At 59.4% G+C, this 115,343-nt stretch carries 92 protein-coding genes (1 of these 92 running past the window's edge); 33 read left to right on the top strand and 59 right to left on the bottom strand.

The features are described 5' to 3' along the window. Nucleotides 1-519: 519 nt before the first annotated feature. Together F8N44_RS04730 and F8N44_RS04725 are read left to right on the top strand one after the other, a co-directional pair. Nucleotides 520-888: a DUF6124 family protein gene (locus F8N44_RS04730; protein ID WP_150649518.1), complete on the top strand. Its 369-nt coding sequence runs from the start codon at nucleotides 520-522 to the stop codon at nucleotides 886-888. Between the two features lie 136 nt (nucleotides 889-1,024). Beyond that, nucleotides 1,025-1,294 carry a cold shock domain-containing protein gene (locus F8N44_RS04725; RefSeq protein WP_412071500.1) on the top strand — a complete coding sequence of 90 codons (270 nt, stop codon included), beginning with the start codon at nucleotides 1,025-1,027 and terminating at the stop codon, nucleotides 1,292-1,294. Between the two features lie 48 nt (nucleotides 1,295-1,342). Here the strand turns inward: F8N44_RS04725 and F8N44_RS04720 are convergent, their stop codons facing one another. Further along, nucleotides 1,343-1,765, bottom strand: a complete 423-nt coding sequence (locus tag F8N44_RS04720) for a YciI family protein (RefSeq protein ID WP_150649517.1) — start codon at nucleotides 1,763-1,765, stop codon at nucleotides 1,343-1,345. 337 nt (nucleotides 1,766-2,102) lie between these two features. Between F8N44_RS04720 and tpx the strand changes: the two genes are divergently transcribed. The 7 genes from tpx to F8N44_RS04675 all read left to right on the top strand — a co-directional run bounded on the left by tpx (nucleotide 2,103) and on the right by F8N44_RS04675 (nucleotide 15,213). Next, complete coding sequence (tpx, locus tag F8N44_RS04710; protein WP_016987527.1) at nucleotides 2,103-2,603, top strand: thiol peroxidase; 501 nt, start codon at nucleotides 2,103-2,105, stop codon at nucleotides 2,601-2,603. Nucleotides 2,604-2,778: 175 nt separating this feature from the next. Then, nucleotides 2,779-4,086: an MdtA/MuxA family multidrug efflux RND transporter periplasmic adaptor subunit gene (locus F8N44_RS04705; protein ID WP_150649516.1), complete on the top strand. Its 1,308-nt coding sequence runs from the start codon at nucleotides 2,779-2,781 to the stop codon at nucleotides 4,084-4,086. Further along, nucleotides 4,083-7,184 carry an MdtB/MuxB family multidrug efflux RND transporter permease subunit gene (locus F8N44_RS04700; RefSeq protein ID WP_150649515.1) on the top strand — a complete coding sequence of 1,034 codons (3,102 nt, stop codon included), beginning with the start codon at nucleotides 4,083-4,085 and terminating at the stop codon, nucleotides 7,182-7,184. Before F8N44_RS04705 ends, F8N44_RS04700 begins: the two co-directional genes overlap by 4 nt. 145 nt (nucleotides 7,185-7,329) lie before the next feature. Beyond that, nucleotides 7,330-10,437, top strand: a complete 3,108-nt coding sequence (locus tag F8N44_RS04690) for an efflux RND transporter permease subunit (protein ID WP_150649514.1) — start codon at nucleotides 7,330-7,332, stop codon at nucleotides 10,435-10,437. Further along, nucleotides 10,434-11,903, top strand: a complete 1,470-nt coding sequence (locus F8N44_RS04685; protein ID WP_150649513.1) for an efflux transporter outer membrane subunit — start codon at nucleotides 10,434-10,436, stop codon at nucleotides 11,901-11,903. Before F8N44_RS04690 ends, F8N44_RS04685 begins: the two co-directional genes overlap by 4 nt. A gap of 290 nt (nucleotides 11,904-12,193) precedes the next feature. Further along, nucleotides 12,194-14,275 carry a putative bifunctional diguanylate cyclase/phosphodiesterase gene (locus tag F8N44_RS04680; RefSeq protein WP_150649512.1) on the top strand — a complete coding sequence of 694 codons (2,082 nt, stop codon included), beginning with the start codon at nucleotides 12,194-12,196 and terminating at the stop codon, nucleotides 14,273-14,275. A gap of 191 nt (nucleotides 14,276-14,466) precedes the next feature. Further along, nucleotides 14,467-15,213, top strand: a complete 747-nt coding sequence (locus tag F8N44_RS04675; RefSeq protein WP_095118727.1) for an SDR family oxidoreductase — start codon at nucleotides 14,467-14,469, stop codon at nucleotides 15,211-15,213. 134 nt (nucleotides 15,214-15,347) lie between these two features. On the opposite strand, the gene mapR is transcribed toward F8N44_RS04675, so the two are convergent. The 3 genes from mapR to F8N44_RS04660 all read right to left on the bottom strand — a co-directional run bounded on the left by mapR (nucleotide 15,348) and on the right by F8N44_RS04660 (nucleotide 18,953). Then, nucleotides 15,348-16,757, bottom strand: a complete 1,410-nt coding sequence (gene mapR / locus F8N44_RS04670) for a GntR family transcriptional regulator MpaR (RefSeq protein ID WP_007919188.1) — start codon at nucleotides 16,755-16,757, stop codon at nucleotides 15,348-15,350. Between the two features lie 309 nt (nucleotides 16,758-17,066). Then, nucleotides 17,067-18,509, bottom strand: a complete 1,443-nt coding sequence (gene ccoG, locus F8N44_RS04665) for a cytochrome c oxidase accessory protein CcoG (RefSeq protein WP_150649511.1) — start codon at nucleotides 18,507-18,509, stop codon at nucleotides 17,067-17,069. Nucleotides 18,510-18,704: 195 nt separating this feature from the next. Beyond that, on the bottom strand, nucleotides 18,705-18,953 hold the full coding sequence (locus F8N44_RS04660) for a DUF3203 family protein (protein WP_038368975.1): 249 nt from the start codon (nucleotides 18,951-18,953) through the stop codon (nucleotides 18,705-18,707). Nucleotides 18,954-19,076: 123 nt separating this feature from the next. On the opposite strand from F8N44_RS04660, the gene F8N44_RS04655 reads away from it, so the two are divergent. Then, nucleotides 19,077-19,589, top strand: coding sequence for an MgtC/SapB family protein (locus F8N44_RS04655; protein ID WP_150649510.1), 513 nt, complete (start codon nucleotides 19,077-19,079; stop codon nucleotides 19,587-19,589). 125 nt (nucleotides 19,590-19,714) lie between these two features. Here the strand turns inward: F8N44_RS04655 and F8N44_RS31255 are convergent, their stop codons facing one another. After that, a complete protein-coding gene (locus F8N44_RS31255) occupies nucleotides 19,715-19,873 on the bottom strand; it encodes a hypothetical protein (RefSeq protein WP_007966757.1) in 159 nt (52 codons plus the stop codon). Between the two features lie 217 nt (nucleotides 19,874-20,090). On the opposite strand from F8N44_RS31255, the gene F8N44_RS04650 reads away from it, so the two are divergent. From F8N44_RS04650 to glgB, 3 genes are all read left to right on the top strand, one after another. Then, complete coding sequence (locus F8N44_RS04650) at nucleotides 20,091-22,085, top strand: alpha-1,4-glucan--maltose-1-phosphate maltosyltransferase (protein WP_150649509.1); 1,995 nt, start codon at nucleotides 20,091-20,093, stop codon at nucleotides 22,083-22,085. 169 nt (nucleotides 22,086-22,254) lie between these two features. Next, entirely contained in the window at nucleotides 22,255-25,596 is a 3,342-nt protein-coding gene (gene treS, locus F8N44_RS04645; protein ID WP_150649508.1) for a maltose alpha-D-glucosyltransferase, read from the top strand. Nucleotides 25,597-25,598: 2 nt separating this feature from the next. Beyond that, on the top strand, nucleotides 25,599-27,830 hold the full coding sequence (glgB, locus tag F8N44_RS04640) for a 1,4-alpha-glucan branching protein GlgB (protein WP_150649507.1): 2,232 nt from the start codon (nucleotides 25,599-25,601) through the stop codon (nucleotides 27,828-27,830). Between the two features lie 129 nt (nucleotides 27,831-27,959). Here the strand turns inward: glgB and F8N44_RS04635 are convergent, their stop codons facing one another. The 18 genes from F8N44_RS04635 to F8N44_RS04550 form a co-directional block, all read right to left on the bottom strand. Beyond that, nucleotides 27,960-29,027: an autotransporter outer membrane beta-barrel domain-containing protein gene (locus tag F8N44_RS04635; RefSeq protein WP_150649506.1), complete on the bottom strand. Its 1,068-nt coding sequence runs from the start codon at nucleotides 29,025-29,027 to the stop codon at nucleotides 27,960-27,962. A 389-nt stretch (nucleotides 29,028-29,416) separates the two neighbouring features. Then, complete coding sequence (locus F8N44_RS04630) at nucleotides 29,417-30,199, bottom strand: endonuclease/exonuclease/phosphatase family protein (RefSeq protein ID WP_150649505.1); 783 nt, start codon at nucleotides 30,197-30,199, stop codon at nucleotides 29,417-29,419. Nucleotides 30,200-30,395: 196 nt separating this feature from the next. Then, the gene (locus F8N44_RS04625; protein ID WP_150649504.1) at nucleotides 30,396-31,154 is read right to left on the bottom strand and encodes a PIG-L deacetylase family protein; all 759 of its coding nucleotides are present in this window, start codon (nucleotides 31,152-31,154) and stop codon (nucleotides 30,396-30,398) included. A gap of 156 nt (nucleotides 31,155-31,310) precedes the next feature. After that, the gene (locus F8N44_RS04620; protein ID WP_150649503.1) at nucleotides 31,311-31,997 is read right to left on the bottom strand and encodes a glycosyltransferase; all 687 of its coding nucleotides are present in this window, start codon (nucleotides 31,995-31,997) and stop codon (nucleotides 31,311-31,313) included. Next, on the bottom strand, nucleotides 31,994-32,593 hold the full coding sequence (locus tag F8N44_RS04615) for an SAM-dependent methyltransferase (RefSeq protein ID WP_150649502.1): 600 nt from the start codon (nucleotides 32,591-32,593) through the stop codon (nucleotides 31,994-31,996). The genes F8N44_RS04620 and F8N44_RS04615 overlap by 4 nt, the downstream gene beginning before the upstream one ends. Beyond that, nucleotides 32,590-33,348, bottom strand: a complete 759-nt coding sequence (locus F8N44_RS04610) for a PIG-L deacetylase family protein (protein ID WP_150649501.1) — start codon at nucleotides 33,346-33,348, stop codon at nucleotides 32,590-32,592. Before F8N44_RS04610 ends, F8N44_RS04615 begins: the two co-directional genes overlap by 4 nt. Then, complete coding sequence (locus F8N44_RS04605) at nucleotides 33,345-34,343, bottom strand: acyl-CoA dehydrogenase family protein (protein ID WP_150649500.1); 999 nt, start codon at nucleotides 34,341-34,343, stop codon at nucleotides 33,345-33,347. Before F8N44_RS04605 ends, F8N44_RS04610 begins: the two co-directional genes overlap by 4 nt. Nucleotide 34,344: 1 nt before the next feature. Next, a complete protein-coding gene (gene glgX, locus F8N44_RS04600; RefSeq protein ID WP_150649499.1) occupies nucleotides 34,345-36,504 on the bottom strand; it encodes a glycogen debranching protein GlgX in 2,160 nt (719 codons plus the stop codon). A gap of 226 nt (nucleotides 36,505-36,730) precedes the next feature. Continuing rightward, the gene (locus F8N44_RS04595; RefSeq protein WP_150649498.1) at nucleotides 36,731-37,045 is read right to left on the bottom strand and encodes a DUF2934 domain-containing protein; all 315 of its coding nucleotides are present in this window, start codon (nucleotides 37,043-37,045) and stop codon (nucleotides 36,731-36,733) included. A gap of 27 nt (nucleotides 37,046-37,072) precedes the next feature. Next, nucleotides 37,073-39,841 (bottom strand): malto-oligosyltrehalose synthase, encoded by a 2,769-nt coding sequence (locus F8N44_RS04590; RefSeq protein ID WP_150649497.1) that lies wholly within the window; start codon nucleotides 39,839-39,841, stop codon nucleotides 37,073-37,075. Further along, nucleotides 39,838-41,916: a 4-alpha-glucanotransferase gene (gene malQ / locus F8N44_RS04585; RefSeq protein WP_150649496.1), complete on the bottom strand. Its 2,079-nt coding sequence runs from the start codon at nucleotides 41,914-41,916 to the stop codon at nucleotides 39,838-39,840. Before malQ ends, F8N44_RS04590 begins: the two co-directional genes overlap by 4 nt. Further along, nucleotides 41,913-43,715: a malto-oligosyltrehalose trehalohydrolase gene (treZ, locus tag F8N44_RS04580; protein WP_150649495.1), complete on the bottom strand. Its 1,803-nt coding sequence runs from the start codon at nucleotides 43,713-43,715 to the stop codon at nucleotides 41,913-41,915. The genes malQ and treZ overlap by 4 nt, the downstream gene beginning before the upstream one ends. 18 nt (nucleotides 43,716-43,733) lie before the next feature. After that, nucleotides 43,734-45,320 carry a glycogen synthase GlgA gene (gene glgA, locus F8N44_RS04575; RefSeq protein ID WP_150649494.1) on the bottom strand — a complete coding sequence of 529 codons (1,587 nt, stop codon included), beginning with the start codon at nucleotides 45,318-45,320 and terminating at the stop codon, nucleotides 43,734-43,736. Nucleotides 45,321-45,940: 620 nt separating this feature from the next. Continuing rightward, a complete protein-coding gene (locus tag F8N44_RS04570) occupies nucleotides 45,941-46,894 on the bottom strand; it encodes a D-2-hydroxyacid dehydrogenase family protein (RefSeq protein ID WP_150649493.1) in 954 nt (317 codons plus the stop codon). 13 nt (nucleotides 46,895-46,907) lie between these two features. After that, nucleotides 46,908-47,957 (bottom strand): alpha/beta fold hydrolase, encoded by a 1,050-nt coding sequence (locus F8N44_RS04565; RefSeq protein ID WP_150649492.1) that lies wholly within the window; start codon nucleotides 47,955-47,957, stop codon nucleotides 46,908-46,910. 87 nt (nucleotides 47,958-48,044) lie between these two features. Beyond that, nucleotides 48,045-48,479 carry a YqaA family protein gene (locus F8N44_RS04560; RefSeq protein WP_150649580.1) on the bottom strand — a complete coding sequence of 145 codons (435 nt, stop codon included), beginning with the start codon at nucleotides 48,477-48,479 and terminating at the stop codon, nucleotides 48,045-48,047. Next, nucleotides 48,479-48,925: a DUF411 domain-containing protein gene (locus F8N44_RS04555; protein WP_038368994.1), complete on the bottom strand. Its 447-nt coding sequence runs from the start codon at nucleotides 48,923-48,925 to the stop codon at nucleotides 48,479-48,481. Before F8N44_RS04555 ends, F8N44_RS04560 begins: the two co-directional genes overlap by 1 nt. A gap of 315 nt (nucleotides 48,926-49,240) precedes the next feature. Next, nucleotides 49,241-51,232: a methyl-accepting chemotaxis protein gene (locus F8N44_RS04550; RefSeq protein ID WP_150649491.1), complete on the bottom strand. Its 1,992-nt coding sequence runs from the start codon at nucleotides 51,230-51,232 to the stop codon at nucleotides 49,241-49,243. Nucleotides 51,233-51,612: 380 nt separating this feature from the next. On the opposite strand from F8N44_RS04550, the gene F8N44_RS04545 reads away from it, so the two are divergent. After that, on the top strand, nucleotides 51,613-52,140 hold the full coding sequence (locus tag F8N44_RS04545; RefSeq protein ID WP_127927954.1) for a hypothetical protein: 528 nt from the start codon (nucleotides 51,613-51,615) through the stop codon (nucleotides 52,138-52,140). Nucleotides 52,141-52,200: 60 nt separating this feature from the next. On the opposite strand, the gene F8N44_RS04540 is transcribed toward F8N44_RS04545, so the two are convergent. The 6 genes from F8N44_RS04540 to F8N44_RS31250 form a co-directional block, all read right to left on the bottom strand. Next, the gene (locus tag F8N44_RS04540) at nucleotides 52,201-53,139 is read right to left on the bottom strand and encodes a GNAT family N-acetyltransferase (RefSeq protein ID WP_150649490.1); all 939 of its coding nucleotides are present in this window, start codon (nucleotides 53,137-53,139) and stop codon (nucleotides 52,201-52,203) included. Further along, nucleotides 53,127-54,428, bottom strand: a complete 1,302-nt coding sequence (locus F8N44_RS04535; RefSeq protein ID WP_150649489.1) for an AMP-binding protein — start codon at nucleotides 54,426-54,428, stop codon at nucleotides 53,127-53,129. Before F8N44_RS04535 ends, F8N44_RS04540 begins: the two co-directional genes overlap by 13 nt. 41 nt (nucleotides 54,429-54,469) lie before the next feature. Continuing rightward, a complete protein-coding gene (locus F8N44_RS04530; protein WP_150649488.1) occupies nucleotides 54,470-56,866 on the bottom strand; it encodes an acyl-CoA reductase in 2,397 nt (798 codons plus the stop codon). A gap of 1 nt (nucleotide 56,867) precedes the next feature. Then, nucleotides 56,868-57,998 (bottom strand): acyl-protein synthase, encoded by a 1,131-nt coding sequence (locus F8N44_RS04525; protein WP_150649487.1) that lies wholly within the window; start codon nucleotides 57,996-57,998, stop codon nucleotides 56,868-56,870. Between the two features lie 12 nt (nucleotides 57,999-58,010). Next, the gene (locus tag F8N44_RS04520; RefSeq protein ID WP_150649486.1) at nucleotides 58,011-59,258 is read right to left on the bottom strand and encodes an MFS transporter; all 1,248 of its coding nucleotides are present in this window, start codon (nucleotides 59,256-59,258) and stop codon (nucleotides 58,011-58,013) included. A 277-nt stretch (nucleotides 59,259-59,535) separates the two neighbouring features. Next, a complete protein-coding gene (locus tag F8N44_RS31250; RefSeq protein WP_007918111.1) occupies nucleotides 59,536-59,676 on the bottom strand; it encodes a hypothetical protein in 141 nt (46 codons plus the stop codon). 158 nt (nucleotides 59,677-59,834) lie between these two features. On the opposite strand from F8N44_RS31250, the gene F8N44_RS04515 reads away from it, so the two are divergent. Then, nucleotides 59,835-60,023 (top strand): hypothetical protein, encoded by a 189-nt coding sequence (locus tag F8N44_RS04515; RefSeq protein WP_038363103.1) that lies wholly within the window; start codon nucleotides 59,835-59,837, stop codon nucleotides 60,021-60,023. A gap of 18 nt (nucleotides 60,024-60,041) precedes the next feature. Here the strand turns inward: F8N44_RS04515 and F8N44_RS04510 are convergent, their stop codons facing one another. Beyond that, entirely contained in the window at nucleotides 60,042-60,419 is a 378-nt protein-coding gene (locus tag F8N44_RS04510) for a fe2+ zn2+ uptake regulation protein (RefSeq protein ID WP_150649485.1), read from the bottom strand. A gap of 1,230 nt (nucleotides 60,420-61,649) precedes the next feature. On the opposite strand from F8N44_RS04510, the gene F8N44_RS04505 reads away from it, so the two are divergent. Further along, entirely contained in the window at nucleotides 61,650-63,995 is a 2,346-nt protein-coding gene (locus F8N44_RS04505; protein ID WP_150649484.1) for an acylase, read from the top strand. Nucleotides 63,996-64,051: 56 nt separating this feature from the next. Here the strand turns inward: F8N44_RS04505 and F8N44_RS04500 are convergent, their stop codons facing one another. After that, entirely contained in the window at nucleotides 64,052-65,065 is a 1,014-nt protein-coding gene (locus F8N44_RS04500; protein WP_150649483.1) for a FecR family protein, read from the bottom strand. Between the two features lie 153 nt (nucleotides 65,066-65,218). On the opposite strand from F8N44_RS04500, the gene F8N44_RS04495 reads away from it, so the two are divergent. Further along, complete coding sequence (locus F8N44_RS04495; protein WP_150649482.1) at nucleotides 65,219-65,488, top strand: PepSY domain-containing protein; 270 nt, start codon at nucleotides 65,219-65,221, stop codon at nucleotides 65,486-65,488. Between the two features lie 60 nt (nucleotides 65,489-65,548). Here F8N44_RS04495 and F8N44_RS04490 read toward each other — a convergent pair whose 3' ends face one another. Then, nucleotides 65,549-70,423, bottom strand: coding sequence for a dermonecrotic toxin domain-containing protein (locus tag F8N44_RS04490; RefSeq protein WP_150649481.1), 4,875 nt, complete (start codon nucleotides 70,421-70,423; stop codon nucleotides 65,549-65,551). A 234-nt stretch (nucleotides 70,424-70,657) separates the two neighbouring features. Between F8N44_RS04490 and F8N44_RS04485 the strand changes: the two genes are divergently transcribed. Continuing rightward, a complete protein-coding gene (locus F8N44_RS04485; protein WP_150649480.1) occupies nucleotides 70,658-71,716 on the top strand; it encodes an Ldh family oxidoreductase in 1,059 nt (352 codons plus the stop codon). Between the two features lie 174 nt (nucleotides 71,717-71,890). On the opposite strand, the gene F8N44_RS04480 is transcribed toward F8N44_RS04485, so the two are convergent. Next, entirely contained in the window at nucleotides 71,891-72,208 is a 318-nt protein-coding gene (locus F8N44_RS04480) for a DUF883 family protein (RefSeq protein WP_150649479.1), read from the bottom strand. A gap of 154 nt (nucleotides 72,209-72,362) precedes the next feature. On the opposite strand from F8N44_RS04480, the gene F8N44_RS04475 reads away from it, so the two are divergent. Then, complete coding sequence (locus F8N44_RS04475; protein ID WP_007917411.1) at nucleotides 72,363-72,617, top strand: hypothetical protein; 255 nt, start codon at nucleotides 72,363-72,365, stop codon at nucleotides 72,615-72,617. A gap of 4 nt (nucleotides 72,618-72,621) precedes the next feature. Here F8N44_RS04475 and F8N44_RS04470 read toward each other — a convergent pair whose 3' ends face one another. Then, nucleotides 72,622-73,530, bottom strand: coding sequence for a LysR family transcriptional regulator (locus F8N44_RS04470; protein WP_150649478.1), 909 nt, complete (start codon nucleotides 73,528-73,530; stop codon nucleotides 72,622-72,624). Between the two features lie 84 nt (nucleotides 73,531-73,614). Between F8N44_RS04470 and F8N44_RS04465 the strand changes: the two genes are divergently transcribed. Next, entirely contained in the window at nucleotides 73,615-74,538 is a 924-nt protein-coding gene (locus F8N44_RS04465; protein WP_150649477.1) for a carbon-nitrogen hydrolase family protein, read from the top strand. 127 nt (nucleotides 74,539-74,665) lie between these two features. Here the strand turns inward: F8N44_RS04465 and F8N44_RS04460 are convergent, their stop codons facing one another. From F8N44_RS04460 to F8N44_RS04445, 4 genes are all read right to left on the bottom strand, one after another. Continuing rightward, nucleotides 74,666-75,217: a GNAT family N-acetyltransferase gene (locus F8N44_RS04460; RefSeq protein ID WP_150649476.1), complete on the bottom strand. Its 552-nt coding sequence runs from the start codon at nucleotides 75,215-75,217 to the stop codon at nucleotides 74,666-74,668. Between the two features lie 53 nt (nucleotides 75,218-75,270). Continuing rightward, nucleotides 75,271-75,744, bottom strand: coding sequence for an LEA type 2 family protein (locus F8N44_RS04455; protein WP_122844083.1), 474 nt, complete (start codon nucleotides 75,742-75,744; stop codon nucleotides 75,271-75,273). Between the two features lie 66 nt (nucleotides 75,745-75,810). Beyond that, the gene (locus F8N44_RS04450; RefSeq protein ID WP_150649475.1) at nucleotides 75,811-77,277 is read right to left on the bottom strand and encodes a nucleobase:cation symporter-2 family protein; all 1,467 of its coding nucleotides are present in this window, start codon (nucleotides 77,275-77,277) and stop codon (nucleotides 75,811-75,813) included. A 216-nt stretch (nucleotides 77,278-77,493) separates the two neighbouring features. Next, complete coding sequence (locus F8N44_RS04445; RefSeq protein ID WP_150649474.1) at nucleotides 77,494-78,393, bottom strand: LysR family transcriptional regulator; 900 nt, start codon at nucleotides 78,391-78,393, stop codon at nucleotides 77,494-77,496. A gap of 99 nt (nucleotides 78,394-78,492) precedes the next feature. Here F8N44_RS04445 and F8N44_RS04440 point away from each other — a divergent pair, with 99 nt between their 5' ends. Continuing rightward, nucleotides 78,493-79,584, top strand: a complete 1,092-nt coding sequence (locus F8N44_RS04440; protein WP_150649473.1) for a polyamine ABC transporter substrate-binding protein — start codon at nucleotides 78,493-78,495, stop codon at nucleotides 79,582-79,584. Between the two features lie 16 nt (nucleotides 79,585-79,600). Next, nucleotides 79,601-80,560, top strand: a complete 960-nt coding sequence (gene speB, locus F8N44_RS04435) for an agmatinase (RefSeq protein ID WP_150649472.1) — start codon at nucleotides 79,601-79,603, stop codon at nucleotides 80,558-80,560. Nucleotides 80,561-80,670: 110 nt separating this feature from the next. On the opposite strand, the gene F8N44_RS04425 is transcribed toward speB, so the two are convergent. Then, nucleotides 80,671-81,723: an aldo/keto reductase gene (locus F8N44_RS04425; RefSeq protein ID WP_127927911.1), complete on the bottom strand. Its 1,053-nt coding sequence runs from the start codon at nucleotides 81,721-81,723 to the stop codon at nucleotides 80,671-80,673. Nucleotides 81,724-81,924: 201 nt separating this feature from the next. Here F8N44_RS04425 and F8N44_RS04420 point away from each other — a divergent pair, with 201 nt between their 5' ends. From F8N44_RS04420 to F8N44_RS04400, 5 genes are all read left to right on the top strand, one after another. Then, entirely contained in the window at nucleotides 81,925-82,641 is a 717-nt protein-coding gene (locus tag F8N44_RS04420; RefSeq protein WP_150649470.1) for a helix-turn-helix transcriptional regulator, read from the top strand. Between the two features lie 51 nt (nucleotides 82,642-82,692). Further along, nucleotides 82,693-83,034, top strand: a complete 342-nt coding sequence (locus tag F8N44_RS04415; RefSeq protein WP_150649469.1) for a nuclear transport factor 2 family protein — start codon at nucleotides 82,693-82,695, stop codon at nucleotides 83,032-83,034. Between the two features lie 22 nt (nucleotides 83,035-83,056). Beyond that, nucleotides 83,057-84,172, top strand: coding sequence for a cell division protein ZapE (gene zapE / locus F8N44_RS04410; protein WP_150649468.1), 1,116 nt, complete (start codon nucleotides 83,057-83,059; stop codon nucleotides 84,170-84,172). A 17-nt stretch (nucleotides 84,173-84,189) separates the two neighbouring features. Further along, on the top strand, nucleotides 84,190-84,771 hold the full coding sequence (locus F8N44_RS04405) for a DinB family protein (RefSeq protein WP_150649467.1): 582 nt from the start codon (nucleotides 84,190-84,192) through the stop codon (nucleotides 84,769-84,771). 168 nt (nucleotides 84,772-84,939) lie between these two features. After that, nucleotides 84,940-85,431: a GNAT family N-acetyltransferase gene (locus F8N44_RS04400; RefSeq protein ID WP_150649466.1), complete on the top strand. Its 492-nt coding sequence runs from the start codon at nucleotides 84,940-84,942 to the stop codon at nucleotides 85,429-85,431. A gap of 373 nt (nucleotides 85,432-85,804) precedes the next feature. On the opposite strand, the gene F8N44_RS04395 is transcribed toward F8N44_RS04400, so the two are convergent. The 8 genes from F8N44_RS04395 to F8N44_RS04360 form a co-directional block, all read right to left on the bottom strand. Then, nucleotides 85,805-86,014, bottom strand: a complete 210-nt coding sequence (locus F8N44_RS04395; protein ID WP_150649465.1) for a hypothetical protein — start codon at nucleotides 86,012-86,014, stop codon at nucleotides 85,805-85,807. A gap of 250 nt (nucleotides 86,015-86,264) precedes the next feature. Beyond that, the gene (locus F8N44_RS04390) at nucleotides 86,265-86,531 is read right to left on the bottom strand and encodes a short-chain dehydrogenase (RefSeq protein ID WP_150649464.1); all 267 of its coding nucleotides are present in this window, start codon (nucleotides 86,529-86,531) and stop codon (nucleotides 86,265-86,267) included. Next, nucleotides 86,528-86,812, bottom strand: coding sequence for a DUF3077 domain-containing protein (locus tag F8N44_RS04385; protein WP_150649463.1), 285 nt, complete (start codon nucleotides 86,810-86,812; stop codon nucleotides 86,528-86,530). The genes F8N44_RS04390 and F8N44_RS04385 overlap by 4 nt, the downstream gene beginning before the upstream one ends. Nucleotides 86,813-87,286: 474 nt before the next feature. Continuing rightward, nucleotides 87,287-90,208 (bottom strand): hypothetical protein, encoded by a 2,922-nt coding sequence (locus F8N44_RS04380; protein WP_150649462.1) that lies wholly within the window; start codon nucleotides 90,206-90,208, stop codon nucleotides 87,287-87,289. Nucleotides 90,209-90,274: 66 nt separating this feature from the next. Next, nucleotides 90,275-91,849, bottom strand: a complete 1,575-nt coding sequence (locus F8N44_RS04375; protein ID WP_150649461.1) for a hypothetical protein — start codon at nucleotides 91,847-91,849, stop codon at nucleotides 90,275-90,277. Between the two features lie 253 nt (nucleotides 91,850-92,102). Beyond that, nucleotides 92,103-94,331 (bottom strand): TonB-dependent siderophore receptor, encoded by a 2,229-nt coding sequence (locus tag F8N44_RS04370; protein ID WP_150649460.1) that lies wholly within the window; start codon nucleotides 94,329-94,331, stop codon nucleotides 92,103-92,105. Between the two features lie 144 nt (nucleotides 94,332-94,475). Then, on the bottom strand, nucleotides 94,476-96,224 hold the full coding sequence (locus tag F8N44_RS04365; RefSeq protein WP_150649459.1) for a phosphoethanolamine transferase CptA: 1,749 nt from the start codon (nucleotides 96,222-96,224) through the stop codon (nucleotides 94,476-94,478). 209 nt (nucleotides 96,225-96,433) lie between these two features. Next, complete coding sequence (locus F8N44_RS04360; RefSeq protein WP_016983768.1) at nucleotides 96,434-96,616, bottom strand: DUF6026 family protein; 183 nt, start codon at nucleotides 96,614-96,616, stop codon at nucleotides 96,434-96,436. 273 nt (nucleotides 96,617-96,889) lie between these two features. On the opposite strand from F8N44_RS04360, the gene gnd reads away from it, so the two are divergent. The 3 genes from gnd to F8N44_RS04345 are packed head-to-tail and all read left to right on the top strand — an operon-like array spanning nucleotide 96,890 to nucleotide 100,208. After that, nucleotides 96,890-97,870: a phosphogluconate dehydrogenase (NAD(+)-dependent, decarboxylating) gene (gene gnd / locus F8N44_RS04355; protein WP_077572748.1), complete on the top strand. Its 981-nt coding sequence runs from the start codon at nucleotides 96,890-96,892 to the stop codon at nucleotides 97,868-97,870. After that, nucleotides 97,867-99,390: a glucose-6-phosphate dehydrogenase gene (gene zwf / locus F8N44_RS04350; protein WP_150649458.1), complete on the top strand. Its 1,524-nt coding sequence runs from the start codon at nucleotides 97,867-97,869 to the stop codon at nucleotides 99,388-99,390. Before gnd ends, zwf begins: the two co-directional genes overlap by 4 nt. Next, a complete protein-coding gene (locus F8N44_RS04345; RefSeq protein WP_150649457.1) occupies nucleotides 99,387-100,208 on the top strand; it encodes an HAD family hydrolase in 822 nt (273 codons plus the stop codon). Before zwf ends, F8N44_RS04345 begins: the two co-directional genes overlap by 4 nt. Before the next feature lie 124 nt (nucleotides 100,209-100,332). Here F8N44_RS04345 and nhaB read toward each other — a convergent pair whose 3' ends face one another. The 3 genes from nhaB to F8N44_RS04325 form a co-directional block, all read right to left on the bottom strand. Continuing rightward, on the bottom strand, nucleotides 100,333-101,835 hold the full coding sequence (gene nhaB, locus F8N44_RS04335) for a sodium/proton antiporter NhaB (protein ID WP_150649456.1): 1,503 nt from the start codon (nucleotides 101,833-101,835) through the stop codon (nucleotides 100,333-100,335). A gap of 73 nt (nucleotides 101,836-101,908) precedes the next feature. Next, nucleotides 101,909-103,198, bottom strand: a complete 1,290-nt coding sequence (locus tag F8N44_RS04330; protein ID WP_150649455.1) for a hypothetical protein — start codon at nucleotides 103,196-103,198, stop codon at nucleotides 101,909-101,911. A gap of 279 nt (nucleotides 103,199-103,477) precedes the next feature. Beyond that, complete coding sequence (locus tag F8N44_RS04325) at nucleotides 103,478-103,744, bottom strand: hypothetical protein (RefSeq protein WP_016983763.1); 267 nt, start codon at nucleotides 103,742-103,744, stop codon at nucleotides 103,478-103,480. A 354-nt stretch (nucleotides 103,745-104,098) separates the two neighbouring features. On the opposite strand from F8N44_RS04325, the gene F8N44_RS04320 reads away from it, so the two are divergent. Further along, nucleotides 104,099-105,424, top strand: coding sequence for a sigma-54 dependent transcriptional regulator (locus F8N44_RS04320; protein WP_150649454.1), 1,326 nt, complete (start codon nucleotides 104,099-104,101; stop codon nucleotides 105,422-105,424). Between the two features lie 99 nt (nucleotides 105,425-105,523). On the opposite strand, the gene F8N44_RS04315 is transcribed toward F8N44_RS04320, so the two are convergent. The 9 genes from F8N44_RS04315 to F8N44_RS04275 all read right to left on the bottom strand — a co-directional run bounded on the left by F8N44_RS04315 (nucleotide 105,524) and on the right by F8N44_RS04275 (nucleotide 113,843). Further along, nucleotides 105,524-106,831 (bottom strand): transporter, encoded by a 1,308-nt coding sequence (locus tag F8N44_RS04315; RefSeq protein WP_093432820.1) that lies wholly within the window; start codon nucleotides 106,829-106,831, stop codon nucleotides 105,524-105,526. 45 nt (nucleotides 106,832-106,876) lie between these two features. After that, nucleotides 106,877-107,623, bottom strand: coding sequence for a hypothetical protein (locus tag F8N44_RS04310; RefSeq protein WP_093432818.1), 747 nt, complete (start codon nucleotides 107,621-107,623; stop codon nucleotides 106,877-106,879). 44 nt (nucleotides 107,624-107,667) lie between these two features. Continuing rightward, nucleotides 107,668-108,348 carry a C39 family peptidase gene (locus F8N44_RS04305; RefSeq protein ID WP_093432815.1) on the bottom strand — a complete coding sequence of 227 codons (681 nt, stop codon included), beginning with the start codon at nucleotides 108,346-108,348 and terminating at the stop codon, nucleotides 107,668-107,670. A 63-nt stretch (nucleotides 108,349-108,411) separates the two neighbouring features. Beyond that, nucleotides 108,412-109,410 (bottom strand): heme utilization protein, encoded by a 999-nt coding sequence (locus F8N44_RS04300; protein ID WP_150649453.1) that lies wholly within the window; start codon nucleotides 109,408-109,410, stop codon nucleotides 108,412-108,414. Between the two features lie 73 nt (nucleotides 109,411-109,483). Further along, the gene (locus F8N44_RS04295) at nucleotides 109,484-110,059 is read right to left on the bottom strand and encodes an adhesin (protein WP_150649452.1); all 576 of its coding nucleotides are present in this window, start codon (nucleotides 110,057-110,059) and stop codon (nucleotides 109,484-109,486) included. Between the two features lies 1 nt (nucleotide 110,060). Then, nucleotides 110,061-110,510 carry a hypothetical protein gene (locus tag F8N44_RS04290; protein ID WP_150649451.1) on the bottom strand — a complete coding sequence of 150 codons (450 nt, stop codon included), beginning with the start codon at nucleotides 110,508-110,510 and terminating at the stop codon, nucleotides 110,061-110,063. 357 nt (nucleotides 110,511-110,867) lie between these two features. Further along, nucleotides 110,868-111,392, bottom strand: coding sequence for an AAA family ATPase (locus F8N44_RS04285; protein ID WP_150649450.1), 525 nt, complete (start codon nucleotides 111,390-111,392; stop codon nucleotides 110,868-110,870). Beyond that, a complete protein-coding gene (pnuC, locus tag F8N44_RS04280) occupies nucleotides 111,389-111,952 on the bottom strand; it encodes a nicotinamide riboside transporter PnuC (protein ID WP_034153935.1) in 564 nt (187 codons plus the stop codon). The genes F8N44_RS04285 and pnuC overlap by 4 nt, the downstream gene beginning before the upstream one ends. 256 nt (nucleotides 111,953-112,208) lie before the next feature. After that, complete coding sequence (locus tag F8N44_RS04275; protein ID WP_150649449.1) at nucleotides 112,209-113,843, bottom strand: methyl-accepting chemotaxis protein; 1,635 nt, start codon at nucleotides 113,841-113,843, stop codon at nucleotides 112,209-112,211. Nucleotides 113,844-114,146: 303 nt separating this feature from the next. On the opposite strand from F8N44_RS04275, the gene F8N44_RS04270 reads away from it, so the two are divergent. Both F8N44_RS04270 and F8N44_RS04265 read left to right on the top strand, forming a co-directional pair. Then, complete coding sequence (locus F8N44_RS04270; RefSeq protein ID WP_095118793.1) at nucleotides 114,147-114,977, top strand: undecaprenyl-diphosphate phosphatase; 831 nt, start codon at nucleotides 114,147-114,149, stop codon at nucleotides 114,975-114,977. Then, nucleotides 114,974-115,343, top strand: the 5' portion of a protein-coding gene (locus F8N44_RS04265; protein WP_150649448.1) for a DUF1294 domain-containing protein. The gene runs 62 nt beyond the window's last position; only the first 370 of its 432 coding nucleotides appear in the window; its start codon is at nucleotides 114,974-114,976; its stop codon lies beyond the right edge, outside the window. Before F8N44_RS04270 ends, F8N44_RS04265 begins: the two co-directional genes overlap by 4 nt.

Genomic DNA, 115,343 nt, shown 5'->3' with positions numbered 1-115,343 from the left:
AAATACGGGTTGCCGCCATCGCCGCGCATCACCCGCCAACTGACCCTGCAAGGGGACGGCGCAGTGGCGACAGGAGCTGTCGAATGAAACGAGGCTGCGATCTTTTGATCGTGTTTTTTAAATGCAAAATCAAAAGATCGTCCGATCGCGGCCCGAGCCTTCGGCAGCTCCTACCTGTGCGTATTTCAATTCGGGATGTTTAAGGTTGTTTTGAATTTGCGGAACGTTCCCACAAGGTTTTCAGGTTGTCCGTCGGACGTCGGGTCTCTAGCCTGTGTTCGTCGCTGCCAAATCAGCGACCGGGACTGGAAACCCCGACGGGTATTAGTGGCGCGTACACGCCTTTCATAACGTATCCTTGCGCACTTCGAATGTGTGCAGTCCGTTATGGCGGCTGTGCGCGGGAGACCTTCGGGTCGACCGGGTCGCCGCTGCCCGGGTTTCCAACCTGCGTACAGCTGCCACCTCTTCGTCCGGAAACCGAATGGGGCAGCTCCAACTTTCCAGTGGAGTTACACCATGAAAAAACCAACACCCAATCCCCCAGAATCAGACGCCGACAGCACATCCCCCTACGCCTCAGTCGACAGTAAAAAACTTCACGAAGCCGCCGACCGCGCCCTCGACTACTACCTCAATCCCGCCGCCTGCATCATGTCCAGCGTCAACGAGCCGGAACCCATGTACCTCGCCAATCCCAGGTACAACACCGAATCCCTTCTAGCCAACGCCAGCGAAACCCTCGGCTCGGCCAGCGAGATGCTGATCAACTTCGCCGCGTCGCTGGAAACCTCGCACCGCAAGACCGCATTGGGGATCGCACAGGTCGTCATGCTGGGTGAACTGGCGGTGAATCAAGCCTTGGATCACGTCGAACTCAAGAACTGATCGCTCTTGAATGATCGTTTCCAAGCAGAGCGTGGGAACGATCAAAATACCCCAGACTTCGGCAGTTACAGGGGTACTGGGAATATTTACACCCTGTCAGGTTTGACAGTTGTGGATGGGCTGAACCGGGTGTCTGATGAGAGTGGAATGTCTCGTCAAACGGCAGGACGATTTAAAAATGAGGGCGATAGAAATGGCGATAACAAAGGGAACAGTCAAGTTCTTCAACGAATCTAAGGGGTATGGGTTCATTACGCCGGAGGACGGCAGCAAAGACGTATTTGCTCATTCCTCGGAAATCAAGGTTGACGGGTTCAAGACGCTCGCGGAGGGTCAGAGAGTTGAATTTGAAATTAAGGACGTTACTGGGAAAGGCCTAAGCGCGGTAAACATTCACCCTATTTAGTGGTCTGTCCGGGCAGGGATGTCGTTCCCCCGCCCGGATGTCAACTCCTTAAGACTTCTTCACCATCTCTCGGATGCGCTCTTCCTGTTCTCGCGCCTCGGGGGTGAATTCGGCGCCGAAGTCTTCTGCGGAGAATATCTGGCGGATTTCAATATCAGACTCGCCCGGCATCGGATTAGGGCAGCGCTTGACCCATTCGATGGCTTCTTCTTTCGATTTCACTTCCCAGATCCAGTAACCCGCCACCAGTTCTTTGGTCTCGATGAACGGCCCGTCGATGACCGTGCGTTTGTCACCGGAGAAATGCACGCGAGCGCCTTTGCTGCTCGGATGGAGGCCATCGCAATCGATCAGGATGCCGGCCTTGACCAGTTCTTCGTTGAAGTTGCCCATCGCGGTGATCAGCTCTTCGCTGGGCATGATGCCGGCTTCCGAATCGGCGCTGGCTTTTACAAGGATCATGAAGCGCATGGCGGTTACTCCTTGGATTGTGGGGATTCGTTGTTTAGTCGAACGAGCCAGCGGTGAATCGACAGGGTCTCTGAATAAAAGACCAGTAACACCGCAGAATCCAATGTGGGAGCGAGCCTGCTCGCGAAGAGGTCGTCACATTCAACATTTATGCTGACTGATCCAGCGCCTTCGCGAGCAGGCTCGCTCCCACATGGGGAATTGCGCTGGTTTTGTATACAATTTTTCAGGCAGGCACCCAACAATTTCCAAACAGGGCATAGGTCGTCGGACAATTTCGTGGTTAACTTCGGCCTCTTGCATGCTTTCCAATCAAAACAGCAGAAGGACTCAAGTCATGGCTCAAGTCACCCTTAAAGGCAATCCGGTTCAAGTCAACGGCCAGTTGCCACAAGCCGGTTCCAAGGCGCCAGCCTTTTCTCTGGTTGCCGGCAATCTGTCCGACGTCACCCTGAAAGACTTTGCCGGCAAGCGCAAAGTGCTGAACATCTTCCCAAGCGTCGACACCCCGACCTGCGCCACTTCCGTGCGCAAGTTCAACGCCCAAGCCAACGAAGTGGCGAACACCGTGGTGCTGTGCATCTCCGCTGACCTGCCGTTCGCTCAAGCGCGTTTCTGCGGCGCTGAAGGCCTGGAAAACGTCCAGAACCTGTCGACCCTGCGCGGTGCCGAGTTCATCGAAAACTACGGCGTGGCCATCGCTGACGGCCCGCTGAAAGGCCTGACTGCTCGCGCCGTTGTGGTTCTGGACGAAAACGACAACGTCCTGCACAGCGAACTGGTCAAGGAAATCGCCGAAGAGCCTAACTACGAAGCGGCCCTGTCCGTTCTCAAGTAAGCGCTTTTACAATTGTTAACGGCCTGGCCCTGTCCAGGCCGTTTTCATTTGTGTATCAGTGTTTTGCCTCACAGCTTGAAACGTAAGTTCAAGGTAAATTGCCGGTAAAGCTGCTTTGCTATTTCTCCATCAGTGCTTATCGTTCAGCCTCCCGTAAAAGAAGCCCACGCGCCCAATGGTTAATCACTCCATGCAATCGTCCCCCCGTAATTCCCGTCGCTGGCTGATCAGCCTGCTTGTCTTGTTGGTGATCGCCGTCCTGTGCTGGAAATTCTGGCCCGCCGGTTCCGCCCACAAAGAGGGCGCTGACAAGGCGGCAGCCGGGCACACCGGGCGTTCGGGGATGATGCGGCCGGGCTTCGGTGGCGGCACCGGGCCGATTCCGGTACGCGTGGCGCCGGCGGTCACCGGCGACTTCCCGCTGTACTACAAGGCGCTGGGCACGGTGACGGCGCTCAACACCATTAATGTGCGCAGCCGGGTGGGCGGCGAATTGGTGAAAATCAATTTCGAAGAAGGGCAGATGGTCAAGGCTGGCGACCTGCTGGCAGAGATCGATCCACGTCCATACCAGAACGCCTTGCTGCAGGCCGAAGGCACGTTGCTGCAGAATCAGGCGCAACTGAAGAACGCTCAGGTCGACGTCGAGCGTTATCGCGGTTTGTACAAAGAGGACAGCATCGCCAAACAGACGCTGGACACCGCCGAAGCGCTGGTCGGTCAGTATCTGGGCACGGTCAAGACCAATCAGGCCGCGGTCAACGACGCCAAACTCAATCTCGAATTCACCAAAATCCGCGCGCCGATTGGCGGTCGCGTCGGCCTGCGTCAGGTCGATGTTGGCAACCTCGTCACCGCCAACGACACCACGTTCCTCGCGGTGATCACCCAGACGCAACCGATCAGCGTGGCCTTCACATTGCCGGAAAACAGCCTCGAAACCGTGCTCGCCCGCTATCGCAGCGGCGCCAAGTTGCCGGCCGAAGCATGGGATCGCGGCGACACCAAGCTGCAAGCCACCGGCGTACTGCAAAGCCTCGACAACCAGATCGACGTCGCCACCGGCACCCTGAAGTTCAAGGCCCGCTACGAAAATCGCGATCAGGCATTGTTCCCCAACCAGTTCGTCAACGTGCACTTGCTCGCTGACACGCTGAAAGGTGTGGTACTGGCACCGTCGGCAGCGATTCAGTTTGGCACCAACGGCACCTTCGTCTATGCACTGGACGGCGACAAGAAGGTCACCATTCGCCAACTGAAGATCGGCGCCAGTGATGGTGAAAACACCGTCATTACCGAAGGTCTTGCCGCCGGCGATCGTGTGGTACTGGAAGGCACCGACCGGCTGAAAGAAGGCAGTGAAGTGGAAGTGGTCAACGACAGCAATCAAGTGCCGACCACCCCGACTGAACACCTGCAAGGCAAATCCGCCGCCAACGCGCCGGATGCTGCCGTGACCGACAAGGCCAAGAAGGGCGCATGAACATTTCGCGGCTGTTCATCCTCCGACCGGTAGCCACTACCCTGAGCATGCTGGCCATTGTACTGGCCGGCCTGATCGCTTATCGCTTGCTGCCGGTATCCGCGTTGCCGCAGGTCGATTACCCGACCATCCGCGTCATGACCTTGTATCCCGGCGCGAGTCCGGACGTGATGACCAGTGCGGTGACCGCACCGCTGGAACGCCAGTTCGGGCAGATGCCGGGCCTGACGCAAATGGCCTCGACCAGTTCCGGCGGTGCGTCGGTGCTGACCCTGCGTTTCAGTCTCGACATCAACATGGACGTCGCCGAGCAGCAGGTACAAGCCGCGATCAACGCCGCGACCAATCTGCTGCCGACCGATTTGCCAGCGCCGCCGGTGTACAACAAGGTCAACCCGGCGGATACCCCGGTACTGACTCTGGCGATCACCTCGAAAACCATGCTGCTGCCCAAACTCAATGATCTGGTCGATACGCGCATGGCGCAGAAAATCGCCCAGATCAGCGGCGTCGGCATGGTCAGCATTGCCGGCGGTCAGCGTCAGGCCGTGCGCATCAAGGTCAACCCGGAAGCGTTGGCCGCCAATAGCCTGAACCTGTCGGACGTGCGTACCTTGATCGGCGCCTCCAACGTCAACCAGCCGAAAGGCAACTTCGACGGCCCGACGCGGGTGTCGATGCTCGACGCCAACGATCAACTGACCTCGCCCGAGGACTACGCCAACCTGATTCTCGCCTACAAAAACGGCGCGCCGCTGCGGCTCAAGGATGTGGCGGAAATCGTCGATGGCGCCGAAAACGAACGCCTCGCCGCGTGGGCCAACCAGAATCAGGCGGTATTGCTGAACATCCAGCGTCAGCCGGGTGCCAACGTGATCGAGGTGGTCGACCGCATCAAGGCGCTGCTGCCGAGCATCACCGACAACCTGCCGGCCGGCCTCGATGTCACCGTGCTGACCGACCGTACGCAGACCATCCGCGCCTCGGTCACCGACGTGCAACACGAATTGCTCATCGCCATCGCGCTGGTGGTGATGGTGACGTTCCTGTTCCTGCGCCGCGCCAGTGCGACGATCATTCCCTCAGTGGCCGTGCCGCTGTCGCTGATCGGCACCTTTGGCGTGATGTATCTGGCCGGGTTCTCGGTCAATAACCTGACCCTGATGGCCCTGACCATTGCCACCGGTTTTGTGGTCGACGACGCCATCGTCATGCTCGAGAACATCGCGCGCTTCATCGAAGAGGGCGACAGCCCGATGCAGGCCGCGCTCAAAGGCGCCAAGCAGATCGGCTTCACCCTGATCTCCCTGACCCTGTCGCTGATTGCGGTACTGATTCCGCTGCTGTTCATGGCCGACGTGGTCGGGCGCTTGTTCCGCGAATTCGCCATCACCCTGGCGGTAGCAATCCTGATTTCGCTGGTGGTCTCACTGACCCTGACGCCGATGATGTGCGCGCGTCTGCTCAAGCGTGAACCGGAAGCACATGAGCAGGGCCGTTTCTACCGTGCCAGCGGTGCTGTCATCGACTGGATGATCGCCGAATACGGGCGGATGCTGCGCTGGGTACTCAAGCACCAGCCACTGACCCTGCTGGTGGCTATCGGCACACTGGCGTTGACCGTGTTCCTCTATATGGTCGTGCCGAAGGGCTTCTTCCCGGTACAGGACACCGGGGTGATTCAGGGCATTTCCGAAGCGCCGCAGTCGATTTCCTTCGCGGCGATGGGCGAGCGTCAACAGGAACTGGCGAAAATCATTCTCGAAGATCCGGCGGTGCAGAGCCTGTCGTCCTACATCGGTGTCGACGGCGATAACGCCACGCTCAACAGCGGGCGCTTGCTGATCAACCTCAAGCCCCACGGCGATCGTGATCTGAGCGCCACTGAAGTGATTGCGCGCCTGCAACCGCAACTGGACAAACTGGTCGGCATCCGTCTGTTCATGCAGCCGGTGCAGGACCTGACCATCGAGGACCGCGTCAGCCGTACGCAATATCAGTTCAGCATGTCTTCGCCGGACTCCGAACTGCTCAGCCAGTGGAGCGGCCGTCTGGTCGAAGCGCTGGCCCAGCGTCCGGAACTGACTGACGTTGCCAGTGATTTGCAGGACAAGGGTTTGCAGGTCTATCTGGTGATCGACCGCGATGCGGCGTCACGCCTTGGCGTCTCGGTGGCGAACATCACCGATGCGCTGTACGACGCTTTCGGCCAGCGGCAGATCTCGACGATTTACACCCAGGCCAGCCAGTACCGCGTGGTGCTGCAAGCGCAGGCCGGGGAGAGGATCGGCCCGCAGGCGCTGGACCAGATTCACGTCAAGACCACCGATGGCGCGCAGGTACGTCTGTCGAGTCTGGCCCACGTCGAAGAACGTCAGGCGCAACTGGCGATCACCCATATCGGCCAGTTCCCGGCGGTGATGATGTCGTTCAACCTGGCGCCCGGTGTAGCGCTGGGGCATGCGGTCGACGTTATCGAGCAGGTGCAGCAGGACATCGGCATGCCGGTCGGCGTGCAGACCCAGTTCCAGGGTGCAGCGGAAGCCTTCCAGGCGTCGTTGTCGAGCACCTTGCTGCTGATTCTGGCGGCGGTGGTGACCATGTACATCGTGCTCGGCGTGCTGTACGAGAGCTACATTCACCCGATCACCATTCTGTCCACCTTGCCGTCGGCAGCGGTGGGTGCTTTGCTGGCGCTCCTGCTCAGTGGCAATGACCTGGGCATGATCGCGATCATCGGCATCATTCTGTTGATCGGTATCGTGAAAAAGAACGCGATCATGATGATCGACTTCGCCCTCGATGCTGAACGCACCCAAGGCATGGCGCCGGAGCAGGCGATCTATCAGGCGGCGCTGCTGCGCTTCCGGCCGATTCTGATGACCACACTGGCGGCGCTGTTTGGTGCGGTGCCGTTGATGCTCGCCACGGGGTCCGGGGCTGAACTGCGTCAGCCGCTGGGTCTGGTGATGGTCGGCGGTTTGCTGGTGAGTCAGGTGCTGACGCTGTTCACCACACCGGTGATCTACCTGTATTTCGACCGCCTCGGTCGGCGCTTTGGCAAGACCAATGCGGATGCCGAAGAGGTGTCGGTATGACCCTGCATGCACAACGAATTCCTTGTGGGAGCGAGCTTGCTCGCGAAAGCGGCCAATCAGTCGACGTCTACGTTGAATGTCAAAATGCATTCGCGAGCAAGCTCGCTCCCACAGGTTTGTGTGGTGATGCAGGGAACGGCGGTCAATGAACCTCTCCGGTCCTTTCATCAAGCGCCCGGTAGCGACGATGCTGTTGAGCCTGGCGATCATGCTACTGGGTGGTGTGAGTTTCGGCCTGCTGCCTGTAGCGCCGCTACCGCAGATGGACTTCCCGGTGATCGTCGTGCAGGCGAGCCTGCCCGGTGCCAGTCCGGAGGTCATGGCGTCCACCGTGGCGACGCCGCTGGAGCGCTCGTTCGGCGCGATCGCCGGCGTCAACACCATGAGCAGCCGCTCCAGTCAGGGTTCGACCCGGGTCATTCTGCAATTTGACCTCGACCGCGACATCAACGGTGCCGCGCGGGAAGTACAGGCAGCAATCAACGCTTCGCGCAACCTGCTGCCGAGTGGCATGCGCAGCATGCCGACCTACAAGAAGGTCAACCCGTCACAGGCGCCGATCATGGTGCTGTCGCTGACCTCCGATGTGCTGGAAAAAGGCCAGCTCTACGATTTGGCCTCGACCATTCTGTCCCAGAGCCTGTCCCAGGTGCAGGGCGTTGGCGAAGTGCAGATCGGCGGCAGTTCGCTGCCGGCGGTGCGCATCGAGCTCGAACCGCAGGCCCTGAACCAGTACGGCGTGGCGCTCGACGATGTACGCAAGACCATCGCCGATGCCAACGTGCGCCGGCCCAAGGGTTCGGTCGAGGATGGTCAGCGCTTGTGGCAGATTCAGGCCAATGACCAGCTGGAAAAAGCCAAGGATTACGAATCACTGATCATCCACTATGCCGACGGCGCGGCGTTGCGCCTCAAGGACGTGGCCAAGGTCAGCGACGGTGTCGAAGACCGCTACAACAGCGGTTTCTTCAACGATGACGCGGCCGTGCTGCTGGTGATCAACCGCCAGGCCGGCGCCAACATCATCGAGACGGTCAACGAGATCAAAGCGCAGTTGCCGGCCCTGCAAGCGGTGTTACCGGCCAGCGTGAAATTGAATCTGGCCATGGACCGTTCGCCGGTGATCAAAGCCACCCTGCATGAAGCCGAGATGACCTTGCTGATTGCCGTGGCCCTGGTGATTCTGGTGGTGTTCCTGTTCCTTGGAAACTTCCGCGCCTCGCTGATTCCGACACTGGCCGTGCCGGTGTCGCTGGTCGGCACCTTTGCGGTGATGTACCTCTATGGCTTCTCGCTGAACAACCTGTCGCTGATGGCGCTGATCCTGGCCACCGGGCTGGTGGTGGACGACGCCATCGTAGTGCTGGAGAACATTTCCCGGCACATCGACGAAGGCGTCAAACCGATGCAGGCCGCGTACCTCGGGGCCAAGGAAGTCGGTTTTACCTTGCTGTCGATGAACGTTTCGCTGGTGGCGGTATTCCTGTCGATCCTGTTCATGGGCGGGATTGTCGAAAGCCTGTTCCGCGAGTTTTCCATCACCCTGGCGGCGGCCATTGTCGTCTCGCTGGTGGTTTCCCTGACGCTGACGCCGATGCTCTGCGCCCGCTGGCTGAAGCCGCACACGCCGGGGCAGGAGAACCGTCTGCAACGCTGGAGCCGCCGCACCAACGACTGGATGGTTGGCAAATACGCCAGCAGCCTCGACTGGGTGTTGCGCCATCGTCGTCTGACCTTGCTCAGTCTGCTGATCACCGTTGGCGTGAACGTCGCGCTGTACGTGGTGGTGCCGAAAACCTTCATGCCGCAGCAGGACACTGGCCAGTTGATCGGTTTCGTGCGCGGTGACGACGGTCTGTCGTTCAGCGTGATGCAGCCGAAAATGGAAATCTTCCGCCGTGCCGTGCTCAAGGACGAAGCAGTGGAAAGTGTCGCCGGGTTCATCGGTGGCAGCAACGGCACCAACAACGCCTTCATGCTGGTACGTCTGAAGCCGATCAAGGAACGCCAGCTCAATGCGCAGAAAGTCATCGAACGCCTGCGCAAGGAAATGCCCAAGGTCCCCGGTGCACAATTGATGCTGATGGCCGATCAGGATCTGCAATTCGGCGGCGGCCGCGAGCAGACCACATCGCAGTACAGCTACATCCTGCAAAGTGGCGATCTGGGCGAGTTACGCAAGTGGTATCCAAAAGTGGTTGCCGCGTTAAGGGCGTTGCCTGAGCTGACCGCGATCGATGCGCGCGAAGGCAAGGGTGCCCAGCAGGTGACGCTGATTGTCGATCGCGATCAGGCCAAACGCCTCGGTGTCGACATGGACATGGTGACTTCAGTATTGAACAACGCCTACAGCCAGCGGCAGATTTCGACGATCTACGACAGCCTCAACCAGTATCAGGTGGTGATGGAGGTCAATCCGAAATACGCCCAGGACCCGGTGACGCTCAAGCAAGTGCAGGTGATCACCGCTGACGGTGCGCGGGTGCCGCTGTCGACTTTCGCTCATTACGAAAACAGCCTGGAGGACGACCGCGTCAGCCACGAAGGCCAGTTTGCCTCCGAAGACATTTCCTTCGACATGGCCGAAGGCGTGACGGTGGAGCAGGGCAGTGCTGCCATCGAGCGGGCGATTGCCAAGGTTGGCCTGCCGGAAGATGTCATCGCGAAAATGGCTGGCACGGCCGACGCTTTTGCCGCGACGCAAAAGAGCCAGCCGTTCATGATTCTGGGTGCGCTGCTGGCGGTGTATCTGGTATTGGGCGTGCTGTATGAAAGCTACATTCATCCGCTGACGATTCTGTCGACCCTGCCGTCGGCCGGGGTCGGCGCGTTGCTGTCGATCTATGCGCTGGGCGGCGAGTTCAGCCTGATCTCGTTGCTCGGGCTGTTCCTGCTGATCGGCGTGGTGAAGAAAAACGCCATTCTGATGATCGACCTTGCGCTGCAACTGGAGCGTCATCAGGGCCTGTCGCCGTTGGAGTCGATTCGCAGTGCCTGTCTGCAACGTCTGCGGCCGATTCTGATGACCACGCTGGCTGCGATTCTCGGTGCCTTGCCGTTGCTGCTCAGCCGGGCCGAAGGCGCGGAAATGCGCCAGCCGTTGGGCCTGACCATCATCGGTGGGCTGATTTTCAGCCAGGTGCTGACGCTTTACACCACACCTGTGGTTTACCTCTATCTCGACAAGCTGCGCCATCGTTTCAACAAATGGCGTGGCGTGCGCACTGATGCCGCTCTGGAAACTCCGCTATGACTGACCGTTCGCTTTTCAATCTGGCCACTGTTCGCGGCTTGCGTCTGCTGAGCCTGTCGCTGTGCGTGGCGATGCTCAGTGCTTGCGCTGTCGGCCCGGACTATCAGCGTCCGCAGACCGCTGAAATTGCCCAGTACAAGGAAGCCGAGGGCTGGACCCAGGCCAACCCGAGCGATTCGCTGGCCCGGGGTGCGTGGTGGGAGTTGTACGGCGATCAGCAGCTCAACGGCTTGATCGAACGCCTGAACAATGCCAACCAGACCGTCGCGCAGTCGGAAGCTCAGTACCGGCAAGCGCAGGCTTTGGTGCGCAGCGCTCGCGGGGCGTTTTACCCGAGTGTCGATCTGAGCTTGGGTAAAACCCGCTCCAGCCAAGGCACTGGCAGCAGCAGTTCGAGTCTGAGCAGTTCCTCCAGCGGCATCCGCGACACCTACAACGCTGAGCTGGGCGTCAGTTGGGAAGCCGATGTGTGGGGCAAGTTGCGCCGTGGGCTTGAGGCTGACGAGGCCAGCGCCCAGGCCAGCTTTGCCGATCTGGCGGCGATGCGCCTGAGTCAGCAGTCGGAGCTGGTGCAGAACTACCTGCAATTGCGCGTGATCGATCAGCAAAAACGTTTGCTCGAAGCCACGGTTGCCGCTTACGAACGCTCGCTGAAAATGACCCAGAACCAATACCGCGCGGGCGTTTCCGGGCGGGATGCGGTGGCCCAGGCGCAGACGCAACTGAAAAGCACCCAGGCCGATCTGGTCGACCTGATTTGGCAGCGTGCGCAGTTTGAAAATGCGATTGCGGTGCTCACCGGTCAAGCGCCGGCGGATTTCAACATTGCTGAAGTGCAGACCATTCCGAAGCTGCCGCAGGTGCCATTGAGCCTGCCCTCGCAGTTGCTGGAGCGTCGCCCGGATATTGCTTCGGCCGAGCGCTCGGTGATTGCCGCCAACGCCAACATCGGCGTGGCCAAAGCCGCGTATTACCCGGATCTTAGCTTGAGTCTGAGCGGCGGCTACAGCAGCAGTACCTCGCAGAACCTGATCAGCCTGCCTAACCGCTTCTGGTCGGTGGGGCCGAAACTGGCGCTGCCGCTGTTCGACGGTGGCATTCGTTCGGCAGAAGTTGACCGCACTGAAGCGGTGTACGACCAAACCGTGGCCAAGTACCGCCAGACCGTGCTCGACGGTTTCCGCGAGGTGGAAAACTATCTGGTGCAGCTCAAGGTGTATGAAGACGAAGCGGCGGTGCGCCAGGAAGCGCTCGATGCGGCCCGCGACTCACTGCGCCTGACGGAAAACCAGTACAAGGCCGGGCTGATTGCTTACATCGATGTGGTGGTGGTGCAAGCCACGGCGTTGAGCAACGAGCGCAGCGTGCTGAACATTCTGCAAAGCCGCTTGATTGCCAGCGTGCAATTGATTGCCGCGCTGGGCGGCGGTTGGGATGGGCAACTGGACGTGAGCAACTCCAACTGATTCCATGCCCCTTGTAGGAGCTGCCGGAGGCTGCGATCTTTTGATTTTGCTGTTAACGACAAGATCAAAAGATCGCAGCCTCCGGCAGCTCCTACAGGTATGTGTTTCAGTTTTGAGCAAAGCTGTGAACGCCGCGCCAGAGCCTTGTCGGACGATCGAACAAGCGTTTCATCGGCTTGATGGCCAATTGCTTACTTTATCAGTGCGTTCTTCTGCGCAATCAGTACAATCGCCGCATTTGCCCGACCGAGAATGGACGCAATCCGCGTTGGGTGGCCACGAGAAATCCCATGCTCATCGGTAGTTATTCCTCCACCCTGGTTTTCATTTCGTTGTGCGTGGCGATTCTCGCTTCCTACACCGCGCTCGACCTCACCGGTCGCATCGCCACCGCCAAGGGCCGTGCGGTGCATTTCTGGACGGCGGGGGGAGCGTTCGCCATGGGCATCGGCGTCTGGTCGATGCATTTCATTGGCATGCTCGCCTTCAAACTGCCGATCGATCTCGGCTATGACATAAGCCTGACCGTACTGTCGCTGCTGATCGCCGTGTTGTCCTGCGGGTTCGCCCTGTGGCTGGTCAGCCAGCCGAAACTGCCAATGCTGCAACTGGCGTTTGGTGCGTTGATCATGGGCAGCGGGATCAGCGCCATGCATTACACCGGCATGGCGGCGATGCGCATGACGCCCGGCATTGATTACGACCTGACGCTGTTTGGCGCCTCGTTGCTGATCGCCGTTGGTGCGTCGGCGGCGGCGCTGTGGATCGCCTTTCGCTTGCGTCAGCATTCCCCCTATGTGCGGCTGATTCGCGGCGGCGCGGCGATCATCATGGGCATCGCGATTGTCGGCATGCATTACACCGGCATGGCTGCTGCGCAATTCCCTGATGGCAGTTTCTGTGGCGCCACCGTCAATGGTTTGAAAGGCAATGGCCTCGACAGCCTGGTGTTGATTACCACGTTGGCGGTGCTGTCGATTGCCTTGCTGACCTCGATTCTCGACGCGCGCCTCGAAGCGCGTACGGCTGATCTCGCGCACTCGTTGACCGTGGCTAACCGCGAACTCACCCAACTGGCCCTGCACGACACCCTGACCGGGCTGCCCAACCGTATGCTGCTGGACGATCGCATTAATCAGGCGATGAAAAAGGTCGAAGAGCAGGGCGGCTGTTTTGCCTTGATGTTCATCGATCTGGACGGCTTCAAACCGGTTAACGATGCGTTTGGTCATCACATGGGCGATCAGTTGCTGCGCGAAGTCGGCGTGCGTCTGCGTGAAGACTTGCGTAGCCTCGACACCCTCGCGCGGATCGGCGGCGATGAGTTCGTCCTGCTGGTGCGTCTGACTGAGCCGAACGACGCGCTGGGGCTGGCGGCCCGTCAGGTCGGCTTGATCGCGCAATCGTTCCGCGTCGCCGAGCATGACTTGCAGATCTCCGCCAGCGTCGGCATCGCCCTGTATCCGGGCAATGGCCAGAACGCGCAGGAACTGCTGATGAACGCCGACGCAGCGATGTACCACGCCAAGGGCGGCGGCAAAAACGGCTACAGCTTTTTCGATGCGTCGATGAACAACAACGCACGCAAGCAGTTGCAGTTGTTGCAGGATCTGCGCGCGGCACTTGAGCACAGCCAGTTCAGCTTGCATTACCAACCCAAGTTCGACGCCGCCAACGGCCGTCCGGTCGGCGCTGAAGCGCTGTTGCGTTGGCAGCATCCGACCCACGGCATGCTGATGCCGGACAAGTTCATCGAACTGGCCGAGAAAACCGGTCTGATCATTCCGATCGGTGAATGGGTGCTCAACGAAGCCTGCCGGCAGATGCGCGAGTGGTATGTGCTCGGTTACACCGATTGGCGCATCGCGGTGAACCTGTCGGCGTTGCAGTTTTGCCACGCAGGGCTGGTACGCAGCGTGGCCAAGGCGCTGGCCACCCACCACTTGCCGGCTAACAGCCTGACCCTGGAAATCACCGAGACCACGGCGATGAGCGATGCCGATGCCAGCATGACGGTACTGCAGGAGTTGTCGGACATGGGCGTCGATCTGTCGATCGATGACTTCGGCACCGGCTATTCCAGCCTGATGTATCTCAAGCGCTTGCCGGCCAACGAGCTGAAGATTGATCGTGGGTTTGTGCGCGATCTGGAACATGACAGTGACGATGCGGCGATTGTTTCGGCGATTGTTGCGCTGGGGCAGGCGCTCGGTTTGCGCATTGTCGCTGAAGGTGTTGAAACCGGGGTGCAGCAGGCGTTCTTGACGCAGTTGGGGTGTGATTCGCTGCAGGGGTATCTGCTGGGGCATCCGATGCCGGCGGAAAAATTCATGCAGGATATTGCGCGGGGTGAGCAGTTAGCGGTGGTCTGATCGACCGCGTTATCGTTCTTCGCGAGCAGGCTCGCTCCCACAGGGGGGCGGCGTGGAGCACAAATCCAGTGTGGGAGCGAGCCTGCTCGCGAAGGCGTCGGGGCAGACGCAACAGACCTCATGCAAAACCCGCCAATGGCGGTTATTCTTCCCCCCGACTGTTACGTGTGCATTGGGGGAGAAAGGCCAGCATGGATAAAGTCATTGTGATCACCGGTGGCGGGCGCGGGATTGGCGCCGCTACGGCGCTGTTGGCTGCCGAGCAAGGCTATCGGATCTGCATCAACTATCAGTCGGATGAACAGGCCGCGCAAAGCGTGCTGGAACAAGTCCGTGCCTTGGGTGCACAGGCCATCGCCGTGCGCGCCGATGTCAGTATTGAAGACGAAGTGATCGCGCTGTTCCAGCGGGTCGACACCGAGTTGGGCCGGGTCACCGCCTTGGTGAACAATGCTGGCACCGTCGGACAAAAGTCGCGAGTCGACGAAATGTCCGAATTCCGTATCCTCAAGATCATGAAAACCAATGTCCTGGCGCCGATCCTCTGCGCCAAGCACGCGATCCTGCGCATGTCGCCCAAGCACGGCGGGCAGGGCGGCAGTATCGTCAATGTGTCATCGGTGGCTTCGCGTCTCGGCTCGCCGAACGAATACGTCGATTACGCCGCGTCCAAAGGTGCGCTCGACACCTTCACCATCGGTTTGTCCAAGGAAGTGGCGGGTGAAGGGATTCGGGTCAACGCGGTGCGCCCGGGTTACATCTATACCGATTTCCATGCCTTGAGTGGCGATCCGGATCGAGTCAGCAAGCTCGAGTCGGCGATTCCGATGGCCCGCGGCGGGCGGCCGGATGAGGTGGCGGAGGCGATTGTCTGGTTGTTGTCAGACAAGGCGTCGTATGCGACGGGGACGTTTGTTGATTTGGGGGGTGGGCGTTAATCGCCTGGATTTGTTTCGATAGCACCGCCCCCTTCGCGAGCAAGCTCGCTCCCACATTGGATGTGTGAATGGCACAGAACCCATGTGGGAGCGAGCTTGCTCGCGAAGAGGCCAAAATAAACACCATCTATCTGTCAGAACGACCGCACAATCCGCCCCAACGTCTCCATCGCCTTCTCCGAATCCTCAGTCCAAGGACTGCCATAGTTCAGACGAATACAATTCCTGAACCGCTGCGTCGGCGAGAAAATCGGCCCCGGCGCGATGCTGATACCTTGCGCCAGTGCCATCTGGAACAACTTCAACGAATCCATCTGCGGCGGCAATTCCAGCCACAAGAAGTAACCGCCCGCCGGTTGGCTGACCCGCGTCTGCGCCGGGAAGTAGCGGGCGATCGCCGCAAGCATCGCGCTTTGCTGTTCTTCCAGCGCATAACGCAGTTTGCGCAAATGCCGGTCGTAGCCGCCGTGTTGCAGATAGTCGGCGATCGCCGCTTGCGCCGGCATCGAGGCACACAGCGACGTCATCAGTTTCAGTCGTTCGATTTTCTGCGCGTAACGCCCGGCGGCGACCCAGCCGATGCGGTAGCCGGGGGCCAGGCTCTTGGCGAACGAGCCGCAGTGCATCACCAGGCCTTCGGTGTCGAAGGCCTTGGCCGGTTTCGGTGCCTGCTGGCCGTAATAGAGTTCGGCGTAGACGTCGTCTTCGATCAGCGGCACCTGATGGCGGCGCAGCAGTTCGACCAATTCCTGTTTCTTCGCTTCGGGCATGGTCGCGCCCATCGGGTTCTGGAAACTGGTCATGCACCAGCAGGCCTTGATCGGGTGGCGTTCCAGGGTTTGCGCGAGCACGCCGAGGTCGATGCCATCGCGCGGGTGCACGGGAATTTCCACGGCTTTGAGTTTCAGCCGTTCCAGTACTTGCAGGCTGGCGTAGAACGCCGGGGCTTCGATGGCCACCAGGTCACCGGGTTCGGTCACGGCTTGCAGGCACAGGTTCAGCGCTTCGAGGGCGCCGTTGGTGATCAGCAGTTCTTCCATCGGCAGCATCAGGCCGCCGACCATGTAGCGCAGAGCGATTTGCCGGCGCAGTTGTGGATTGCCCGGCGACATGTCGGTGACGACCATGCGCGGGTCCATCTCGCGCGCGGCACTGGCCAGCGAGCGTGACAGGCGTTGCAGCGGGAACAGCGTCGGGCTGGGGAACGCTGAGCCGAAGGGGACGGTGCTCGGGTCCTTGATCGAATCGAGGACCGAGAACACCAGTTCGCTGACGTCGACTTCGGTGGAGTCGTTGACGTGGCTGCTGATCACCGGCTCGGAGAACGGGCTCGGCGCGTGGGTGTTGACAAAGTAGCCGGAGCGCGGGCGTGCGCGGATCAGGCCACGGCGTTCAAGCAGGTAATAGGCCTGGAACACCGTGGACGGGCTGACACCGTAGGTCTGGCTGGCGTAGCGCACCGAAGGCACGCGCTGGCCGGGGCCAAGGACGCCGGAGCGGATCAGTTCAGCGATGTCGTCGGCGAATTTTTCGTAGCGTTTCATCGAGTACCTTGGTGCTGGTGTTATTGAGGTGTGTCAGGGAGGAGGCCCTCACCCTAGCCCTCTCCCAGAGGGAGAGGGGACTGATTGGGGGATGCTTGTGAACTACACCGACCTGAAAGTGCTTTGCTGAATCTACAATCGACTCAGCCTGAAAGTGTTTTGCTGAATCCATAATCGATTCGGCTTGAAAGTGCTTTGCTGAATCCATAATCGACTCGGTCTCTCAGGTCGATGTATAGCGACAGACACCTCGGTCGGCCCCCTCTCCCCCTGGGAGAGGGCTGGGGTGAGGGAGCGGATTCTAAGGGATCAACGATTCATCGGCGCCACAAACCTGCTCTTCGCCACGCTGTAAATCTCAGGCTCATCGCTGTCGGCAATCTTGAAGCTCAAGGTCTGCGAGCTGCTGGTCGGGCGTTCCGTGGTCATCGCCACCGACACCGGCACATCGACAATCTCCCCCGGCGCCAGGCTCAGCTCGGTCTTGCCTTGCAGCTGGAAGCCATCGCCCTCCACCAGTGTCAGGTTGTAATCCTGGCGCTGCTGGGTCTTGTTGATGACTTTCAGTGTGTAGATGTTTTCGATCTGGCCCTGACCGTTCTCGCGGAACAAGCCGCGATCCTTGGTCACGTCCAGCGAGACCATCGGCCGCTCGACCAACGCCAATGCCAATGCGCCGATCATCGCCACCAGCACCACGGTGTAACCGATCAAACGCGGACGCAGCAGATGGGTCTTGCCACCCTGCAATTCGCGCTCGGAACTGTAGCGGATCAAACCGCGCGGGTAGTTCATTTTGTCCATGATCGAGTCGCAGGCGTCGATACACGCGGCGCAACCGATGCATTCCATCTGCAAGCCGTCGCGAATGTCGATGCCGGTCGGGCAAACCTGCACGCACAATTGGCAGTCGATGCAATCACCCAGGCCGGCTTCAACGGGTTTCACGTCGCGTTTACGCGGGCCACGGTTTTCGCCACGGGCGACGTCATAGGAAATCGCCAGGGTGTCCTTGTCGAACATCACGCTCTGGAACCGCGCATACGGGCACATGTGCATGCACACCGCTTCGCGCAGCCAACCGGCGTTGATGTAGGTGGCGGCAGTGAAGAACAGCACCCAGAACAGGCTGACGCCGCCGATTTGCAGGGTCAGCAATTCTTCGGCCAGTGGCCGGATTGGCGTGAAGTAACCAACGAAGGTCAGGCCAGTGAGCACGCTGATCGCCAGCCACAAGGTGTGTTTGGCGGCGCGCCGCGCCAGTTTGTTCAGGCTCCACGGCGCGGCTTGCAGTTTGATCCGCTGGTTGCGCTCGCCTTCAGTGATCTTCTCGCACCACATGAAGATCCATGTCCACGAACTCTGCGGGCAGGTGTAGCCGCACCAGACCCGACCGGCGAACACGGTGATGGCGAACAGGCCGAACGCGGCGATGATCAGCAACGCCGAAAGCAGAATGAAATCCTGTGGCCAGAACGTCGCGCCGAAGATGTGGAATTTGCTTTCGGAGAGATCCCAGAGCACTGCCTGACGTCCGCCCCAGTTCAACCACACGGTGCCGAAAAAAAGCACGAACAGAACTCCCGCGCCGCTCATGCGCAGGGTGCGGAACAGGCCGGTGAAGCTGCGGGTGTGGATCTGGTTGTCGCTGGACTTGGCCGTCGCCTTCATTGGGCGTGCGGGCACCTTCTTTATATGAGGAGCAATAGTCGGGGATGCTTCTACGGTTCGGACGGGGATTTGTTCGCTCATGGTTATTCGCTCATCAGCCTCCATCAGGCCAGAGCACTATGAGCGTCGATCTGTTTGCATAACAGACTCAGGTATTTCAATAAAAAGCGGATCAGATGCGATTTTGCGCTGAGTCTGCGACAACTTGAAGCAGCCCGCAGACAAAGGCGCAAACGCCTATCGCAGACGTTTGCGCGGGGTGTTGATCAAGGTCAGTCAAATCACCGAATCACTCTCGTCAGCTTTCAGGTGTTTGCGTCCGTCCTTGGCGCCGGCGACGGTCAAGGCGTCAGCCTCTGCCTCGGTGATGTAAACGCGCCGGCCTTCTATTTCCACAAACGACATGGATTTTTCGCTATCCGTCATGACTTCCAAGGTGTCGCAAATGCGAATTTCCTCGCCATGCTCAACGGTGAAAAAACACACTTTTTGTTCGGGATTGGATTCATCGACTCGAAGGGGCATGAGGGCAGTCCTTTTTTCAGGGGGGTCTGCAAGGTTAGGGCGCGCGGTTCGCTGATCGTTCTGCGCAACTGATTAATGGTCGCTGCTGTCCATCCTTTATAGACCCTTGAAAAGGACTGCCGGATGAACGCGTGGTGGCATGAAGTGTGGGAAACCCTGCAAGCAGAGTTCGCCGACGTTGGCGATGCTTCGCAACTGACGCGCATTACCGTGCGTCTGCTGATGGCGGCGATTCTGGGCGGCATTCTCGGGTTCGAACGTGAGCACAAAGGCAAGGCTGCCGGGGTGCGCACGCATATGTTGGTGGCGCTCGGCGCGGCGCTGTTTGTGCTGGTGCCGCAGACGTCGGGGGCAGAGTCGGATGCGATGAGCCGCGTGGTGCAAGGGGTGATCGCCGGGATCGGCTTTCTGGGTGCCGGCACTATCCTGAAAAACAAGGAAGGCGATGAAGGTCACGTCAAAGGCCTGACCACGGCTGCCGGGCTGTGGATGACGGCGGCCATTGGTGTTGCGGCGGGGTTGGGCAGGGAGGCAACGGCGCTGCTCAGTACCTTGCTGGCGCTGGGGATTTTCAGCGTGATGCCGCGCATCGTGAAGCTCTTCGAAAAGGACGAGGAGAAGACTGATGATCACTGACTGATCGTTGCCACGTTGATCGTTCCCACACTCTGCGTGGGAATGCCTCAATGGACGCTCCGCGTCCGCTTTGGGACGCGGAGCGTCCCGGGCTGCATTCCCACGCGGAGCGTTGGAACGATCAGTTAGACGATGACTGGGGGCATGGTCGTTGGTGGTTCTTCTTTCGGCGGCGGTGTGGTGCCAGGTGGTTCCTGCTCCGGAACCGGTTGCGGCTCGGTCTCGGGCAGGGTGGGTTTGTCGATATTCGGATCAGGCGTTTCGGCCGGAATCGGGATGTTCATCTGATGACCTCCGTGTGGCACATGGCGTGAGAAGTGCTTAAGTGGATTGACCACCCTGCATGCAATTCGATCCGCTTTTCTGACACGGTAATTTCATCTGAACTTTTCCCGGCGCCGGTCGCTCGGAACCTAAGTGAGTTCATTTCGGGGCAGGTGCTTCGTTGTGAACACTGATCCGGCACAAGAGCGTCCTTGGGGCGTTAAGGAGAGATGCTCAATGACTGCTGAAAGACCCTCAGAACTCAGCTACAACCCGCACATGCCACTGTCGCAGGCACTACTGCTGCCGCGCATTGTCATCGAAAACACCATGCCGACGCTTGATGGCGGGCAGTTCGCCGTGAAGTCGATTGCCGGCCGCGAAGTGGTGGTCACCAGCAAAGTGTTCGCCGACGGTCACGACAAACTCGCCGTGCGCATCCGCTGGCGCGAGGAGGGCGAGGAGACCTGGCAAAGCGAAGTCATGGCCGATCAGGGCAACAACGGCTGGCAAGGCCAGTTCCGCCCTGAACATCAGGGGCGCTACCTGTATTGCATCGAAGCGTGGATCGATCAATTCGCCAGTTTCCAGTATGAACTGGAGAAGAAGCACAACGCTGCCGTCCCGGTCTCGCTGGAGTTGCAGGAAGGCCGAACGATGGTGCAACAGGCCGCTGAACGCAGCGAAGGCCAACTCAGCGAACAGCTCGCCGCATTGCACCATGAGCTCTCCGGGCTGCTCGAAACCGAGCAAGTTGCGCTGTTTCTGCACTCGCGCAGTGCGCAACTGATGGCCGAGGCCGATCACCGGGCTTACTTGAGCGTCAGCGCCGAATTCCCCATGGACGTCGAGCGTGAGCTGGCCGAATTCGCCAGTTGGTATGAGCTGTTTCCACGTTCGATCACCGACGATCCCCACCGCCACGGCACCTTTAACGACGTGCACTCGCGTCTGCCGATGATTCAGGACATGGGCTTCGACGTGCTGTACTTCACGCCGATCCACCCGATCGGTCGCGCCCATCGCAAGGGCCGCAATAATTCCCTGACCGCCGGCCCGGATGATCCCGGCAGCCCATACGCCATCGGCAGCGAAGAGGGCGGGCACGAGGCGATTCACTCGCAGCTCGGCACCCGCGAGGACTTCCGTCGATTGGTCGCTGCTGCTGCCGATCACGGCCTGGAAATCGCTCTAGATTTTGCTATTCAGTGTTCCCAGGATCACCCGTGGCTCAAACAGCATCCGGGCTGGTTCAACTGGCGCCCGGACGGCACGATCAAGTACGCCGAAAACCCACCGAAGAAATATCAGGACATCGTCAACGTCGACTTCTATGCGCCGGAGGCGATTCCGAGTCTGTGGGTCGAGTTGCGCGACATCGTCATCGGCTGGGTCGAGGAGGGCGTGAAGATCTTCCGCGTCGACAATCCGCACACCAAACCACTGCCGTTCTGGCAATGGCTGATCGCTGATGTGCGGGCGCTGTACCCGGAAGTGATCTTCCTCGCCGAGGCCTTCACCACGCCGGCAATGATGGCGCGGCTGGGCAAGGTCGGGTACACGCAGAGCTACACCTATTTCACCTGGCGCAACAGCAAGGCTGAGTTGGCGGCGTATTTCACTGAACTCAATGAATCGCCATGGCGCGAGTGCTATCGGCCGAATTTCTTTGTGAATACCCCGGACATCAACCCGGCGTTTCTGCACGAGTCAGGTCGCCCCGGCTTCTTGATTCGCGCGGCGCTGGCGACCATGGGCTCGGGGCTGTGGGGCATGTATTCCGGTTTTGAACTGTGCGAGACGGCACCTGTGCCGGGCAAGGAGGAATACCTCGACTCAGAGAAATACGAGATCCGCGTCCGCGATTTCACAGCGCCCGGCAACATCATTGCCGAGATTGCCCAGCTCAACCGCATTCGTCGGCAGAACCCGGCGTTGCACACGCACCTGGGCCTGAAGGTCTACAACGCCTGGAACGACAACATTTTGTACTTCGGCAAACGCAGTTTTGACGGCAGCAATTTCATCCTGGTGGCGGTCAGCCTCGATCCGCACAACGTGCAGGAGGCGAATTTCGAACTGCCATTGTGGGAAATGGGCCTGCCGGATGACGCAACGACACACGGCGAAGACTTGATGAACGGGCATCGTTGGGACTGGCACGGCAAATACCAGTTCATGCGCCTGGACCCGGCGTACCAGCCGTTCGGCATCTGGCGAATCACTGCCTGAACACAGATCCCCTGTGGGAGCGAGCCTGCTCGCGAAAGCAATTTTGCAGGCGACATTTTTGCTGAATGTTGATCCGCATTCGCGAGCAGGCTCGCTCCCACAGGTTGCTCATTGAGTTGGAGTCAGGTGATCGGCTCGCGGCTTTTCTAGAATTGAACAGGAGTTTCACATGGCGAAGAAACCCAAGGCAGCCACCTTTATCAAAGACCCGCTCTGGTACAAGGATGCGGTGATCTATCAAGTTCACGTCAAATCGTTTTTCGACTCCAACAATGACGGGATCGGCGACTTTCCCGGCCTGATCGCCAAACTCGATTACATCGCCGACCTCGGCGTCAACACCATCTGGCTATTGCCGTTCTACCCCTCACCACGCCGCGATGACGGCTACGACATCGCCGAATACCGTGGCGTGCACAGCGATTACGGGACCATGGCCGACGCCAAGCGCTTCATCGCCGAAGCGCACAAACGCGGTTTGCGGGTGATCACCGAACTGGTCATCAACCACACCTCCGATCAACACCCGTGGTTCCAGCGCGCGCGCAAGGCCAAACCGGGGTCAGCGGCGCGGGATTTCTACGTGTGGTCGGATGACGATCAGAAGTACGACGGCACCCGAATCATTTTCCTCGATACGGAAAAGTCCAACTGGACCTGGGACCCGGTCGCCGGCCAATACTTCTGGCACCGTTTCTATTCGCACCAGCCGGACCTGAATTTTGACAACCCGCAAGTGATGAAAGCCGTGCTCTCGGTGATGCGTTACTGGCTGGACATGGGCATCGACGGCCTGCGTCTCGACGCTATTCCTTACCTGATCGAGCGTGATGGCACCAACAACGAAAACCTGCCGGAGACCCACGACGTTCTCAAGCAGATTCGCGCCGAGATCGACGCCAATTACCCCGACCGCATGCTGCTTGCCGAGGCCAACCAATGGCCGGAAGACACCCAGCTGTACTTCGGCGATACCGATGCTGCAGGCCTCAACGGTGACGAGTGCCACATGGCGTTTCACTTCCCGCTGATGCCGCGCATGTACATGGCGCTGGCCCAGGAAGATCGTTTCCCGATTACCGATATTCTGCGTCAGACCCCGGAAATTCCTGCCAACTGCCAGTGGGCGATCTTCCTGCGCAACCACGATGAACTGACGCTGGAGATGGTCACCGACAAAGAACGTGACTATCTGTGGAATTACTACGCCGCTGACCGCCGTGCGCGGATCAATCTCGGCATTCGTCGGCGTCTGGCGCCACTGATGGAACGTGATCGCCGCCGCATCGAATTGCTCAACAGTCTGCTGCTGTCGATGCCCGGCACGCCGACCTTGTATTACGGCGATGAAATCGGCATGGGCGACAATATCTACCTCGGCGACCGCGACGGTGTGCGTACGCCGATGCAATGGTCGATCGATCGCAACGGCGGCTTCTCCCGCGCCGACCCGGCGAGTCTGGTGCTGCCGCCGATCATGGATCCGCAATACGGCTATCTGTCGGTTAACGTCGAAACCCAGTCTGGCGATCCGCATTCGCTGCTCAACTGGACCCGACGTCTTCTCGCTGTGCGCAAGCAGTCCAAGGCCTTCGGCCGTGGCACCTTGAAGATGCTTTCACCGAACAATCGTCGCGTGCTGGCCTACACCCGCGAATTCACCGATGTCGACGGCAAACACGAAATCATTCTTTGCGTGGCCAACGTCTCGCGCAGTGCGCAAGCGGTGGAACTGGACCTGTCGGCCTACGTCGGCATGGTGCCGGTGGAGATGCTCGGCGGTAATGCCTTCCCGCCGATCGGTCAGTTGAATTTCCTCCTGACCCTGGCGCCGTACGGTTTCTACTGGTTCGCCCTGGCGGCGGAAAACCAGATGCCGAGCTGGCACGTGGAGCCGGCGCAGAGCCTGCCGGACTTCACCACGCTGGTGTTGAAGAAACGCATGGAAGAATTGCTCGAAGCGCCGTCGCGCACGACGCTGGAGCAAAGCATTTTGCCGAGCTGGCTGCAGAACCGGCGCTGGTTCGCCGGCAAGGACGCGGCCATCGACAAGGTGCATTTGGCGTACGGCGTACGATTTGGCGATGCGCAGCATCCGGTGCTGCTCAGCGAAATCGAGGTCACCAGCGCTGGGCAGACCAGTCGCTATCAACTGCCGTTCGGTTTCATTTCCGAGGATCAGGTCGGCCCGGCGTTGCCGCAGCAATTGGCTCTGTCCCGTGTAAGGCGCGTGCGACAGGTCGGTTTGATTACCGATGCGTTCAGCCTTGAGGCGTTTGTTCGCGCGGTGCTGCAAGGCATGCAGAACAACACCGTACTGGAGTCTAGCGAGGGCGAAATCCGCTTTGCGCCGACGCCGCATCTGGAAAAACTTGGCCTGGGGGCCGAGTCGGAAGTGCGCTATTTGTCGGCCGAGCAATCGAACAGCTCGGTGGTCATCGGCAACAGTCTGGTGCTCAAGCTGATACGTAAAGTCGCTTCTGGCGTACACCCGGAACTGGAGATGAGCGCTTACCTGACCGAGGCCGGATTTGCCAATATCTCTCCGCTGCTCGGCTCGGTGATTCGCCGCGATGCCAAGGGCGAAGACAATCTGCTGATGATCGCCCAAGGCTATCTGAGCAATCAGGGCGACGCCTGGGAATGGACGCAGAACAACCTCGAGCGGGCGCTGCGCGATGAACTGGCCGATGCCATGTCCGAACAGGAACAGCATTACAACGCCCTCGGTGAGCTGAGGGATTTTGCCGGGATGCTCGGCCAACGTCTGGGCGAGATGCATCAAATGCTTGGCGCGCCTACGGACAATGCCGATTTCGCTCCGCAGGTGTCGACGGCCAAGGACATGCAGGCGACGGGCAAGGATGTCGTGGCCCAGGTCGAGCATGCTTTGAAACTGCTCAAGCAGCATCAGGGCGAACTCAGCGCAGCGGATCAGAAACTGGTGAAGAGGCTGGTCGACGAGAAGAAAACCATTCTCGCGCACGTGCAGGATCTGGCGAAAAAAGCCGTCGGCGGTTTGCGCATTCGCGTTCATGGCGATCTGCACTTGGGCCAGGTGCTGGTGATCAAGGGCGATGCCTATCTGATCGACTTCGAGGGTGAACCGGCGCGGCCATTGAGCGAGCGGCGTGGTAAGCACAGTCCGTACAAAGATGTCAGCGGCGTGCTGCGCTCGTTCGATTACGCGGCGGCAATGACCATTAACGTGCACAACGTTGACCACAGCGCTGAGTCTGAAACCGCGCGGCGTCTGGTCGCCGAGCGTTATCTGCGTGAGGCCCGAGAGGCATTTGTTCAGGCATATCGCCGCGCGGCAGCTAGTCTTGAGCATGCCTGGCAAGATCCTGAAGGTGCCGACGCCGCGCTTGCGCTGTTCGGCCTGGAGAAGGCGGCCTATGAAGTGGCCTATGAGGCCGAAAATCGCCCGACGTGGCTGCCCGTGCCGTTGCACGGTTTGTATGGGTTATTGACGGGGCTTAAACCCTTTTCCGATCTTGGTGGAGAGTAGTCATGAGTTTCTCGAACAAGGAACAGGGTCAAGTCAAAGAAGCATTGCTGCCCTCGGCGAAAGATATCGATGCCTTGGTGCGCGCTGAACATCACGACCCCTTTTCCATTCTTGGCCCGCACGGCGATGGCGCTGGCGGGCAGTTCATTCGCGCTTATCTACCGGGTGCGCTGAGTGTCGTGGTGCTGGACAAGGACAGCGGTGAAGAACGCGGTCCGCTGGAGCAGACCGAAACGCCGGGACTGTTTGTCGGCCATTTCGATCAAGCGCGGCCGTATCAATTGCGTACGCGCTGGGCCGGCGGCGAGCAAGTCGCCGAGGATCCATATAGCTTTGGCCAGTTACTCGGTGAAATGGATTTGTATCTGTTCGCCGAGGGCAATCACCGTGACCTCAGTGCCTGCCTCGGCGCGCAGCTGAAAACCGTGGACGGCGTCGATGGCGTGCGTTTCGCCGTGTGGGCGCCGAATGCCCGGCGCGTGTCGGTGGTTGGCGACTTCAACGTCTGGGACGGGCGTCGGCATCCAATGCGCTTGCGTCATCCGTCCGGGGTCTGGGAGTTGTTCATTCCGCGCCTGCAAGCGGGCGAGTTGTACAAATACGAGATTCTCGGTGCCCACGGGATTCTGCCGCTCAAGGCTGACCCGATGGCGCTGGCCACCAGTCTGCCGCCGGACACCGCGTCGAAAGTCGCCGAGCCGTTGCAAATCGACTGGCAGGATCAAGACTGGATGAGCAGCCGTCGTGACCGCCAGAAACACTCGGCACCGCTGTCGATCTATGAACTGCACGCCGGTTCCTGGCAATGTGAGCTGGATGATCTTGGCGAAGTGGCCCGTCAGTACACGTGGCCGGAACTGGCCGAGCGGCTGATTCCGTATGTGAAAGAACTGGGTTTCACTCATATCGAGCTGATGCCAATCATGGAACACCCGTTTGGCGGATCCTGGGGTTATCAGTTGCTCTCGCAATTCGCGCCGAGCGCGCGTTACGGCTCACCTGCTCAGTTCGCCGAATTCGTCGATGCCTGCCACCGGGCGGAGATCGGCGTAATTCTCGATTGGGTACCAGCGCATTTCCCGACTGATACCCACGGTCTGGCGCAGTTCGATGGCACCGCGCTGTATGAATACGGTAACCCGCTAGAGGGTTTCCATCAGGACTGGGACACGCTGATCTACAACCTTGGCCGCACTGAGGTGCACGGTTACATGCTGGCGTCCGGGCTGCACTGGTTGAAGCATTTCCATGTCGACGGCCTGCGCGTCGATGCAGTGGCGTCGATGTTGTACCGCGACTATTCGCGCAAGGCCGGCGAATGGGTGCCCAACCGCCACGGTGGCCGCGAGAATCTCGAAGCCATCGATTTTCTGCGGCACTTGAACGATGTGGTCGAACTGGAAGCACCGGGTGCGCTGGTCATCGCTGAAGAATCCACCGCGTGGCCCGGTGTCAGCCAGAGCACGCAGCAGGGCGGCCTGGGGTTTGCCTACAAATGGAACATGGGCTGGATGCACGATTCGTTGCATTACATTCAGCAGGATCCGGTGTACCGCGCGCATCATCACAACGAGTTGAGTTTTGGCCTGGTCTACGCCTGGTCCGAGCGGTTCATCCTGCCGATTTCCCACGACGAAGTGGTGCACGGCAAGCATTCGCTGATCGACAAGATGCCCGGCGATCGCTGGCAGAAATTCGCCAACCTGCGTGCCTATCTGAGTTTCATGTGGACGCATCCGGGCAAAAAACTGTTGTTCATGGGCTGCGAGTTCGGCCAGTGGCGCGAGTGGAATCACGATCAACAGCTCGATTGGTATTTGCTGCAATACTCCGAGCACAAAGGCGTGCAGAAACTGGTTGGCGATCTCAATCGGCTGTATCGCGAGGAGCCGGCGCTACACGACCAGGACGACGCGCCGCAGGGTTTTCAGTGGCTGATCGGCGACGATGCGATCAACAGCGTTTACGCCTGGTTGCGCTGGAGCAAGGAGGGCGCGCCGGTGCTGGTGGTGGCCAACTTCACGCCGGTGCCGCGTCAGGCGTACCGCGTGGGTGTGCCGTTTGCCGGGCGCTGGACTGAGCTGCTCAACAGCGATGCCGACACCTATGCCGGTTCCAATTACGGCAACGGCGGCGGGGCATTTACCGAGGAAGTGCCGAGTCATGGCCAGTCGTTGTCGCTGGAGTTGAATCTGCCGCCGCTGGCGGTGTTGATCCTCAAACCGGAGGGTTGATCCAGGCACCGCAAAACCTGTGGGAGCGAGCTTGCTCGCGAAGGCGATATGTCAATCAACAATGATGTTGAACGTTACACCGCTTCGCGAGCAAGCTCGCTCCCACAGGGACCTTCGGTAGCCTGAAGATCACCAACGCATCCGTACCCCAAGGCTGCCAATGATCCCGTTCAAGTCATTGTCATCGACATCACTGCTGTAATCGGCACTGACATACAGACTCACCGCCGGTGTCACCCGTGCCACCAGCCCTAATCCCAGCTCGACGGTCGAGGACTTGCGGCTGCTGCTGATCTTGTCGACCTGATCCAGTGTCACGGTATTGCCGGTGTACACCGTGTGCCAGAGGTTGGTGCGCACATAGGGTTCGACCGGCAGACCATTCAAATCGTAACTGCCTTTCAAGCGCGCACCGACGCGGCCGCTCCACGCGGTCAGATCGGAGGAAGAGGCATTGCCCGAACCGGCGTAGGGCGTGTCGAGGGTGATGCGCTGATTGATCAATTGCGCTTGGGGTTCCACCACCCAGTTTTCACTCAAGCCAATCGGAAAGCCGCCTTCGACCGAGAAGGTCATGGCACTGCCTTCGGTGGCTTGCCGCGCGCCTTGGCCGTTGCGACTGAAACCGCTGACCCGGCCACCACTGGCGGATAAATCCACGTGCCAGCCCTGGGCGCCGATCAGGCTGTAATAGGCGCCAAGGCTTTGGCCTTGCAGATTGAGGGTGTCACTGTTCGGGTCTGCCAGGGCGCGGCTGGTAAGCGGGCCGTTGCCATTGGCTTGAATCTGGTTGAGTCCCCCAATCAGGCCGATTTTCTGGGTATGGCTACCACTTTGCAGAGTCAGCACGGCGGGGCCTTTGATGTCGCCGCTGCCGGGTGTGGCGTAACCCGACGACAGCACGTCGGTCTGTGCCTGACGGGCGCTTCTGCCGTACAACTCATCCCAGGCTGACGGGGCGAGGTCTTCGGTGATCAGGCGTGTGCCTTGCAGATCGGGGCGTGGACTGAAGCGTTGCGGGCCGGGAGTAATGACGGTGGCGGGCAAGGTCATGACCGGCACGTCCGCGCGATACCACGGGGTTGTTTCATCCGCCGCAGGACCGGCCTGCGCCTCCATGGATGAGCACAGCAAGATAGAACTCGACACTGTGCAGAAAGTGATTTTGATCTCGTGTGGGCTGATGGAAATTTTCATGGAGGTATACCTTGCAGGCGCATGCATTCTCTCTGTGTGGCGTCTCTCCTACCCCGAACGAGGGGCGACCGAATGGAGCGGGGCGAACCGTGGCCGCTCGATTTCGCGAGTGTCCGAAGGCTCGTCCCGGGTAGTGATTCCGGGGGTAGTAAGGTAGAGATAAGAAGAGTCGCACGCCCACGTCAAGAAATTGAACGATGAGCGGTAGTGGCAAAACGCGGTTCGCAAGCGTTTGTTTTTCTGCACATAACTAAGTGGTTGTTTGTATGGAAAAACGCAACGAAAGCCCCGGCGCAGAGGTATTCAGTTACCGACAGATGGTCTGTCGGCAACGTTGAATCGTCGAATGAGCTGATCTATCGCGTCCTGCATTGCTGTCACTATTGTGGCTAAAGGTGCACTTCGACCGCCAGTGGCAGATGATCCGACAGATGTGTCCACGGCTTGTTGCCGAGGATCCGTGGGTCATGACTGCTGGCATTGCGCAAATAGATACGGTCCAGCCGCAGCAACGGAAACCGCGCCGGATAGGTCTTGGCCGGGCGCCCGTGATGACGCTCGAAGGCTTCGTGCAGATAGTCGCGACGGGCGAGGGCGACATTGCCCTGCAGCTGCCAGTCATTGAAATCGCCGGCGATGATCACCGGGGCGTCATCAGGCAGGGATTCGAGCAACTGACAAAGCAGTTGCAACTGCAATTGCCGATGGCTTTCCAGCAGACTCAAATGCACGCAGATGGCGTGGACCTCAGCGTGACCCGGCACATCGAGCACGCAATGCAGCAAGCCACGGCGCTCAGGGCCGGTGATCGACACATCGAGGTTGCGGTATTCCCGGATCGGGTATTTCGACAGCAGCGCATTGCCGTGATGGCCGTCGGGATAAACGGCGTTGCGCCCATAGGCGAAATCGCTCCACATGCTGTCGGCGAGAAACTCGTATTGCGAGGTTTGCGGCCATTCGTTGTAACGACTGGAATGCCGCTCGTGTTCACCCACCACTTCCTGCAGAAACACCAGGTCGGCCGAGGTGCTGCGCACCGCTTCGCGCAGCTCCGGCAGGATGAAGCGCCGATTGAGCGCGGTGAAGCCTTTGTGGGTGTTGACCGTCAGCACCCTGAGACGATGGATGACGGGCGCGTCGACAACATGACGCTTGGGATCGCTGGACACGTTCACTCCTCTGGATTGCGGGCCACTTGTTCATGCGACTGATGGGCAGGGGCGGCAGTTCCTTCTGGATAGTTTCGATTGCACATCAAACCCTGTGGGGGCGAGCTTGCTCGCGAAGGCGTCGGTACAGTCGATACGAATATTGAATGTGACGGCCTCTTCGCGAGCAAGCTCGCTCCCACAGGGAATCAGAGATTCAGACAAACACGATTTCGTAGGGCAAACGCATTCTTTCGAGAAGCACCGGCGGCAGCATCGGCGCAATGCCGATCGCCGGTTCGCCGTTGAGCTGGCTGGCGTAGGCGTGGGTGGCGTGGCTTTTGCGCGCCACGGTCCAGGTGTCCAGGCGCAGTTTGCGCGCGCGTTCCCAAGGGATCAGTTGCTGGTCGCGCTCGGGCCAGTGCCACGCCCAGACCGGTACATCGTGGAAGGTCGCGCCGGCCTGTTCAGCTGCTTGCGCACTGGCCCGGCCCACCGCTTCATGGTCATCGTTGCCATCGCCGCGCCAGGTGCTGAACACCACGTCGCCGGGGCGCAGGTAGCGGCTGATGAATTCGGTCACTTGCGCTTGCTGTTCGCACAGGGCGTTGTCGGTGAAACCGCCGCGCACCCATTTCAGGCTGTGCATCGGCAGGCCGAGGCGGCGCAGGGCTTCGACGCTTTCCTGTGGGCGGAACACGCTCAGGCGTTTCTCCGACCATTGCCGTGAACCCGGATGGCTGGCGCTGCCATCGGTGATCGAGAGCAATTGCAGCGGATGACCGAGACTGGAGAGCAATTGCAGCAGACCGCCGCAAGTCACCACTTCATCGCCCGGATGCGGCGCGATGACCACGGCACGGGCGCCGGCGGGTACGAGGCTGAGGGTGTTGATGACGGGGATGTTGTCCAGCTGCGGAGCGCTGTTCCAGATTTGCGCCGGCGAACTGCTGTCGCTGAGGGATAACGGTTTCATGGTGTGACGTCCTTGTGTTGTTTCGCCCTCAGTCGTGTGCGTGGCAATGATTGCCAGTCGCCGTCGACCCGTGAAGGCTGGTTGAATGCCCTGCGACGCTCCGAACCCTGGATTGCCGCGCAGCAGAGTATTGCTCATGAAGCGAAGTTCGTCGCGTCACAGATCAATCTGATCCGCTTTTTTTTGCTCCATCTGTGCCAGATTTCGCAGATAGTCACCAAAGCCACCACGTGCACGACTGTCGAACCGCGCGCTGGTGAGCACTTGCGGGCGGTGGCTCCAGGCGATGTTCGCGCCGTCCAGTTCCAGCTCCCGCACCAATTGCACATCCTCATCGCACGCCAGTGGTTTAAAGCCTCCGGCCCAGCGATAAGCATCGGCGCTGATGCCCAGATTGGCGCCGTGGATATGCCGATGGCCATCGCAGGCACGGTAATGCCGGTGATAGCGGATTTGCGCCGCTGCATCGAACGACTCATGCCAGCGTTCGACGGTGACGGTACCGCATACCGCGTCTGCACCCAACCCCAGTTGTGCCACCAGCCAGTCGTCGGCGACGCGGCTGTCGGCGTCCGAACAGGAGATCCAGCGCGCGCCGCGCTCCAGCAACAGCTGTGCACCGGCCGCCCGGGCCTGGCCGACGTTGCGTGCATCGATGTGCAGGCTCAGCACCGGATAGCGACTGACAATCTGCGCCGAGCGGTCGGTGCAGCTGTCGAGCACCACCAACACTTCAACCTTTTCACCGGCCAGCAAGCCGTGGCGGCTGGCGCGCATGGCCGCGTTCAGGCAGTCGTCGAGCAGATCTTCCTCGTTGTGCGCCGGGATCAGAATGCCAATCATCGCAAACCCTCCAGTGCCGCCACCGAGCGCGGTTCACGGCTCCACACCTCAAGAATGAAGTCCGCTTCCTGATGCAGAACCAGCCGTGGCAGATGCAGTTTTTCGTGAATCAGGTCGTGAACCTGCCGCGCATTCAGCGGGCAGTCGTCGATGGGTGGACGCCAGTGACAGGCGAGGAACTGGCCGTCGGCAGTCAGGCAATCACTGGCCCGACGGATCACTTCTGTCAGATCCTGGCTATCGAGGTAGTAGCCGATCTCGCTAAATACAATCAGGTCGAATTTTTCTTCCGGCCAGTCGCCGGGAAGACGGTTTTGCCGCACTTCGGCATGATCGAACAGACTCAAACGCGCGCGCGCCAAGGTCACCGCCGCGCTGGCGGTGTCGCAACACAGCAAGCGATCGCAACGTGCGGCAAGTTCGGCGCTCAACTCGCCGTTGGCGCAGCCCGGTTCGAAGATCGCCCGGTAATGCGGACGCGGCAGGGCGGCGAGGGTGATCGCGCGTTTACGTTGCTCGTACCAGCGCTCGCGGAAGGCCCACGGGTCGTCGTTGCCAGCAAACAGGCCATCGAAATAGCGATCTTCGACACTCATAGAAACACCACTTCGAAGGGCTGTAAGAGGCGATCGAGCACATACGGCGCGAGCACCGGGCCAAGTCCGGCGTCAGGATCGCCTTCCAGTTGACTGGCGAAGGCGTACACCGCGTGGCGCTTGCGTGCGACTTGCGCTGGCGTCAGGAGAATCTTGCGCGCCCGTTGCCACGGTACGAAGGCGTCTTCCGGGGTCGCCCAGTGCCACGTCCACACCGGCAGTTCGTGGCAGGTCGCACCGACCCGGCGCGCGGCTTCGGCACTGGCGCGGCCGACCGCTTCGTGGTCGCAATGACCGTCCTCGCTCCAAGTTGCGAACAGCACGTCATCGGCACGCAAATGACGCGCGATGAAATCGACCAGCTCGGCTTCCTGAGCCGCGACCTGCGTGTCGGTAAAACCGCCGCGCAGCCACTTCACCCGATGCATCGGCAGACCGAGTCGGCGCAGCGCTTCGGCGGACTCCTGCGGGCGCACCACGCTCAGTCGCTCCACCGGCCAACGACTGGAACCGGGGTGACTGGCGCTGCCGTCGGTCACCGAAATCAGCTGCAGAGGCCGGCCAGCCGCCGCGAGCAATTGCAGCAAGCCACCACAACCGAGCACTTCGTCGTCCGGATGCGGCGCGACAATGACTGCCCGTGCGCCCGGTGGCACCAGACTGAGGATGTCGATGCTCTCCAGCTCCGCCAGATGCCGCGAAGCTTGCCACTGATGCAGGCTCGTGCCCTGGCCGACAATCGGATTGGTTTTCATAGTGTCCATGCCTCTGCGGAGTGCCCGGCGACCATTTGCCCGAGCGCAGCCAGATCACGTTCGGCATGACTCTGACGCAGGAACACCGGCAGATCGGCGCTGAGCCGGGCAAAGTGCCGATCCTTGCAAAACGGCCCGGCGCCGAGCGCGCGACCGACCTCACGCATTACTTGTTCGGCCGACTGCTCGACCACCGCGCGAGCCCGACGAGCAAGCAGTTCGGCGTTGTCTTCTGGGTGCGCGTCGATGTGCAGTGCGCTGAAACGCAGCACATCGGCCGCCGCCTGCAATGCGCTGTCGACCGCGCCGAGGTGGGCGAGGGCATGCGGTTCAGGGCGCTGGCCACATTGGCTGCGCAACGCTTCGGCGATTTGCCGCGCGGCGCCGTACCAGCATGCAGCAATGCCGATCCCTCCCTGCCAGAAACCCGGACGCTGCAGATAGTCGCCGGAGTTGCCGATGGCCTGCGCTTCTGCGTCGTCGAACAGCACTTCCACGCTGCCGGTGGCAGCCATGCCCACCGCTTGCCAACCCTGCTCGGTGACGGTGACGCCCGGTTGGTCGAGGGCGACGGCCACCAGTTGTTGCTGATCATCGCTATCCCACGCGGTGAGCAAGGCATGGCTGAGCACTGCGGCGCCGGAGCACCACGCTTTGCGTCCATGCAGCGCGACCATGTGCCCGGCCGGGCTGACTTTAACCTTTGCCTGCGGCGGTTCCGCTGCCCACATACCCCAAGTGCTGCCCGGGGTCGGCGAGCCGCCCAGTTGCTCGATGATCGCCAGTGCGTCGGTATGCCCTTCGAACAATTTGCACAAACCCAGATCATGCCCGCCGACCTCGGCCAGCCGCTGAAAGCGCTCCAGGGTGTGGCCGCTGCCTGGCAACGGCAACCGATCCAGCCCGGCCTCGACCAGCGCCCGCAGGCAATCGCCGAGAGCTACGGTGTGCGGATAGTCCGCTGGACGTCGGGCGAGATAACTATGCAGATCCATATCAGTCTTCTTCTTCACGTTGCAGTTCGAACAGCAGCAACGAGCGCCCGGTAACCGAATATTCGTGGCCGAAATCGAAGCGTTCCTGGCCACGGATCGATGGCTGGTTGGTATCGATCATGCACGTCCAGAAACCGCCGTCGGGTACTTCCGGCAAAGTGAAGTTGACGATGTCGTGATGGGCGTTGACCACCAGCAGCAAGGTCGCATCCGCGCCTTTACGGCGAATCCCGGTTTCCTGCGCGCGGCCATCGAGCAACATGCCCAGGCAGCGGTTGTGCGCATCGTGCCAATGCTCGGTGGTCATCTCGGTAGCGTCCGGCGCGAGCCAGGTAACGTCTTTGACGCCAATGTCCTCGTTGTACTCGCCGACCAGGAAGCGCCCGCGACGCAGGATCGGATAGGCCAGGCGCAACTTGATCAGGCGTTTGACGAATTTCAGCAGTGCCTTGCCGTCTTCGCTCAGGTCCCAGTTGACCCAGCCGATCTCGCTGTCCTGGCAATAGGCGTTGTTGTTGCCGTCCTGGGTGCGGGCGAATTCGTCGCCGGCGACGATCATCGGCGTGCCTTGGGCGAGCAGCAGGGTGGCGAAGAAGTTGCGCATCTGCCGATGACGCAGGGCGTTGATTTCCGGATCGTCGGTCGGGCCTTCGACGCCGTGGTTCCACGACAGGTTGTTATTGCTGCCGTCCTGATTGTTCTCGTCGTTGGCTTCGTTGTGTTTGTCGTTGTACGAGACCAGATCGTTGAGGGTAAAACCGTCGTGCGCGGTGATGAAGTTCACCGAGGAATAAGGACGCCGCCCGCGCTGGTTGAACATCTCGCCAGAAGCGGTCATGCGACTGGCGAAATCGGCGACCTGGCCATCGTCACCTTTCCAGAAGGCGCGCACGGTGTCGCGGAACTTGTCGTTCCACTCGACCCAGCCCGGCGGGAAGTTGCCGACCTGATAACCACCGGGCCCGCAATCCCACGGCTCGGCGATCATTTTCACCTGACGCAGCACCGGGTCCTGGCGACAGGCGACAAGGAAGCTGTGACGCTCGTCGAAACCGTCGTGATAGCGGCCGAGAATGGTTGCCAGATCGAAACGGAAACCGTCGACATGCATCTCACTGGCCCAGTAACGCAACGAGTCGGTGACCATTTGCAGCACGCACGGGTGACTCAGGTCCAGCGTGTTGCCGGTGCCGGAATCGTTGATATAGAAGCGCTTGTCGTCGGGCATCAAGCGGTAGTAAGAGGCGTTGTCGATGCCGCGCATCGACAGGGTCGGGCCTTGCTCGTTGCCCTCGGCGGTGTGGTTGTAGACCACGTCGAGGATCACTTCGAGATTGGCTTCGTGCAGGTGCGCGACCATCTCCTTGAACTCGGCAATCTTGCCGCTGGCCAGATAACGCGGGTCCGGGGCGAAGAAGGCGATGCTGTTGTAGCCCCAGTAATTGGTCATGCCTTTGTGCAGCAGATGCTGGTCGTTGACGAACGCGTGAATCGGCAGCAGCTCGACCGTCGACACGCCGAGCTTGCGGATGTGTTCGAGCACATCGTCGACCATCAGACCGGCGAAAGTGCCGCGCACGTTTTCCGGCACCGAGGGGTGACGCATGCTGATGCCGCGCACGTGGGTTTCATAAATGATGGTCTTGTCCCACGGCACGCTGACGCGGTGGTCATTGCCCCAGGTGTGCGCCGGGTCGATGACCTTGCATTTGGGCACGAAGGGCGCGCTGTCGCGTTCATCGAAACTGAGGTCAGCGTCGGGGTGGCCGATGGTGTAGCCGAACAGCGCTTCCGACCATTTCAGTTCGCCAACCAGTTGCTTGGCGTAGGGATCGATAAGCAATTTGTTGTGGTTGAAGCGGTGACCGTTGGCCGGGTCGTACGGGCCATAGACGCGGTAGCCGTAGATCAGTCCAGGATGCGCATCGGGCAAGTAGCCGTGGTAGATCTCGTCGGTGTATTCCGGCAGTTCGATGCGCTCCAGTTCGACTTCGCCGGCGTCGTCGAAGATGCACAGTTCGACTTTGGTAGCGTTGGCGGAAAACAGCGCGAAGTTGACCCCCAGCCCATCCCAGGTCGCACCGAGCGGGAAGGGCAAGCCTTCACGGATTCTCGACGGCTCGGCGTGCGCGGTGGGCTCGGCTTTCTTTGGACGGGTCATGATTGCTCCTGCAAAAAACGGGATGGTTCGGTTGACACTGTTTCCCCTGTGGGAGCGAGCCTGCTCGCGAAAGCGTCGGCACATCCGACATCTCTGTTAGCTGACCCAGCGCTTTCGCGAGCAGGCTCGCTCCCACAGGGGATTGGTGGGTTTCTTGAGGACGAACGCGCCCTCGGTGGCGAGCGAACCCGCCACACATTCATTCAGTTCAATAATCCGGTTAGCGTCAGATCGCCGAAGGCTTCTTCGGCGCCCGGGGCTTTTTCTCGGCGGCTTTTTCGCCCGGGGGAATCACTTTGGCGGCGCTGGCCGGTTTGGCCTTGGCCGCCGGTTTCGGTTTGGCGGCCGGCGCTTTGACCTCGGCAGTCTTGCCCGCAGTTTTGCTGCCCGCGGCTTTCGGTGGCTTCTTCGGCGCCAGGGCTTCTGCTTCAGCCAGTTTGCGCGCCATCTCCCAATGGCGCTCCTCCTGACCGTCGGGCTGACCTTCCGACTCCCAGATTTGATAGGCGAATTCGCGAATGCGTTTATCGTCGGTACTCATCGCAATGCTCCTGAACTGAACTCATGCTTACGTTAAGTGTTGGATAAAGAGATTGACCGGGACATCCCCCAGCGCGTCGCTGATATTCAGCTTCCTGTTTTTTGTGACTGCTGTGCTTGAAAAAAGTCCCTTCAGGTTTGTGTCAGAGGCGGCGAACGGTAAAACCACCCGCGTATCGCCCCAGCGCAGCGCATCGACCTGAGGTACAGCACCGTTTTCCAGCAGGGTTGCGCAACGGATCGGCACGATCACGATGACCTGCTTGCCCTCGTGCTCACGGGCAAACGCGAGCACGTTGTGCGCCTGACTGCCGAGCACTTCCAGGGCCTGATAGCTGCCCCGGCGGAACAATTCGGCATGCTCGACACGCAGGTTCAGCACTTCGGCGATCAAGGCTTGCTTGATGCGTCCGTCACGCCAGTTCGCCAGCAACTCCACAGGTGGCAATGGCTCCTGCAAGGCCTGCTCGCGAGCGGCGTAATCCACCGGCCGGCGATTGTCCGGATCGACCAGGCTGAAGTCCCAGAACTCATTGCCCTGATACAGATCCGGCACCCCCGGCACGGTCATGCGCAGCAAGGTTTGCGCCAAGCCATTGAGGGCGCCGGCGGCGGCGATGCTGTTGACGGTCTTGCTCAGCGCGGCGCGCAGCAGTTCGCCTTCCTCTCCGGTGAGGAGTTTTTCGGTGAACGCCTGCGCGGCGTTTTCATAGGCTTCGTTCGGCGCGCTCCAGCTGCTTTGCAGCTTGGCTTCACGCAGGGCTTTCTGCTGCCATTGCCAGATACGCTTGGCGTAGTCGGCGAACCCGGCCTGATCGTCATCGCGCAGTTGCAGCGGCCAGCTACCGAGCAACGCTTGATAGAGGATCAGTTCATCGCCGCTCGACGGCATCTGCTCGTCAACCCGAACGGGGCGGGCGAGGGCGCGCCACAATTCGATCTGCTCGGCATACCAGTGGCTGCGCTCGCTGAGCACGGCCAGCCGCGCGCGGGTGTCTTCGCCGCGTTTGTGATCGTGGGTCGCGGTGGCCAGCAAGTTGTCGGGGAACTCGTCCAGCCGTTGCTGATTGACGGCATGAAAGTCGCTGACCGGGGCACTGAACTGTTCGGTGTTGTAGCCGACATCGTTGCGCGACAGCAGCACCGCCGAGCGATACAGCGCGGTGTCCTCCACGGCTTTGGCTGCTGCCGGCGAGGTCAGTTGCTGAAAACGCACGCAGGCGTGCTTGAGAATTTTGCGTGAACGCCCGCGCGGTTTGCGCCGCCATGGCGTGCCACCGAGCCAGGCGGCGACGCAGTCGAGCACCGGCCAGTCGGCTTCGCTCAGCGTCTGCCGGGCCCCGTCCATGGCTTGCTGGAAAAACACCTCGTCCTGCGCCGAGCGGCCCATGGCGCTGATGTAAGTGCGGTACACCGGGAAGTGCACGATCAACGCTTGCAACACCCGACGGATCGCGCCGAGGGTCAGGTCGCGGGTCATCAGGTCATCACGGGCGACTTGCAGCAGCGCCTGGGCGACGCTCTCACAATCGCTGGCCAGCGAGCCGTTGAGGATCTGCTGACGCGCCAGTTGTGCTTCTTCGATGAACGCGGCGGGGCGTTCGGTGCGCCGTTGCCAGAGGTCACCGAGGACGAATTCGCCGTCCGGGTCGTGTTGTAGCAGTGACAGCTGATTCATGAACTCGTAACCGGTGGTGCCGTCCACCGCCCAGTCACGGCGCGGGGTTTCACCGGCGCCGAGGATCTTCTCGACGTAGATCGGCAAGTGCCTGCCCGGTGCCAGCAGATCAACCCGGCGGCGCAGCTTGCGGCAATAACCACGCGGGTCGGCGAGGCCGTCGATGTGATCGATGCGCAAGCCGTCGACCAAGCCTTCGGCGATCAACTGGAAGATCTTGCCGTGGGTGGCTTCGAACACCGCCGGACGTTCGACGCGCAGGCCGCCGAGTTCGTTGATGTCGAAGAAGCGCCGCCAGTTGATGTCATCCGCCGCCGTGCGCCAGCTCGCCAGGCGATAGCTTTGCCGCTCCAGCAACTGATGCAATTTGTGGAAGCCTTCTTCGGTTGTTGAGTCGAAATGCTGCAGGTTTCTTTGAATCGCTTCAAGCGTCTGCGGATCGCTCGCCAGTTCGCGCAGTTCTTCCTTCAGTGGCATCGCCAGCGAATGCGCATCGGTCTGATAACTGAGCGTGCTGAACCGGTCAGCTAGGGATTTCAGCGTCTCTTGGTATTTGAGGATCTCACCGTAGTCACTGGGGCAGATCGGGAAGTGATGGTCGTAATGTTCGACGTAAAAACTGCCAGTGTGTGGGTTGAACTGCAGTTTCAGTGTGCCTTCCTGCAACGCGACGCCGTAGTCGCTACCAAGAAACGGTAGCAACAATTGGCCTTCCATCAACGGGTCGGGCGAGTGCCACTGAATGTCGAAAAACTCACCGTAAGGACTCAGGCGTCCCCACTCCAAGAGATCCAGCCACCACGGATTGTCATTGCCGCCAACCGCCATGTGATTGGAGACGATGTCGAGGATCAGCCCCATGTTGTGTTCGCGCAGGGTGCTGACCAAGCGCCGAAGCGCCGGCTCACCGCCAAGCTCCGGGTTGACCTGGGTCGGGTCGACCACGTCGTAGCCGTGCATGGAACCGGCCCGCGCCGCGAGCAGCGGTGAGGCGTAAATATGGCTGATGCCGAGCCGGGCGAAGTACGGCACCAATGGCACGGCTTGTTCGAGGGTAAAACCCTTATGAAATTGCAGGCGCAGTGTCGCGCGCAGGGGCTGGATAAGCGCTTGATTCATTGGTCACGCTCGGCAGCCTGAAGTCGCGCGCAGGCGAGCAGTTCCAGTCGCCGCGCCGCATCGGCACCGTCGAGCAGCGCCTCACTGTTGCCGGGCAAGCGTCGCGACCAGTTTGGGTGGGTATCGATGGTGCCCGGCAGGTTCGCTTGTTCGTTGATGCCCAGGGCATCCTCCAGCGGCAACAGCACCAACGGCGCGCGGGTGTGGCCGAGGAAGCGAACGGCGGCATCGACCACTTGATCGGCCTCGTGGGATTCTTCGCGAAAATTCTGCGGGTCCTGGCTCAAGGCGCTGCGCAAACCTTCGCGTTCACGCTGACGATGATGCCGCCATTCGATTTCACCGTTGGCGTCGACAAAACCCAGCCGTGCGTTCCAGTCGATGTCGCGACCGTGCCACCAGCCGTTGAGCGTCGGCAGATCATGGGTACTGGTAGTCGCCAGCGCGTTGTCCGGCCAGTCGAGAATCGGTTTGAAATGGGTGTTGTCCTGCTCGAACAGCAACACGCGCATGCCCAGCATGGAGCGTGCGCTGAGTTTCTCGCGCAGGCCATCGGGTACGGTGCCGAGGTCTTCACCGAGGACGATGGCCTGGTGGCGATGCGACTCAAGGGACAGCAAGCGCAGCAAGTCATCGACCGGGTAATACAGATACGCGCCATCGGCAGGTGCCGAGCCGTTGGGAATCACCCACAGCCGTTGCAGGCCCATCACATGGTCAATTCGCAAGCCGCCAGCGTGGGCGAAGTTCGCCCGCAGCATGTCAATGAACGCACGGAATCCATTGCGGATCAGGCCTTCCGGCGAGAACGCGGAAATCCCCCAGCCTTGCCCGGAGCGATTGAGAATGTCCGGCGGTGCGCCCACGGTAAGCGAGGCGAGCAGTTCATCCTGAAAACTCCAGGCCTGACTGCCGGCGCCGTCGGCACCCACCGCCAGATCGGCGATCAGGCCAATGCCCATACCGGCGCTGCGGGCGGCGGTTTGCGCGCGTTCCAGACAACGGTGAATCAGCCACTGGCAAAAAGCGAAATAACCGATGCGTTCGGCGTATTCCTCGGCAAACGCTTCCAGCGCGGCACCGCGCGGGTCGTGCCAGTGCTCCGGCCACTGACGCCAGTCGAGGTTTTCGCCACGGGCGGCGCGCATTTCCTGAATCGCTTCGAAACGGCAGTGGTTTTCCAGTGCTTCGCCACCGGCGTGGCGGAAACTGGCGAAGTCCGGGTGCAGCGGGTGGTCACCAGCGATGAATCCTTCATACAAGGCTTGCAGGAGTTTTTGCTTGGCGTCGGCGGCGCTCGGCCAATCGATCAGTTTCAGGTCTTCAAGTTGTGCGAACCGTTCAGTCAGACCTGCTGCGTCGATGGCATCGCGCAAGGCGCGTTCACCGAGAATCGCGCCCGGTGCGGCATACAGGGAATTGAGGAACAGCCGACTGGACGGCGAATAAGGGCTGTAGCGCCCGGTATCGGCGCTGAACATGGCGTGCAGCGGGCTGATCGCCACCGCATCGGCGCCGCGCTCACCGGCCACGCGGACCAGGTCCTCCAGCGCCTGAGTATCGCCGAAACCGCCGTCACCGGGGCGGCGCAGCGAATACAGCTGCGCACTCAGGCCCCACACGCGGGGAATCGGATTATCCACCGCATCGCCGACGCTGAAGCAGCGCTCCGGGGCTACGGCCAAGGTGAAATACTGATCGCTGATGTGCACTTGTTGATAGCCGACCGGGATCAGCCCCGGCAACACCGCTTCGCTGTCCAGTTTGAGGTTCAGGCGTGAACCGTCTTCAAGGTGAATTTCACACGGGGTTTCAGGCGCAAAGTAACGCCCCAGATCAAGGCCGACGCCGACATCGCTGGTCAGCAGCGGCGGCAGATGGCGGTCTTGTTGTACGGCTTGCAGTTCCAGCAGGCTGGCGTCGATTTCCTGCGCCGTGCTGGCAGGGTGACCGAGGCCGATAAGAACATTGCGCAGCACCGCCGGAGCGACTTTTTGCGGGCGGCCGTTGGCGTCGATCCAGTCGACGGCAAGGCCGGCGCGGCTTGCGAGAATTTCCAGTTGCGCATCGCTCATAGGCGCTCTCCATCCAGAGGTTGCAAAGGGGTTGCGGCCGTGAGGCTGACAAGCGCGCAATACGCGGGCAGTTCGCCCGATTCCGATAGATCGACGGTGGGTGGCTGCTGAAACAACCACACGGCCTCGGTCTGTGGAGGGTTGACCACTGGCGTGTCGCTGAGGTTCAGGTCAATTCGCAGCTCGCTGCCATTACCCAGACGCCAGCGCGCACTGACCGCGCCATAACCGAGCATATGGGCGCCGAGCGCTTGCGTGCCGGACAGATGGGGGATGATGTATTGATGGCGAAATTGCAGCAGCTTCTGGTACAGCTCGAGGGTTTCCTGCTGTTTGGCGCTGCCATGGCCGACCAGCCTTGGCTGTGAGGCGTGGAAGGTTTTTTCAGCATTCGGGTCGGGAATCTGCTCGCGTTTGTGCGGATCGGTGAAGGCGCTGAACGCGGCAAATTCATTGCGGCGGCCCTCACGCACCAGTTTCGCCAGTTCGCCGTGGTGGCTGGTGAAAAACAGGAACGGCTGCTCGGCGGCGAACTCATCGCCCATGAACATCAGCGGAATCATCGGTGATAGCAGCAACAACACGGTCGCTGCCTGCACGGCGCGCGGATCGGCCAGATGATGCAGGCGTTCGCCGAACGCACGGTTGCCGATCTGGTCGTGGTTTTGCAGGAACAGCACGAACGCGGTGGACGGCAGGTGCTCACTGGGCTCGCCGCGAGGTTCGCCGTGGCGGGTGATGTGGCCCTGGAAGACAAAACCCTGACTGAGGCAGCGCGCCAATTGCTCGGTTGGTTGTGCGGCGTAGTCGGCGTAATAGGCGTCGGTTTCACCGGTGAGCAAGACGTGCAAGGCGTTGTGGCCGTCGTCGTTCCACTGCGCGTCGTAGTCGTATTCGAGCAGGCTCGACTGATTGAGTTCGTTTTCCACGGTCAGCCAGACATGCCGGCTCGGGTCGATCTGCGCGCGGATGCGCTGGGCCATTACCGTAAGGAAGTCCGGGTCCTCGATGGCATGCACCGCGTCCAGACGCAGACCGTCGAAGCGGTACTCAAGCAACCACATCAGGGCGTTTTCGATGAAAAATTCCCGCACTTCGTCGCGGCGGAAATCGATCGCCGCGCCCCACGGCGTGTGTTTGTCCTCGCGGAAAAAGCCTTTGGCGTAACGATGCAGGTAATTGCCGTCAGGGCCGAAGTGGTTGTAGACCACATCAAGAATGACGGCCAAGCCGTGGCCGTGGGCGCTGTCGATCAAGTGTTTGAGTTGTTCCGGCGTGCCGTAGGAGGCTTGCGGTGCGTAGGGCAACACACCGTCGTAGCCCCAATTGCGTTCGCCGGGAAACTGCGCTAGCGGCATCAGTTCGATGGCGGTGACGCCCAAACCTGCAAGGCGCGCCAGATGTTGTTCGACTTCCGCGAACCCCCCGAGCGCACCGACGTGCAACTCGTAGATCACCGCTTCGCTCCACGGCCGACCGTGCCAGGCACTGTGGCGCCATTGATAAGCCAGCGGATCGACGACCACACTGTGGCGGCCGATGTCGCCATCCTGCGCTCTGGAGGCCGGGTCGGGCACCTCCAGTTCGCCGTCGATGTTGTAGCGGTAGCGGGTGCCCGCCGGACAGCGGGCCTTGATCACAAACCAACCGTCGGCTTGAGACAACATCGGCAGAGACTGGCCGTTTTCAAGTTCGACACTGACGTAAAAAGCATCCGGTGCCCACAGCGCGAACTGTGTGTGTTCGGCGTCCAGCATGATCGCGCCGTGGGGCCAGGTTTCAGTAGACCGTAACGGCATCGTGGTGAACCTCCCTGGTTATTTGTGGTGAGCTTTACCCAGCGCCTTGGCGACCAGTTGTTCGTAGAGTTCGGCGTACGGTTCAACCGCTTTGCACCAGTTGAACGGCGCAGCCATTGCCCGGCAACGCATGGCATTGAGCAGTTCGGGGAAAGCGAAGACCTTGAACGCGCGGCTCAGAGCTTCCTGATAGCTTTCAGCGGTGGATTCGTCGAAGAGGAAACCGGTGACGCCATTTTCAATGGTGTCTGCCAGACCGCCGGTATTGCGCGCCACCGGCAGCGAGCCGAAACGCTGGGCGTACATCTGGCTCAAGCCGCAAGGCTCGTAACGCGATGGCATCAGCAGGAAGTCGCTGCCGGCGAACATGCGCCGGGCGTCGGTTTCGTTGAAGCCGATGCGCACGCCGATCTGCCCGGGAAAGCGCAGCGCCAGTTCACGCATGGCCTGTTCTTCTTCCGGTTCGCCACGACCGATGATGGCGATCTGGCCACCATTTTTAACGATGTACTCGGACACCGCTATCGTCAGGTCCAGACCTTTTTGATAGACCAGTCGCGACACCACGGCGAACAGCGGGCCTTCTGAGTCATTCAATTCAAATAGCTCACGCACATGCGCGGCGTTGACCGCTTTGCCTTCCCAGTCACCAATGGCGAACGATGCGAACAGGTGCGGATCGGTGGCGGCGTCCCAGCTCTCGTCGATGCCGTTGGGAATGCCGCTGAGCAAGCCTTGCTGAGTCTTGGCGGCGAGAAAACCGTCGAGGCCGCAGCCGAAATCCGGGGTGGTAATTTCCTGCGCATAAGTCGCGCTGACCGTGGTGATATGGCTCGAATAGGCCATCCCGGCCTTGAGGAACGACATCTTGCCGTAGAACTCCATGCCTTCCTGTTGCAGGGCATGGTTGGGGATGCCGAGTTCAGGGCAGGAGCCGAGGCTGGTCACGCCTTGATAGGCGAGGTTGTGAATGGTGAACAGGGTCGGCGTGCGCTGCCCGCGCCAGTGCATATAGGCAGGGGCGAGACCGGCCGGCCAGTCATGGGCGTGCACCAGATCCGGGCACCAGTGAATTTGCGCGAGATTGGCGGCGATGTCAGCAGCGGCCAGGCCCAAGCGGGCAAAACGAATGTGGTTGTCCGGCCAGTCGCGACCGTTATTGGCGCCGTAGGGCGAGCCTTCGCGCTCGTAGAGCTCAGGGCAGATCAACACGTAGATGACCAGACCGTCCGGCATGTCCATGCGCCCGATCCTGCACGGTGGCAATGCGGCGTGACCGCCGAGTTCGCCGATGATGTGGATCGGATTCTCGCTGTGCATCACTTGCGGGTAGCCGGGGATCAGCACGCGAACATCGTGCAGATGGGCCATGGCGCGGGGCAGGGCCGCAGAGACGTCGCCCAGACCACCGGTTTTCACCAGATCGGCGATCTCCGAAGTCACGAACAGTACTTTTTTCTTGTTGGGGTTCTGGCTCGCTACTGGAGTCAGCGTTTTGGTGCCGGGGACGTTGATCTGTCGGCTGCCGGGAACACTGACGGTGCTCGATTCACCAACCGCCTGCTGAGCACGCTCTCCCTGAATATCCAATGCCGCACTGATCATATGAATCTCCCGTATCGTTGATCTGATTCTTGTCTTGAACAAGCGATGTCCATGGCCAAGTCCTGTGGCCGGGCGCAAACGCGCCACGCATCGGTGAGCAAACGCTACCCAACACGCGCAAGCAGAATGGGTGAACGGGCCGTTGCAAGGATTGCACCAGTCGCTTTGGCCCTGCCTTTCAGATGACCCGCCGCTGCGCGCAAAAGTTTCGACTTTTTTTCCGCAATGTGACCGGTCGGTTTTACCCCGCGAAAATTAGTCTAGGCCAGATCCTAGAGCGGGCCAGAGCAAATGGGTAAATTGTTCGACAATCGGTTGGCGGTCGGTGCAAACCGTGCTTTTGAGAGGGAAACGCACCGACGAAGTGCAGGTTTTTCTGCGAGGGAGGGCCAAAACGGTGACTGGTTGGTCACAATTTTGTGCTAGCGGGCAGCGCGGGCGCACTGTTGTGGTGCGGGCAGTTTGTTGATGAGTGGACAGTGAGTGCCCCTTCGCGAGCAAGCTCGCTCCCACAGGGGATCTTCAGTGGACGGAAAATCTGTTCCTGGCCCGGATCCAATGTGGGAGCGAGCTTGCTCGCGAAGGCGATGGTCGCTACACCAGCGCAATGATGGGAGTTCTCAGTTCAACAGGCGAACCGGTTCCCCAGCCGCCCATCCCTGAATATCCTCGATCATCTGCGAAAAGAACTGCTCATAGTTCTGTCGACTGACATAGCCCACATGCGGGGTCGCCAAGACATTGTCGAGTGTGCGAAACGCGTGCATGGCCGGTAGCGGCTCGTGTTCGAACACATCCAGTGCGGCCCCGGCGATCTGCTGTTTCTGCAGGGCCTTGATCAGCGCCGCTTCATCGACAATCGGCCCGCGTGCGGTGTTGACCAGCAGGGCCGTCGGCTTCATCCAGCCCAGCGCCTGCGCATCGACCAGACCGCGACTGCGCTCGCTGAGCACCAGATGCACCGACAGTACGTCAGCCTGCTCGAACAGTGCCTGCTTGCTGACGTACGTCACGCCGGCCTGTTCTGCGCGTTCGGCCGTGAGGTTTTCGCTCCAGGCAATCACCCGCATGCCGAACACTTGACCGAACTGCGCGACGCGCTGGCCAATGCTGCCCAAGCCGAGAATCCCGAGGGTCTTGCCGTGCAGGTCGCCGCCAAGCCCTTGCTGCCAATGGCCGGCGCGCAAGGAATTAGCCTCATTCACCAGATTACGCGTGGCTGCCATGATCAGTGCCCAGGTCAACTCCGGCGCGGCATGCTTGTAGCTGTCGGTGCCGCAGACTTTGATGCCGAGCTTTGCTGCGGCCTGCATGTCCAACGCCGCGTTGCGCATGCCCCCAGTGACCAGCAGTTGAAGGTTGGGCAGGCGCTTGAGCAGGTCTTCGTCGAACCGCGTGCGTTCGCGCATCACGCAAATCACCTGATAGCGGCCCAGCCGTTCGGCCAGTGTCGCGTTGTCGGCCGGGTAATCATGCTCGAACGTCACTTCACCAAGGCTATCGAGCACTGACCAGTCGACCACATCGCGGGCCACGTCCTGCCAGTCATCGATTACTGCAATCTGCACCGCCATCAGCCTTACCTCATCAACGAACGGGATTGGATGTATTCAGCCAGCCGAGCAGGGCCTTGTGGAACTGCGCTGGTTCTTCCATTTGCGGCGCGTGGCCCATGCCGGGAAACTCCACCAGCGTCGACTGCGGAATCAGCTTGGCCACTTGTTTACCGAGCACGTCGTAATGGCCGATTTTCGCTTTCACCTCAGGCGGCGCGAGGTCCTTGCCGATGGCGGTGGTGTCGGAGGTGCCGATCAGCAGCAGGGTCGGCATCTTCAGGTCCTTGAACTCGTAGTACACCGGCTGGGTGAAAATCATGTCGTAGATCAGCGCCGAGTTCCACGCGACCTGGGTTTTGCCCGGACCTTTGCTCAGGCCGGCGAGCATGTCCACCCAACGGTCGAATTCCGGTTTCCAGCGGCCGTCGTAATAGGTAGTGCGTTCGTAATCACGAATGCCCTGGGCGCTGACTTTCAGCTCACGTTGATACCACTGATCCACGGTGCGATAGGGCACGCCGAGGGCTTTCCAGTCTTCCAGGCCGATCGGGTTGACCAGCGCCAGTTGCTCGACCTGTTCCGGGAACAACAAGGCATAGCGGGTGGCGAGCATGCCACCGGTGGAGTGGCCGAGCAGCGTGGCTTTCTGAATGCCCAGTGCTTTGAGCAATTGTTGGGTGTTGGTCGCCAGTTGCTGGAAGCTGTATTGATAATTGTCCGGTTTGCTCGAGGTGCAGAAGCCGATCTGATCCGGCGCGATCACCCGGTAACCGGACTCGCTCAAGGCCTTGATCGAACTGTCCCAGGTGGCTGCGCAAAAATTCTTGCCGTGCATCAGCACCACGGTGCGGCCATTGGCCTTGCCGTGAGCGGCGACGTCCATGTAACCCATCTGCAGGGATTTGCCCTGAGACTGAAAGGCAAAGTGTTTAAGCGTGTAAGGGTATTCGAAGCCTTGCAGCTCCGGGCCATAGGCCGGGCCTTCAGGCGGTGCCTCGGCTGGCGCGGCAGCCTGCGCAGACAAGGGCAGGGCGGCGCAGAGGAACAGGGAGGGGAGCCAACGGGAAAACGTGACAGACATAAGGTCAAACTCCGTTTGAAATCGGTCGATGCTGGAACGGCTGGATTATGGCGACGTTAAACACAGGCAATCCCTGCGCCTGATCGTTCAACCCAACCAACCCAGGGTCAGCATGGTCAGCACGCCGTAGCGCGCACCTTTGGCCAGGGTGACGATCAACAGAAACCGTCCGAGAGGCTCGCGCATGACACCGGCAATCAGCGTCAGTGGATCGCCGATGATTGGCAACCAACTGAGCAACAACGACCAGTGGCCATAGCGCTCGTAATGCTTGCGCGCGGTGGCCATATGTCTGGCGCTGACCGGAAACCAGCGCCGATCCTGAAATCGCTCGAGCCGGCAACCCAGCCACCAGTTGACCAGCGAGCCGAGTACGTTGCCCAGCGTCGCGACGGCCAGCAATCCCCACAGCCAGTAGCGATCACTGACGATCAGCCCGACCAGCAATGCCTCGGACTGCAGCGGCAACAAGGTCGCTGCACCGAACGCGGCAAGGAACAGCCCGAAGTAAGCCGCGCCGATCAATGGGCCGGGTAGTCCGCCACCACGACATCAGCACCATCCTTCTTCAGGCCAATGACCTGATAGGCATCGCTCATACCGTCCATTTCCATGCCCGGCGAACCCATCGGCATGCCCGGTGCGGCCACTCCGAGCAGGTCGTCACGCTTGCTCAGGGCCAGCACTTGTTCTGCCGGCACATGGCCCTCGACGAATTTGCCGTTGATGATTGCGGTGTGGCACGAGGCCAGACGCGGCGGAACGCCATGTTGTTGCTTGAAGCTGCTCATGTCGCTTTCAACGTGATCGTCGACTTTGAAACCGTTGGCTTCGAGATGGCTGATCCATTTTTTGCAGCAGCCGCAGTTGGCATCGCGGTGCACTTCGATCGGGATCAGATCGGCGGCCTGGGCCAGGGAGGAAATGAACAGGGCGCTCAGGGCGACCAGACGCAGGTGGGTTCGCATAGCGGATCCTCGGCTCGGGTAACGGTCAAAAAAGAACGCATTTTGACCGGTTTTTCCTGCTCGGCATCAACGCAATGTTTCCAGTTGTTGCAAGGCAGGCTGGCAGGATGATCGTAGATCAAGGCTGACAGGTTGCTGAGCGCGAGATGAAAAATCTGTCAGGTGGCAATTGTGTGAACGCCGTCGAACCCTGTGGGAGCGAGCTTGCTCGCGAAGGCAGTGTGTCAGGCACTGGATGCAGTAACTGAAAGGGCGCTTTCGCGAGCAAGCTCGCTCCCACAGGGGTTATATGGTTGGCAGGAATTCCTGCATGAATCAGCGGACCTTGAAACGGCCCATGATCGCGCTCACCCGGCTGTTGGCTTCAAGCAACTGATGGGTGTTGAGTTCGCTGGCTTTGCCGCTCTGCACCAGTTCATCAACCATGTGGCGGATCTGCACCATGCTGCGATTGATCTCCTCGGTCACGGCGCTTTGCTGCTCGGCGGCGGTGGCGATCTGGGTGCTGAGGCTGTTGATGTGGCTGACCGAACCGGCCATTTCATCCAGACCCGAGTTGACCCGTGCGGTGGCATCGGCGGCGGACTGGCAACTGGCCTGAGTGTTTTCCATGGCGCTGACCGACGAGCTCACGCCTTGAGTCAGGCGCGTCAACATCTCGTTGATCTCCGAGGTGCTGGCCTGCGTGCGGGCGGCGAGGGCGCGGACTTCATCGGCAACCACGGCAAAACCGCGGCCCTGTTCACCGGCGCGCGCCGCTTCGATGGCCGCGTTTAGCGCCAACAAGTTGGTCTGCCCGGCAATTGCGCCGATGACCCCGAGAATCTCGGTGATGCGCTGGGCGTCCTGCTGCATGTTTTCAACTTTGTGTGTAGCGCTGGCCACTTCATCGATCAGCGCCACGACACTATTGGTGGCTTCGCCCACCACCACGCGGGAACGGTCGGCGTTTTCGTTGGCGCGCTGGGTGAACGCTGCGGTTTCGGCGGCATTCTGCGCCACGCTTTCTGCCGTCGAGCTCATCTCGGTGATGGCGGTAACGGTCTGATCGGTTTCCGAGGCGTGACGCAGCAGAATCTGGCTGGTGTGCGCCGAGGTACGTTGCAGGTTGTCGAGGCTCGACGCCATGGCGCCGGTGGCCTGGGTGACTTCGCCGATCATGTTTTGCAGATAGGCAATGAACGTGTTGACCGAATGACCGATGGCGCCGAGTTCATCTTCGGCGCGAATGGTGATGCGGCGGGTCAGGTCGGCATCGCCGCTGGACAGCAAATCGATGTTGGCTTTCAACGCTTTCATGCGCTGCACCAACTGGCGAATCGCATAGACCTGCAACAGCACCAGCAGGATCACCAGCGGAATCTGCAACAGGCTCAGGGTGCTGAGGACGTCATCACGTTGGGCGGTGAGCATTTTCGTTGGCAGGGCGGTGGCGAGGAACCACGGCGTGCCTTCAATCGGGCGCATGAAGAAGGTGCTGGCTTCACCGTTGTTGTCGAACTCGATGCGCTGCGCCTGATCACGATTCTGCAACCCGGCTTTGACCTGGCTGGCAAAGGTTGAATTACCGGCCAGTTCGCTGATGTTCTTCAGCACAATCGGGCCACTGATGCGCGAGCTGTTACTGATGATTTTGCCGTCGGCTTCAACGATGAGCATTTCGGCGTTGAGGTCTTTTTCCTTGCGCGCCACCAGATCATTGAAGAAGCCGAGGGTGACGTCGATGGTCGACACGCCCCAGGCATTACCGTTTTTCTGGATGGCCATGGCGCAGTTGGTGCGCGGCTCGGCGCTGGCGTCGTCTTTGTATGCGGCCGCCCAGGCGCATTGGCCGCGTGGTGTGGCCATGCCGCCCTTGTACCAGCTCTGGTCGTAATAGTTGGGGGCTGCGTCGCTGTTCCAGAATGTATTCACCGCCAGTTTGCCCGAGGCATCGCGGTGCCAGAACGTGCTGAATTTGTTGCGCCCAGGCTCACGTTGCCCCGGCAGCGGCCAGATCCCGCCACCGAACACCTTCAACTCGCCGTACTGATCGACCAGGCCTGGCAGCACCGTGTCGATGGCGGCGCTGTCGAGCAGCGGGATGGTCTGGGTGATGCTGCGCTGTTGCGCCTGCACTTTGTTCAACTCGCCCTGAATCTGCTCGGCCACTTCGGCGATGCGGTTGAGGACCACCTGTTCTTCGGTCTGACGCAGTTTGGGGGCGACCAATTGGCTGATGCCGACCACGGTTAACACTGACAAGAGCAGGATGAACAGAACCAGAAACAGCGTGTAGCGAGCCGAAATAGTACGGAATGCGGGCATGGAGACCGGTCCTTGAGCAGCGCTTCTTATTAGGGGGCAGGGGTAAAACAGTGCGGGTATCGACAGCGTATCGTCGATGTGCCGGGAACCTTTAGGTACTTGCGTCCTAAAAAACATCCGTGCCGATGACTGGTCGGTATCAGACTCGATACAGCTGCTGTGGCCAACGTGCTGGATCGCGGGAAAAAGTCATTTTCGTTGCATTGGCATGACAGCTCTGGGTCAAGGTTTACGGGGCGTTTTGCTTTTGTATCGAGAATGTACAAGAATTGTAAAAATGTGCAGAAAGAGGTTGGTGCCATCAGTTCGCCCGCTGATACTCGCGGCCATTGATGGCATCGCTCACGGAATTTTTATGGTTTTTCACAGGGAGTCTTCTCATGACGATCGGTAACGTTGGCGGCTGGCAGGCCAAGGCAGGACTTCTGGTACGCGACACCGGCGCAAAGAAACAAGTCAGCCAGAGCGTCAAAGTGCAGCAGATGCTCAACATGGTCGGCAACGATCCCAACGCGCTGAACACTGCTGAAATGGACAAGCAGGGTATGCGCAAAGCAATCAAGGGCTTCGATCCGGCGAATGTTTCGGTAAAACAATTGGGTAATCTGAGCGAAATGCTGCGTAGCCGCGGTTTGATCTCCGAGGTCACCTCGTTCACGTTGAAAGCCGCCGGGGACAAGTTCGACCGTTTTGGCGTGACCAAAGACATCGATGCGAAATTCAACGCACTGGAATATTTCGCCACCCAACTCGACGCTATCCAGAACAATGGTCTGAATGGCAATGCCTACGGCAAAAACCTGATTCCCGAGTTCAAGAAAGCGATCTACGTCCTGCAGAACCTGAAGAACTATGGTGATGGCAACGCGCCTAAACCGGTCGATCAGGGCGTCAAGGCCAAGGCGTAAGCTGATCAGTTGTCGCCCGTTCATGGTTCGAACGGGCGATACCGATGGGCTGGCCCTTGCTCAAGACAGCGGCGACGCCTCCTTGGCGTGCGCTGCGATTTGCGACTGCGCTTGATCATGCAAACGCTGCATGTGCGGGCAATGTAACTCCAGAGAGCGCGGGCGATAGCCCCGATGAAACAACGCCAGCCAACCCGCGCAGCGCTCATTCGGGGCAATCCCGGTGAAAGTGAAACCCATCGCCGTCAGGCTCTCCACGGCACAGGCAAATCCGTTTGCAAGTCTTAACCGAATCGAGATCAACCAGTGGGCAGGCAGTCGTTGAAGCTGCTTGAGCAGACTGCTGTCGAGTTTTTTCAGCATGACGTCATAGCGCCCGGTACAGGGTTCGACATGGATCTGCGGCCCCACCCAGGGCGTCTCTTTGTCTTGTGTCCCGTATATCCCGCACAAATGCTCCATGAAACTGGCACAGCTTTGCGGCCATGGCAGTGCCGGGAGCGGTCGTCGGTAGCCATCAATCGGCGTGTAGCCGATGACGATGGACTCCGGCAGCGGTTCGCCAAACGGCGAGGGGCAATAGTCGAGCAGCAATCCGCTGCTGCAGAAACCGAGCCTGTCCGCCATGCGCTGTGTGTAGGGATGCTGCGTCACCTGTTTGATCGTCACGCCATGGCATCCCAGCGCCTGGGCATGGATCAATAGCCGAGTGCCCAGCTGCGTGGCGATGTTCTGCCCGCGGGTCGACGGATGGACCACGCTCAAAGCCAGCTCCGCGGTGGGCGATCCGGGATTCCTGCATAACGTGGCGTGACCGAGGATTTTTTTGCCGGACTGCGCCACCAGTGAATGCCAGCTTCCATCGCCATGGTTCTGGTTGATCATCAACGGCAAATACACGTGTGGCTGCACGTAGTGATCACCATAGATTTCCCGGAACAGGCGGCTGACAGCTCCGGCGTCGGTGCTTCGATAGCTGCGCAGCGTCAAGTCGTCCATGGGCGTTGCTCCGGGCGTTGGGTGTCGTAGGTGCGAAGGTCGACGATTCGTTGCCGCTTACCGGAGCGCGGATGTCGAGCGAGTTCATCGGTTGTGCAATGGACAACCTGCAGTTCAAGTTGGCCCTCAACGCACAGTTGCGTCATCAGCGGGTAATGCTCGATCAACTCACGGTGCAGCGTAGTGCCGGCGTCAGTGCTTTCGGCGTTGAGCCCGTCGGGCACCCACTTCAGACGCAAGATATCGACGTTTGCCGATTGGCTGATGACCAGTTGCCAGTCGTCGCTGGTGGTGCTGCGCTGGACGATTCTGGTGATGTCCTCGATCAGCAGGGTCAGGCTGCTTACCCGCACGCGCTGACTGCTTGCGCTGCGGCCCAGCAAGGCAAATTTGCGCATGGCCGCCGTGGCCGGCTCGCGCCAACAGGCGAGGTCGCCCACGGGGTAGCGAATCAATGGCATCAGCCGTCGGGTGAAGTTGGTGATCAGCAGTCGCCCGCGGCGGTCGCATTCTTCGATCACTTCTCCGGTGTGTTCGTCGACGATTTCCAGCAGGCTGTGGCTGGCCAGCATCCGGTGTTCACCCAAGGCGCAATCGCGGCTCGTGGCACCGATGAAGCCAGCGTCGACACTGGCGTAGCCGATGGAGGCGATCCGTGCGTTGGGAAATACCCGCTGCAACAACTGCAATTGACCGGCGAACAGGCTTTCCCCGCCATAAAGTATGGTCTCGACTTCAACCAGCGTTTGCGCCTGACGCTCCAGCACGCCGGCGAACGCCAGCAATTGCGCGGGCACACCGGCGAGCACGTTGATGCGGTGCTGATGGATGGAATCAGCCAGTACAAAAGGGTCGACATCACCGGTAAACGGGTACTCGGTGACACCCGCTGTTTCCTGCGCCAGTGCGTCATGGATAAAAATGAAACTGGCATACAGATCGCCAACAAAGAACAGATTTGCCACCCGGTCTCCGGGATTCAGTTGTTTGCCGAGATGGCTGCCAAAGTCTTTTACAAGTGTCTGCCATTCTGTGCGGGTAAACGCCGAAAGTTTACCGGCGCTGGATGTTCCTCCGGTCTTGAACACCAGTGCGCGCTCAACCGTTGATGTCAGTACGGGCCATTGATCGAAGTTCTGGCTGGTTGCCCAGTAGTGTTGCGGATCGATGACCGGAAGTTCATCCAGTGTGCTGACCTGCGCTGTAACGTGATGCAAATGTCTGGCGTAATACTTTGAATGTTCACGGGCAAAAGCGACCAGCGCGTTTAACTCGAGTGTTGTGTTCATGATGTTGTCCTGGATGATGGCCGCCGTAGGCGATAGTGCTCTTAACGGCGCGCGTCGATGACTGACGGGATTTTTCCGCTGTGGCGGTTTCTGCAGAATTGCTGCGGCTCGCAGGTTTGCGCTTCAACCGTGAGCAGTCCGGTGCGCTGCAGAACGGCCAGCGTCGAGTAGCTCTGCAGTCGGCCGAGGATCTCGGCAGGCTCGCCGGGGCTGCGAATCAGCAAGCGCTCCAGACCATCAGGGGCGTGATCGAGGTGCAACTGAAACGGTGCTTGCAGGTGTCCGGCGAGTTCGTTCAGGCAAATGAAATCGGTGCCGATGCGCAACAGTCGGCCGTGTCGTTGCAGCAGTTCGAAGCGCGGCGAACTCAGCCCGCATGCGCAGGCGCCGGGCAGCCATCGACCGGTATCGCCGACCTCATAACGTTGCACCTGTTGGCCCTCGCGTGCTTTTGCGGTGAACAGCAAGCGGCCAATTTCATTGCCGGCGAGCGGAACGTCCTCCTCCAGGGCAACGATCTCCAGATGCTGGATGGTGTCCATCAGATGAAACACACCATCGCCGGTGGCGACGCAGGCATGCCCGAATGGCCCCGCATCGACACTGCCGTACACCGCCGAGCGAATGCTCGAGACACCGCAGCGTTGCAATAGCTCACGACACTGATCACTGATGTGTTCACCACCGAGAAACACTTTTTCAATCGCGCCATAACGGCTCAGACGCTGCTGTTCGTTGAGGAACAAGCGATGCAGGGTGCTGGGCATGCCGATCAGTACGGTCACGCGCTGTTCGATGATCACTTGCGCAATATCGCTGTAGTCATCATCGGCGGGGGCGCCCATGGGCAGGTGGGTGGCGCCCAGCAGTTCGAGGACTTTGGCAAAACTGAAAAAGCCGCCATACAACCCGCCACTGAAAAACAGGTTCATCACTTTGTCGCGGCCCGGATCGAGCCCCGCCGCGAACAACCCGTCGGCCGTCGCCTGCATTTGCCGTTGAAAATCGTGGTAACTGAATCCCGACAACGCCGGTGTGCCGCTGCTGCCGCCGGAGCGGAAAAACAGCTGCGCCGCCGCTGTCGTCGGTCGTGCGATAAACGCTTCTTTGTCGGTGATCGGCACGTTCGTCAGGGGCAACGGACAAGGTGTTCGATCAAGGGTCATGTGGCTGGGCAGGTGCGTCGCCGCGACGCTCACCGACACACGGCGGCTCAGGCGTTGCAGCGCGTAAACGCCGTCGTGGGGTTCGCCGTCATAGCCGTCATGGATCGCCTCGATCGGTGCAATTCGGCTGACGCCCGCCGCAATCAGTGTCCGCGACAGTTCCGCGATCTGTGCTTCGCCGCATACCAGCGCACAGCTCTGCAACACGTTGCGCCAAGGCAGCAGGGTTTGCGACAGGCGCTCGCGTGGCAGCGGTTTGAGCAGCAGCGTGCGAAACAGCGGCGAGGGCGCGAGCAACTCATTGTGGGTCCAGACAACGCGCCAGCCCGGCGCACTCCAGACCTGCGCAGTGATTCCGGAAAAACTCCCGCTCAAACGCGTCATCATGCTGTGGCTGCTGATTTCGCTGGCTTCCTGCACCGTCGGCACCAGCGCCGGCCAGTGCCCGGCGCGCCGCTCGAACGCTTTGGCCAATGCGCAGCCGATGTCCTCAAGAACGATGGGATCATCGCTGTCGACCAATAGCCATTGCGGGCTGGAGCAGGCCTGTTGATCCAGTCGACATACCTCATCGACGATCGCCTCCAGTGCCTGCGGCGAGGCTGCGTCTGGCGTCAGATAGGCAAAACTGATGCGGTGCCCCCAGTCGATCCAGCGACAACCGGGTGGCAGCTGTTGGCGGATCGCTTGCAGCGCCGCTTCGCCACCCCACGCCGATACGCCGTTGGCCATTTTGCACAAGTGACCGATCTGCTCCGTCGCCACCGGCAGCACGGCGACGTGATAGCGCAGCTGATCGCTGGGGTCGCATTGCACCAACGCGTGCAGCACACGCGCCGTCAAACCGTGGTCGCTGCGGCTGGGACGCAGCCAATTGATGTTGCCAGCCAAGAGGCTTTCGATCATCGCGCAGCACGCCAGCAGAGGCGCGTTTGCCGGTGTGACATGGACCACCAGACCCAGCGGGCTCCAGCGTTCAAAGTGCGATTGCCGATAATCGAGACGCCGCAGGGTTGCGGCTTGATCGCCCAGTTCTCTTTCAAGTTTGGTTTGCAGAGTACGAGGCTGGCAGAAGTCGATCAGCGCCTGGCGTTGCGCGTCATCCAGCGGCAGCTCGGCGCTGCGCAGATGTTGGGCAAAATTGGCGGTTGCGGTCAGTACAGTGGCGCTGTCCAGCGGCGTGTTCAGGTGTTGCGGCAAGGTCTGATGCAGCCTTGCCAGTGCGTCGTCGAGGTCGACGTCCGCGTGCAGTTCTCCGTTGATCAGGTACATGTCAGTGACTCCCCAATAATTCCGCTGCGGCCATCGCGCAGCTTCTGCCGGCAGTGGTGCCCGCACGGCCATGCAGTTCGAACCAGTCACAGGCAAGGCCACAGCCACAACTTGCGCCGGGGTGCAGCGTTGCCAGATCGCTCATCACTACCGCGTGCGCCGGGCTGGATGAAATGTAGGGTGAGACGAATCCCAGCAAGCCTTGCTGGCCGTAGGGCTGCACGGAGAAATCCAGCGGATTGCGCACGTACGCTTTGGCGTAAACCGGAACGTGGAAATGATGGTGGGCACATTCGATGTAAGGCACCGCGTGCTCGACCGCGCCGTAACCGTCTCGACAGCGCGCTGTCGGGATGCCGAGTTGCCGGGAGATGCGCCCATACAGTTGAAGTTTGGGGATTTCCTCGCTGCTGCGGGTTTTCCAGCCGCCGCCAAAAAACACCAGCGAATCGTCCGGCAGATTCAACTCAGGCACGCCGTTAGCCTGCATATGCTGCAAGGTCTGCCAAAGGAATGCCGGGAAGCCGAAAATGCGCACCGGCAAGCCTTCTTCGGCGAACGATTGCAGGGCCGCGATGACCCCGAACAGATCGAACTGGTGGCTGTCACCGGTGCAGCGCAAGGCGTAGGCGACGCGATTGACCGGGGCAAACCGGCAGAGGAACTGGTCGGTGTATGACGTCCCCAGTGTGATGGCGCCCTGCGGCTCATAGCTCAGCAGCAGGTAGTTGCACGGCGTATCGGCGCAGTTCCAGCCGTAATGGCTAAAGATTCGTTCGACCATGAATTGCGCGCCGGACAGACTGCGCGGGTCATAACGCATGCGACTTTTCTGCCCACTGGTGCCGGACGATGTCAGTTCCAGGGCGTTCTCCCCGGTCGGGCTGAGCAACAGTTGCTGTTTGAAAAAGTTGGCCAGAATCGGTGGCAGTTGCGACCAGTCTTGCAGGGCGTCGAGATCTTCCACGTCGAGACCGTTGGCATTCAGCCAATGGGCGTAACCGGGAGTGTGCTGGCAATGGTATTGACTGATCTCGCTCATGGCCCGGTCGAACAGGCCCGCAGGCACCGAGTCCGGGCAATAGGGGTGTGGCAACGCGCAGAGCGCATCGCTGGCGGGAAACTGGTTCATTTCAATATTCCTTTATTGAGCGGTGGTGGAATCGGCGTGTAAGCCTTTTAACAATCCCTGCACCAACGGCAGGCTCAACAGGCCGCTGAAGGCGGCGAAGAGCGCGAAGAGTTCGAGGCGTGCGCCACCGCCGAGGGCAGCAATCAACAAGCCGCCGACACCCATCACGGCAATCGAAATCATGCCGACCAGCGCCGAGACCAGGCCTTTGCTGTCGTCGCTGGTAAATAACGCCAGCCGATAGAGTGCGGCATTGCTCATGCCCAGGCCGACGGCGTACAGCGCCAGGCTGGCGACCACCGGGCCCAGGCCCGCGCCAGAAAGCGCGCTGCCGATCAGCGCCAGCAGCCCCAGACAAAAAGGCCAGAGCGCCAAGCGGATCAGCTGGGGCAAAGAGTGAGTCGCGAGCAAGCGGTCGAGGATCAGGTTGCCGGCGATCACTGCAGAAAAAACCGGAATCTGCCACAAGCCATATTCAACCGGCGACAGCCCGAGCAACTGCATCAGCAGCAACGGTGACAGGCCGATCCAGGCAATCAATGGCAAGCTCATCAGCCCGAGCGCGAGGCTGGCAGCGAGGAATCGGCCATTGCCGAACAAGACGCGGTAGCGCTGGCAGGTCTGGCGCCAGGAAAAACGCACCGCGGGTTGCAGCTGCCCATCGCGGCGCGTAACCCCGACGGTTTCCGGCATGTAGACGAACAGTCCCAGCCAGACCAGCGACGCTACAAGGCCCAGGCCCAGGAACAATTCGCGCCAGGACAACCATTGCAACAACAGAATGCCCAGCAGCGGCCCCACCAGTGGTGACAGCAGGGCGATGTTGCCGAGCAGCGCCATCAAGCGCACCGCATCGGCCTCGCAGAAGACCTCTTGAAGGGCCGGGTAACTGACCGCGACCACAAAACCCAAGCCCATGCCTTGCAGCAGTCTCAGTAGATTGAAGGCTTCAATACTCTTGGTGAGAAATGCAGTGGCGCAGGCTATCGCAAACAATGCGCAACCGCTCAGCAGTACCCGCCGTCGTCCCCATTGGTCGGACAATGGACCGATCAGCCATTGCAGGCAGATACCGCCAATCAGATAAAGATTGAAGGCGTTGGGAACATGCCGCACATCGGCCTGAAGATCAGTTGTCACGCTCAGCATGGCCGGCATGATCAAGTCGCTGGCCATATACGTCAGAAGTTCAAAAGTGCTTAGCGCAAAACAAAATCCGAGCACTTGTCGCGGCCCGATTGGTATCAGTGTTCTCTGCATAAACGTCCCTGTTAGTGAGTGAAAGGAAAGTTGCCAGAGACTAGTTGCAGGGCCGTGCATGACCTATTTTTTTGCTGCGACATTAGATTTCAAATGCTTGCAACTTGTTTTGTGGGTTCCGAGTTGCCGCTAAGCGTGAGTTACGAGTGCGTGGCAGCCGCCACGGCAAAAACAGAAAAGCCCGCAACAGGGCGGGCTTTGTTTGAAGTTGATCGGACTTGTTGATTTCCTGCCGCCATCTGCTTATCGGCAAGCGGGCAGGGCGAACAATCCTGTTCTATCGATGTTGGTAGTAGCCGGGGCCACCCTGGTAGTAACGGTGGTGATCGTCATGCCAGCCACCGTGGGGGAAGATGATGCAGCCACTCAGGGTCAGCAGGGCAAGAACGGGAATCAGCCAGGTGATTCGACGCAGCATTTTGAAAGTTCCTCATGGTTACGCCGTCATGAAGCCAAAACTCTTCATCGGCTGTAATATGAGACCCCGATTGCCACGATGCATCCCCGTAGAACGGTAAGTGCATGGCATGCAAACGGATACAAAGCAGATACATTTCAACGTTTCAGGAAGCCGCAATGACCCACAAGCAACGCTTGATTTATTCGATTCTGATTGCCGTGTCGGTGCTGGCGATCATGCTCGGCCTGTCCTGGCTGCAAAACGCCGGAATGATTTCGGAGAAGACATTCCAGTTCGTCGCCATCGGTGTCGCGGTGATCGTGGTGGTGATCAACGGCGTGATGCGCCGCAAGGTCAAGCCTTGACGGCGTTTGCCGCACGCTTCAATCGTTGTTGAGGACGGCCGCAGCCTGTGGATGCAGGCTGTAGCTCTTGTCTTCATTGAAGGTGATCACACCTTCGGCGCACAGCCGTTTGAGCACTTCGCGCACACTGAGAAAGGACAGCGGAATATCCAGATCCAGCAATTGGCTGTGGACACCGCGCACGCCCAGACGTCGCTCGCTTTGTGCGGCGACCAGCAGGGCATCGATGACTTTCAGACGAATCAGGCTGGTGCGCAGGCCGAAACTTTTCAGCAGCAGCCGGATGCGTTCGTTGCCGTGACGCTCGACGCGTTGCCCGAAATCGCTCGCGTGGGGGCTCATGGAAATTCCTTTGGGTGCCTGGCTACCGTCCGTTGGTAGTTGCGAGTTGTACATGCGATTACTCCTTTTCAGAGCCTGATCGGGATGGTTTTTTTGCGCTCTCTAAGACAAGACGTATCAGCACGACAAATCATGAAAGAAAAAATGTAGAAAATTTGTCGGGGATTTGTCTTTTCCTTGTGATTGTGGACTGTTGCTTTGGGCTTGGCGGCCTTTGGGCCGACCATGCTCTTGGGGGGTTGGGTGAATATCCGTTGTTATGGGTGTTGCCGCTGGCGGTTTCGCTCTTACAGCGAGTCCCTTTGGCAAACGCCCCAAAGGAACCAAAGGTCTGGGCCCCGGCGTTCGGCCCGCTCGCTGGGGCTCGGGGTTCCTTCGTTCCGGGATCTATCCGGGGGCATCGCCTACGGTTTGCTTCGCTGCACCTCCTCTCGATGTGTTCGACTTCGTCGAACGGTCGCTGCGCTCCCACCCCCGGATAAATCCCTCCACTCAGCCTGCCGAAGGGGCCGGCAGATCAAAAGCTGCAGCCGAGCTAACGCTCATCCTGTTGAGTGGTGGAGAGCAGGGTGTTCGGCTTTTGATCTGGTTCAGTATTGAGTTCAACTCGGTATTTCAGGTCGGCGAAACTCTGGCAATCACCTCGGTCAGTTCCCTCTACCTCCGGGAGAGGGCTAGGGTGAGGGGCTTTTGATCTGGTTCAGTATTGAGTTCAATTCGGTATTTCAGGTCGGCGAAACTCTGGCAATCACCTCGGTCAGTTCCCTCTACCTCCGGGAGAGGGCTAGGGTGAGGGGCTTTTGATCTGGTTCAGTATTGAGTTCAACTCGGTGTTTCAGGTCGGCGTAACTCTGGCAATCACCTCGGTCAGTTCCCTCTACCTGCGGGAGAGGGCTAGGGTGAGGGGCTTTTGATCTGGTTCAGTATTGAGTTCAACTCGGTGTTTCAGGTCGGCGTAACTCTGGCAATCACCTCGATCAGTTCCCTCTCCCTCTGGGAGAGGGCTAGGGTGAGGGGCTTTTGATCTGGTTCAGTATTGAGTTCAACTCGGTATTTCAGGTCGGCATAACTCTGGCAATCAGCTCGGTCAGTTCCCTCTCCCTCTGGGAGAGGGCTAGGGTGAGGGGCTTTTGATTTTGCGTTCGGGGGATTGCGTGGAGTCTAAATTTTTTCCTTTGACTTCGTTTCTTCGACAGGCTCATTGCGCGTGGACGCGTGGGTGTTTCCAGGGCGGGTTCGCGTCAGCGCCGGATCCGCTCTTTGGCATGTCGATCAGGAGCGAGCGTGATTATTTCCAGACAGTTAACCGGACTGACCTTGGCCGGCGTGGTTTTTGGGCTGAGTTGTTCGGCCCATGCGTTCAGCCCGGCCACGGATGTCAGCGCCGATATTCGCCGTACTGCTTTTGGCGTGCCGCATATCCGCGCGCAGGACGAGCGCGGGCTCGGGTTTGGTATTGGCTATGCCTATGCGCAGGACAATCTGTGCCTGTTGGCCAATGAGATCGTGACGGTCAATGGCCAGCGTTCCCGCTACTTCGGCCCGGATCAGTTCACCGTCGAGCAGCGCGAAAACCGGGTCAGCGATGTGTTCTTTACCTGGCTCAATACGCCTGAAGCGGTGAAGGCTTTCTGGCAGGCGCAACCTGCGCAGGTGCGTGATCTGGTTGAAGGTTATACCGCCGGTTACAACCGATATCTGGCCGAGCGTCGCCAGCAAGGTTTGCCGCAACAGTGTCAGGGTGAATGGGTGCGTGAGATTGCACCGGAAGATCTGGTGAAGCTGACCCGCCGTCTGTTGGTCGAGGGCGGCGTCGGGCAGTTTGCCGAGGCTTTGGCCGGCGCCACGCCGCCGCAAGCGACAGCCGGGATCGAACACAACGTGCAGGCTTATCAGTTGGCCGATGCGCGTCAGCAGCGCTTTGCTCTGGATCGAGGCAGCAACGCCGTAGCGGTGGGCAGTGAGCGCTCGTTCAACGGGCGCGGGATGTTGCTCGCCAACCCGCATTTTCCTTGGGTTGGCGGTATGCGCTTCTATCAGATGCACCTGACCATTCCCGGCAAGCTCGATGTCATGGGGGCCGCGTTGCCGGGGCTGCCGATGATCAATATCGGCTTCAATCAGCATCTGGCCTGGACGCACACGGTCGATTCGTCGAAGCATTTCACCCTGTATCGGCTGCAACTCGACCCGAAGGATTCCACACGCTATCTGCTCGATGGCAAATCTCTGCCGTTGAACAAGCAGACCGTCACCGTGCAGGTGAAGCAAGCTGATGGGCAAGTGGTGCCGGTTTCGCGGGATATCTACAGTTCGCAGTTCGGGCCGATTGTGCAATGGCCGGGCAAGCTCGACTGGGATAATCAGTTCGCTTACAGCCTGCGCGATGCCAACCTCGACAATGATCGGGTGCTGAATCAGTGGTACGCGATGAATCAGGCGTCCACGCTTCAGGAGCTGCAGGATTCGGTGCACAAGATTCAGGGTATTCCGTGGGTCAACACCCTGGCCGTCGATGACAAAGGCCAGACGCTGTATATGAACCTTTCAGTAGTGCCGAACGTCAGCGCCGAGAAACTCGCCAAGTGCAGTGATCCGCGTATTGGCACAAAAATGATCGTGCTGGACGGCTCCAACAGTGCCTGCGCTTGGGACATCGACCCACAAGCTGCGCAGAAAGGCATTTATGCTTCGAGCCAATTACCGCAACTGCTGCGCAAGGACTTCGTCCAGCACTCCAACGATTCGGCGTGGCTGGCCAACCCGGCGCAACCGCTCACCGGTTTCTCGCCGTTGATCAGTCAGGACGGCCAGCCACTGGGCTTGCGCTCGCGGTTTGCGCTGGATCGTTTGAGCACGCTGAGCAAGAAAGGTCCGCTGGCGGTGAAAGATCTGCAACAAATGGTGATGGACGATCAGGTGTATCTGGCGACTCAGGTGGTCCCGGATCTGCTGAAGTTCTGTGCCTCTGACCTTGGCACCGACGCGCAGGCGCTTAAGCCGGTTTGCGTCAGCCTCAAGGCATGGGATGGTCGCGCCAATCTGGATTCAGGCTTGGGCCTGGTGCATTTCCAGACCATCATGCAGGCGCTGCAGGCTTCGCCGGACGTCTGGCGCGTGGCGTTCGATCCTGAAGATGCGCAACACACGCCACGTGGCTTGGCGGTCGAGCAGCCAGCGGTGGCCAAGGCGCTGCGTGAAGCCATGCTGGCGTCGGTCGAGTTGAGTCAGAAAATGGGGTTGAAGCCGCAAACCCGCTGGGGTGACATCCAGGTGGTCAGCAGTGGCGGGAAACAGACGCCGATTCACGGCGGCCCGGGTACGCTGGGAATTTACAACGCCATTCAGAGCGTGCCGCGTGAAGACGGCAAACTTGAAGTGGTCAGCGGCACCAGCTACCTGCAAGTCGTGACCTTCGATGAGAAGGGCCCGCACGCCCAAGGGTTGTTGGCGTTCTCGCTGTCGAGCGATCCGGCGTCGAAGTACTCGCGGGATCAGACCGAGGCGTTCTCGAAGAAGCAGTGGAGTGTGCTGCCGTTTACCGAGCAGCAGATTCAGGCTGACCCGCAATACCAGGTGCAGACTGTACGCGAGGCGTTGGACAAGGCGGGGAAAGTCGCCGCTCAGTAAGCCCGAGCATTAATGGCATCAAGCCTGAAGGCCGCATCCTGCAAAGGGTGCGGCCTTCAGCTTTTTGGCGGTTGTTGCGGTATCGAGTTGATCACCGGGTTACCTTCCTTGTTACGGCTCAGGTAGACCGGCAGTACCTTGGGCAGGCTGTTGGCCAGGTTGTTCAGCTCTTTGATGTTGTAGATGCCACCGACACGAATCGAACCGGTATTGTTGTCGGCCAGCTCCAAAGGATTGTTCAGATAGCGATTGATCAGTGGCAGGGCTTCGCTCAACGCCAGGTTGTCCAGCACCAGTTTGCCGTTGCGCCAGGCCAGTGACGTGTCACCGGAGTAGGTCTGGCTGATCTGCGGTATGTAGTCGCCGTGTCTGTAGCGCGCCTGCATCGATGGACCGAGGCGCAGGCCATCGCCCGGCAATGAGCGATCGCTGGTGACCAGCACCGAACCTTCGATCAGGTTCACGCGCACTTGATCCTGATACATCCAGACATTGAAGCGCGTACCCGTGACGCGAATTTTGCCTTCGCCTGCGCGGACGACAAACGGGTGGGACATGTCGTGGCTGACCGTAAAGAACGCCTCGCCTTTTTTCAGGGTGACGCGGCGTTCGTCCTTGTAGTTGCTGAAGGTCAGATCGGTGTTGAGGTTCAGTTCAAGCTGGCTGCCATCGCTCAACGTCACCTGTCGGACATTATCGGTGGCAGAAAAATGCTCATAGCTGTCGGGCAGCCAGCCCAGGTTCCAGCCGGTGTAGGCTGCCAATGGCAGTGCAAGCGCACACACGCCTGCCGCTACAGCAAACTGGCGCCAGGAGCGCGAAGGCTGCGGCACTGGGCCCTGCGCCGGGAGGGCGGTGGCCAATTCCGGGCGTGGCAAATGTTCGGCTACATTCCAGATTTCCAGCATGGCTTCATATTCGAACGCGTGCAGCGGATGGGCGTCGTGCCATTGCTTGAATGCGCGACGTTCTTCATCCGTGCAGTCGGCGGCGTGCACACGCATGCACCAATGCGCGGCGGCATCGGTGATCGCATCGTATTCGGCTTCCGAGAGAGTGTCTTGGGTCATTGACTCGTCCTGATTTCGCACATTCTAACCTTGTCGGGAAGTTACCGAGAACATCCGTCATGGCAATTACCCATCAAAGTGGAACTTATTTTTCGCTCCGGCACCAAAAAAAGCAGGATGCAAATGACTACTATCCATAAATGGAGTGAAAAAATGATCAAAAACACAATCGCAGCACTAATTGCCACTGCCGGCTTGCTGAGCGCAGGCGCAGCGCTGGCCGACCGTCCGGGCGCAGGCTGGGTCACCATCGAAAAAGCCATCGAGATCGTGAAGACCAAGGCCGGTTACGTTGAGGTCTATGAGATCGAAGCCGACAACGATGGCTATTGGAAAGGCGAAGGGCGCAAAGCTGACGGTGTTGTCTACGAGTTCCGCATCGACGGCGCTTCAGGCAATGTGTTGCGTGATCAGAAGGATTAACCAACCCGAATGCGGCTTGTGAAATGCGCCGGCTTCTAGCCGGCGTATTTTTTCCAGTCGTCAAGGCAAAGCCGATAAGGATCCTGTCTGGCTTGTAGTTGGCGCCGGTAAAGGTATGGGGGCCGGAAGCGGGTCCAGCTCTCGGCCCATTTCGCTGATGAGCAACGCGATCGAGTCGGCGTTGGCCATCATCACTTCAACGCGTGCTTGATCAGAGACCGCACTGCGAAAGGCTTTACGTGCATCTGCAAGGTTTTTGGTTTTTGTCAGGCTGAGAATTTTTTTGTATTCATTAGCGCGCTCCGGCAACTGATCCAGATCCACCCACACCCCATTCTTGCTCTTCTCCGCGAATAGCTGCGAAAGTGGGGTAGAACGGGACAAGGACTTGCGCAGACGCTCAATATCAGCTTTGAGAAGTAACCCGTTCGCGGTTGATGTATCGATAAGTTGGGGATATGGCCCCATTGCCTCTACGGAGGCGAAATCTTCGCTGTCGCAGACTAAATGCGAAAGTTCATGGATCAGCGTGACCGCGCGAGCATGAGAGTCAACATTGAACCTGGGCGGCAGAAAAGCGGTGTAGGCATGTAGCCCCGGATTAAAAAAGAGTTCGGTGAAATGGACAACCTTTCGCCTGTCTTCCTTGAATACAAATGCAACCGTGTCGTCGCCATACCGCGCGTTCAGGCCCGCGAAAAAGCGTTCTGTATAGAGCAAGTCATCTTTTGGATCAGTCAACTCGCGGCAAAGGGGCAGGACCACCTGTTCGATTTTTCTGAGTAGCCCGGGTGTGATTTGCGATACTTCGAAAAAATTTCTGAGTACCGTTTCAACTCGAGTGCCACCCAGGTTGTCGCGATGGATGACGAAGTTGTGCAGGCAATTCAGCGCATAGTCTCTCGCCCTACCGACAGCTTGCTGTATCACGAAGGCTCTGGCGGGATAGCGCTGATTGATTTGGGCCATTCCTTTGGCCTGGATATACATCATTATTGAGCGGCTGCGCTCGACCTTGGTTTGCACGCGGTTGCGTTGCTTTGACCGGCAACGACGAGCCGACGTGTCGGCGCCGGCAACCACAAGTCTTGAGTTCTTCTGTTCAAGCGCCGGCCCTTGGCCCCCGTCTTTTATACGCAAATACCAGGTTTTTTCAGACTGGATCACCGGATAGACCTTGCCGGCAATCGCCGCGTATTTTTGTGCCGTCAATGAATCCCCATAAACAAGTTTATTGTCCTCAAGCTTCAGCTTCTCGAGAGCGGTGGTGGTTTCAAAGCGTTGCAGATTAATGCGAGAGGCCGTAACGGGTGCGACTTTTGCCCAGCGAGCGGCGGCTTTTATCGTTGTGGCCCCGCCGCTTTCGGCAGCCGTCGATCCAGGCGCCTGCGCTTCAGAGGCAAATTCGGCTGTTTTCTCCTCCACCTCTGTTTCCCAGGATAAACGGCCCAGGCTGAACAGGGAGATGCCTCCTGCGATGAAGCTTTTCAGGGCGTTCGCCCAATGGTGCTCCTGCAGATCTTCAGCGGATTCTTTGAAATCGCTGTAGCTCTTCCAGAGAAAAAACAAAGAGGCGAGTTTCCCCGACAACAGATGGGGGACCAGACGGACGCCGTGGCTGAATAGAAACTTCGCCGCTTCCCAGTCGGATTGCGCATTGAGCTGCGGCTGGCAACTGAGCAACTGCGGCAACAGGCTGAGCGTGTCCTTGTGCAATCGCTCCAGCAGATTGCCGTTAATGGCAGTGCTTTGCAGCTTGATTTCAGTAGGTTTGCCGATCGTGGTCTTCAACAGATTCTTGAAGATTACCTGTTGCCCGGCGGGCAAGCGTCGGATGATCAAATCCTGAAAATGCCCGGGCGTATTCAAAGCATCGATCAACTGCGCTTCATTTTCGAATTCGCGAAAAACGTATCTGGAATACGGCGCGTAGAGCACCCGCGGTCCTGTTTTTCCCGCGCCCGGTCCGATGACGTAGAGTCCGAGGGCATCGGCATAGTCAGCGCCTTCGGTCTTGATCAATGATAGCGGGCAAGCAATGGCGTGAGCGTCCTTGACCGTGGCACGCGCCACCCCGTCCGGCATGTCCAGAACCTGGCAAATGTAGTCATAGCCACTTTCCGACAACTGTTGCTGCAACTTCAACGAGTGCGCGTGCTGCATCAACTGCCAAGGCAACTGACGTAGAAAACGTTCTTTGCTGGTGCGTGCCGAGTCACTGTCCGCTGACAGCGCTTCGGTCACTTTCTGCGTGTAGGTAGTGGTGATATCGAGAGATTGCAGCAGTTGCTGCACGGCAGACTGATTGAGGTTCTTCGGTAACGCGGTGGCTGTGTTCGAGGCAACCTTGAAACCGGTGCCCTGCACGATGTTGTAGTGATGCAAGGCAAAATCGAGAAGATTGCAGGCAGGGCCGGCCAGCGTCAGATTCGGCGTGACCTGGATATCCTGTGGCTTGAGTCCATTGTTCGGGAATCTGGCGTCGAGCAGTGTCTTCAGCGTCTCCTCGACATGGGTAGCTAACGCAGGGACGCCCTCGAGAAAATCCTTGCCATCGATGAAGCTGCGCCGCAGTTCATCCAGCAGCGCGAGTTGCGTGCGTTGTTCGGTGACCGGGGCCATGCGTAACCAGTCTGGGTAATCGAGCCGACGGACAATGGTCCGCGCGAGTTCAATGGTTCGGCGCAAGTTGGTATCGATGACGGTGTTTTTCATCTGGACCAGGAAGTTTGCGAGTGTGTCCTTGTCCTTGATGCAAACGCGTAATAGCTCGCAATGGTCGAGGAAATGTTCAATGGCCGATTGCATGCGATCGTTCAACACATGGCCTTCAATCAGTTGGAAGGTACCCAGGGTGTATTGCTGATCGAGTTGGCGTTGCTTCGGCGGCAGGTTTTCCAGCAGCGTCTGATTCTGGTTATTGTCGTCGAGGCGTCGTTGCACTTGCTTTTGCGCAATGGCGATGTCATCGAACGATTCCAGGCCCATGGCTGGGGTCCACAGGATGGCACGCCCGGAATGCTCGACATCCATGCCTCCGCGTTCGGTCAGGAGTACGCAGTGGGCAAGCGACATCACCTCACTTTGGCCGGCGCGGGTGAGGGTGAGCGACCATGCATCCGGCCGGAAGCCGTTAAGGGACTGGCGATCCATGCGTGTTGCGTGTTTTGCGTCGAACACGGTTTCGACTATTTTTCGCTCCGCCGTCAGCCAGGAAGCGCTGAGGTTTCTCATTTGTGCCTCACCGCGCAGTCCGTCCTCGAAAGCCTGTGCCAGTTTCCATCGAATACCTTCGAGAAAGTCGCGTTGTTCAGCGCCGCTCGTGATCGGCTGGTCTTTGAAGTGGCTGGTGAGATTCTCCAGGGTGCGTTCCAGCTTTGTTGTCAATTGCCCGGCCTTGTCGGCCTGCACGAGTGACGAGGGCGGTGCGCTGGAAAACAACGGGCGGGTGCTCCAGCGTTCGTTGACGTCAAGCCTGAGCAGGCGCTCGTGAAGCATTGCGCGGACATCCAGCGCTTTGTCGAAAAGCGCATGGATGTCAGTTGTGCGTTCGCTTTGGCGAAAGAGCTGCAAGGCGTATTCAACGTTCTGGCGTTGTTTGGTGAGGATTGCCTCAAACAGCGTCGTTATGATCTCGCCGCCGATGTTTTCACCGGACACCTGGGCGTTGGCGAAACCAAGATAGCGATTGCGTTCCTCCAGACTCATGAGGCCGTATAGCTCGTCCTCATGTCCGGCGGCATTGAGTTTGGCGGTCAAAGTCTGTTTCAGATCGGCGTAGTTGGTGAGGACCTGAAAGCCTTGAGTGGGAGTGTAAAGATAAGCCTTGTCATGGTTGATCATCAGCGAGCCGGCCAACTCGACATAGGTGCTCTCCTCGCGCAAGCACACGGTTTCGAAGGTGGGTCGCTGGAAAGCGGCATTCGGTTCCCGAATCAAACAGTGCAATGCATCGAACTCAGCGGCAGCGAGGATTTCCGTTTCGCGCTTGATCATCAAATCCGCACGCACCTGATCCTGCAGTGTCTGGCTGAAGAATGCGCGTCTGGGCGACCCCTCGAATGAGGCGGCATTCCAGTAGACCTCTAGCTGTCGAAACAACAGCATGGTCAGTTTTCCCGACGCGGTCTTGATCGCTTTCGCCCACGCGATCTGGTCAGCATCCCGGCTTGCGCGAGCGGGATGGGAAAATTCAGCTGTCTGACCATGCGGCCAGCCCTGGCGGCGGAAGTGCAGCAGCAGTGCCTCACTCAGCGACAGCGAATCGACCCACTGCCGTACACCCCCGGAGAGGGGCGCCGTGTCGGCGAAAAAACTGACGCGGGTGCGTGACTGTTGCAGACCCGCGAAGTGAGGTTCGAGCAGTTCGTCGAGAATCTTTTCCAGCAGGGTGGTGAGCGAAGGCAGGCGTTTGAGCTCGTCCAGCAGGTCGCGCGTGGACAAATCCTGTGACGTGTGGATCGCCGCTTTTTGATCCTCAAACACGTCTCCCTGGATCGTTTCCAGGGTCAGACTGATATCGCGTTTTTCCACCAGTTCCTTGCGTAGCGAGACGCTGAGGAACGCCAATAGATCATCCTGTTCGTCAGCGTTGTCGAGGCGCGTCTGCACCGCTTCGAGTAGCGCTTGCCGATCGCTGTATTTCTTCAGGCCGTCATAGGGGGTGTAGAGGAACACACCGCCATCATCCGGCCCGGCGCCGAGCATAAAACTCCCGGCCAGCGGCACCGCCAATTGCCTGTCGGCGTTAAGCAGAATGCGCTCGGCCAACATCGGCGGGGTTTGTTCACTGCGCAACGTGTGAGTGGCGAGTTCCACATGCGCAAGCCAGCTGAAATCTTTGCTGTTGAGACCATGTGCAGTAGCCAGGTCAGCGTGCTGGCCGGGGGCTTTGAGAACATCCGGAAACAGGAGTGGAGCAAGGGGCGTAGACATCATCGAGACTCGGAGCGGAGGCATTGGGGCCGGGGAGCGCAAGAATAGAGACGCGACTGGGCGCACTGGCGGTAAATAGTTACCGCACGCACCGAGTTGAAATGTGCCAGGACAGCGGTGCCAGTCATGGCCGAGTAATCGAAAGGTTGACAGCCGGCAGCTGAGCCATGGTTAATCGGTGAGCAAGTCGTCCATACGCTGTTGTTCCCTCCAATAATCATTCTGGAGCTTCAGATGTCTGCGCCACACGATCAGGTGTCCTCTGCTGTCTCGTCCTCGTTGTCTCTCGAAGCGCTGACGCAATTGCTTGAAACGATTTTTCTGCGCCACGGCACCTCCGCCGAAGTCGCGCAAGTGCTGGCCGCCAATTGCGCCGGCGCCGAGCGCGATGGTGCCCACAGCCACGGTGTTTTCCGCATTCCTGGCTATGTCTCGACCCTGGCCAGCGGCTGGGTCAACGGGCACGCCGTGCCGCAAGTCGAAGATGTTGCCTCGGGGTTTGTCCGTGTCGATGCCGATAACGGTTTTGCTCAACCGGCATTGGCCGCCGCTCGGCCGCTGCTGGTGGAAAAGGCGCGGAACGCCGGGATCGCCGTGCTGGCAATCCGCAACTCTCATCACTTCGCCGCACTGTGGCCGGATGTCGAGCCTTTCGCTGATGAAGGTCTGGTGGCGCTCAGCGTGGTCAACAGCATGACCTGCGTGGTGCCCCATGGCGCTGACCGGCCGCTGTTCGGCACCAACCCGATTGCCTTCGCCGCGCCACGGGCCGGCGCCGCACCGATCGTCTTCGATCTGGCCACCAGCGCGATTGCCCATGGCGACGTGCAGATTGCCGCCCGCAAAGGCGAACGGCTGCCGGCCGGAATGGGCGTGGACAGCCTTGGCCAGCCAACTCAGGACCCCAAGGCGATTCTCGAGGGCGGGGCGTTGCTTCCGTTCGGCGGGCATAAAGGTTCGGCGCTGTCGATGATGGTCGAGTTGCTGGCCGCGGCGCTGACGGGAGGCAATTTTTCCTTTGAGTTCGATTGGGCCAATCATCCCGGGGCGAAAACGCCGTGGACCGGGCAGTTATTGATTGTCATCGATCCGAGCAAAGCCGCCGGGCAGGGTTTTGCCGAGCGCAGTGGGGAATTGGTGCGGCAGATGCACGGCGTCGGACTCAAGCGTTTGCCGGGGGATCGTCGGCATTGGCAGCGCAGTAAATCGTTGGCTGAGGGTGTTGTGCTGGATGCGCAGACATTGGCGCAGTTGCGTGAGTTGGCGGGGGAGATCAAGAGCCCCTCACCCTAGCCCTCTCCCCGAGGGAGAGGGACTGACCGGGGTGAATGGGGGATATGCGCCGACGTGAAAGATCGAGCGGAGCTCAGGTTTTGAAAGCGCCAAAACTGGTTCAAAACTGGCAAAAACATGCAGGCATAAAAAAGGCGAACCCAGTGGGTTCGCCTTTTTAGTATGCGTTTGACTTCAGCGACGGCCGAGCAACAAGCCGACCACCAGACCGAATCCAGCGGAGATCGCCACGGTCTGCCACGGATGACCGCCGATGTAGCTTTCGGTGGCTTCAACTGCCGGTTGGGTGCGATCACGCACGCTCGAGACCGAATCCAGCGCCTGCTGCAGTTTCAGGGCGATCTGTCCACGTAGCGTTTCCGCTTCTTCGCCGACGAGTGAGGCGCTGCTCTTGAGCAGTTTGTCCGACTCTTCGATCAGAGCCTGAAGTTCGCTGAAGGCCTGATCCTTGATTTGATCTTCGGCGGCTTGCACGGCGGTTTTGCGGGCCATTGGGTGACTCCTTGCAATTGAATGGACAGTGATCAATGGAGTGTGGGGCTGAGCAAAAAGTTGCACTGAATTTAGGCCAGAAAGAAAAACCTGCGCGGGAGATTTCCGTCGAGCGTGTAAGATGTCGCCATTTTATGCAGCAGGATAATTCCCGATGAGTTTCAATCTGGCCGACAAATCACTCGCAGAGCGCGCCGCACTGGAGGACGAGAAGTCCCGTCTGTTCGAACTCTGGCAAAACAACCTCGGCAAGGCCAAAGGCGAAGCCGCGCGTTTGTTCGGCGAGCGTGGCAAGCGCAAGGGCAAGTGGGCCGAGTGGGTCCGCGCCGAACTGGACGGCATGTCGCCGCCGGAGTTCGCCAACATGGTGCGCAGTGAAGTCAATCGACTGATGGCCGCCAACAAATAATGCCTCAGGTGAAGGTCGCGGCAATCACCTCGCGAACCTTGACCACCACCGGATCGATCTGCGCGCTGGTGCGCCAGCCCAGTTCGATCGGATAACGCGGCAATTTCAGCGGGCAGGGCAGCAGCGCCAGGCCGCTGAGCGCCGCGATGCTCTCGGCGGCATGCGCCGGAATCGTCGCCACCGCCCGACTGCCTTTGAGCAGGTAAGGCAGCGCGGCGAAATGGGTGGTCGAGGCGCACACCCGTCGGCTCAAGCCCAGCGCCGCCAGACCTTCATCGGTAATCCCGATAAAACCGCCGGACGACACCAGAATGTGCTCGCGGGCGACGAACTCCTCAAGATCGATCTGCTGCTGGCCGGGCGCCAGGCTCGCCGGATCGACCAGACACGCATAGCCACCTTCGCCCAACACCTGACGGCTGAGCAAGCGTTCGGCAAAACCACCGGCGGTGATCGCCAGGTCGATGCTGCGCTCCATCAGGGCGCTGGCGACAATCTGGCTGTGGGTCTGGCGAAAAATCAGTCGAAGTTTCGGTGCGTTGCGGGCAATTTCCTCGATCAGGCGGCGACCGTAGGCAATTTCGAAGTCATCGGACAGCCCTACGGTTACCGAGCGACCGTCGTATTGATTGGCCGCCGGGTCGACCATCGCCAGGCTTTGCCGGCACTTGTTCAGCGCTTCGCTGACCACCGGTTTCAGTTGATTGGCTTTGAGCGTCGGTGCCAGTCCGCGACCGGTGCGCACGAACAACTGATCGCCGTACAACTCGCGTAACCGGCGCAGCGCCGCACTGACCGCCGATTGCGTGACGCCCAGACGCAGCGCTGCACGGCTGGCGCTGGATTCTTCATGCAGGGCTTCAAAGACTTTCAGCAGATTGAGGTCGACCGTGGCGATATTCATTTGGTTCATATCATTCAGCAGCGAACGGGGCTTTATTCATGATCGCGTGGCGCCGCAGAATCGGCAACCACTGAACCTGACGGAGTTATCGCGATGGCCAAATCAATTGTTGCTGCGCTGCAAATCGGCGCCTTGCCCGAAGGCAAAAACGCCACCCTGGAACAGATTCTGAGTTGGCAAGGCGCGATCATCGAATCCGGCGCGGCGCTGGTGGTGATGCCGGAAGCACTGCTGGGCGGTTATCCGAAAGGCGAGGGTTTCGGTACGCAACTGGGTTATCGCTTGCCAGAAGGGCGCGAAGCCTATGCCCGATACTTCGCCAACGCGATCGATGTACCGGGCGCTGAAACGGAAGCGCTGGCGGCAATGTCGGCGCGAACCGGGGCCAATCTGGTAATCGGTGTGATTGAACGTGCTGGCAGCACGTTGTATTGCACGGCGCTGTATTTCGATCCGCAGGCAGGGCTTATCGGCAAACACCGCAAACTGATGCCCACCGGCACCGAACGGCTGATCTGGGGCAAGGGTGATGGCTCGACGTTGCCGGTGTTCGACACGCAGGTCGGCAAGCTTGGCGCGGTGGTGTGCTGGGAAAACATGATGCCGCTGCTGCGCACGGCGATGTATGCCAAAGGTATTGAAGTCTGGTGCGCACCGACCGTCGATGAGCGCGAGATGTGGCAAGTCAGCATGCGCCACATCGCCCATGAAGGCCGCTGCTTTGTGGTCAGTGCGTGTCAGGTGCAGGCTTCGCCTCAGGCGTTGGGCGTTGAAATCGCCAATTGGCCGGCGGAGCGTCCGCTGATTGCCGGCGGCAGCGTGATTGTCGGGCCGATGGGCGATGTGCTGGCGGGGCCGTTGCGCGGCGAGGCGGGGCTGCTGACGGCTGAAATCGACACCGATGAACTGGTGCGCGCGCGATATGACTACGATGTGGTCGGGCACTATGCGCGGCCGGATGTGTTTGAGCTGTCTGTGGATGAACGCGCCAAGGCCGGGGTGCGATTCAACACATAATCCCAGTCTTATAGATAACCTGTGGGAGCGAGCTTGCTCGCGAATGCGTCATAACATTCAACATTTTCGTTGACTGATACTCCGCTTTCGCGAGCAAGCTCGCTCCCACAGGGGGTAGTCACTCGATTCAGTTATTGCATTGTTCCAGCCATTCTTCCCGGGTGATTTCCCACAGCTCCCGAGGGAAACGCCCACCGACGAAATCGCCTTCATCGGTTCGGATCAAGCGCATCCCCGCGCGCTCCGAGAGCTTGCGCGAGCCAATGTTCGGCGCCGCTTTCGGCACGCGCATCACTGGGCGCTGAAGTACGTTGAACCAGTAATCGGTCACCACCGCGCAGGCTTCCGTCATCAAACCCTGACCTTGCCACGCCGGCGCCAGCCAGAAGCCGCGGTGGTTGTCCGCCTGATCCATCAGGCTGATCTTGCCAATCAACAGTTCCGGTGCCGATTTCAGGCGAATCGTCCAGGGCCATTCCTTGCCCGCCGCGACCGCCGGCAAGGCAATGTCGCGCAGATAGGCGAGGGCAGCGTCATCCGGATACGGCCATGGCACGGCCGCGTTCAGATAACGCACCACGTCCCAATGCGGAAATTCGCGCTGTACGGCTTCGGCATCGGCCAGTTGCAATGGGCGCAGGATCAGTCGTTCGGTGTACAGCGTCGGTATGTCTTCCATAAACCTGCAGCCTCCCTGAATGTTTTTAATGAACGAAGCAGGTTAGCGCATTTTTACCAGGTGGCGGCGGTGGCCTTGGGCAGGCTGAGCTTGCCGCTGTCGACAAAGCGCATGGTGCCGAACAGTCCGCCGGCGAGTTTGCCGCGCAGCACGTAAGGCAGGTTGTCGAGGGTTTGCGTCTGGCTCAGGCCCAAGGTCTGGCGCAGCACCGAGAATGCCGAGATGCTGACCGGCACGCTGACAATGGCCTCGGAAAACCTTGGGATTGAACCGCTCTGATCGCTGACACCCGAGGCCAGTGAATGGCCATTGACCTCAAGATCCAAAGCGATGCCGTTGTAGTCGATGGCCGTTTCATTAGGGTTTTGCACGCGAATCTTGATGGCGAAGCGCACTTCCAGATCCTGGCTCGGCAACGGTTCGAGGCCGACCACGTTGATGTTCACCGGGTCTCGGTTGGGGAACAGCGCACAAGCGCTGAGGGATAGCAGAAGCAGTGACAGAATGACGGCGTGGAGGCGGCGCATAACGGTCTCTCAACAAAAAAGGGCTGAACCGTCACCGGCTCAGCCCTTTCTATCAAAGGCCAGACGTTAGCGGTTCAACTGTGCGACAGCCGCCGCTGGGGCAGGTTCACCTTTGGCCGGCATGTCCGGATTTTCCATGACCTGAAGAATCGAGGCTTCCGGGTCGAAATCGTCTTCTTCCAGTTCAATGAATTCTTCCGGCAGGAAGATGTTCAGCACGATAGCGCACAACGCACCGACGGTGATCGGCGATTCGAAGATGTTGCGCAGCGCTTGCGGCAGTTCGCGCAATACTTCCGGCACAGCGGCGATGCCCAGGCCCATACCCAGCGAAATCGCCACGATCAGCATGTTGCGCCGATGCAGACCGGCTTCGGCGAGGATCTTGATCCCGGCCACCGCGACGGTGCCGAACATCACCAGTTCAGCGCCGCCGAGTACCGGTTTCGGCATCAACTGCAGCACCGCGCCGATCATCGGGAACAACCCCAGCAGCACCAGCAAACCGGCGATGAAGAAGGCGACATAGCGGCTGGCCACACCGGTGAGTTGAATCACGCCGTTGTTCTGCGCGAAGGTCACCATCGGCATGCTGTTGAACACCGCCGCCATGGCCGAGTTGAGGCCGTCGGCGAGCAGGCCGGATTTGATTCGGCGGATGTACAGCGGGCCTTTGACCGGTTGCCGCGAGATCATCGAGTTGGCGGTCAGATCGCCCGCAGCTTCCAGTGGCGAGACCAGGAAAATCACCGCGACCGGCACGAACGCTACCCAGTCGAAGTCGAAACCGTACTTGAACGGCACCGGCACGCTGACCAGCGGCACTTCGGGCATCGAGGCGAAATCCACGGTGCCCATCAGCCACGCCACCACATAGCCAAGGGTCAGGCCGATGACGATCGCGCCCAGGCGCAAGAACGGTACGTCGACGCGGTTCAGCACGACGATAGTGCCGATCACCAGCGCTGCCAGAAACACATGGCTGGCGGCGCCCAGATCAGGCGCGCCGAAGCCGCCGGCAATGTCGGTCATCGCCACTTTGATCAGCGACAGGCCCATCAGCGTGATGATGGTGCCGGTGACCACTGGGGTGATCAGCATGCGCAGTTTGCCGATGAACTGGCTCAGCACCACCTCAATGAAGGCGGCGAAAAAGCACACGCCGAAGATCGTCGAGAGGATTTCATCAGTGCCGCCACCGCGCGCCTTGACCATGAACCCGGCGCTGAGAATCACGCTGATAAAGGAAAAACTGGTGCCTTGCAGGCACAACAATCCCGATCCGACCGGGCCGAAGCGCTTGGCCTGGACGAAAGTACCGAGGCCGGAGACGAACAGCGCCATGCTGATCAGGTAGGGGATTTCACTTTGCAGACCGAGGGCGCCGCCCATGATCAGGGTCGGGGTGATGATGCCGACGAAGCTGGCCAGCACGTGTTGCAGCGCGGCAAACACGGTGGCAGTCAGGTGCGGGCGGTCGTTGAGACCGTAAATCAGGTCGTTGTTGCGCGGGGCTTTTTCAGAGGCGGTCATGGTGTTTTGCGCGCCGCGAGGCGGGGCCGGGTCAGAAAATGGAGGCGCAGGATGCCGGAAGAGGGCGGCGAGGGCAACGAGCAATAACTGCCTGAAAGGTCAGGTTTTATTGGTCGCTATCGGCAAACGCCCGTGCAGGAGCTGTCGAGTGAAACGAGGCTGCGATCTTTTAAGATCAAAAGATCGTCCGATCGCGGCCCGAGCCTGCGGCAGCTCCTACACGAGATTGAATGCGGCCAGTAAATCCTCTTCAAAAGCTTTTTGCGCATCCCCCGGCACCTGCGCCCGATGCCGGGCCAGATGAAACGCCACATCAAAACTCAATTCGCCTTCACGCACGGGCCGCAGCAACCCCTTTTCCTGCCAGCTCCGCGCATAGTGATCCGGCAAATAGCCGACATGTTTGCCGGAGAGAATAAACGTCAGCGTACCTTCGACCTGTTCCGACCGCGCCGAGCAGACCTTGCCCTGAAAAGGCTCGTCTCTGCGCAAAAAACGATAGGGGTGATCGACCCGGTCGCAGGCCTGCAACGCGGCATCGCTGGGCGTCTCGTCGTTAAACAATGGATGGCCGGTGGCACAGTACAAATGCTGGGTTTCGCTGAACAACTGCCGATAGTCGAAGGCACTTTGCACTTGCGAGAAATAGCCGATGGCCAGATCCAGTCGCTGTTGCAACAGCAGCCGTTCCATTTCACCGGGCATGGCACTGATCAGTTCGATGCGCACCGACTCATCGCGTTCGCGAAAACGCCGGATCGCTGCTGCTACCCGTTGCAACACCGATTGATCGACCGACTCGGAAATCCCCAGACGCACTTCTCCGATCAAGCGTCCAGCGACGCCGTTGGATTGATGGCGGAAGGTTTCGATCGATTCAAACAACGTGCGCACCGCGATCAGCAACTGCTCACCCTTGGGCGTGACACTGAAACCGCCCTTGCCCCGGCTGCACAAACGGTAGCCGAGGCGGGTTTCCAGTTTGGCCATTTGCTGGCTGATGCTCGACTGGCTCAGGCCCAGATCACCCTGGGCCGCACTGAAACCACCGCACTCGACCACCCGTACAAACAGGCGCAACAGCTGCAAATCGACGTCGTGCAGTTGACCCAACATCACATTACTCCGGGATAAAGTCAGGATAATTATTCGGCTATTTTTCTAATGTATCCGACGGCGCATCCTGCAACCACTTCCTCCGGTCAGGTGTTCGTCATGGCTCCCGTGTTCAAGCTGTGTTTCCCCGCGCTGCTGTTGTCCGCGGCTGTTCAGGCTCAGGCCGAGGAAAAGACCCTCAATCTCTACAGCTGGGCCGACTACGTGCCGCCGCCAACCCTGCAACGGTTCGAGCAGGAAACCGGTATCCATGTGCGTTACGACACCTTCGATACTTCCGAGGTGCTGGAGACCAAATTGCTCACCGGCGGCAGCGGTTATGACGTGGTGGTGCCTTCGTCCAGCGTTCTGGCCCGAGGACTAGCCGCCGGCGCCTTGAAAGAAATCCCTCATGCGGGTCTCAAGGGTTACGCCAATCTTGATCCGGATTTGCTGGAAAAAATGGCCGCGGTCGACCCTGGTAATCGCTATGGCGTGCCTTACACCTGGGGCACGTTGGGGCTGGGCATGAATGTCGAGGCGGTGAAGCAGCGTCTGCCTGATGTGCCGCTGAACAGCCTCGATCTGCTGTTTAAACCGCAGAACGCCAGCAAGCTCAAGGACTGCGGCATCGCGATCCCTGATTCGCCGCAGGAGGTCATTGGTTTGGCCCTGCATTACTTGGGTAAAGATCCCTACAGCACCGACAAGAATGATCTGGCGGCCGCCGAAGCGTTGTTGCAAAAACTCCAGCCGTCGATGCTCTACGTCGCCACCGGCCGGCAGATCAATGATCTGGCCAGCGGCAACGTGTGCCTCGCGCTGACCTACAACGGCGACGCGAGCATGGCCGCTGATCAGGCGCGCAAAGCCAATAAAGCGTTCGAAGTGGCATACCGCATTCCCAAGGAAGGCACGCTGGTGTGGCAGGACAATCTGGCCATCCCCAAAGACGCGCCGCACCCGGAGGCCGCGCGGGCGTTCATCGAATTCATGCTGCGGCCGGACTCGGTGGCCGAGCTGACCAACACGCTGTTTTTTGCCACCGCCAACCAGGCCGCCACGCCGCTGGTGGACGAATCCGTACGCAACGACCCCGACATCTATCCGCCGAGCGACGTGCATGCGCGGCTCTACGCCGACCGCAGCATGAGCCTCAAGGACATGCGTCAGCGCACGCGCTTGTGGACCACTTTCCGTAGCCATCAATAACAACAGGAGCACAACGATGGATGTGCCAACGCAAAACGACCAGGCCATGACCCGTGACAGCCTTTATGGCACCGCCGCCGAAAGCACCTACGCCGGTATCACCAGTTTCATGCGCCGGCGCTACAGCCGTGACTTGCGCGGCGTCGATGTCGCGGTCAGCGGCGTGCCGTTCGACACCGCTACCAGCAACCGCCCCGGCGCTCGTTTCGGGCCACGGGGGATTCGTGCGGCTTCCACCGGGATCGCCTGGGAACGCCACTGGCCGTGGACGTTTGACCCGTTCGATCATTTGGCGGTTATCGATTACGGCGACTGCGACTTCGATTACGGCTCACCCCACAGCATCCCGGAGAGCATCGAAGCCCACGCCGAGCAGATTCTCAACGCTGGCAGCGCGATGCTGACGTTTGGCGGTGATCATTTCATCAGCTACCCGTTGCTGAAGGCGCATGCACGCAAGCACGGCACGCTGTCGCTGATCCACTTCGATGCGCACAGCGACACCTGGCCGGACGAGGAGGGCAAGCGGGTCGACCATGGCACGATGTTCTGGCACGCCGCTCGCGAAGGGTTGGTTGATCCGGCGCGCTCGGTGCAGATCGGTTTGCGCACCACCAATGACGAGCACATGGGTTTCCAGGTGCTGGATGCCCGGCAGGTCCATCGGCGGGGCTGTGAGGCGATTGTCGAAGCGATTCGCGCGCGGGTGGGCGATAACCCGGTGTATCTGACGTTCGACATCGATTGCCTGGATCCGGCGTTTGCACCCGGAACCGGAACACCTGTGTGCGGCGGTTTGAGCACCGTACAAGCGCTGGAAATTCTCGGTGGTTTGCGCGGGATCAATCTGGTCGGGATGGACGTGGTGGAAGTCGCCCCGGCTTACGATCATGCCGACGTCACGTCCTTGGCTGCCGCGACATTGGCGATGGAAATGCTCTGCCTCTACGCCGCCCGCCACAAAGTCGATATTTGACGCAACACGGCGTCCCCCTGTGGGAGCGAGCCTGCTCGCGAAGGCGTCAGCTCAGCCAGCCTCTTTGTCGACTGACCCGCCGCTTTCGCAAGCAAGCTCCCAAATCCGGGTCAGGCTACCGGGATGATCGGCAGGTCCAACGTTTGCGGACCGGTAAAGCGAGGCGCGGCACTGGTAATCGTCTCGTGCGGTACACCCGCCGGCACGGCACTGCTGTCTTCAAGCCGCGCCATGTGTTGTTCGCTCAGTTGCACGTCGAGTGCGCCAAGGGTGGCGTCCAGTTGTTCGCGGGTGCGCGAGCCGAGGATCGGGATCAGCGCAGTCGTCGAACGGCGGGCTTTTTCGCGTAACCAGGCGATGGCGACGTGGGTCGGGCTGACGCCGATTTCTGCAGCCACCGCCAGCAATGTATCGAGCAGGGCGGTTTCGCGGGCGCTTTTTTCCGCGTGCACCAGCATGCCGAGTTTGCTCGCACGGTTATTGTCATCGCCGCCGCGATATTTGCCCGTGAGGAACCCACCCGCCAAGGGTGACCACAGGGTTGCCGCCAGCCCAAGTGCTTCGGCCATTGGCAGCAACTCGCGCTCGGCGCTGCGTTCGGCGAGGCTGTATTCGACCTGAATCGCGACTATCGGCGCAAAGCCGCGCAGCTCCGCCAACACGTCAGCGCGGGAAACGCGCCACGCCGGGAAGTTCGACAAACCGGCATAGTGGATTTTGCCCGCGCGCACCAGATCATCAAAACCGCGGAGAATTTCTTCCATCGGCGTCACGCCATCGGTCACGTGCGCCCAGAACAGATCAATGTGATCGGTGTTCAAGCGTTTAAGGCTTTCTTCTACCGCGCGAACCATGTTTTTCCGACTGTTGCCGGTGTGGGAAATGCCGTCGGCCGGGGTCGTGCCCATGCTGTATTTGGTGGCGATCACCAGGCGATCGCGCTCCGGGGCGATGAACTCGCTGAGCATCGATTCCGACTGTCCGCCCTGATAACCATTGGCGGTATCAATGAAATTGCCGCCGGCATCAAGGAAGCCATCAAAGATCCGCTTGGCTTCGTCACGTTCGGCGCCGTGACCCCAACCGGTGCCGAAATTGCCGGCGCCCAGCGCCAGTTCAGAAACACGCAGACCGGTTTTGCGACCGAAAACCTTGTAGTGCATGGCAACGCCCTCGCGTGGAAATTTATCAGTTGTAAAAATTACGTTCGAAATATTTGGCCAATATGATGTCGATAATATTCACTGTCAAGACGCTTGCCGCTCAACGGTAAAACCAGCTCATCAGCGTCGCCACGCTCCTGCCATTTTCTGACACGCGCCTCTGCTAAGCTGCGGGCACTTTCCCTGCTGAGCTTGGCCATCGTGTCGCGTACCACTCGTCTTTTGACTTTGCTGCAAGTGCTGCGCGGCAAGAAACGCCCGGTGACGGCGGCAATCCTCGCCACCGAGCTGGAAGTGTCCGAGCGTACGCTCTATCGCGATATTGCTGAACTGACTGCCCTCGGCGCGCCGATCCATGGCGAGGCGGGGATCGGTTATGTGCTGCGCAGCGGCCTGTTTCTGCCGCCGCTGATGCTCAACGCCGAAGAGACCGAAGCCATCGTCCTCGGTTTGCGCTACGTCGATCAGCGTGGTGACGAAGTCCTCGGCAAAGCGGCGGCGGATGCGCTGGCGAAAATTGCCGCCGTGCTCGATCCGCTGGCCCAGGAAGCGCTGCGTAATCCCACAGTGATGCCGGGGCCGCCGGGCTATGGCTTTCCGCAAAACGCTGTGCCGTTGAACGTGTTGCGCCATGCCATCCGCGACCAGGCCAAACTGCACATCGATTACGCCGACGCGCAACAGGTGCCCAGTCAGCGATTGATGTGGCCCTTGGCGCTGGGCTTTCTCAATGAGGTGCGGATCATCGTTGCGTGGTGCGAATTGCGCGGCGCCTACCGTACATTTCGCACTGACCGGATCAGCGCCGCCAGCCGTCAGGGTGACGGTTATCCGGGGCGCCGCAGCGACTTGTTGCGCACCTGGCGCGAGCAGATGCAACTGGATGAAAGCGGGCGATTCACTCCTGACAAAAACTGACGCAGCGCTGCTTTACGATGACGGCAGAACCACACAAAAGGAGCTGCAATCATGTCTCATCCCGCCTCTACACTGGCCCCGGCCATCGTTGCGTATATCGATGCGGCCAACGCACGCGACACCTCGCGGGTCGCCAGTTTTTTTGCCGAGGATGCCAACGTGTTCGATGAAGGCCAGCATCAGGTCGGCCCGCACGCCATCGCGCAATGGATGCAAGACACCGGGCAACGCTATCAGCCACGGGTCGAAGTGCTCGACGTCCAGCAGCGCACCGGCAAAGTGCTGGTGCACGGGCTGATTTCCGGGACATTCCCCGGCAGCCCGGCGCAGCTGCGCTACACGTTCCGGTTGAACGAGCAGGGCAAAATCGCCCGCCTGGATATTTCCCTGTAAGCATCGTGGCATACTGCCGCGCATGACTTTCGACTCCCCCCTCAGCGCCTGGCAACACGCCGTTCAACACAAGGGCTTCATCCAGGATGAAGCCCAGGAACACGCGGTCTGGGCGCTGCAAAAATGCCACGAAGCCCTGCACGCCGGTGCCCGTTCGGTCACCGGCGTTTATCTGTGGGGGCCGGTCGGGCGTGGCAAGACCTGGCTGATGGATCAGTTCTATCAGAGCCTGCGGGTGCCGGCGCGACGGCAACACTTTCATCACTTCATGGGGTGGGTGCATCAGCGCTCGTTCCAGTTGACCGGGATTGCCGATCCGTTGCGCGCGCTGGCCAAGGAGCTGGCATCCGAGGTACGGGTGCTGTGCTTCGATGAGCTGTTCGTCAACGACATTGGTGACGCGATCATTCTTGGTCGGCTGTTTCAGGTGATGTTCGATGAAGGCGTGGTCATCGTTTGCACGTCCAATCTGCCGCCGGATGAGCTGTACGCCGATGGCTTCAACCGCGACCGTTTTGTCCCGGCGATTGCCGCGATCAAGGCGCATATGCAGGTGGTCGCGGTGAATGGTGCCGAGGATCATCGACTGCATCCTGGCGCGGGTCTGCAACGTTACTTTGTGGCCACGTCCTCGCTCAGTGCGCTTGACGATGTCTTTCAGGCTTTGACCGCCGGGCAATCGGCCAGTCGCGAACCGGTGGCGGTCGGGCATCGCCGGTTGAGCGTGGTGCAGGCCAGTGAAACGGTGTTGTGGTGTCGCTATGCGGATCTCTGCGAGCAACCGTTCGCCGCCATGGATTTCATCGCACTGTGCGACCGCTACACGGCTATTCTGTTGAGCGAAGTACCCAATCTCAGCGCACAGAAACGCGAAGGGCGCATCGCGCGTGGCACCGAAGACGGCGCGCAGCGGGTGGTGGCGGGTGACCGCGAGTTGCCGCAACTGTCGGTCCACGACGATGGCGTGCGGCGTTTCATCGCGCTGGTCGACGAGTGCTATGACCGCAAGGTGCCGCTGTATATCGAGGCGCAAGTGCCAATGGATGCGCTGTACACCGAGGGTTATCTGGAATTCCCGTTCCGCCGCACCCTCAGCCGCTTGCAGGAGATGCAGCTGCAGCGCTTTGCCGAAGCTTGAGTGAAGAGGGCGCCGACATGAGCCAACCGCTTTCCCATCATCTGCTGACGATGGCTTACCAGAATGCCTGGGCCAATCATCGTCTGGCCAAGGCCTGGAGCCAGCTCGAAGCGGCAGATCTGGCCGCGCCCCGGGTGAGTGTCTTCCCGAGCATTCGTCTGACTCTCAATCACATCCTCACCTGTGACTGGTTCTACGTCGATGCACTGGAACGCGAGTTGCGCGGGGCTGAGCCGCATCCTGACTGTTATGTGTTTTTCAACGTGGACGAACCGTTTACCGACGCCACGCATTTGCGCGAAGAGCAGGCGCACGTTGATCGCCGCCTGATCGCCTATTGCGAGCAACTGCGCGATGCCGATCTGGCCCGAATCGTCACCATCGCCCGCGATACGCCGCAGCACGACAGTCGTTTGCGCATGCTTTCGCACCTGTTCGAGCATCAGCTTCATCACCGTGGCCAGGTGCATGCGATGCTCAGCGGCACGTCGGTGAAACCGCCGCAACTGGATGAATTCTTCTGTGTCGGTGAGAGTGCTTTGCGTGCCGAAGATTTTGCCGAACTCGGCTGGACCGAGGAACTGATCTGGGGGCACTGACCAAGCAAAGGATCGCAACCTTCGGCAGCTCCTGCATCTGATTACCTGTAGGCGCTGCCGAAGGCTGCGATCTTGCGGGTTGCCCGCCGGATCACCCCCGCGCTAAGGTCAAACGGCCTTTCAGTGCGCACTTTGCGTGCCGGGGCTTTTGTGTGTTCGGGGATGGAAATGGATTCCGTAGAGATTCTTGTACTTCAAGCCAGCTACAGCAATCCAACGCACGCCGAGGCCATCGGTATTGTGCTCAATCATTATGCTGAAGACCCTATGGGCGGCGGTCATTCGCTTGACCCTGATCTGCTGCGTCGGCTGCCTGAAGAACTGGCCCGGCGACCGCATGCGTTCAGCGTGCTGGCCTTTGTCGGTGGCGAACCGGCGGGGCTGGTGAACTGCTTTGAAGGGTTTTCCACGTTTGCCTGCAAACCGCTGGTCAACGTTCACGACGTGGCAGTGGTGGGACAGTTCCGCGGCCTCGGTCTGAGCCAGAAAATGCTGCAGAAAGTCGAGGAAATCGCCCGCCAGCGTGGCTGCTGCAAGATCACCCTTGAAGTGCTGGAAGGCAACGCCGTGGCGCAGGGCTCCTACAGCAAGTTCGGGTTCGCACCGGGCATGTTCGACCCGGATTACGGGCGCATGCTGTTCTGGATCAAGAGTCTGTAGGCCTAGAAGCCCCTCACCCTAACCCTCTCCCCGAGGGAGAGGGGACTGACCGAGGTGTTTTGGCGAGGTACACCGACCTGAAATATCGAGCCGAACTCAGGTTTGAAAACCCCACAAATCAAACGCCAAACCTGCCTACAGGCAAACGGCGATCCTGAAAAAACCACAAAACAGCTCCCTCTCCCTCGGGAGAGGGCTGGGCGGGCGGCGTTCCGATGAGGGGCGAATTCACCACAAATGAAAAGGCGGACATCCAATCCTGACTAACCGACTGTATGAACCCCAAAAAAAAGGCGCCCCAATCAGGGCGCCAAGCTGTCTTCTCCCAGGCCAGAGCGGAGCCACAGGAGGTCCATCGGTTGCTCGGTCAATCTCAGTCGCGATAGGACTCGGTCACTTGCGCGGTCTGGTCGGCGGGAACGCGAATTTCTTTCGCGTTGGCGTCGCTCTGCTGCGCGCTCTGGGCGTGGTGAACCGGGAAGTTGTCGTAGTAATACCGCATGCGCTCAGCGCCGCCTTCGGCGAAGACGCTGGCAGAACCCAGGGCAAACAGCCCGGCAAGGATTACGGTAGCGATTTTCATGGTGCCTCCTACTGAACAAGTGGGAGCCGTTCGTCCATGAAGCAGATCTCGGAAGAGAGTCTGGGTGGCATGAATTAACACGGGGTTAACGCCCGTTCAGTTTAGGTTTTGCAGCATGTTGCGACGCCACACCTGACCCGCGGTGCACATCGGACGTCGAGCTGTTCAAAGGCTGTGGTAATGATCGGCAGCGTCTACACCGGTTTCGGTAGGAGCTGCCGAAGGCTGCGATCGATTGATCTTGCCTGTATCAGGTCCGCAAACGAATCTGCCGGCCCAACACGTCCATCACATCACAGCCATCACGCAGCAACATCGCCGCCGCATGGGCCAGTTGCTGCACATCGGCACCCTTGGCGGACGAGATATCCAGGCTCGCCAGACTTTCCATCATCTGCGTCACCGCCAGAAACCGACTGGCCGCGCTGCTGTGCAAGACATCCAGCGGGGCTTCGGTCGAGACCAGTAAAACCGGAATACTGTCCTCGTTGTGAGTCATCGAAATGTGCGAACTCATGCTTCACCTCCGGTCTGCGCGGCGTGCAAACCGGCGACGCAGGCCAGCACCAGTGCGCGGGCGGTGACGAGCATTTGCTGGCTGGCCCATTGGAGTGATCCGCTGTGTTCCGGGCGGGTGGCGGTGGGGGCTTGGTGGGCGAGGGCTTCGGCGCAGTTGAGGTAAACGGAAGCGTGTTCGAGGGCGTCGAGGAGGGGGATGTCGGGTTGGACGGTAAAGAGGTGGTTGGCGACATGGTCGCAGGGGGCGAAGGCTGTGGATTTTGTGGTTGGATCGGTCATCGGTGTAGCTCCTTAGTCATCTAGAGCTGCCACCAGATCGCCGTCAAACGAATGGGTGGCAACTGTGCGCAGGTTGACGGACCGGTCTAAGGTACCCGGCGCACTCGAAAGTGCCCCGCACACAGTCACCATTTAGCTTTGTTTCGAGCACGCGAGCGCGCTAGCAAAGTTGGAGAGCAATGCACACCTTAAAACCGCCGAGCCGTCAAACCCGATCACGAATGAGTCGTGACAGGCGCGAGGATAGGGAGTGAAGGTAGAGGAGTCAACCGCTGCACTTAACCGGAGTTTGCCGAGATTCCTTGTAGGCGCAAAGCTACGCGTTTCGATAACCCGAAAGTTTGCTCCAACACAAAAGATCGCAGTCTGCGGGAGTTTCCTAAACCAAATTGGTTAGAAATTTCCGAAGACCGCGATCTTTGATCAGAAGGTTAGATGCTGTGGTCTAGCCTCGTTTACTTCTCCATTGTTGGACTAGTCAAACCATTTTAACTCAATAATAAACATGCCCGGACGGAATGCTGATGAATTCACGGTCCAGATTTCGAAAAAATTGAACCGCCTGCCTATTGGCGCCTTGTAATTAAATGGCCCAGCGGGGACTGTGGCCGGAAGATTGAGCTCCTCTATGAGTACTTCTCGATCATAGAAACGAATCTTGTGTGGGTTGGACGATTCTTCAATACGAAGAGTAATTGAAATATTGGAGACATAGTCTTCTGCCAACTTGAATCTTGTCCTGCACATTTCATAAATACCCAATGCATTTACAGTCGGGGGGGAAGACCATGTAATGATATAAGTTCCGTCCCCATAATCAACCGTGGGGGTGATTTCCAGCCCACTTTTAAATTTTGTAATCACGTTTAGGGGAAGCCTTCTTAGAGGTTCATCATTCCAGTTTTCAGACCCTCCCACTAGGAGATTGCGTATTGTCAATCTCGCCTGTGGAAAACTGACCGCATTACTTGCATTGGATACCTTGTCAAAATTCACCCTGAACGTAATCGTCAACGCACTCCCATCCTTGAGCTCCCGTAACCAGGCAACCCGCGCAGCAGTAACCAAGCCCGATGCCTGCTGGTGCGCGGCACCGGCCAAGAGTAAAAGTTCTACTGCATTGCCGTTTTTGTCAGTTCCTTTGTAGTCCAGCCAAGTGTTTTGATTCAGAGCCTGCAGCAACCATTCGTCGATGCGTAATTGTGCAGAGTCATCCACTTGCCTCACATCCAGTGTATTACCCACTGCGCCGTCGATGGTGGGTGTCGGCAGATTCGGGTCACCATCGGCAATGGGTTGTACCGCCAGAATCAACGGCTTCGAGGGCTTTGGAGTGCCGTTTCGGATGACGTTATAGATCACCGATACCGGTTTGTTGAGGTTGAAAGCCACCACCGAGTTGGGCAGTGGAATGTCCATATCTCCAAGAGCCGTAACGGGTACAGGTGTTGTGGTGTTGCTGCCGCCACCCGCTGTACCGGCCCAGGTGACGTTCAGTTGCGCGCCGATCATGCTCTGGTCGACGGTGACCACCGCTGTGAGCGTGTCTTTGGCCGCGAATGGATTGAGGCTGTTGCCGTTGGCCTCTTTGATGCGAGGTGGCTCCAACTCCACCGCGCTGCCGATCAATAGCGATTGCTTTTCCGAGGGCGGCAACGGTTGCCCGCCACGGGTAACGATGTAGAACACCTGCACATTTTGATCTTTGTTCAGGTCGACATAGTTTTTGTCGACCAGGAACTCGACTTCCTTGCTGTTCCAGTTGGCCGGAACAGGAAACCAATCGGTGAAGTCCAACACGCCATCCAGGTGCGCGTCGATACGGTCACCGGTTTCCATCGTGTAATTGACTCTTATTGTTGTGCCGTCAGCCGGCACGGCCTCCGGATCCAGAGTTTCACCTTGGGCGTAGTCAATGGTGGGCTTGGGCAAATTGACGCCAAGGCTTTTGACCTGCAAGGGCAATTTGTCCGACTGCAAACTGGCGCCGCCGTTTTTGTTCAGGGTAAAGCTCACCGTGACCGTGCCCCCTTGCAGGGGCGTGATGTAAATCAGCGGTACCCGGCGCTCGACGCCGTTTTCCGCGCCGCTGCCGGTTACCGGAATGGGAATGCTGTGAGTCAACGAGGTGCCATTGGCGGTTTTGCCTTCCCATAGCAAGAGCAGGGTATCGCCGGCGTTGATCAGAAAGTGTTTGTCGATGCGTACCAAGGCGCCTTCGGGCGGCAGGCTGGTCGGGTCCAGCACATCACCGACGACACCAGCGACGATCGGGGCGGGAAGCAACTCAACCTGCCCGATGACCGCAACGGTGGTGCGTCGCGAAGAAAGTCTGGAGCCGGAGAGAAATGTGACTTCATAGCGAACCACGGCATTGCCCTGAGCGATGGCCCGCACCTTGTCGTTGGGGATGTTGAAGTCCAGCGGCCAGCCAATGTCTTCTTCCTCGACCTTTTTTTCGAGCTGTACCTCGACGGGTAAACCTACGGCGGTAACTCCGGCCCAGGTCAACTTCACGAGGTCGCCCAGTGACATGCGCTCGCTAAACACGGGGGTCTGCACTCGCGCATCTTTATCGCCCAGGCGAGCAAGGTCGATTTCGCCGCCGATTGCATCGAGTACCCGCGGCGCGGCCAGCAGGTTTTCGCCGGCCTCGACGTCGGTGCTGGCGTGCAGTGACCAGCGCGACCAGTTATTGACCACATCACGAATGTCGTAGCGCACGATGACTCGCCCGGGAGCGGCGATCAGCGTGGCTTTTTCCACCCTGAATGTGACTGGCCGGCCGACTTCAGCCTCGGTCAACGGCGCGTGGGGAATGCGCAGGCCGCCAAAGTCCAGTTGCGGGAGGTCGCCGACCGCCATGTTTTCGTAAGCGGGTACGGTTACCGTAATGCCGAGCTCGGCAATGGCGTCGTCAATCAGTGCCGGAATACCGGTCGGGGCTTGCAGGTTTTCGTTGATGTATTCAGTACCGGCATCGTCGCCGGTGTTGCCGCCGGGCAGCAGCCGTTTGACCTTGACGGTAGCCGGAGGGGAGGGCTCAGTCTGATCGCCGATAGCGGCCGTGACGGTGTATTCAACGGTATGCAGACCGTCAGGGTGTTCGAGGATGTCTGCCGGGGCGACACTCAAGGTGACGATACCGGTGCTCAGGTGGTCGGCGTTGACAGCATCGCCGGCAACCCGTTTTCCTAGCCACATCAGGTCGATGAAATCATTCAACAGGACGCTGCCCGGCTGCAAAACGATCTGCACTTGCACGGGGCTGCTCGGATCATTGAGGTCTTGCCAGCGCAGGCCGCCGTTAGCGACGGCGGCAGGAATGGTCGGCGGGTTTAGTGCGAGGGGAAAGCTCTGGTGCAACTCGGAAACAGGCACTTCTTGAATAGTCATGATTGCATTCCTTTCAAGTATTGAACGGTCCGGGCAGCAAGCCGCGCGGGATTCGGCAGTTGATACTCAGAAGTTTTCCGGACAAGTACTTTCACCCGGTTTTTTCACGTCACAGTTCACGCGTTTCTTGAGCGATTGCGTCGAGCCGCTCGCATTGCTGGCAATGATCCAGGCCTCCACGCTGCCACGGCTGCACACCGCAAAGTGATGTCGGGCGGGCACGGCGAAGTCGTAGTGGCCACGGCTGATATCCGCTTCAGTCAAGGCGTAGGGTGGCTGCGGGTTATAGGCGGCATTGGGAACCGGATTGCCGCCAATGTTCAGCGTGTCGTAGCCGACAAAAAACAGCTCGATGGCATCACCGATTGCTGCGTGGGTGTAATCCAGGGTGACCCGAACCGGGTTATGCAGACCCTCGGGGCCTTCGACGAGTTGGTCCAGGCCAATCGCGCCGTTGGTGTTGACCACCGGAAAACCGGGTGCAGCGATCTGTCCATCACCGGGCAGGTCACCAGAACCCGTGACACGCGCGGTCGCCGTGTTGGAGCGACCCACCGGCACACCGGCGCGCGTCAATTCGTACACTGCCCGCACTTCGCTGCCGGTGATGATTTGCTGGTTGGCTACTTGCATGATGCAGCGCTTCAACGTGCCGTCCGGTTCGCTTTCGATCACGCCGCTCAGTGGCAGCACAGTGCCGGGCGGTGTGACCGTTACGGTGCCACTCACGGTGTCGTCGGCCTGAAATGCCGGAGCACTTGCCAGCACAATGACCGACAGGTCACGCCCCTGGAGTTCGTCGCGATCAATGATGTGCGGGTCATCGCTGTCGTCTTCCGGATCCTCTCGCAGGATCGGCGCGACCAGCGATGAGCGTTGCAGATCGACATCCGCTATCAGGGCGGCCGATTTACGTCGATTGGCGGTGGGGTTGTTCACTTGGGAAATCACGGTGTAGCGAATTTCGAAATGCGGGTTATTGCCTGCCTGCTCCAGCATGGTCTGGGTCAGAACAATCACTAAGGGCTGGTCCTTTTCTGCGCATGTGACAGGGAAAAACTGGCCGTTGAGTTCCAGCAGGACTTTGTCGTAAGGCTGCCCGAAGGGAAAAGACAGCGTGAGAGCAACGCCGTTGGCCGCGTCCTCCTTGCCAATCTGTGGTGGGTTGCCTAATTCAGCAGGGAGACTGAGCGCCAGAAAAGGGTGGTCACCGCTACCGGGAACTTCATTGCCACCGGGTAGATGGTTGTTGTAGAGCGCCCATGAAGGCGTCGATCCGCCCTCGTTGCCGCTGGCCCGTTCGATGACATAGTAAAAACTGTTCAGCCCTTCCGCGAACAATGATTGGGCCACATCGAACATCGTGGGGGCGTTGAAATCGTCCGGCACTTTTCGCTCGATCAGCAGGGGGGCGCCCGAGGTCTCCAGATAAAGCAGTACTGCTATGTACTCATCCATCGGCGGGTCAACGCGAGCAATGGTCGTGGCGTTCAGCCCGGTGAAAGCGGAGTGCGGTAATCCCACCACGGGCACCTCGGGGGGCGGGGCCGGGTCACTGGTAATCGGAGAGACACCAGCGAGGAACTTCAAGGGGTAGAGTTGCGCGTTGACGTTCGAAAACTCATTCGTCCTGCCAGCCATGGGTGTCGCTCCCTGAAGATGAAATACCTGGGAGCCATTACAGGGCGGGGGGGGATCGTTTGGCTACTGTCAGAAATTACAGGTACAGGCCGTTATCCGACGAGCGGTTGGCGTACCGCGCAGTGTTCCGGCGGGTCACCAAAACCAGAAAAGCTGCGCATTTTTCTATGCGCAGCTTTTAGCGGTTGCCAATACGCGTGAGGCTCCCGTTCTCGTGACGGTCGAGTCAATCAAAATGCCTTCAACCTATGTGTCAAAGCTTCCAGTCGAGACTCACCGTCACCGTGCGCGGATCTCCCCAATACACGCCGTCGTAGAAGCCGACATTGTCGTAATATTTCTTGTCGAACAGATTGTTGACGTTCAGCGATGCTGACAGGTGCCTGTCGAACTCATACCGCGACATCAGGTTGACCACGGTGTAGGCGCTCTGGTTGATGCGCGTCTCTTCGGTGTCGAGGCCAACCGGTCGGGGCGCGATGCCATACATATCGCTTTGCCAGTTCACCGCGCCGCCCACGGTCAGCGCTTGCCATTCGCCCGGCAGACGATACGCGGTGGACACACGCAACAGGTTCATCGGCTGATTGGTGTTGGTGCGCTCGCTTTTGCCGTCGACCGAGTGTGTGTAGGTGTATCCGGCAGTCATGTTCCAGCCACGAAGAATTTCCCCGGACACTTCAGCTTCAAAGCCGTTGACTTTGTTGCCCTTGCCGCCGGACTTGTAGAACTGTTCGCGGGTAACCGGATCCGCTGGCACCGAGTTGTCCACTTCAGCGACATTATCCTGCTTGCTCCAGAACAGCGCCGTGGACAGATTCAGGCGTTCCTCGAGCAAACTGCCCTTGAGGCCCAGCTCATGGTTTTTACCCACCACCGGGTCGATGTACTTGCGATTCTTGTCGCGGTTGCCCTGGGGTTTGAAGATGTCGGTGTAACTCACGTACACCGTGTATTCCGGGGTCAGGTCATACAGCAGCCCGGCGTAAGGCGTCCAGACGTCGTTCTGTTTCTGACTGGTGTAATCGACCTTGCTCAGCTGCCGGCTGGCGTTGTAACTGTTGGTGGTGCTGGAGGCTTGCCAGCTGCCGTAGCGACTGCCCAGCACTGCGTGCAGTTCATCGGTCAGGCTCAGGCGCGTGGCGATGTATCCGGCTTTCTGCCGGGTATCGTCCTTGGCGCCGGTGAGATCGGTGACGGTGTCGCTGAATTTGGCGATATCGCCCATGTATTTCCAGTCGCGGATAGTCCCGTAACCTCTGGGGCGGGGGCTGGCAATGGTGTACGGAGAGTTCGAGCGGCGCTCGGCCTCTCCGTAGCCGAACATCATTTCGTGCTCGCGGCCCAGCAGCGAGTAGGGGCCGGAGACATTGAAGTCATACGCCTGCATTTTCTGCGTGCCGATCATGTGCGAGGTGTAGGCGCTCATGCCGCAGCGGTCGGGCTCGGGATATCCGGTGCCCGCGTAATAGACCTTGCCGTCGGTATTGCTGTCGCGGTGGGTGTACGCCGCTTTCAGGCGCCAGCCGCCGGCCAGTTGCTGATCGAGAGTGGCAAACGCGGTTTTGTCCTGTAGCGGCCAGGAACTCCACGACGTCGCCATGTTGGTCGAACGCCCCAGACCGGCCTTGCTGCCATCGGCATTCCAGTAGGGCACGGTGCCCCAGGACGAACCTTGCACATGCTTGTTCTGGTAGTCGTAACCGACCGCCAGTACGGTAGAGTCAGTCAGATCGGCTTCCAGCACGCCATATCCGACTTCCCGTTGCAGCGCGTATTTGTCTTTGATCGACTGGTTGTCGCGATAGGCCAATACCGTGCGCCCGCGAAGACGACCGTCGAAAGCCAACGGCCCGCCGACGTCGACGTAGCTGTAGTAATTGTCGTAACTGCCACCACTGACCCCGGCCAGCGCTTGCCATTGGGCGGTCGGGCGTTTGCGCACCATGTTGATGGTCGCTGATGGATCACCTGCGCCCGTGGTCAACCCGGTGGCACCGCGCACCACCTCGATGCGGTCGTAAATGATCGTGTCGGAATCGGACTTCATGCGATCGAAGGTGTTGAGCATCCCGTCGATCTGGAAGTTGTTGATCGCGTAACCGCGCGACGAATAGCTGACCCGATCGGAATCCAGATGCTGCACGACAATGCCCGTGGTCTGGCGCATGGCCTCGGACAATGTACCGAGTTTGAAATCATCCATCTGCTGCCGCGTGATCACGGAGACCGATTGCGGGGTTTCCTTGATCGACAGGTTCAGGCGAGTAGCGGTGCTCATCGCGCCGGTGGTGTAAGACTCGGTGTTTTCGGTGGTGTTGCCCAGGCCTTGCGCGCTGACGTTGGTCTCGGCCAGCTCCAGCGCTGTGTTGCTGGGTTTCAGCGGCTTTTCGGCTTCGCTTTCAGCCAGCAGATCGGCGCTGAAGGCAGCGCTGCACAGGCCGAGGGTGAGGGTCATGGAACGGGTAATGGGCGCGAACATCGCAGCCGACTCCTTGTCTTCGAGGGAAAAATTCCGTTTGTTCAAAGACGAGGCGTGGGACGGGGATTTAGTATCAAACGAGAAATATTATTATTTGAAGGTGTGTCGAGCATGAAAAAGGGGCCTTTCAGGGCCCCTTTGGTTTTACTGTTCTGACGCGTCTGCGACGGCGGCTTCGGGCTTCTTCGGCTTCATCAAACTGAAGTCGATCAAAGCACGCTGATCGGTCTGATACGGGTCGCCGATCAGCAGTGGCCGTACCTTGAAGCTGTCACTGACCAGACTCTTGCTGCGGTCAAGTTCATCGAAACTCAAACCGGCGAGGTCGGCCCAGGTGTGGATCAGGTGTGAGCTGCTGTACGGGCGATCGAGGTCTGCGGCAAAGTTCCAGTCGTGGTTGGCTTTCCACTTCGGTGAAGCCCAGGCCATGAACGGGATGGTGTACATCGGCGCGGTCGGTTTGTTTTCGTTGCGGCCCAAAGTCTTGTGGCCGACCGAGTCGAACACGTCTTCACCGTGATCCGAGAGGTACAGCAGGAAGCCGTTCGGATCGGATTTGGCGTAATCCTTGATCAGGCTCGACACCACGAAGTCGTTGTACAGCACGGCGTTGTCGTAGCTGTTGTAGGTCGGTACCTGGTCGTCACGCACACCCGGTGGTACGCCGTTGCGGTCCTGAAACTTGTCGAACGTCGGCGGATAGCGGTACTGGTAGCTCATGTGCGTGCCGAGCAAATGCACAACGATGAGCTTGCGCGGTGCCGCGTCAGTCAACGCCTTGTTGAACGGCTCGATGACGTCGCCATCGTATTGCGCGGCGTTCTGGTTGCGGTTGTTGTTCAGGTACACCTGTTCGTCGGCCTGCTCGGAGAAGGTCGTGAGCATGGTGTTGCGCTTGGTCATGGTCTGCTGGTTGGTGATCCAGAAGGTTTTGTAGCCTGCCTGTTTCATCATGCTGACCAGCGACGGCGTCGACAGGTACAGATCCGGATTTTCTTCGTCAGCGAAGGTCAGCACTTGCTGCAATGCTTCGATGGTATACGGGCGCGGGGTGACGACATTATCGAACACCGCCAGTTGATCCTTGAGCTTGTCCAGTTCCGGCGTGGTGTTGCGCTGATAACCGTAGAGGCTCATGCGCTGGCGGTTGGTCGATTCACCGATGACCAGCACCAGGGTCTTCGGCTGATCGGCCGAGGCATCCTTGAGATTTTTCAGCGGCGGGATCTTGCTCACGTTGTGCAGCATGCCCTGCATGTCGGCGAGGGTTTCCTGATAACGGTGATAAGCCACGACCATCTGCCATGGCACCGCCGGTTCGATGCGGGTTTCGAATTTCTCGAAGCCTTGGGCGAAAGTGCCCATGCGCAGGGTTTGCTTGACCAGCGGATAACCGATCACTGCAATCAGAATGGCCATTGCTGCGACGAATGCGCGGCCACGGGGCATGTACACCGGGCGCAGGCGAGTCCACAGGAAGTAAGCGAACGCGGTGTGCGCGAGGAACGCCGGCACCATCCACCAGGCAAAGTACTGGGTCATGTACTCGCCGGCTTCGGACACGTTCGACTCGAACATGATGAAGATGACGCTCTGGGAGAATTCCTGCTCATAGATGAAGAAGTAGCCCAGGCTGGCCATCGAGCAAGCCCACAACACCACGCCGATGATGGCGGCGAGCAGTTTGGTGCGTTTGGGGAACAGCAGCATCGGCGCCAGCCAGATCGCGCTCATGACGAACGCCTGACGGAACCCGGTGAAGCCGGAGGTGCCGGTCAGCTGGATCAGCAGTTGGGTGATACCCGAGAAGTACCAGAAGAATACAAACAGCCAGAGAAAACCGGCCCAGTCGAAACCTGTCGCAGTCGTTTTGCTGCGTTTGAACAATGCCATTCGGCGCTCCAACTCACTCGTTACAACCACCGCCGGAACATCCATGAAGCCGACGAACGGAGGCCGTACGCGCAGGTACGGCCAGAATGGGGCGGAGTATCACGAAGAGAATGTGAAAGTTTTGTTAAGCGGCGCTTTTGCCGTGGGGCATGCGGCCAGAGGGTAGCGCGTCGGGAACAGCCGCTGCCGTTCCCGAATCAGGCGGGGGATCAGGCGTGGGGATGACGCTGAACGACCGGCAAAGGTTGCGGTTGCGCACCCTGGGTCAACAGGCGCAGTTGCGCCAGCTCCTGCTTCAACTGGTCGCGTTCGTCTTTCAACTGACGCAATTCATCGCGACGAATCGTCACGTACAGGGTTTGTGGCGGCATTGCTGTGTGTACTGTGCCCATTGCTCACCTCACAAATGGCGTGCATCAACTGTAGGTCGCGCCCGATTTGGGCTGCTGACTTACTATCGGCGCCGATTTTGATTTCTTTTGCCTGCGAATGGAACTTTTTTATTTTTCATGGTCGGTGTGTCTTCAGCAGGATTCGGGGCGTTATCAGTCTGGATCGGGCACAATGCCCGGAAACTTCATCGCAACGCTCTGGACTAACCTCCATCAGTCGCGTTGGGCTATAACCAATGACACACATTTATTTGTAGTAAGGAGCATCAGCACATGCAACTCGGGATTATTGGACTGGGCCGCATGGGCGGCAATATTGCGCGACGTCTGATGCTCAACGGTCACACCACCGTTGTTTACGACCGCAATACCGCTTTCATCGATAACCTGGTCGCCGAGGGCTCCACCGGCGTCGCCGACTTGCCGGCACTGGTTGCCGGCCTGGCCAAACCGCGTGCGGTATGGGTCATGCTGCCGGCCGGCGCACCCACCGAAGACACCATCAACACCCTGAGCACTTTGCTCGAAGCCGGCGACACCATCATCGACGGCGGCAACACCAACTATAAGGATGACATTCGCCGAGCCAAGACCCTGGCCGAAAAGGGCCTGCACTACATCGACGTCGGCACTTCCGGCGGCGTCTGGGGCCTGGAGCGCGGCTATTGCATGATGATCGGCGGCGACGCTGAAACCGTGCAGCGCCTCGACCCGCTGTTTGCCGCACTGGCGCCGGGCATGGGTGACATCCCGCGCACCAAGGATCGCAAGTCTGAAGATCATCGTGCCGAGCACGGTTACATCCACGCCGGTCCTGCTGGTGCCGGGCACTTCGTGAAGATGATTCACAACGGCATCGAGTACGGCATGATGGCCGCGTTCGCCGAGGGCTTCGACATCCTCAAGACCAAATCCAGCGAGCGCCTGCCGGAAGATCAGCGTTTCGACCTGAACGTGGCTGACATTGCTGAAGTGTGGCGTCGTGGCAGCGTGGTGTCTTCGTGGCTGCTGGACCTGACCGCCGATGCACTGGCCAGCGATCCGAAGCTCGACGGTTTCTCCGGTTCCGTCGCCGACAGCGGCGAAGGTCAATGGACCATCGAAGCGGCCATGGAACAAGCGGTGCCGGTACCGGTGCTGTCGAACTCGCTGTTCTCGCGCTACCGTTCGCGCGGTCAGGGCACGTTTGGCGACAAGATTCTTTCGGCCCAGCGCTTCGGCTTCGGCGGCCATGTGGAGACACCGAAGAAATGACCCATACGATCCGCAGAAAATCCAAGGCAGAACCCGCACCACCGACCACGCTGTTTTTGTTCGGTGCCCACGGCGACCTGGTCAAGCGCTTGCTGATGCCGGCGCTGTACAACCTCAGTCGCGACGGCTTGCTTGACGACAATCTGCGGATCGTTGGCGTTGACCACAACGCCATTACCGATGAGGCCTTCGCGCAGAAGCTCGAAGACTTCATCCGTACCGAAGTGGCGGCGAAAGTCGGCAAGGGCGATCAGATGCTGGATCCGGCCTTGTGGGCCAAGCTCGCCAAAGGTATCAGCTACGTCCAGGGCGACTTCCTGGACGACAGCACTTATTCCGCGCTGGCGGCGAAAATCGCCGACAGTGGCACCGGCAATGCGGTGTTCTACCTGGCCACCGCGCCGCGTTTCTTCAGCGAAGTGGTGCGCCGACTCGGTAGCGCCGGTTTGTTGGAAGAAACCCCCGAAGCATTCAGAAGGGTGGTGATCGAGAAGCCGTTCGGCTCCGATCTGCACACCGCCGAAGCGTTGAACGCCTGTTTGCTCAAGGTGATGTCCGAGAAGCAGATCTATCGGATCGACCATTATCTGGGTAAGGAAACCGTGCAGAACATTCTGGTCAGCCGGTTCTCCAACAGCTTGTTCGAAGCGTTCTGGAACAATCACTACATCGACCACGTGCAGATCACCGCCGCGGAAACCGTCGGCGTCGAAACCCGTGGCAGTTTTTACGAACACACCGGCGCCCTGCGCGACATGGTGCCCAATCACCTGTTCCAGTTGCTCGCCATGGTTGCCATGGAACCGCCGGCGGCGTTCGGCGCGGATGCGGTGCGTGGCGAGAAGGCCAAAGTGGTTGGCGCGATTCGTCCCTGGACGACTGAAGAGGCGCGAGCGAATTCGGTTCGTGGCCAATACAGCGCAGGCGAAGTCGACGGCAAGCCTCTGAGCGGTTATCGCCAAGAGGCCAACGTCGCGCCAGACAGCAACACTGAAACCTACGTCGCGCTGAAGGTGATGATCGACAACTGGCGTTGGGTCGGCGTGCCGTTCTATCTGCGCACCGGCAAGCGCATGAGCGTGCGTGATACCGAGATTGTCATCTGCTTCAAACCGGCGCCGTATGCGCAGTTCCGCGATACCGAAGTCGACGAATTGCAGCCGACTTACCTGCGCATCCAGATCCAGCCGAACGAGGGCATGTGGTTCGACCTGTTGGCCAAACGGCCGGGGCCGGCGTTGAACATGGCCAATATCGAACTGGGTTTTGCTTACAAAGACTTTTTCGAGATGCAGCCGTCGACGGGGTACGAAACCTTGATCTACGACTGCCTGACTGGCGATCAGACGCTGTTCCAGCGTGCTGACAACATCGAGAACGGCTGGCGCGCTGTGCAGCCGTTCCTTGATGCCTGGCAACAGGACGCGAGCGTGCAGACCTATGCTGCCGGTGAAGACGGCCCGCAAGCCGCCGAAGATTTGCTCACTCGCGATGGTCGCGTCTGGCATGGCCTGGGATGAGTGATTTGCCGAAACAACCTGTCCGTTTTCTGCTCAGCGACATGGACGGCACACTGTTGCTGCCCGATCACACGTTGAGCCAGCGCACCATCAATGCAGTGCGTTCGTTGCGTGAGGCCGGCGTATTGTTCAGCCTCGCCACCGGCCGACCACCGAAAGCCATGCTGCAACAAATCGAAGCCCTGGGCGTTGATTTGCCGACGGCGGCGTTCAATGGCGGCACTATCGTCAACCCGGATGGCAGTTTGCTGGTCGCGCATTACCTGCCGGCTACCACTGCACTGATTGCGCTGGCGCTGTTCGCTGATCAACCGGACGTTGAAATCTGGGTGTTCAGCGGCGGTGATTGGCTGCTCAAGGATCCGCACGGGCCGATGGTGCCGCGCGAACAGCACGGCCTCGGTTACCCGCCAGTCGTGGTGGAGAGTTTCGAGCCGTATCTGGAGCGCATCGACAAGATTGTCGCGACCAGCAACAACACGGAACTGTTGATCGAACTGGAAGCGCAACTGTTGCCGAAGGTCAACGGCATGGCGCAAGTGTCACGTTCGCAACCGGTGTATCTCGACGTGACGGCGCTGGAGGCCAACAAAGGCACCGCGCTGGCGACTCTGGCCGAACATCTCGGGATTCCACTGGAACAGACCGCTGCGATCGGTGATGGCGGCAACGACCCGGCGATGTTTCATTGCGCAGGCCTGTCGATTGCCATGGGGCAGGCGGAGGAGGCGGTGAAGCGTCAGGCCGACGTGGTCACCGCGCCGAATACCGAAGATGGCGTGGCCGAAGCGATCGAAAAGTACATCCTCCCTCGCTGAAAGCACGCAAAACCAAATGTGGGAGCGAGCCTGCTCGCGAAAGCGGTGTGTCATTCAACGAATCTGTTGTCTGACACTGCCTCTTCGCGAGCAAGCTCGCTCCCACAGTTTTAATCGGTGTTGGTTAGAGCCAGTAGCTCACGGCATACCAGCCCAGCAACCCCATCACAAAGGTGTACGGCAACGCCATCCACACCATCCGCCCGTATGACAGGCGCACCAGCGGCGCAATCGCCGAGGTCAGCAGGAACAGAAACGCCGCCTGACCATTCGGCGTCGCCACACTTGGCAGGTTGGTGCCGGTGTTGATCGCGATCGCCAATGTCTCGAAATGTTCGCGACTCATGTGCCCGGCAAGGAACGCCTGTTTCACTTCGGTGATGTAGATCGTGGCGACAAACACGTTGTCACTGATCGCCGACAGCAAACCGTTGGCAATAAACAACATGCCCGGTTGTTGCTCGACCGGCAGGGCCAGTACCCACTGGATCAACGGCGCAAACAGCTGTTGATCGTGAATCACTGCGACCACCGCAAAAAACACCACCAGCAGCGCCGTGAACGGCATGGCGTCCTTGAACGCACTGCCCAGACGATGCTCGTCGGTGATGCCGGTAAACGCAGTGATCAACACAATCACCATCAAACCGATCAGGCCGACTTCAGCGATGTGAAAGGCCAGGCAACCGATCAGGATCAATGCCGCCGCGCCTTGCACCAGCAGTGCTGCGCGTTGGCGCGCCGTACGTTCGGCGTTGTCTTCGGCGGCGTAATTGGCCAGCACGGTGCGAACATTGTCCGGCAGCAACGTGCCGTAACCGAACCAGCGCAGCTTTTCCAGCAACACGCAGGTGACTAGACCCGCCGCCAGCACCGGCAGCGAAACCGGCGCGACTTTCTGGAAGAACTCACCAAAGTGCCAGCCCATTTCGTGGCCGATCAACAGGTTCTGCGGCTCGCCGACCAGTGTGCACACGCCGCCCAACGCCGTGCCGACGGCGCCGTGCATCAACAGACTACGCAGGAAGGCGCGAAATTGTTCCAGGTCTTCATGATGCAGTTTTGGCAGGTTCTGGTCGTCAGCGAACTCGCTGTCCTGGCGCGGATCGTTGCCGGACGCGACGCGGTGGTAAACGGAATAGAAACCGACTGCCGCACTGATGATCACAGCGGTCACCGTCAAGGCATCAAGAAACGCCGAGAGAAATGCCGAGAGAAAACAGAACATCAAGGCCAGCGCCGCTTTTGAACGCACGCCCAACAGCAGCCGCGAGAACAGAAACAGCAATAGATCCTTCATGAAATAGATGCCGGCCACCATGAACATCAGCAGCAGGATCACCGGGAAGTTGTGCACCAGCTCATCGTAAAGCGCCTGTGGCGTGGTCATCTTCAGCAACAGCGCTTCGATCAGCAACAAGCCGCCGGGCATCAACGGATAGCACTTCAGCGCCATGGCCAGGGTGAAGATGAATTCGATCACCAGCAACCAGCCGGCCGCGACCGGGCCAACCGTGAACAGCACCAGCGCATTGAGGATCAGAAAACCGACGATGGTCGCCTTGTACCAGCGTGGCGATTGCCCGAGAAAATTGTGCGCGAACGCCTGGGCCATTGAACCGGACATCGGCTGCTCCTTGTCTTTAGAAGCGCGCAAGTTGCCGGATGCCTTGCGGAAGATCAAGTACAGCCCGTGTTTTTCAATGATTGAGGTAACGCGCCACCATTGCCCGATAGTTGCCATCCAGCGAATAACCGCCCACGAGGATGGCGTTATCGGCTTGCACGGACAGCGAATTAGCCGTATCGAGGCTGCGTCCCAGGCGCGTGCGCAGCCAACCTTTGCCGTCGCCAAAACTGTGATCCAGACCGCCATCACTGCAGTAACGGGCGACGATAAAATCCGCCTCAATCCCGCCAATGGTTGCGCCGACCGCGATGATGCGGCCGTCCGCCATGCGCTGGGCGGCGCTCCATTGGCAGCCGCTGGGGCCGATTTCCAATAATTGTGGCTGGCCGCCATGGTTGTGTAGATCCGGGCGACCGTTGGTGTGCACGCTGTAGGCCATGCAACGGATCGGGTCGCGACTGCTGCCGAAACAGTGCAGCGCATCTGAAGATTCTATAACCCGACTGACCTGGGCGCTTTGGCCGTGTGCCTTGAACGCCATGAAGCCATCCACGGCAAAACGCTCATCGAGGCGGCCGTTGGGCAGGTAGCGCGCGAGCAACCCCTCCTGCGGAAAGTCGATTGAACCTGCCACGACAATCCGCCCGTCGTCTTGCAACAGCAGGCTGCTGAGCCAGGTGTTCAACAGTAGATGGCGAATCATCACGAAGCCGCGACCGTTGAAGGTTTCATCCAGACGGCCGTCGGGCTCGAGGCGAATCAGCATGCCGGCATGGTCGGCGAGTTCGAAGTGGTGATTGGCGATCAGCAGAATATGGCCGTCGTCCTGCACGACGAAGTCGCAGGCTTCGGCACCGGGTACGCCCGGCGGCAGCCAGCAATCACGGCTGCCCATCGATAGATCGCCGGGCAGGCGCACCACCTGACGTCCATTGTCACCGAAGCTCGGATCCGGCTTGCCCTGTGCATCGAACAAGGCGAGCGCCGGCAAAGTGCGATGAGCGTTTTCATAATGCAGACCGGCGAGCAGGATGCGCCCATCGCGCAATACCTGAACTTTGCCGGCGGTGGCTTCGAAACCTGACGCAAAGGTATCGATCACGCTGCCTTGCACACCGAAGGTCAGATCCGCCGAGCCATCGGCAAGCATCCGCGCCAAGCCGAATCGACTGCCGTTGGCAACGCCGACCTTTGCCGCGACCAGAACGCGCCCCTGCGCATCAAGGGCGATGTCTTCGGTCAGGCTGGACAGGCTGTCAGCGAAATACACTTGGGCAATGCCGGTGGTGGCAAATGTTTTATCGAGTTGACCGGCAGACGTCGATAACGCCGGCAGCGCAAATGTGTTCAGGGTGGACATGCACGCATCTCCTTGCGAGTTGACCTTTACCGGAAACCGGAGGGGTAACTGCATGAGCGAAACATTCAATCCCTGAACAGGAAGAAGTACAACTGTAAGAACTAACAGGTGGAGGGTCGCACTGTGCCAGAACAGTGTCTTTTTGAACCAATAGCAAGCCGGCCAAGCAGTTAAGCCTGACTACGTTGCAAAGAGTTGTACAAAAGTATGGAGAGTTAAAAAGATTACAACTAACAAAGGAGGGCGGATGACCTGAGTGTCATCCGCATCGCCCGGCTGTTAGTGCGGCATCGACCAGGATTGCAGGCTGTAACCTTCTTCGCTGAGTTCAGCACGAGCCTGCTGCAGCAGTTGCTCGAGTTGCGCTGGATCGGAGTAGGCGCTGCTTGGGATCTGTTTGCGACCGATGTGCGAGTTGGTCCGGTCGATCACGGTCAGGCTCAGTTCGCCATTGCCGTCTTGTGGGGCCCAGGCCACGCACTGGAACGGTTTGAACGCGTGGTTGGCAATCAAAAGAGCTTCGTTGATACGGAGCGGGGCGGTCATGGGTTTTTCTCTCTGTCGTGCCCAATCAAGTGATGTGCCGTCGGTTGGGCTTACCGTTCGGCTGGTACTTGTACTGATGCACCGAACCCGCAGGCAGGTCACACAGGAAACAAAGAAATTTCAACTTTCTTTCATGGCATTGCTTTACAGACAGGTTTTTGAAAGCTCCTTGAAAGGTTAAGGCTGGAATTAGTCGATAGCTTACTAACAACTTCCGTTCTTATAACGTGTTTGCTTGTACACCTATAAGCAATCGATACAAGGCCCTGTCAAAATCTTGCTAATGTTACAGTCGGGTCTGCCAAATGACTGTTTTTACAATCATTTCTAATAATTTGGCGCCAAGGAACAGTCATGAGCGAAGCGCCTGCGTTACGACGTTTACTGGTGGTCGATCCGTGCGACGACTGCCACCGCTTATTGCCCGGATTACGCGCCGTAGGTTGGGATGTCGACAGCTGTACCCTGGAAAACGCCGCCGATCGCAGTTGTGATGTCGGCTTGCTGCGATTGCAGCCGTTTCACCTCGAACGTCCCGAATCCGTTAAAGAACTGATCAGCCGCAGCGGCACCGAATGGATCGCCGTGCTCAATCAGGAAGTTCTGCGCTTACAGAACGTCGGTGACTTCGTCTGTGAATGGTTTTTTGATTTTCACACCTTGCCGTTCGACGTATCGCGGGTGCAGGTCACCCTCGGCCGCGCATTCGGCATGGCGCGTTTGCGCGGGCAGGGCACGATTCACGTCGATCAGCCAGAACATGAACTGCTCGGCGACAGCAAACCGATCCGCGAACTGCGCAAATTACTCAGCAAACTGGCACCCACCGAATCTCCAGTGTTGATCCGCGGCGAAAGCGGTACCGGCAAAGAACTGGTCGCCCGCACGCTGCATCGACAGTCCCAGCGTCACAGCAAACCGTTTGTGGCGATCAATTGTGGGGCGATTCCCGAGCACTTGATTCAATCCGAGCTGTTCGGCCACGAAAAAGGCGCGTTTACCGGCGCGCATCAGCGCAAGGTCGGGCGTATCGAAGCGGCCAATGGCGGCACGTTGTTTCTCGATGAGATCGGTGATCTGCCGCTGGAACTGCAAGCCAATCTGCTGCGTTTTCTGCAGGAAAAACACATCGAGCGCGTCGGCGGCAGTCAGCCGATCCCGGTGGATGTGCGCGTTCTGGCGGCGACCCACGTCGACCTTGAAGCCGCTATCGAGAAGAAGCGTTTTCGCGAAGACCTGTATTACCGGCTCAACGTGCTGCAAGTCGTCACCGCGCCGTTGCGTGAGCGCCACGGTGACCTGTCGATGCTGGCCAATCACTTTTCCCACTTTTACAGCCATGAAACTGGCCGTCGCCCACGCAGTTTCAGCGAAGACGCGCTGATTGCCATGGGCAAACATGACTGGCCGGGCAATGTCCGCGAACTGGCCAACCGTGTGCGCCGTGGTCTGGTGTTAGCCGAGGGTCGGCAGATCGAGGCCCGTGATCTGGGGTTGATCAGCCAGCATTCGATCGCTACGCCCATGGGCACGCTGGAAGATTACAAGACCCGCGCCGAGCGCCAGGCACTGTGCGATGTGTTGAACCGGCACAGCGATAACCTCAGTGTTGCGGCCAAGGTTCTCGGCGTGTCACGGCCGACGTTTTACCGCCTGCTGCATAAACACCAGATTCGCTAGGTACCTGAAGGTCAAAAGATCGCAGCCTGCGGCAGCTCCTACAGGGATTACACAAACCCGATGTAGGAGCTGCCGAAGGCTGCGATCTTTTGCTTTTACCTAGAAGTAGTACGGGAATTTCAGGCTGAAGGAAAAGTCCGGAGCATCGTCGGTCAAACCGATCGACAAGTTCGGAACAATGGTCAGGTTGTCGGTGGCCGCAATGGTCATGCCGACGTTGAAATAACCGGCGTTGGCGTCACTGGATACCACCGATTGCCAATCGCCGCCATCCTGCTTCAGCTTGCTTTTACGCTGCACCAGGTCAGACATCGAGAACGACATACTCATCTTCTCGTTCAGCGCAAACGCAATACCGGCGCCGATCTGGAAGCTGTCGCCGATCTTTACCTTGCCCGGGTTTTTCTGGTTGACCGTCGAGCTGATGTCGTCAAACGACTCCTCCAGGTTGTGGGTGTAGGACAAGCTGCCGAACAGCACCGCCGGGTCGAACGTCTTGACCAGCGAGATCCCCGGCGTGACCGACCAGACGCCGTTGCCGGTGGGCAGGGTGTCAGGCACGAACAGGTTGGAGTTGGCGTCGGTCTGGCGCAGCTTGATCCCGAACGGATCCTTGCCGGTGGGTGCCTTGACCCGCAAGGTGACGACCGCATCCGGCGTGTTGGCTGACTCATCGAGGAACTTGTAGGCGATGCCGAAGTTGACGTCGCCAATGGTTGGATCGCGTGTCACGTCCTGCTCGGTCGTGACGTTGGACGCTCCGCCGTTACCGCCGCCGGATTGATAAGTCGAATCGCGGTAGACCACGGGCACGTTCAGGTCGAACTGCCAGCGATTGTCGAAGTTGTAGCGGCCCGTGAGGTCAAGGGTCCAGGTGTCGGCCTTGATCCGGTCGAGGTTGATGTTGCCGAGAAAGATAGAGTCCAGTGCCAGGAAGCCGTTGAGGATCAACTGACGGGTGTCGTAGCGCGAGTAGGTGATACCGGTTTCGAAGCTGAATTTGCCACCGCCGAAGAAACCACTGGCTTCGTCGTACAGGTTGGACACACTCTGTGCTGGTTGTGAATCATCTGCCAGCGATTGCCCGTAAGAAGCCCCACTGCCTCCCGCTGCGCCCCCCGACGCTGCTGCGGCCCCGGTCCCGGTGGCCACTTTTGGATTGCCTTTCATATCCGACGGCGACTTGGCCAACCTTTTGGGTGGTGGCGCCGCCGGTTGATCTTCGACCTGGCGAACCCGTTGTTCGAGTACCGCCAGGGCCTTTTGTTGTACTTCGTAGCGTTGCTTCAGCTCCAGAAGCTCTTGTTTCAGGACTTCTACGTCGGCGTCCGGTGCCGCTTGCAGCATCGCTGCAGGTAGAAGAGTGCTCAAACAAACAGCGGCACGCAGTGATACTGATCGATACATGAATAAGCCGTCCCTTTAAGCCCAATGATCGAGACTCAGCGTAGTTCAATATCCAATATTGCGTAGTGCCCTGAGTTGCGTCAGGTTGCAATCCAGTGCGCCGGCACTCATGCCGTTATTATTCAGGACGACGTTGAGTTGAGTCATGTTATTGACCACGTTGGCACTGCCGAGCAGACGGGTGTTCTGCAGCAAGCCTCCCTGGGCGACCTGTTGCAGGGCCGTACCTTGATTGCCGGAGGCCTGAATGGCCATTTGTACGCCGCCACCGTTGGCCGAAACCGCCACGCTGCCTGCGGCATTGCTGCCGCCGATGGTTTGCCCGGCCATCAGCGCCTGCCCTTGGGTGGGCACCAGTGCTGGCGCCTGACTGGCTTCTTTAACGTTGATGGCTACGTTGTTATAGGCGGTATTGCTGTCACCCGCAGCGCGTACGCTCTGTGTTACGCCCTGGCTGCTGTCGAGGCCGGCGCCACCGGTGATTGTGCCGGTACCCGTAGAAAGGGTGCTGCCGTTGCCGTGCTCCTTGATGGTTTGAACATAGAATTCAGGTTTTACCGTTGCTGCCTGAAGTTGCATCGAGGTCGAAGCCCCGATCAAATCGCCACTGGCGTTGCGCCAGGTACTGCTCATGACAATGCCGAAGCTGATAATCCGCCCCGGCATGACATAACGACCACGTAGTTCGGACAACTCCTTGTCTTGTATTTCTATAGGTTTGAATCCTGCATTGGCATAGCCTGACGCACTCGCTGCCAGGCAGGCGGCGGCCAGCCAGTATGAGGTTTTCATTTGCTGCTCCCGGGACATCCAGCCCCATTCTTTATAATCGGCGATTAAAAGAAGTCGCTCTGTATGAACCCGAAGTCCATCAATTCAGCATCTCTGACAGGGTTGAAGTTATCCAGCTTGTTCTTCGCCGTCAGCGGTGTCGGCGGGCTGCGCAATGCATTGGTTTTGTCATAACCGGGGCCGACGATGGCGAAGACAATGCCGTTCCAACCTTTGACAAAGTCATCATGTTTGTAGCGCTTGTGGCCTAAAACCGGGTCTCCGATGTAAACCCAATCCTTGTCCGAACGCTGCAGAACCACGAAATGCTTGTAGCCGCGAATTTCCATCAGTACCACCACCGGGATGGTTACAGCATCGAGTTTTTCCGGCGGAATCTTGTAACCCCTGGCGCGCATGCCGATGCTTTCTATGTAGCGCTTCATGTCCAGCATGGAAAACCCTTGAGTACGAACAAGGTCCTGGTCAGCGTTGACCAGCATGCCTTTGATGATGTGCTCCTCATCGACGTCGAGCCAATAGGCCTGGCGTAACACCGTAGCCAGTGCAGCAGCGCCGCAGCTGAAATCGGTTTTCTGTTCGACAATGTCGGAAAACTTGCGCTCACGAATGCTTTGCACGTTCTTGTAGACGAGTACGCCGCCTGGGAGGGCAGCGACTGGCATCTGGGCAGCCTGGGTCAGGCCGGACAGGCAAAGCAGAGCGAAAAGGGCAGTCTTACGCATGATCGATACGCCTTTGCGGACTGAGGAAAAGCCCCGTTTCCGGGGCTTTCGTTTCGATCGCGATTACAGGCAGGCTTTGCAACCTGCAGCGATGGACAGCGAGTTGCTTTGTTGGTTACCAACACCAGCGGCGTTGTTGTAACCAGCGTTGCCGGAGAAGTTGTTGCCAACGTTGGAGATGCTTGCGTTGTTGGTCACAGGGTTTTTCCAGCCATCAGGGGTCAGCACTTGTTGCGTGGTTACACCGGCGAGACCGAAGATGCCGACAGCTTCAAAGGTCGCTTTCTGATCTTTGCTGCCGCCATGACCACGGTCGTTGTCGCCATAACCGCCACCACCATGGCCTTTGTCGCCTTCGATGGTCGCTTTGCCAGCTGCCACGAATGCGCCGGCAGCGGTGAAGGTGCCTCTCAGAGTATCGGTTTTGTAGGTTTGAGTGCCGTTGTTGGACACAGTCAACCCAGTGGAGCTTTGGTTGGCAGCGGCAGCGGCGTTAGCTACACGACCACCGGATACAGCAATGGCCAGGTTGTTTTTCTGTTGGTTGAAGTTGCCGGCACTGTTGTTCACACCGATGTTGCCGGAACCGCCGTTACCCACGTTGTTGAGGTTGGCGTTGTTGGTTGTCGAGTAGTTGGCAACCGCGTTGTTGTTGTTGACCTGAGTCGCGCTGGAAACGGACACGGCACTGCCGAAGATGAAGCTTTCGTCGGCAGTTGCCAGTGCAGCGGCGTTGTCTTGCTGGTTGCCATCGCCGGCGGTGTTGTTCATGCCGACGTTGCCGTTGGTGCCATTGGCGGAGTCGCGAACGGAGGCATCATTTTTGGTGCCTTGGTTGCCCACCAGGTTGCCATCGCTGTTCTGCGTGTCGAGTACGGCAGCACCAGCGCCGGCGCCGATTTGCAGAAGTTGTTCCAGGGTAGGGCCTTTTGGTTCATGGTTGCCATGACCATTGCCGTGCCCGTTACCATGATCGTCATCACGACCGCCTGCCTGTGCTGCGATTGCCATCACTGCTGCAAGTGCGAAAACCAGTGGTTTGAGAGCCATTGTAGGTTTCATGGTGTTTCTCCATCGTGCTTATTAGTTGGTTAAGTGTTGGTACTTTCTAATTGCACTGCTTTTGTTGTTTGGGTCAGTCAGCGACCCGGATGCTCAGGGTGTTAGCCATACGGTTCCCCACCCCGGCACTCTGGTTCACCTGGATTACCCCGCGGCTGCCGGTGAAGGCCTGATCACTTGTCGTGACCTGGCGACTGCCGGGTGAGGTACCAGTTGCTCCTGAGCTCGGTAAAAGCGCCACGTTCTGTTGCGAAAGGGCACTGTCGTCAACGCTCTGCGGGGCAGCACTGATGCTGACGCGCGTGACGTTGGCCATCTGGTTGTTGGCACCGGCGCCCTGGTTCACACCGAGGATCCCGTTGCCATTACTGAAAGAGTTGCCGCCAATGGTCGCGCTGGCATTCGTCGAAGGATTGGCGGGTGTGTCGATCGTTTGGCGAACATTGGTGGTGGCGCTGGCCGAGGTGCCAATGGCGATCGCCTTGGTGTTGGTCTGTTGCATCTGATCGCCAGCGGCCTGGTTGACGTTGTAGTTGCCGCGGTACTGAATGCCGGTGTCCTGAATGTTCGCGTTGTTCACTGAGCTGGGGTCGGCCGCCATCGCACTGGCGCAGCCGAGGAGGGCAAGCAGGAGCAGAGAACGATTCATCTTATTGGCCTCCAGCCATGCGGGTCAGCGGCGCAAGGCCTGCGCCCATGGCGCGGTTGACGGTATTGGAGATGGAACCGCCGGCGCCGCCGCCGTGGCCGCTGCTCATACCGGGCAGGCCGTTGGTATTGGTCAGGGTGTTCATGCCGGGCAGATTCGCCGTCGGTGTGCTGATGTTGCCGCGGATCGAGGAGCCACTGGCTACGCTGGCAAACTCACCGTCATTGAGCTCAGTGCTGCTCATCGCCTGATTGATGCGGGCTGAAGGGTTAGCATTGACTGTGGTTGGATAGGGGTCTTTACCGCCGCTGCGACCGATAGGAATAGGCTGAACATCGCGGTTGAGGACAATCACGCCATTACCTTCTGCCTGCACGTTGAAGCTGATGAACGTACTGGCTGCTGATCCGATCAGCAGAAGGCAGGTCAAACCTTTTTGGATATTCCCCACGGCTGCAATTCCTTCTTCAGTGGGCTGGCCCGAGTCAGCGTTGTGAAGGAGAGAGCGAAAGCTGTGCCGCTTTTTGAATGTTGTTTGCTTTCAGATACTTGCGAAAACCAGGCGCGCACTTGATACACACGTTGTTTCAGGGCTGATACACGCATGGGCGCGCCGACCTGTCTATTGGCTGAACAAAGCTCTGGAACGAGGGTTTGCGACGATGTGTTTCAACCGTGAAACAACAGCGATGACAAAACGGTGAACAGTGCTGAGACGGGCACTTTGCACCTCACGGAGTGTTTCAGGATCGGACACTTTGCCCCCAAAACAGGGAAAATCTTTGGGGAAACTGACCCGTTGGCCGGGTCACTCCGCAAGCAGTTGCTCGACGGCGGCAAAAGCCTGCAGTTGGCGCTCGGCCCAATTGCCCTCAATGATCAGAAAGCGCTGATGGTGGTTTTCCAGCCAGTTTTGCGTGGACTGGTAAAACGCCAGACGCTCGTTCAGGTCAGGTTGGCAGCGCTGACCGTCATCGGTCCAGTCGACCTGTTCCGGGGACAATAGAAGGTGCAGGTCGTAATGCCGTGCCAACAGCTCGGTTTCCAGCCAGCCCGGGCAATCACCGAACAGCGTCTGGCTCCACAGCATGTTGCTCAACAAATGGGTGTCGAGAATCAGCAACGACGGCTGTTGCGCCCGCGCTTGATCTTCCCATTGCAACTGGCCCCGAGCGATTGCAGGGATGTCGGCCAGGCAGGTATCACGGGGATTGAGTTCGATAAAGCGGCGCACGTACTCATCCACGCGCACACCGCCAAAGCGTCGTTGCAGGCCTGCCGCCAGCCAGCTCTTGCCGGTGGATTCGGGGCCGGTCAGGACCACGACCTTCATGTGCGCAACGCCGGGTCAGCGCGCCATTCACGGAAACCTTGAATCGCCAGCAGGGTGAACAGGCCGTACAACGCAGCGGTGAGGTACAGTCCTTTATAGATGAACAAGCCGACAAAGATCACATCGAGCACGAACCACAGCGCCCAGCATTGCAGGCGTTTCTGTGCCATCCACAGTTGCGCGACCAGGCTGAATCCGGTCAGCGCGGCATCGAGCCACGGTTGCGCGGCATCGGTCCAGTGGGCCATGGCCGCACCGAGCAGCAGGCTGCCGACCGCACCTGCACCGAGGCCGATCAGGATAGAGCGTTGATCGAGGCGGGTGACCTCACGACCGTCATGCATCGTCCCGGCGCGGGTCCATTGCCACCAGCCATAGACTTGCAGCGCGGCGTAGATCACTTGCAGCAACATGTCCGAGTACAGCTTCACTTCAAAGAAGATCCAGCTATAGAGCAGCACCATGACCAGGCCGATCGGCCAGCACCACGGATTCTGTTTGACCGTCAGCCACACGGCGATCACGCCAAGGGCGGCGGCAAACAGTTCAAGCCCGGACATGGGGGTTCCTTGGGGGAAATTGAGGAGGGGGCGGATTGTACTGCATTGGGCCAAACCCCTCACCCTAACCCTCTCCCAGAGGGAGAGGGGACTGACCCAGTTGGATGTTCGAGATACGCCGACCTGATCTTTCTGCGTTGAATCCATAATCGACTCGGATTTTTCAGGTCGACATATAGCTTGAGACACCTCGGTCGGCCCCCTCTCCTCGGGGAGAGGGCTGGGGTGAGGGGTGGGCTCACCACAGTTACACGGGTCAGACGCGGAACTGGCGCAGAAGGCCGTTGAGTTGTTCGCTCAATTGGCCGAGCCGTACGCTGGCGGCACTCGACTGTTCGGCCGCGATCGCCGTGCTGTGCGAGAGGCCGGCCGCCTGAGTGACGTTCTGATTGATGTCCTCAACCACATGCGCCTGCTGCAACGTAGCGCTGGCAATCGACGCATTAAGACCATTGAGGTTGCGCAATGCCTGGCCAATGGCATTCAGACTCGCCCCCGCCAGTCCGGCTTGCTCGATGGTCAATTGCGACGCCTTGCTGCTGTCGCCGATGACCTTTACGGCGGCTTCGGAATGGTTCTGCAGACGTTCGATCATCGACTGGATTTCCGCTGTCGACTTCTGCGTGCGCTGCGCCAACAAGCGCACTTCATCCGCGACCACGGCAAACCCGCGACCTTGTTCACCGGCACGGGCGGCCTCTATCGCGGCGTTGAGCGCGAGCAGGTTGGTCTGCTCGGCAATCGAGCGGATCACTTCCAGCACGCTGCCGATCTGGGTGCTTTCGGCCGCGAGGGTGCGAATCACCTCAACCGCTTGATCAATGGTCCCGGACAGCTTGTCGATCTGCTGCAAGCTGCCGTCGATATTGATCTGGCCCTGTTGCGCCTGCGCCTCGGCGTCACGCATTTCGGCTGCGGCGTGTTCGGCGTTCTTCGCCACGTCCTGCACGCCATAGGTCACTTCGTTGATCGCCGTGGCCACCAGTTCCATCTGCTGCGATTGCTGCTGGCTGCGTTGCTGGGCCTGCGAAGCGTCGTTGCCCAGTTCACTGGACGATTGACCCAAGGCGCTGGCCGACACCTGCAAGTCGCCGATCACCCGCCGCAGTTTGGCGGTAAAGGCGTTGAAGTGATGCGCCAGTTCAGTGACCTCATCCTTGCCGTGGGTATCGAGACTGCGGGTCAGGTCGCTTTCGCCGCTGGCGATGTTAGCCATGGCGTTCACGGTTTCCTGCAGCGGACGGACGATGCTGCGCGCGATCAGGATCACCAGCAACGCCATGATCAGCGCAATCGCCAGGCCGATGACCGTGGCTTTGATCACCTGGCCCTGGAACTCCGCCTGCACATCATCGACATAAACCCCGGAGCCAAGCACCCAGCCCCACGGTTCGAACAGTTTCACGTAAGAAGTCTTGGCCACCGGCTCACTGGCACCCGGTTTCGGCCACCGGTAATCGACCATGCCGGCGCCTTTGGCCTTGGCGATGGCAACCATTTCGTTGAATACCGCAAAACCGTCCGGATCGCGGATCGCCGAGAGGTTCTGGCCTTCCAGTTTCGGGTTGGTCGGGTGCATGACCATCACGGGCGTGAGGTCGTTGATCCAGAAATAATCGCTCTGGTCGTAACGCAGGCCGCGAATCGCTGTCAGGGCCTGTTTCTGCGCGGCCTCTTTAGTCAGCGTGCCGGCGGTTTCGAGGTCGTGGTAATAGGTCAGCAGGCCGCTGGCGGTCTGCACCACGTGTTGGGTTTTCTGGGCTTTGGCATGGTAGAGATCGTCGTGGATCTGCTTGAGCATCAACACGCCCAAGGTCAGCAACATGACCACCGCCACAATCAAGATGAGCCACAAGCGTCGGCTGATCGACACACTGCGCAAGCTGTTCATAACGCTGTCACTCCGGATTCTTTTTCTTGTAATAAACGACCGCCAGCATCCAACCACGATTATGCGGGTGGGCATACGCGACCCAAGTCGTATAACGCGGCAGCGCTATTAAGGCTTGTCTGTTAGGATTTCGGCCCCGCGCGTGAAAACCTGAATCCAAATTGATATTTCACGGAATTTTGACCGTTTCGTGTGGATCCTGTGCGCGCGGAATCGGTACAGCCATAACCAGCTACGCTGATCGCAGTGAACGAAAAAAATACTATCGGGGCATGCCAGCGCGCATCGCTCTTTGGGGGTTTGATGGATCTTTGGACGGCCTTGCAGGCACTGATACTAGGAGTTGTAGAAGGGCTGACGGAGTTTTTGCCCATTTCCAGTACCGGACACCAGATCATTGTTGCCGACTTGCTCGAATTCGGCGGCGAACGGGCCATGGCGTTCAATATCATCATCCAGCTCGGCGCGATCCTCGCGGTGGTCTGGGAGTTTCGACGCAAGATTTTCGATGTGGTCATCGGTTTGCCGACGCAGCCCAGCGCCCGGCGTTTCACCGCCAATCTGCTGATCGCGTTTCTGCCCGCCGTGGTACTGGGCGTGATTTTTGCCGACTTGATTCACGAGTATCTGTTTAACCCGATTACCGTCGCGGCCGCGTTGGTGGTGGGCGGCATCATCATGTTGTGGGCGGAAAAACGTCAACATGAAGTGCATGCGGAAACGGTCGATGAGATCACCTGGAAAGACGCCCTCAAGGTCGGCTTTGCGCAGTGTCTGGCGATGATTCCCGGCACCTCGCGTTCCGGCTCGACGATCATTGGCGGTTTGCTGTTCGGCCTGTCGCGCAAGACTGCCACGGAGTTCTCGTTCTTCCTCGCCATGCCAACCATGGTCGGTGCGGCGGTTTACTCGGGCTACAAGTACCGCGATCTGTTTGTACCGGCAGACTTTCCGGTGTTCGCCATCGGTTTCGTCACAGCGTTCATCTTCGCCATGATCGCCGTGCGCGGCTTGCTCAAGTTCATCGCCAGCCACAGCTATGCGGCGTTTGCCTGGTATCGGATTGTGTTTGGTCTGGTCATTCTGGCGACGTGGCAGTTTGGCTGGATCGACTGGGCGGCGGCCAAACCATGAGTGATTCCCGCGCACGCCGGCTTGAAGGTCGACCATCGGGCGGCAACCACATCCAGAACCTGAAGCTGAAACTGGTCGTTCTGTTGATCGTCTGCGCGTTGCCGCTGTTCGGCTCCGTATCAATGTGGCTGCACGGGATCTCGTGGGTGCCGTTGGCCGCTTACGGGATCGTCAGCGTCCTGGCGTTCTTCATGTACTGGGCGGACAAGCGCAAGGCGCGCACGGATGCCTGGCGCACACCGGAGAATATCCTGCATGCAGTGGAACTGGCCGGCGGCTGGCCGGGCGCATTGATTGCCCAGCAGGTGTTCCGGCACAAGACGCGCAAGGTCTCGTTTCAGATTCTGTTCTGGGTGATTGTCGCGT

Source organism: Pseudomonas fluorescens (assembly GCF_902497745.1).
Taxonomy (GTDB): Bacteria; Pseudomonadota; Gammaproteobacteria; order Pseudomonadales; family Pseudomonadaceae; genus Aquipseudomonas; species Aquipseudomonas fluorescens_BM.
This window is presented reverse-complemented; position numbering and strand designations above follow the sequence as displayed.

What these genes read in the sequence shown, in the direction of transcription:
- pnuC (WP_034153935.1), bottom strand. Translation starts at nt 111,952, where the DNA reads ATGTCCGGGCTTGAACTGTTTGCCGCCGCCCTTGGCGTGATCGCCGTG.
- glgX (WP_150649499.1), bottom strand. Translation starts at nt 36,504, where the DNA reads ATGACCCGTCCAAAGAAAGCCGAGCCCACCGCGCACGCCGAGCCGTCG.
- F8N44_RS04675 (WP_095118727.1), top strand. Translation starts at nt 14,467, where the DNA reads ATGGATAAAGTCATTGTGATCACCGGTGGCGGGCGCGGGATTGGCGCC.
- F8N44_RS04375 (WP_150649461.1), bottom strand. Translation starts at nt 91,849, where the DNA reads ATGGCTGGCAGGACGAATGAGTTTTCGAACGTCAACGCGCAACTCTAC.
- F8N44_RS04520 (WP_150649486.1), bottom strand. Translation starts at nt 59,258, where the DNA reads ATGCAGAGAACACTGATACCAATCGGGCCGCGACAAGTGCTCGGATTT.
- F8N44_RS04570 (WP_150649493.1), bottom strand. Translation starts at nt 46,894, where the DNA reads ATGGCGGTGCAGATTGCAGTAATCGATGACTGGCAGGACGTGGCCCGC.
- ccoG (WP_150649511.1), bottom strand. Translation starts at nt 18,509, where the DNA reads ATGAGCGAACAAATCCCCGTCCGAACCGTAGAAGCATCCCCGACTATT.
- F8N44_RS04300 (WP_150649453.1), bottom strand. Translation starts at nt 109,410, where the DNA reads ATGAAACCTACAATGGCTCTCAAACCACTGGTTTTCGCACTTGCAGCA.
- F8N44_RS04370 (WP_150649460.1), bottom strand. Translation starts at nt 94,331, where the DNA reads ATGTTCGCGCCCATTACCCGTTCCATGACCCTCACCCTCGGCCTGTGC.
- F8N44_RS04455 (WP_122844083.1), bottom strand. Translation starts at nt 75,744, where the DNA reads ATGCGCCGCCTCCACGCCGTCATTCTGTCACTGCTTCTGCTATCCCTC.
- F8N44_RS04690 (WP_150649514.1), top strand. Translation starts at nt 7,330, where the DNA reads ATGAACCTCTCCGGTCCTTTCATCAAGCGCCCGGTAGCGACGATGCTG.
- F8N44_RS04510 (WP_150649485.1), bottom strand. Translation starts at nt 60,419, where the DNA reads ATGTACAACTCGCAACTACCAACGGACGGTAGCCAGGCACCCAAAGGA.
- F8N44_RS04395 (WP_150649465.1), bottom strand. Translation starts at nt 86,014, where the DNA reads ATGAAAATCGCTACCGTAATCCTTGCCGGGCTGTTTGCCCTGGGTTCT.
- F8N44_RS04320 (WP_150649454.1), top strand. Translation starts at nt 104,099, where the DNA reads ATGAGCGAAGCGCCTGCGTTACGACGTTTACTGGTGGTCGATCCGTGC.
- F8N44_RS04305 (WP_093432815.1), bottom strand. Translation starts at nt 108,348, where the DNA reads ATGCGTAAGACTGCCCTTTTCGCTCTGCTTTGCCTGTCCGGCCTGACC.
- F8N44_RS04700 (WP_150649515.1), top strand. Translation starts at nt 4,083, where the DNA reads ATGAACATTTCGCGGCTGTTCATCCTCCGACCGGTAGCCACTACCCTG.
- F8N44_RS04400 (WP_150649466.1), top strand. Translation starts at nt 84,940, where the DNA reads ATGGATTCCGTAGAGATTCTTGTACTTCAAGCCAGCTACAGCAATCCA.
- F8N44_RS04685 (WP_150649513.1), top strand. Translation starts at nt 10,434, where the DNA reads ATGACTGACCGTTCGCTTTTCAATCTGGCCACTGTTCGCGGCTTGCGT.
- F8N44_RS04445 (WP_150649474.1), bottom strand. Translation starts at nt 78,393, where the DNA reads ATGTTGGGTCAACTGCACGACGTCGATTTGCAGCTGTTGCGCCTGTTT.
- F8N44_RS04515 (WP_038363103.1), top strand. Translation starts at nt 59,835, where the DNA reads ATGACCCACAAGCAACGCTTGATTTATTCGATTCTGATTGCCGTGTCG.
- F8N44_RS04275 (WP_150649449.1), bottom strand. Translation starts at nt 113,843, where the DNA reads ATGAACAGCTTGCGCAGTGTGTCGATCAGCCGACGCTTGTGGCTCATC.
- treS (WP_150649508.1), top strand. Translation starts at nt 22,255, where the DNA reads ATGGCGAAGAAACCCAAGGCAGCCACCTTTATCAAAGACCCGCTCTGG.
- F8N44_RS04500 (WP_150649483.1), bottom strand. Translation starts at nt 65,065, where the DNA reads ATGACCCAAGACACTCTCTCGGAAGCCGAATACGATGCGATCACCGAT.
- F8N44_RS31250 (WP_007918111.1), bottom strand. Translation starts at nt 59,676, where the DNA reads ATGCTGCGTCGAATCACCTGGCTGATTCCCGTTCTTGCCCTGCTGACC.
- treZ (WP_150649495.1), bottom strand. Translation starts at nt 43,715, where the DNA reads ATGCCGTTACGGTCTACTGAAACCTGGCCCCACGGCGCGATCATGCTG.
- F8N44_RS04470 (WP_150649478.1), bottom strand. Translation starts at nt 73,530, where the DNA reads ATGAACCAAATGAATATCGCCACGGTCGACCTCAATCTGCTGAAAGTC.
- F8N44_RS04725 (WP_412071500.1), top strand. Translation starts at nt 1,025, where the DNA reads ATGAGAGTGGAATGTCTCGTCAAACGGCAGGACGATTTAAAAATGAGG.
- F8N44_RS04440 (WP_150649473.1), top strand. Translation starts at nt 78,493, where the DNA reads ATGGCTCCCGTGTTCAAGCTGTGTTTCCCCGCGCTGCTGTTGTCCGCG.
- zapE (WP_150649468.1), top strand. Translation starts at nt 83,057, where the DNA reads ATGACTTTCGACTCCCCCCTCAGCGCCTGGCAACACGCCGTTCAACAC.
- F8N44_RS04610 (WP_150649501.1), bottom strand. Translation starts at nt 33,348, where the DNA reads ATGAAAACCAATCCGATTGTCGGCCAGGGCACGAGCCTGCATCAGTGG.
- F8N44_RS04530 (WP_150649488.1), bottom strand. Translation starts at nt 56,866, where the DNA reads ATGTACCTGATCAACGGAGAACTGCACGCGGACGTCGACCTCGACGAC.
- F8N44_RS04285 (WP_150649450.1), bottom strand. Translation starts at nt 111,392, where the DNA reads ATGAAGGTCGTGGTCCTGACCGGCCCCGAATCCACCGGCAAGAGCTGG.
- F8N44_RS04405 (WP_150649467.1), top strand. Translation starts at nt 84,190, where the DNA reads ATGAGCCAACCGCTTTCCCATCATCTGCTGACGATGGCTTACCAGAAT.
- F8N44_RS04475 (WP_007917411.1), top strand. Translation starts at nt 72,363, where the DNA reads ATGAGTTTCAATCTGGCCGACAAATCACTCGCAGAGCGCGCCGCACTG.
- F8N44_RS04605 (WP_150649500.1), bottom strand. Translation starts at nt 34,343, where the DNA reads ATGGATCTGCATAGTTATCTCGCCCGACGTCCAGCGGACTATCCGCAC.
- F8N44_RS04380 (WP_150649462.1), bottom strand. Translation starts at nt 90,208, where the DNA reads ATGACTATTCAAGAAGTGCCTGTTTCCGAGTTGCACCAGAGCTTTCCC.
- F8N44_RS04555 (WP_038368994.1), bottom strand. Translation starts at nt 48,925, where the DNA reads ATGCGAACCCACCTGCGTCTGGTCGCCCTGAGCGCCCTGTTCATTTCC.
- F8N44_RS04625 (WP_150649504.1), bottom strand. Translation starts at nt 31,154, where the DNA reads ATGAAACCGTTATCCCTCAGCGACAGCAGTTCGCCGGCGCAAATCTGG.
- F8N44_RS04635 (WP_150649506.1), bottom strand. Translation starts at nt 29,027, where the DNA reads ATGAAAATTTCCATCAGCCCACACGAGATCAAAATCACTTTCTGCACA.
- F8N44_RS04315 (WP_093432820.1), bottom strand. Translation starts at nt 106,831, where the DNA reads ATGTATCGATCAGTATCACTGCGTGCCGCTGTTTGTTTGAGCACTCTT.
- F8N44_RS04660 (WP_038368975.1), bottom strand. Translation starts at nt 18,953, where the DNA reads ATGCCCCTTCGAGTCGATGAATCCAATCCCGAACAAAAAGTGTGTTTT.
- malQ (WP_150649496.1), bottom strand. Translation starts at nt 41,916, where the DNA reads ATGAGCGATGCGCAACTGGAAATTCTCGCAAGCCGCGCCGGCCTTGCC.
- F8N44_RS04480 (WP_150649479.1), bottom strand. Translation starts at nt 72,208, where the DNA reads ATGGCCCGCAAAACCGCCGTGCAAGCCGCCGAAGATCAAATCAAGGAT.
- F8N44_RS04365 (WP_150649459.1), bottom strand. Translation starts at nt 96,224, where the DNA reads ATGGCATTGTTCAAACGCAGCAAAACGACTGCGACAGGTTTCGACTGG.
- F8N44_RS04295 (WP_150649452.1), bottom strand. Translation starts at nt 110,059, where the DNA reads ATGAATCGTTCTCTGCTCCTGCTTGCCCTCCTCGGCTGCGCCAGTGCG.
- speB (WP_150649472.1), top strand. Translation starts at nt 79,601, where the DNA reads ATGGATGTGCCAACGCAAAACGACCAGGCCATGACCCGTGACAGCCTT.
- nhaB (WP_150649456.1), bottom strand. Translation starts at nt 101,835, where the DNA reads ATGTCCGGTTCAATGGCCCAGGCGTTCGCGCACAATTTTCTCGGGCAA.
- F8N44_RS04490 (WP_150649481.1), bottom strand. Translation starts at nt 70,423, where the DNA reads ATGTCTACGCCCCTTGCTCCACTCCTGTTTCCGGATGTTCTCAAAGCC.
- F8N44_RS04730 (WP_150649518.1), top strand. Translation starts at nt 520, where the DNA reads ATGAAAAAACCAACACCCAATCCCCCAGAATCAGACGCCGACAGCACA.
- F8N44_RS04415 (WP_150649469.1), top strand. Translation starts at nt 82,693, where the DNA reads ATGTCTCATCCCGCCTCTACACTGGCCCCGGCCATCGTTGCGTATATC.
- F8N44_RS04390 (WP_150649464.1), bottom strand. Translation starts at nt 86,531, where the DNA reads ATGAGTTCGCACATTTCGATGACTCACAACGAGGACAGTATTCCGGTT.
- F8N44_RS04495 (WP_150649482.1), top strand. Translation starts at nt 65,219, where the DNA reads ATGATCAAAAACACAATCGCAGCACTAATTGCCACTGCCGGCTTGCTG.
- F8N44_RS31255 (WP_007966757.1), bottom strand. Translation starts at nt 19,873, where the DNA reads ATGAACATCCCGATTCCGGCCGAAACGCCTGATCCGAATATCGACAAA.
- F8N44_RS04385 (WP_150649463.1), bottom strand. Translation starts at nt 86,812, where the DNA reads ATGACCGATCCAACCACAAAATCCACAGCCTTCGCCCCCTGCGACCAT.
- F8N44_RS04465 (WP_150649477.1), top strand. Translation starts at nt 73,615, where the DNA reads ATGGCCAAATCAATTGTTGCTGCGCTGCAAATCGGCGCCTTGCCCGAA.
- F8N44_RS04325 (WP_016983763.1), bottom strand. Translation starts at nt 103,744, where the DNA reads ATGACCGCCCCGCTCCGTATCAACGAAGCTCTTTTGATTGCCAACCAC.
- F8N44_RS04590 (WP_150649497.1), bottom strand. Translation starts at nt 39,841, where the DNA reads ATGAATCAAGCGCTTATCCAGCCCCTGCGCGCGACACTGCGCCTGCAA.
- F8N44_RS04680 (WP_150649512.1), top strand. Translation starts at nt 12,194, where the DNA reads ATGCTCATCGGTAGTTATTCCTCCACCCTGGTTTTCATTTCGTTGTGC.
- F8N44_RS04720 (WP_150649517.1), bottom strand. Translation starts at nt 1,765, where the DNA reads ATGCGCTTCATGATCCTTGTAAAAGCCAGCGCCGATTCGGAAGCCGGC.
- F8N44_RS04425 (WP_127927911.1), bottom strand. Translation starts at nt 81,723, where the DNA reads ATGCACTACAAGGTTTTCGGTCGCAAAACCGGTCTGCGTGTTTCTGAA.
- gnd (WP_077572748.1), top strand. Translation starts at nt 96,890, where the DNA reads ATGCAACTCGGGATTATTGGACTGGGCCGCATGGGCGGCAATATTGCG.
- F8N44_RS04360 (WP_016983768.1), bottom strand. Translation starts at nt 96,616, where the DNA reads ATGGGCACAGTACACACAGCAATGCCGCCACAAACCCTGTACGTGACG.
- F8N44_RS04565 (WP_150649492.1), bottom strand. Translation starts at nt 47,957, where the DNA reads ATGTCTGTCACGTTTTCCCGTTGGCTCCCCTCCCTGTTCCTCTGCGCC.
- F8N44_RS04310 (WP_093432818.1), bottom strand. Translation starts at nt 107,623, where the DNA reads ATGAAAACCTCATACTGGCTGGCCGCCGCCTGCCTGGCAGCGAGTGCG.
- F8N44_RS04270 (WP_095118793.1), top strand. Translation starts at nt 114,147, where the DNA reads ATGGATCTTTGGACGGCCTTGCAGGCACTGATACTAGGAGTTGTAGAA.
- F8N44_RS04620 (WP_150649503.1), bottom strand. Translation starts at nt 31,997, where the DNA reads ATGATTGGCATTCTGATCCCGGCGCACAACGAGGAAGATCTGCTCGAC.
- F8N44_RS04535 (WP_150649489.1), bottom strand. Translation starts at nt 54,428, where the DNA reads ATGAACACAACACTCGAGTTAAACGCGCTGGTCGCTTTTGCCCGTGAA.
- F8N44_RS04460 (WP_150649476.1), bottom strand. Translation starts at nt 75,217, where the DNA reads ATGGAAGACATACCGACGCTGTACACCGAACGACTGATCCTGCGCCCA.
- mapR (WP_007919188.1), bottom strand. Translation starts at nt 16,757, where the DNA reads ATGAAACGCTACGAAAAATTCGCCGACGACATCGCTGAACTGATCCGC.
- F8N44_RS04525 (WP_150649487.1), bottom strand. Translation starts at nt 57,998, where the DNA reads ATGAACCAGTTTCCCGCCAGCGATGCGCTCTGCGCGTTGCCACACCCC.
- F8N44_RS04595 (WP_150649498.1), bottom strand. Translation starts at nt 37,045, where the DNA reads ATGAGTACCGACGATAAACGCATTCGCGAATTCGCCTATCAAATCTGG.
- F8N44_RS04485 (WP_150649480.1), top strand. Translation starts at nt 70,658, where the DNA reads ATGTCTGCGCCACACGATCAGGTGTCCTCTGCTGTCTCGTCCTCGTTG.
- F8N44_RS04450 (WP_150649475.1), bottom strand. Translation starts at nt 77,277, where the DNA reads ATGACCGCCTCTGAAAAAGCCCCGCGCAACAACGACCTGATTTACGGT.
- F8N44_RS04330 (WP_150649455.1), bottom strand. Translation starts at nt 103,198, where the DNA reads ATGTCCACCCTGAACACATTTGCGCTGCCGGCGTTATCGACGTCTGCC.
- F8N44_RS04345 (WP_150649457.1), top strand. Translation starts at nt 99,387, where the DNA reads ATGAGTGATTTGCCGAAACAACCTGTCCGTTTTCTGCTCAGCGACATG.
- glgA (WP_150649494.1), bottom strand. Translation starts at nt 45,320, where the DNA reads ATGATCAGTGCGGCATTGGATATTCAGGGAGAGCGTGCTCAGCAGGCG.
- F8N44_RS04615 (WP_150649502.1), bottom strand. Translation starts at nt 32,593, where the DNA reads ATGAGTGTCGAAGATCGCTATTTCGATGGCCTGTTTGCTGGCAACGAC.
- F8N44_RS04540 (WP_150649490.1), bottom strand. Translation starts at nt 53,139, where the DNA reads ATGGACGACTTGACGCTGCGCAGCTATCGAAGCACCGACGCCGGAGCT.
- F8N44_RS04550 (WP_150649491.1), bottom strand. Translation starts at nt 51,232, where the DNA reads ATGCCCGCATTCCGTACTATTTCGGCTCGCTACACGCTGTTTCTGGTT.
- F8N44_RS04655 (WP_150649510.1), top strand. Translation starts at nt 19,077, where the DNA reads ATGAACGCGTGGTGGCATGAAGTGTGGGAAACCCTGCAAGCAGAGTTC.
- tpx (WP_016987527.1), top strand. Translation starts at nt 2,103, where the DNA reads ATGGCTCAAGTCACCCTTAAAGGCAATCCGGTTCAAGTCAACGGCCAG.
- F8N44_RS04545 (WP_127927954.1), top strand. Translation starts at nt 51,613, where the DNA reads ATGACGATCGGTAACGTTGGCGGCTGGCAGGCCAAGGCAGGACTTCTG.
- F8N44_RS04705 (WP_150649516.1), top strand. Translation starts at nt 2,779, where the DNA reads ATGGTTAATCACTCCATGCAATCGTCCCCCCGTAATTCCCGTCGCTGG.
- F8N44_RS04650 (WP_150649509.1), top strand. Translation starts at nt 20,091, where the DNA reads ATGACTGCTGAAAGACCCTCAGAACTCAGCTACAACCCGCACATGCCA.
- zwf (WP_150649458.1), top strand. Translation starts at nt 97,867, where the DNA reads ATGACCCATACGATCCGCAGAAAATCCAAGGCAGAACCCGCACCACCG.
- glgB (WP_150649507.1), top strand. Translation starts at nt 25,599, where the DNA reads ATGAGTTTCTCGAACAAGGAACAGGGTCAAGTCAAAGAAGCATTGCTG.